Raw genomic sequence first — 115343 nt, forward strand, 5'->3', positions numbered from 1 at the left:
CGAATGGTTTGTTTGCCAGAATCATTGGCAAAATTAGTGCACTTACCATTCTGCAATACGTAAACTTCATTAACGACAAGCCCATTGGCAGAATTAAGTATGCATTAAATTAATTCCGCCAACAGGTATTTATTATCAATTTTTTAAAAGGAAACCTTTTATCTTATTTTTTATCTTCTTTTTCAAATTATTCTCTGTCCCATTGATCGTTCTTATCAAGCGTAGGACGTCTGCATCGTCTATTTTTTCCGTAAACACCTCAAATATGATTGCTTGTTGTACATTTGTAGATACAAAGTCATCTAAACGAGCTAAAAAATCATTTTTAGTTAAGGCATGCATATAAGTAAAACCTAAAGATCTTGCTATATTTCTAACCAATGTTGGTGATTGTTTTCCATTGTGCCCCGCAGCAGCAATATACTTATCAGTATCATCACCAAATTTCGATGCAGGATGCCTGTATGTATGAAACTCAACACCTCGACCGTTATTAACAACTAGAATTCTTATATTATTCTTAATATTTCGGTTTCCCAAAGAGTTAATGTCATAGAAGAAGGCTAAATCACCTAATATCGCAAAATACAACTGATTTGAATTAGATAAAGAAGCACCTATCATAGATGATACAATACCATCTATTCCAAACCCACCAACATTACAATATGACAAGATACTCTTGTCTACCTCAAAGAAATTCCAAGCTCGCAAACTATTCAATATACCTAAATGGAGGATAGAATTATTGGGGAGTTTTTTAGATAATTGTGAAGCAAGCCAAATGTTCGAAAACGGCAACGATGGCATTTTTTTCAACAACACATCTGTCGTATTTATAAATTCCGTTAAAGGATTAGATAAAGAATTATCAAATTCTTGTTGCTCATTATAATACCTAAAGAATTCTATTTCTGGCACAACAAACACATGAGTCAATTTCTTAAATTTATCCTTAAACTTACCATCCATATCAATTCGCCAAACTTCTTTTGGCGATATTGCTTCCATTGTATAATAATCCCCACTAATATCACCAATATGAATCAAAACATCACACTCAAAATGCTTTTTACAAGGATTGTTTTCTTGTGATGCTAATAAAGCAGATAAAAAACGGTATTTACCTTTATAATTAGAGGTCTGGTCGCACAAGACAACAGTATTGAATTTCTCACAAAATCTATTTATGCTATCTTCCTCTTCAAAATCAAATTTCCGGTGACTTCCAACAAACACTAATATTTTCTTCTCACTCAAAGAAGGAAATGTATCATTTTGAGAAATTCTTTTTATCATTTGCACCTCTGGTAACTCTGACAAGATATAACTACTCCATCCACGAGTTATAAGGTTTAAATGTACTGGTCCACCACCCATAAATGATAAATCAGAAATTGCCCGATTTACTTTTAAAACACAATCCCAATAGTCGTCATCATCCTTGATGGTTTCTATACATTCACTAGAAATCACAGTGTCTGATGGTGGGGTACTTCTATCTGTACACTGCGGATACAAATGCCCTACCTTATTTATATCCATAGATGAAGTTATTGCCAAAATTGGCAAATGACGATAATAGGCTTCTGTTAATCCCGGTAAATAATTTCTGGAAGAAGTTGCCCCTGTACAGCTAAGCACTACAGGCTTATTTGTTTCTGCCGCTAAACCACACGCCATATAAGCAGCAGAACGTTCATCTACACAAGAATACATCTTAAAATAAGGGTCATATTGCATGCTCGCAACAACAGACTCATTAGTAGCTCCAGGTGATACTATTATCTGGTTTATTCCATTTGCCTTCAATAAAGCTAAAACTATTTGGACGTTTTTTTCAGAAGTATAATGAAAACTCATAACTATTTCCTTATTAGTTCAACTTTTATGTTTCGTAAATTACAAAATTCAATGATTCTATCTTCCACAGATAGTTTCCTGCCGTCTATAAAGTAATGTATATTCCTAAATCTTTTAAAATAAAAAAACAAAGGAAATCTATCTATCATTTGCGATGTTGCATTCAAACGCATTCTCACCACCCTATGATAAGCAAATATATCAAATATGGACACATACATACTATCTTCATCACTTTGGGATGAATAGACATAAACCTTACCCTCACCATCATCTCGTAGATAGCTAAAATAGTGAATAAGATACAAATAGGATGCAAATAAAGTTCTGCCTCTATGTACAAAATATAAGGATTTTGAAGAATCTTCAACTAGTGCTAAACGAGTATCCCCTAAAATTAGATTATCAAAATTTCTTCGCGAATCATTCATGAAATCTATAATATTTTTATTCGCAAGCCGTATTTTTTTCCTTAACACTTTATTGCTAGCATATCCTATAACGCATACCATACAAGAAGGAACACAATAGAAATATACCACATTCAACATGCAAATGCAAAAAAAGGCTACAAGGACGGTACCTACCGCCTCTTTCTTATTTAAATTCCAGGACAACATACTGATTCCACAAATATTTTAAAATTCATATTCAATTTATTTATCTCCAAAATTTCCTCATTGGTCAAGGAAAAATCAAACAAGTTACAATTTTCCTCTATCCTCTTTTTCTTCTTACTCATGAAAACCGGTACAACACCTGTATCAATATGCCATCTCAAGATAACTTGCCCAATATTCTTTTCATATTTTTCTGATATTGCTTTTAAAACATTTGATTTCAACAATCTTTCATCCATACGACATAATGGTGAATATGCCTCTAAGACTATAGCATGCCCCTTGCAATAATCTATCTCGTCTTGACAAGTTCTCAAAGGATGACGCTCTATTTGAATGAAGTCCGGTAAAATACCCGTTTCATTCTTGATTTTATCCAAATGACGAACCCTAACATTGCTTAAACCAATATGACGAATCACTCCTTTTTCTTTAAGTTTATTCATTGTCATCCAAGTTTCATTTAAATACTCTTGAAATGGCCAATGTACAAACAAGACATCCAGATAATCCGTTTTCAATTTTCCGAGACTCTCTTCCACAAATGGTGCTATATTTCCTTTGGACAACTCCATTTGCCAACCATCTATTTTGTCTTGCAAGAAGAATGCATCCCTTTTAATGTTTTCTTTTTTCATCAGGAAAGTCAACGCATCTCCTAACATTTCTTCAGTTTGATAACTTGGGGAAGTGTCAAAACCTATAATTCCCGTTTCATAAACTGAACGAATCATAGAAGAAAACTCTTTTTCATTATTGCATTGAAACGTACCAAATATCAATGACGGATTTTTCATATTATTCTTGCTTTAAATTTCAACATATATTGATTTATCAAAGCTCTTTCACTTTTTGTTAATCCGATTATGTAAATGCTGCCAATTGTAGAACACACACAAACGATGCAAATAACAAGAAACCTAAAAAAAGTATCCTGCATCGAATACAACAGAAGTAAAGGCATAAAACTGCTTGCCAATAGTACTTTAACATCTGGCAACAACGTGTTCTTTACAAAATACATAATGGGTAATTTTATCATGTTTCGCAATAAATACAATCTAAAGCATAATTGTGCTATAAATATCGTCATATGAATCAAATAGGATGTAGCTGGGGGCAAACCTATCTTATATGCAATATATACTAATGGAAATATTGTCATACCCAATCCACCAACAATAATCTGATACTTTTTTATATCTCCTGTTGCCAGCATTGAAGTTACCAAGGTATTTGATATTACAGAAATCAACGATATTCCAATCGTTAACTTTAAGAACAAAACAGAATACTCCGGTACAACTTTCAACCATATACTAAGTATCCTATTAGTTTCCAATAAGATTGGAAGGGCAAAGAACCAAGTCAAAAAAAATGAATACTTAGATCCTACACTTACCAGTTGGTGCATATATGATAAATTATCTGTAGCATATGATTTGGTTATTTGGGGATTTATTGCTGTAGTGAAGTTATTCACAAACTGTTGGACAGCATTATCCACCTGGTTTGCAATTCCACGAGCAACATTTAAAGTAACTCCAAAAAACATATTCATTAATATATTTACCCCCTGGGACATTAGTAATGCAGAGCCTGCACCTAAAAAGTTCCATCCGGCAAATGAAAACATTTTTTTGAATAATGTGTTGTCATAAACAAACTTATAATTGCACTCTTCAAAATGCCGTTTACAATAAACCCCATATATAAACCGAATTATCAAGGCTATCATTGCCATCAATGTGGCAAATAAAATCAGTTTGTCACAAGTAAACAATAGCAACATGTAAACGACAACCAGTTTTGCCGTGGTTTCAAAGATTCCTATATAAGCAAAAGTGGACATTCTCTCATAAGCGACAATGACTGCCGAATAAGGCACACTGATTAAACCGAGCACAAATGTAAGGATTGATAATTGATATACCCAATTGGAGGCATACATTCTGTCTGCCGGTATGTTCATCTTGACATTCAAGAACCATAGGCCGATAGTTTCCGCCAACAGAACAATAATAAGACTGAGACCTATTTGTATATTTACGACAGACGAGAATATAGTGGATAACTTTTTGGTGTCGCCTTTACCCAATTCATAGGTGATGAATCGGCTTATAGCGGCAGACAATGAACCTGACAATATAGAGAACATTGTCACAACACCACCTACCACATTATATATACCATAATCCTTAACGCCAAGTGTTTGAAGAATCACCCGGCTGGTATACAAACTGATTAGCATGGAGAACAGCATACGCACATAGAGCAACAATGTGTTTTTTGCTATTCTCTTGTTTTTCTGTGAATCTTCCAACATCTTTTATTTTATGATAATAATAGTGTGAGATAACCTATTATATTAAATTATTTATCACAAAAACACTTTATAACAAATATTGAATCTGCAATAGGCATCCTCAAAAGACATCTTAATAATAAGTTAAGATTTATACATATAAGTCTTCCAACCGTATGAATAGATAAAACACTATATCACTATACAATAGATTTACAAAAGCGTTCTATTTTGGCATGTAATTTTACAGAAATGGACGAAATAAGATATATGATCTACAAAAAATCTTTTGGACACTTAACAACTTTCCAAAAACTCTATCTCAAAATCTATGGCAAAGTTTAGCTTTTTGGGTAATTATTTCATTAGAATATTGTGTTTCAATTATATTTTTATCATCTTTTCATTTCTAGATGAAACACGTGCTCCCCAATATACACAATTTATTATAGATTCATTTGATAATTTGATAACAGGATTGTCATTATGGTCATACCAAATGATTAAATCTTTGTTTTTCAGCCCATCAAAAATAAAACGGCATTCATTTTCATACCTCCATTTGTTACTTTTAGTTAACAATATAGACTTAATATATTCCCATACATCATTATCACATATTCTTTGTTCGTCCAGTATAAACCTTTGTTGACTATACTTCTTCATAAGAACTCCAAGTTTACCATGAAAGCCCAACTTGTATCTAAAATATCATTGATGAGAATACAATATTCTTTATTCTACCGTCACACTCTTCGCCAAATTCCTCGGCTGATCAACATTCAGACCTTTCGCAACTGCCACATGATAGCTAAGAAGCTGGAGGGGAATGACACTGAGCAACGGGGCAAGGCAGGCTATTGTCGGCGGAACCTCGATGGTTTCATCTACCATTGCCTTTACCTGTTCGTCGCCCTCTGTCACAATTGCCAATATTTTGCCGTTACGGCTGATTACTTCCTGCATATTGGAAACAATCTTTTGATAGAGTTGGTGATGTGTGGCAAGGAACACTACAGGCATCTCGCTGTCTATCAAGGCGATGGGACCGTGCTTCATTTCTGCGGCGGGATAGCCCTCGGCGTGTATATATGATATCTCTTTCAACTTCAATGCGCCTTCAAGGGCTACAGGATAGTTGTAACCACGACCAAGGTAAAGGAAGTTCTTTGAATGTATATATTTTTTTGCTATGTCCTTTATCTTGTCATTCTGTTCCAATACTTTCTGTATCTTATCGGGTATCATGACAAGTTCATGGAGCACAGTGTTATATTCTTCTTGCGAAACAGTGCCTTTTGCCATGCCGAGAGCGAGGGCGAGCATTACAAGAACCGTCACCTGACCGGTGAATGCCTTGGTGGAAGCCACACCAATCTCCGGACCTACATGTATATAGACACCGGTGTCGCTGATACGGGAAATGCCGGAACCAACGGCGTTTACGATGCCGAAGACCAACGCATTCCGTTTCTTTGCCATTTCCATGGCTGCCATAGTGTCGGCAGTCTCTCCACTTTGGGATATTGCCATCACGACATCATCGGGTTCTATAACAGAATCGGAATAACGGAATTCGCTGGCGTATGCCACTTCTACGGGCAATTTACAGAAATGTTCTATGAGTTGCTTGCCGATAAGACCGGCATGCCACGATGTTCCACAACTCAAGATAATGATGCGACGGGCACGGAGCAACTCGCGACGATGAAGCGTCACGGCACTTAGTATGACACTCAGGCTGTCTGTATTTTTCCCTTTCTGTTGCGGAGACCACGGACGGGAATACGGGGCATTGATGATACGTCCTCTCATGCAGTCTCTCAGCACATTGGGCTGGTCGAATATTTCTTTAAGCATGAAATGATCGAAATTATCCTTACTTAGCATGTTCAGGTCTATATCAACCTCTTTCACCTCCGGAGATATCCTCTTGTTGTCGAGATTGAACACCTGTATGTCTTTATCACGTTCGCAAACTGCTATTTCATCATCGTTGAGATATATTATCTGTTTGGTATATGCAGCTATCGGGGACGCATCGCTGGCAATGAACAGTTCTTTGTTTTCTTCTGTCACACCTATGGCAAGCGGGGATGACTTACGGGCACATACCAATTTTTCGGGCTCCTGACGGTCTATCACAACAATGGCGTATGCTCCGATAACCTTTTTCAAAGCAAGCCGCACAGCCATTGCAAGATTGCAAGCCTGAACGGAATCTTTCGTGTACTGAATAAGTTGCACCAGAACTTCCGTATCCGTTTCGCTCTTAAAAGTATATCCTTTCTCTATAAGCTGTTCTTTCAGCGTGGCATAATTTTCGATTATACCATTATGTACCAATGTTATATCGCCAGATTGACTGACATGTGGATGACTGTTGGCTTCCGATGGTACACCGTGAGTAGCCCAACGGGTGTGGGCTATGCCAATGTTCCCACTGCAATCCTTGTCTGCTGCAACGGATTCAAGATCGGCAACCTTGCCTTTTGCTTTATATATTCTAAGGTTTCCGGTATTCGTAATCAAGGCAACTCCGGCACTGTCATAACCTCTGTACTCAAGTTTATGAAGTCCTTCCAGCAATATGGGGCAGGCATTGCGCATACCGATATATCCAACTATTCCACACATAATTATATATTATTCTTACAAGACATTTTTATATCAACAAAATCATTCTACAAACTGTATAAACTCGGGCTTTACTTCTATGCCGACGGCTATAAGGTTGGGGATTTCTATGAGCAGGCGGCGGACTTTTGAGCCGCGGCGGGTTATCAGACTGCCTTCACAACCGTCGAGGGGACCGCCGACAATACGTATACGGCGACCGTACATCGACGGGGTTATCTCTTCCGGAAGATAGTATTTGTTGGAATCGGAGGATGATACGGCTTTTATAAAGCGGTTCATCTCCGTGTCGGACACGGTCATCGGCTCGCGCCATGTGTTACGCAGCCAGCGGTATTGCAGGGTTGGTGTCTGAAATACAATAGGGTCTATGGTTTCACGCGAGGAACATACAAAAAGCAAATCGGGAATAAATGGTACTTGCCTGCGGACACGTTTGCCATCCTCCATGTCGATGCGCCATGTCATGGGCGTAAATACTTGTATGTTCTTTTCGGCAAGTTGCTTATATGCAGGCTGCTTCGCATTGGCCCGCTTTAAGTCGCGCATAACGAACCAACGCATCTGTTTATCATTGTCTGACAATACCGCCATTTTAGATTACAGATAATTCTTTCAATCCTGCTTGATTTGATATATAGTTGTAAATCAAGCAGTTATGTTTGTAAGGCGAAAAGTTCTGTAATAGTTTAATCATACTATTTACAAGCGTGCTGTTTTATAAAAACAGACATGTTTCAATACGTCTCTTCATAAGAGATGTATCGACAATAAAACAGATTGATAATCAATGACATATGATCAAGGAAATGATGATGTGATAGTATACAATAATGTATTGATGTCTGTTATACTCCATTTTAACATATCCACATTCAATATATTTAAATTATTTTCAGTAACTTTGCACCCATCGATACATCTCTTATGAAGAGAAGGATTGATTTCTTCAAAAATCCAATCGGATGTAAACCGTGTTTTTAATGGTCGATAAAATTCTGATTACCAATTGAATTTGCGATTAATAAAAATGTCCCGTGGTTGAGTTATTCGTGTATCGGTTATCCTGTTCTACGTAATATTATCATGTTTCCGTATGTAACATCCAGTGTTTCATGATGATACCTTTCAGCCTCCGAAAGATGGCGTTTCAGCGTTTAAAAGACGGCATTTTGCAGTGTAGGAGGCGGCATTTTGCAGCACGGTTTGTCATCGGTGTGGAGTGTAAGGCATATTTCATTGTTTTTTATAGTATGTACGCGGATCCGTGATAACTAACATCGGCTTAGCTGTGTGCTCCTCATGGTAGTGACAAGTTTTTGTATTTATCTATACTCGTGGAAGGATATATTCGGATATTCGTTATCCCGAACTACGTAATATATATCAAAGAAACCGTCTTCATACATGGTTTCAGATTAAAATCACTATCTTTGCAGTATGATAGATATATTTAAAAGGGTGAAAGCGGCTGGCAGAGAACTTGCCGTTATGGATGACAGTGTCCGCAACAAGGTGTTGTGTGCTGTGGCAGATGCGATAGAGAACGAAAAGGAAATGCTGCTACGTGCCAATGCCGAGGATCTTTCGCGCATGGACAGGAATAATCCTTTATATGACAGACTGCTTCTTACCGATGCAAGGCTTGACGATATTGCAGCGGACATGCGCCATGTGGCAGGACTTCCTTCTCCGTTAGGGCGGGTAACCTCTGAAAGGACTCTTGACAACGGACTGTATCTGCGGCGTGTCAGCGTGCCTTTCGGTGTGATAGGTGTCATTTACGAGGCACGCCCCAATGTAAGTTTTGATGTTTTTGCACTATGCTTCAAGTCGGGTAACGCATGTTTGTTGAAAGGTGGAAAAGACGCTGTATCTTCCAACAGTGCTGCCGTTTCGCTGATTCATCATGTTCTTGAAAACAATGGCGTAAATCCCACGGTAGTAGAACTTTTGCCGTCAACGCATGAAGCAACGGGTCAATTGCTTTCGGCAGTAGGATATGTAGACGTATGTATTCCGCGTGGCGGAAAAAAACTGATACAGTTTGTCCGTGACACAGCACGTGTTCCTGTTATCGAAACGGGGGCAGGGGTTGTCAGTGCATATTTCGATGAATACGGTGATACGGCTATCGGCGCTCCCATTATCAACAATGCGAAGACTCGTCGTGTAAGTGTATGCAATGCTCTCGACTGCCTGATTGTCCATAAGTCAAGGCTTGCCGATCTTCCGCTGTTATGCCGTCCGCTTGTGGCAAGCAATGTAAGGATATATGCCGACGATGATGCGTATGTGTATCTTGCCGGTAACTATCCCGAAGAGCTTCTACACCATGCCACAGAGGAAAGCTACGGAACCGAATATATGGACTATGCAATGGCTGTAAAGACAGTGGCATCGCTCAATGAGGCTATATCGCATATAAACAGATATGGCAGTGGGCACAGTGAGTGCATAATAACGGCAGACAGCAATAATGCGTCACTATTCCGTGCACAGGTGGATGCGGCATGCGTTTATGTCAATGCTCCGACAAGTTTTACCGACGGGGCGCAGTTCGGACTGGGAGCGGAGATAGGTATCAGCACGCAAAAACTGGGACCGCGCGGACCTATGGGGCTTGAGGAGATAACGACATACAAATGGCTTATTGACGGAAACGGACAGGTGCGCAAGTAAAATTGTAAATTATTAATTATAAATTATAAATTAAAATCGTGAGAACCTTTATTAATGTAGAAGACATCGGCGATATCAGAACTGCACTTGCCGAGGCACAAGAGATAAAAAACGACAGGTTCAAGTATCAGCACTTGGGCAAGAACAAGACGTTGATGATGATTTTCTTCAACAACTCTTTGCGTACAAGGTTGAGCACACAGAAGGCGGCGATGAATCTGGGTATGAATGTGATTGTTCTTGATGTCAATGCCGGGGCGTGGAAATTGGAGACAGAGCGCGGTGTGATAATGGACGGTGACAAGAGCGAGCACTTGCTTGAGGCAATACCTGTCATGGCGAGCTATTGCGATATGATTGGCGTGCGTTCTTTTGCCGGATTGACCGACCGTGACTATGACTATGCCGAGACTGTGTTGAATCAGTTTATCCGTTACAGCGGGAAACCGGTATTTGCCATGGAAACGGCTACGGTGCATCCTTTGCAGGCTTTTGCCGACCTTATCACCATGGATGAACAGTGGCAGAACCGCAACGCACGACCAAAGGTTGTCCTGACATGGGCTCCTCATTGCCGTGCTTTGCCGCAGGCTGTTCCCAACTCGTTTGCCCAGTGGATGAATGCCGCAGATGTGGATTTTGTAGTGACACATCCCGAGGGTTATGAGCTTGACCCGAAGTTCGTGGGCAATGCCCGTGTAGAGTATAATCAGATGAAAGCGCTCGAAGGGGCTGACTTTGTCTATGCAAAGAATTGGAGTTGTCCTGGTGTTACATGTCCGGAAGATTATGGCAAGATATTGTCTAAAGATATGAGCTGGACAATCGATGACGCCCACATGGCTGTGACGAATAATGGAAAGTTTATGCATTGCCTGCCTGTGCGACGTGGACTTATTGTTACCGATGACGTTATTGAAAGCAAGAACTCTCTTGTCATACCGGAAGCTGCCAACCGCGAGATTTCGTGCTCGGTGGTAATAAAGCGCATGCTGGAGTGTATGAAAGATTTTTAAAATAAGGAGATAAAGGGAGATAATAGAAATTATGTGGCTAAAGCCACGGGAGATAAAGGACAATAGCTACATATGAAGTAACAAAACATACGTCTTTTATCTTCATTTATCTCCTTTTATCTCTCCTTCTCTTTCATCCTTTTGTCCACCTTAATCTTTGTCTTTTATATGTATGATGTAAAATGTATACATAAAAAAATTGATTGTCTCACGACAACCAATCTTTATTAACCTTAATAATCTAATACCATGAAAAACACAATGCAAAGGTATGTGTTTTTTATTCAATCTGCAAATTGTACGAATAAAAAAAACGTGTTTCTAACATTCTTTAAAAGTTTTGCCGTCCCATTTAAACTTTCTTTGCCTTAATATTAATGAAACCTCTTCTTTTTCGTCTTTTGTAAGAAAGGGCAGTGACAACTCGAATACAATTGTTTCCTCGGTCTCGGATAACGCCGCCTTAAGCATCACCGGTTCTATCATGCCGTACAGTCTGTCGTATAGTTCGGTTGTCATTGTATCCCTTACTTCCGTGAACATTTCTTTTGTCTTATCGGAACCGTTGTTTGTCGGGAGACCGAAATTCTTGCCTAACGGTTTCCAGTCGGATGAAAAAAACATTACAGAACTTTCTTCTGCCGGTGCCTTGAATGTCTTTACCATACATATTATATATGTGGAATCACCGGTAGAAAGCAGGCGAATGCTTGCATCCGTACTTTCATTGAGTTTCAGTTCCATATAGTTGTCGGACATCTTTACGAGCTTGGTGTCTCCGTCCAGTCTGTTCTTTACCTTTGCGTCAGCCTTCATTTCCCAATAGTCGACAAGCTCGACACGAAGGTTGTGGTTTAAGTAAGGTATGACGCTGTCCGGCATTGTTACCCAAACTTCACGCATGGTCTTTTTTGCCTGTGCACTGCAAGCAGGTGTAAGCAATGAGATAAGTATAACGGTGCGAATGATAAGAAGTATTTTTTCTTTCATAATATTTGTATTGATAATCAGTTTGCTATTCCTTTCAATTCATCCGGGCTAAATGCAATATCTACGGAAAATCCGGTTGCGGAGCCTTTATATCTGTAGACCAGTCCTTTTTCGCAAACTGTGACAGCCTGCATGAAACGTTTTGCCGTAGGGGTGGCAGTGATGTTGGCAGTCATATTTATTTTTATTTCATCCGCATTTGCGCTTATTGCGTAGATGTTACCAATGGTTTCGTCTACCGAATATACAAATATGACATTGTCATTTTCTATATAAAGGTCGGTTGCTGTTATTCCCTCTTCAGCCACTATGGGAAACTGCATCTTTGTTATTTCTATCAGGGATTTCAGCCTGTCAAGCGGAGTAACACCTTTCTTGTTGTTAAGTATGTCTCGTATTTCATCCGTTGAAAACCTTGCCGATATTTCCGTTCTTGTTGTGTTGCCTATAAATGTGGTGACAAGGGTGGCATTTGCGTCTACAAGCATGTTGAAAAGAACACGTGAGGAGCCTTGCATCTGTGTAAGATTGGTTGCCATCATGGATTTGAATTTGTCGGGGCTGTCTGCAAGTTTACGAAAATCCATGTAAACCTCACTCATGGTAAAAAGCATGGTTACGATGTCGTTGTCGTAGCTTACTTTTGTTATCTCACCTGCATTACCGATACTTATAGGACAGGTTTGATTGAATTCGTCAATTTGTTTTTTCAATTCAGTGTTGTCAAATGCAAAAGTACGGAATACATGTGCGCACAGAAGTAAAGAAAGAAAAAGAAGACGTGAGACCTTCATAAGCAATGAATATAAGTGATGTTTGTAAATTATTATTCCGTATTTAGAACAATGCAAAAGTAGCAAATAAAATCATCCTGCACAAATAAACGGATATGAAATCATAATAAGCAAAGAACATTCTTGTTTTAAATTGTCAAAAAAAAGCGTGCATATACAATTATATCGAAGTTTTTTAATACTTTTGCAAGTTGAAAATTAAGTGTGACATTAATATAAAAAGTGAATATAACGAGATGAAGCCAACCGCCATACTCTTACTGCATTGTCCTGACAAGCAGGGTATTATAACCGAGGTGACAAAATTTATTACGGACAATAAGGGTAACATTGTCTATCTTGACCAATATGTAGACCGTGAAGACGGTATCTTTTTTATGCGTATAGAATGGGAACTTGACGGATTTATAATACCACGTGAGAAGCTGGAGGAATACATACAGACACTGTATGCAAGCAGGTACAACATGACGTTCAATCTCTATTTTAATGACAAACGTCCGCGCATGGCAATATTCGTCAGCAAGATGAGCCATTGTCTTTACGACCTTCTTGCGCGTTATAAGGCAGGCGAATGGGATGTGGATATTCCGTTTATCATAAGCAATCACGAAGATTTGCGATATATAGCAGAGCAGTTTGATATACCTTATTATGTATGGCAGATAAAGAAAGACCATTCAAACAAGGCGGAAGTGGAGAAAGCGGAAATGGAATTGCTGAAAAAAGAGAACATTAACTTTATCGTGTTGGCGCGTTATATGCAGATAATAAGCGATGACATGATAAAATCCTATCCCAATCATATAATTAATATCCACCATTCGTTTCTTCCGGCTTTCATCGGTGCCAAGCCTTATCACCAGGCATGGCAGCGCGGTGTCAAGATTATAGGCGCTACCAGTCACTATGTAACATCGGAGCTTGATGCCGGTCCGATAATAGAACAGGATGTTGTCCGTATCACCCATAAGGACAATCCGGAAAGTCTTGTATTGAAAGGTCGGGACCTGGAGAAGATTGTGCTGAGTCGTGCCGTGACAAAACATATAGAGCGCAAGATACTTACTTATCACAATAAGACGATAATATTCTCATAGTACGGGCATGAATGTAGCCATAATAAAATATAATGCAGGAAACATACACAGTGTTGTAAACAGTCTGCGACGGCTCGGAGTTGAGCCGTTGCTGACAGACAACGCCGAAGAGCTAGCCCGCGCAGACCGTGTCTTGTTGCCGGGACAGGGCGAGGCGGGATGTGCCATGGGATGTCTGCGTGAGAACGGACTGGACACGGTGATATGTGACCTGAAACAGCCGGTACTTGGAATTTGTATAGGGCAGCAGCTGTTGTGCCGTCACTCGGAAGAGGGAGATGTAGACTGCCTTGGCATTTTTGATGCAGAAGTAAAACGCTTCTCTCCGTCAAGACATGAGTATAAGGTGCCTGCAATGGGGTGGAACTCGTTGTATGATTTGAGAACCCCATTGTTTAAAGGGATAGATGAAAACGAGTATGTGTATTTTGTTCACAGCTATTATGTTCCTTTGTGCAGCGAAACCATTGCCGTGACAGATTATATACAGCCATATAGTGCGGCGATGAATGTACGGAACTTCTATGCGACACAGTTTCATCCGGAAAAAAGCGGAGATACGGGAAGCAGGATATTGCAGAACTTTTTAGACATGGACGCCAATGATTGAACTTATTCCAGCGATAGACATAATAGACGGTAAGTGCGTTCGTCTGACAAAAGGTGACTACGGACAGAAGAAGGTATATAATGAAAATCCTCTTGCTGTGGCTCGCGAAATGGAACGATATGGTTTCAGACGTCTGCATGTGGTTGACCTTGACGGAGCAAAATCAAAGCATATCGTAAACATCGACGTACTGAAACAGATAACGGAATATACGGGACTGACCGTAGATTTCGGAGGAGGGATAAAGACGGAGGACGATATACGTATGGCTTTCGACTGTGGTGCACATATGGTTACAATAGGCTCGGTGGCAGTGACATGTCCGGAGATGTTCATGGCATGGCTTGACAAGTTCGGCAGTGAGCGTATTATATTAGGTGCTGATGTGCGCAACGGCATGATAAGCATAAACGGTTGGAAAGAAGATACCGGAACACCGTTGCTCCCGTTCCTTAAAAGTTATATAGATAACGGGGTCAAGAACATTCTTTGTACGGAAATATCAAAGGACGGAACTTTGGGCGGACCTGCCATAGAACTTTACAGACGGATAATGGGCGAGTACCCTCATATCAATCTGATTGCAAGCGGGGGCGTGTCGTGCATGGATGATATAGATGATCTTGACAAGGCTGGCATTCCGTCGGTTGTGTTTGGAAAAGCCATATACGAAGGCAGGATAGACATGAACAGGCTTGCAGAGAAATATATGAAATCCACGGTGCGGTAAAATATAATATACAATGAAGAAAGGACTTGCAAAAAGAATTGTTCCGTGTCTTGACGTCAAGAACGGCGAAACTGTAAAAGGAACAAACTTTGTGAACCTGCGTAAAGCGGGCGATCCCGTGGAGATGGGCAAGGCTTACTGCGAGGCAGGAGCCGACGAACTGGTATATCTTGACATAACAGCCAGCCACGAGGGACGCAAGACTTTCACCGATATGGTTACACGTGTGGCGACGGAGATAAACATTCCTTTCACCGTAGGCGGAGGAATAAGTGCGCTGGAGGATGTGGAGCGGCTGTTATATGCCGGAGCGGATAAAGTAAGCATCAACAGTGCGGCGATAAATAATCCGGGACTGATAGACGAAATAACAAGTCGCTTCGGCTCGCAAGTGTGTGTGTGCGCGATAGATGCCAAGTTTGACGATAACGAATGGATGTGCTATCTTAACGGCGGACGCATACGTACGGACCGTAAGTTATATGAATGGGCAAGAGAAGCCGAAGAACGTGGAGCCGGAGAAATACTCTTTACGAGTATGAACCATGATGGAGTTAAGAACGGATATGCCAATGACGCATTGTGTCATCTTTCCGAAACACTCGGGATACCGGTTATAGCCAGTGGCGGAGCAGGATGTCCTGAGCATTTTAGGGATGCCTTTACCGTGGGAAAGGCGGATGCCGCACTTGCTGCAAGCGTGTTCCATTTTGGAGAGATAAAGATAAGAGAACTTAAAGAATATCTTTCTTTCGAGGGTATAAATGTAAGGCTCTGAGGAATATAGTGGTTTTGAATAATTAATAAATAAGACGACACGGATGGAAATTGATTTCGGAAAAATGAACGGACTTGTTCCTGCCATAATTCAGGACGCTTCAACTAAGAACGTGCTGATGTTGGGCTTTATGAACAAGGAGGCTTATGACAAGACTGTCGAGACAAAAAAGGTTACATTCTACAGCCGTAGCAGGAATTGTCTGTGGACAAAGGGGGAGACTTCCGGAAACTTTCTTAATATAGTGAGCATTGAGAACGACTGCGACAATGACACATTGCTTATAAAAGTAAATCCGGAAGGACCTGTATGCCATAAAGGTACTGATACCTGTTGGGGTGAAAGCAATGAGAAGAACCCTCTTCTTTTCCTTACATTCCTTCAGGACTTTATAAACAAGCGTCATGAAGAAATGCCGGAAGGTTCGTATACCACAAGTCTTTTCAAAGACGGACTGAACCGCATGGCACAGAAAGTGGGAGAGGAGGCACTCGAGGCTGTGATAGAAGCAGTAAACGGAACAGACGAACGACTTGTATATGAAGCATCGGACATGCTCTATCACCTGATCGTCTTGCTTGCGAGCAAGGGACTGCGCATTGAAGATGTGGCGGCGGAGCTACAGAAGCGCCATGATCCGAACTGGCATAAACACTGAAACAACAAATCTATTGAATTATGCTTATAGACTATAAGAATGTAAATATATATCATGACGATGTTCATATTCTGAATGATGTAGTGTTCCATGTGGACGAGGGGGAGTTTATATATATAATAGGTAAGGTCGGATCCGGAAAGAGCAGCCTGCTAAAAACAATATATTGTGAGCTTGACATCGAAAGCGGATGCGAAAAAGCAGAAGTTCTCGGGCGCGATCTGATGAAGATAAAGCGTAAGGAGATACCTGCACTGCGTAAGGAAATGGGTATAATATTCCAGGATTTCCAGTTGCTTCACGACCGTACGGTGGAAGAAAACCTGAAGTTTGTTCTGAAATCGACGGGTTGGAAGAGCAAGAGTGATATAAATGCACGTATAGACGAGGTGCTTGATGCCGTGGAAATGTCTGAGAAGAAATACAGCATGCCGCATGAGCTGTCCGGCGGCGAGCAGCAAAGAATAGCGATAGCGCGTGCTATACTTAACAAACCGAAGATAATAATTGCAGACGAGCCTACGGGAAATCTCGATCCGGACACGGCAAACAACATAATATGCCTGTTGAAGCAAATAAGCTGTACAGGTACGGCAATAGTGATGACAACCCACAACATATCGATGCTGAACAAGTATCCCGGCATTGTATATTGTTGTAAGGACGGAAGTCTGAACGATATAACCAAGGATTATAATAAAATAGATCTGGCAGAGGAATAAGTACTGTTGTTCTTATAATAAAGGTTTCTCTGTCACTTTTTACAATAACAAAAGCAATACGACGATGAAAGTAATGAAATTTGGCGGTACGTCCGTCGGTTCACCGGAACGCATAAAGAATGTTTCCTCACTTATAACAAATAGCGGCGAGCCGGTATTTGTTGTACTCTCAGCCATGTCAGGCACAACCAATGCGCTTGTAGAAATATCGGATTATCTTTATAAGAAAAATCCCGAGGGTGCCAATGATGTTATAAACCGTCTTGAGCAGAATTACATGAAGCACGTGGACGAACTGTATTCCACGGAAGAATGGCGCGAGAAAACACGCAGCTTCCTCACATATGAGTTTGACTATCTGCGCTCTTTCACCAAAGACCTGTTCACAAGCTTTGAAGAAAAGAACATTGTTGCCCAAGGGGAGATAATGAGCACAAACATGGTTGTGAACTATTTGAAGGAATGTGGGGTGAAGGCTGTGCTCCTTTCGGCGCTCGACTTTATGCGTACGGACAAGAATGCCGAGCCCAATCCGGCATATATAAAGGAGAAGCTCACCGATATACTGAAAGAAACCACAGGCTATCAGGTATATATAACCCAGGGCTTTATCTGTCGCAATGCTTATGGCGAGACGGACAATCTGCAGCGCGGAGGCAGTGACTATACGGCGTCTTTGATAGGAGCGGCCATCAATGCCGAGGAGATACAGATATGGACGGACATAGACGGAATGCACAACAACGACCCGCGCGTAGTAGAGAAAACCGAGGCTGTAAGGCAGTTGCATTTTGAAGAGGCCGCAGAACTGGCGTATTTCGGTGCAAAGATATTGCACCCGACATGTATCCAGCCGGCAAAGTATGCGGGAATCCCGGTAAGACTTCTCAATACAATGGATCCTTCCGCATACGGCACGATAATCGACAACGTAACGGTAAAGGGCAAGATAAAGGCTGTGGCAGCGAAGGACAACATCACGGCAATCAAGATAAAGAGCAGCCGTATGTTGCTTGCAACAGGCTTCCTTAGAAAAGTTTTCGAGATATTCGAAAGTTATCAGACAGCCATAGACATGGTGGCTACAAGCGAGGTGGGAGTGTCAATGAGCATAGACAACAGCACGCACCTTAACGATATCGTGGACGAACTGAAGAAGTATGGCACCGTGACCGTTGACAGCGACATGTGTATAATATGCGTTGTGGGCGATCTCGATTGGAGCAATGTCGGTTTCGAGACGCTTGCCACCGATGCGATGAAGGATATTCCCGTGCGTATGATATCCTACGGAGGCAGCAACTACAATATATCGTTCCTTATCCGCGAAGCTGACAAGAAGAGGGCTTTGCAGAGTCTGAGCAACACATTATTTAAATAGATGCCCGAAATTAATTATTATTATATTGTACGTTATTTTGGTGATGTTTTTTCATGTCCGAAGAGTGAGTGTAGCGTGCTACACGACCGATGGGACATGGGAAAACAGCCCGAAAGAGCGTGCAAGATAATGATAAAGTAATGTTGCACCAACTGATTATGATATATACGTTTAATTTTGAACATCTACTTAATAAATAAGACGATGAAGGGAATTTTTCCTGTAGAAAAGTTTAAGAGCAAAGATACCCCGTTCTACTATTATGACACGGAGCTGCTGCGCCGCACGTTGCATGATATAAATAAGGAGGCAGGCAGATATGAGGGCTTTAATGTGCATTATGCCGTCAAAGCCAATGCCAATCCCAAACTTCTCCGGATAATAAGCAGTGCCGGTCTGGGTGCCGACTGTGTAAGCGGAGGAGAGATAGAGGCGGCGATAAATGCCGGTTTCCCTGCAAGCAAGATTGTCTATGCTGGCGTGGGCAAGAGCGACCGCGAGATAAACCTCGGTCTTGACAACGACATATTCTGCTTTAATGTGGAAAGTCTTGCCGAGCTTGAAGTAATAAACGAACTTGCGGGAAACAGAAACAAGACAGCCCGTGTGGCGCTTAGGATAAATCCCAATGTAGGTGCACACACCCATGCAAACATCACCACGGGACTGGCGGAGAACAAGTTCGGCATTGCCATGGGCGATATGGAGGGCGTGATAGAAAAGGCTTCGGAGATGAAGAATGTAAAGTTTGTCGGTCTTCATTTCCATATAGGTTCCCAGATACTTGACATGGGCGACTTCGAGGCATTGTGCAATCGTATAAACGAATTGCAGAAACGCCTGGAGTGCAGCAATATAAATGTAGAGAACATCAACGTGGGCGGCGGGCTCGGCATAGACTATGAGCATCCCAACCGTGTGCCCGTGCCCGACTTCAAGGCTTACTTCTCAACCTATGCGCGCCATCTTAAACTGCGTCAGGGGCAGAGCCTGCATTTTGAGCTCGGGCGCTCGGTGGTAGGGCAGTGCGGTTCTTTGATAACGCGCGTTCTCTATATAAAGCAGGGAACCGCCAAGCGTTTTGCCATTGTAGATGCCGGCATGACCGACCTTATACGCCCGGCGTTGTATCAGGCATACCACAAGATAGAGAACATATCGAGCGACGGAGCGGTTGCAACCTACGATGTCGTGGGACCGATATGCGAGTCGAGCGATGTCTTTGTCAAGGCATACGATATGAACGAGAGCCGCAGGGGCGACTTCCTTGCAATACGTTCCGCCGGAGCCTACGGCGAGATAATGGCTTCGCAGTATAACTGCCGCCGTCTGCCCGTGGGATATATGGCGGAAGACCTGTGACAAGTCAGTCCTTATTGAAGAACAGACCGATAGCCGGGCAGACCGACGGGGCTTGTGAACCAGTCGATAACCCCTGCCCTTATAAAAGAACTAACTAACATCACACCGGAGGGTATATGCCAGTCGATAATATCACTATGATTATCTGTGCGCTACTGTTGCTCCTTGCAGCAGTAACGCCCTTTGTAAATCCTTTTTTCAGAAAACCGGAAGAGAAGAGCGGCAACGGCTGTGACAGGGAAGGACTGCCGCCGTTGTCGGTCGTAATATATGCGCGAGACAATGCGCGAGAGCTGAAAGCCAATCTTCCCTCGCTTCTTTCCCAAGCCTATCCGCCGGGATTTGAAGTGATTGTCGTCGTCGATGACAAGACGGAGCATGAGACAACAGCCGTCCTCGAGCAGTACGGCATGCATCCTAATCTTTACAAGACGTTTCTGCCCAAGTCGTCGCGCTACATGAGCCGCAGGAAACTCGCGATAACAATAGGAGTGAAGGCGGCGAAGAACGAATGGATTGTGCTTACCGATGCAGAGTGCAGACCGTTGTCGGACAAGTGGCTTGCCACGATGGCACGGAACTGCTCCGAAGACATAAACCTTGTCATCGGCTACAGCAACTATTCGGCAGAGGCGAAGTCGTATCGCAGGTTCGAGCGTCTTCGCGACGAGATGTACTGCATGCGCAGTGCGGAGAAAGGCACGGCGTGGCGCACGGCGGGAAACAACCTGATGTTCCGCAAGAGCGAATTCATGGAATGCCGCGGCTTTGAGGGCAATTTAAAATACCTGCGCGGAGAGTACGACTTTATTGTAAACAAGTATGCCAAAGAAGGAGGCACTGCCGTGGAGACATCTCCCGAAGCGTGGCTCGAAGAAGTAGCGCCTACGAAGAAAGCATGGAAGAACAGGCATCTTTTCTATAACGAGAACCGCCGTCATCTCGCACGCTCTTGCCGACAGACGCTGCTGTATGCGGCAGACATGTGCTCCATGTACATAAACGCCGCCGCCATTATCGCCGCCGCCGTATATTCGTATGTCGCAGGAAACATCGTCGTGGCAGCGGCAGCCCTCGTCGCGCTTGTCATCACCGTCGTTTTGCGCACGGTCATCGCCGGCAGGGTTGCAGAGCGTTTCGGTGCAGGCATAGGGCGCAACAGTATAGTCTTCCACGAGGCGGCGCTGCTTTTAAACGACATCAAATACGGCATTTTATACAGGCTGGCAGACAAGAACGACTTTACAAGCCATAAAATCTGACGCCGATGAAGGTTCTTTATTTCATTCCCAAGACAAAGGGCGGCAACCTCCCGTTCTTCACGAAAGAGTTTTTTGACCGTATCGCCGGCATGGCTGAGGCGCATGTCATGACGCCGAGGAACGGGGACGCGCCGCAGACGGGCAGCAGTGCCGTGGTGCACCGGCTGTCGGCATACCGGATGATGATAGGGCGCAACAAGAAACGCTTTAGCCGCATTGTCGGCGAGGTAGGTCCCGATATAATACACATCATAGGTTCGTGGGATATCACGGCATACTATATATATAGGTGGGCGGAGACGTACAGGATACCCGTTGTGTTGTCGCCCCTGAAAGGGCTTGCACCGTGGAACGTGCTCCGCTCTTATTGGTTGCGCCGTCTGCCACAACTGCTGTTGTATCAGAAGAGCCTGCTTTCCGGCACCCACGGCGTGCATGCGGTGGGCAGACAGGAGCAATCCTTCATTCTCGATGCCGCTCTGCATCCGTCGCTGCATCCGCGCAAGCCGTGGAACAGCCGCATTGCCGTGATTGAAGACCCCGTGCTGACGGACGCCATCGATGTGGCGGGCGCGGCAGCGGCGATGATGAGGCTTTACGCCAAGGTGCTCGACAGCAACCCGTTCATGCGGATGACGGAAGAAGAGGTGACTGCCGAGAGCGCCCTGCTGCGTGTCGGCATGTCGCAGGACAGCATCAGCGCGGACATACCCCGCGAGACAAGGCAGCGGCTCATGCAGATGAGCGATGCCGCGTGGCGCCGCATACTTCTGCATGCCACCGATGAAGGCATAGCGGATATGGTTACAAGAGGAGCACTTGCGATGCAATTAAAACGGAAAAGCATCGTTATAGAAAGTACAGGGCGCTTTGAAAACACGCGCCACAGCGACAAACGGCGCCCGGCGGACATTCCGGCAACGGCGAAAGGACGTAAGGCGGAAAGGCTCGCCGGCAGATACGGGGGCGACGATGCCGCGGTACGTATATGCAAGATGATTGTCAATGTGGCGCAGATGATGAAGAGCGGCACGCTCAGCCGCCGTCATCTGGCAGACCTTTACGCCGCCGTGAGGTTCGGCAACTGCAACGAGCGCGCCCTGCGCCTTATGCTCCGGCGGCTCCGTATGTCGAAGACGGCTGCGCGGCTTATGCAGATAATGGGCGAGACGCTGTGGCTCGAGCCGGGCTTTATGCCGCTGGAGCCGCTCGACGACAAGGGCACGGACGATATTAGAAAGACACTATTCAATCTGAAAATACAATGAAGCACATACATTCTGAAGTAGAGAAAGACACAAGATACCTGCGCCTGCTGTCGCAATCGTTCCCTACGGTTGCCAAGGCGAGCACGGAGATAATCAACCTGCGCGCCATTCTGAACCTGCCGAAGGGCACGGAGCACTTTCTTGCCGACATTCACGGCGAGCACGAGTCGTTCCGCCACGTTCTGAAAAACGCCTCGGGAAACATCAAGCGCAAGGTGAACGAGATATTCGGAGACGAGCTTACGCACGAGGAGAAACGCAACCTGTGCACGCTGATATACTATCCGGAGCAGAAGCTCGAGCTTATAAAGTCGACGGAGAGGGACATGCGCCAGTGGTATTTCACCACGATACACCGTCTGGTGAGGGTCTGCCGCGACGTGTCGAGCAAGTACACGCGTTCCAAGGTGCGCAAGTCGCTGCCCGACGACTTCTCGTACATCATCCAGGAGCTGCTTCACGAGCGCCCCGACGACGCCGACAAGGCGGCATACGTAAAGGTTATCACCGACACGATAATATCCACGGGCAGCGCCGACGACTTTATCGCTGCTATCTCCAACGTGATACAGCGTTTCGCGATAGACCAGCTGCACATCCTCGGCGACATATACGACCGCGGACCCGGCGCGCACATCATCATGGACACGCTGCGCACGTATCACAACTGGGACATACAGTGGGGCAACCACGACATACTGTGGATGGGCGCGCATGCCGGTAACGACGCCTGCATATGCAACGTGATACGCCTGTCGCTGCGCTATGCCAACCTTGCCACGCTCGAAGAGGGATACGGCATAAACCTCGTGCCCCTCGCCACGTTCGCCATGGAGCATTATGCCGACGACCCGTGCGAGGAGTTCTGTCCGAAGACCGACGCGGGATGCGACGGAATAAGCGAGAAGACGTACCGTCTGACCGCACAGATGCACAAGGCGATATCGGTGATACAGTTCAAAGTCGAGGCGGAGATATTCTCGCGCCACCCCGAGTGGGGCATGAACGACAGGGCGCTGCTGGGAAACATAGACTACAGCCGCGGCGTGTGCGCGATAGACGGCAAGGAATATGAGATGAAGAGCTGCCATTTCCCCACCATAGACCCGCGGAACCCCAACATGCTGACGGCAGACGAGCGCGAGTTGCTCGAACGCCTGCACCATTCGTTCACCGTGAGCGAGAAGCTGCACAAGCACATCAAGGCGCTGCTCAGTCACGGCTGCATGTATACGATAGCCAACCACAACCTGCTGTTCCACGCCTCCATTCCGTTGAACGCCGACGGCACGCTGAAAGAGGTGGAACTGTATGGCGGCAAGAAGTACAGCGGTCGCGAACTGCTGCACCGCACGGGCATGATAATACGTTCGGCGTTCCAGAGCGACACAGAGCCACAGGAAAAGAGTTTCGCCACGGACTATTTCCTCTATTTGTGGTGCGGTCCGGACTCCACGCTCTTCAACAAGTCGAAGATGGCGACCTTCGAGCGCTACTTCCTCAAGGACAAGGAAACCTATAAAGAGGGGAAGGGGCACTACTTCATGCTGCGCGACAACGAAGAGATAGTGGACCGCATACTCGATGCCTTCGGTGTGGAGGGACCCAACCGCCATATCATCAACGGACACGTGCCCGTGCATGTGGCGAGCGGCGAAAACCCCATAAAGGCGGGCGGCAAGCTGATGGTGATAGACGGTGGCTTCTCGCAGGCGTACCACAAGGAGACAGGCATCGCCGGATACACGCTCGTATACCACAGTCGCGGCTTCCAGCTCGTACAGCACGAGCCGTTCGCAAGCACCGAAGACGCCATAATGCGCGGGACCGACATCAAGAGCACGGCGCAGATTGTGGAGATGTCGGCGCACAGGATGCTTGTGGCGGATACGGACAACGGCCGCGAGCTGAAAAGGCAGATAACCGACCTGCAGAAGCTGCTCTACGCCTATCGTCACGGCGTGATAAAGGAGAATGCCAAGGGCTGACGCCCGTGCATGCCGGCGGAGCGATGATGTCTGCCGGTGACACAATGTCGGTTTTTACGTCCATATCCTTTCACCGTGATTTTTTATAACCCCGAAATAAGCGCGTCGCCGCAAAATACCGGTCGTTTGCACGCAAATACCGTAAATATTAGCGTGCAAACACAACTCTCTGAATATCATATACTTACGATAAACAGCATCTTCGTGTGCAGCGTAAACGCGCTTTACGGTGCCCAAAGATGCTCTTTTTAGGTCGTAAAGAGGCACTTTAGGGGGTGTAAAGAGGCGCTTTTTGACCCGTAAAGCGCCTCTATGGAAAAAAATCTCACGTTCGATAATTTTCTATCGCACGTTCGATAGATCCGAAACGCACGTCCGTTTGCCCGAAAACAGCATCGTTGCATTATTTTAACATCTCCTTTGACCGAAAACCGTTGCACTTTTGTTCTGACACATTGCCGCCCTTTTCCCGCAAACACGTTGCATAGTGTCACGCCGCGTCGATTTTTGTCCGATAACAATGCACCCTGTAGGGCTGTACCCCCGGTGCAGCCGCCCAAAGGATGCCTGCAACCGTCGCTTCGAGGGTGTCTGAATAAACAATCACCCGCCCCGCCCGCCGCATAGCCGCCCCCTCCGTCGCGCAGACGTATAAAATATGTTATTTATTTGCGGCTTCGTTAGATAAGTTTTATCTTTGCATACACAAAAAACTTTATATCTATGAATTTGAAAATACGCTTGTCGTTGATGAATTTCCTCGAGTTTGCCGTGTGGGGCGCCTACCTCACATCGATGGGAAACTATCTTGGAAAAGCAGGGATGGGAGCCGAGATATCATGGTTCTACGCCATCCAGGGAATAGTATCGATATTTATGCCCACGATAATGGGCATCGTTGCCGACCGCTACGTGCAGCCGCAGCGTCTGCTCGGCATCTGCCACTTCATAGCCGGCGCTGCAATGCTGTCGCTGTGCTACATCGGCATGACCGACGCCCACCCGGACAAAACGACGTTCATGGCGGTGTATATCGTCAGCGTGGCGTTCTACATGCCAACGCTGGCACTGTCCAACACCGCCGCATTCACAATGCTCAAAGACCACGGCATGGACACGGTGAAGGACTTTCCGCCCATACGCGTCTTCGGCACCGTGGGATTTATCGCCACTATGTGGTTTGTCAACTGTGCCGTGTGGGACAACGGCTCGCTGTTCTTCACTCTCGACGAGAACGCCGCAAAATTCCAGTACACATACATGCAGTTCGGCGTGTCGGGCATATTGGGACTGCTGCTATTTGCCTACTGCCTGACGCTGCCCCAGTGCCGTCTGGTCGGCAAACCGTCGCAGTCGGTTGCCGAGAGCCTCGGTCTTAACGCCTTCAAACTGTTCAAACAAAAGCGCATGGCGCTGTTCTTCATATTCTCCGCCCTCCTGGGCATGTCGCTGCAGGTGACAAACGGCTACGCCACACCGTTCATAACCAGCTTCAAAGGCGACCCGGCGATGGCAGACACCTTCGGCGCGAACAACGCCACCATGCTCGTGTCGCTCTCGCAGGTGGCAGAGGCGCTTTGCATACTCCTCATACCCTTCTTCCTCAAGCGCTACGGCATAAAGACCGTGATGCTCATCGCCATGTTCGCATGGGTGGGACGCTTCGGCTTCTTCGGACTGGGCAACCCCGCGTTCCCCGGCGTCATCCTCTTCATCCTCTCGTGCCTCGTCTACGGCGTGGCGTTCGACTTCTTCAACGTCTCGGGCGGTCTGTTCGTCGACAAAGAGTGCGATGTCAAGGTGAGAGCCTCCGCGCAGGGACTGTTCATGCTTATGACAAACGGGCTCGGAGCAACGGTGGGAACGCTCGCCGCGGGCGCTGTAATCAATAACTATTGCCAATGGAACGAACAGGGCTTCCTCATGGGCGACTGGAAGACATGCTGGTTCATATTCGCCGCCTATGCCCTCGTGGTGGGAGTGGCGTTTGCACTGGTATTTAATCCTGAAAAGAAGAATGTCAAGAATTAGGCTTGTGTTTAAAGGCGTGTCCGAGATAGTGGGCACCGACGACCTGGGAGTGCTGGTGCTCACCGACGAGAAAGAGCAGCGGCAGATAACCGTGGTGTGCGACAAGGCTATGGCGGTGCAGGCGGAGCTGCGCGTGCACCGGGTGCCGATAACGCAGATAATGCTGCCCGAAGTGCTCTGCAAAGTCCTTGCCAACCAGACGGAGCTGCAACTCGAGATACTCATCAGCGGCATCGACGACGGGCAGTATCGCGTGATGCTGTACAACAAGGACACGCTCGAACCGACGCTCATACGTGCCGGCGACGCCGTGTTGCTGTCGATGGCGGGAAACATACCTATTTATATAGACCACGACCTGATGATGCGCCAGTCGGTGCCATACAAGGAAGACTCGCGCGGCGTGTCGCTGCCCGTAAACACCATAAGCGACGAGATGCTGCAGGCGGCGCTCGACAAAGCCGTCGAGGACGAGAACTACGAACTCGCCTCGCATCTGCGCGACGAGCAGTTGCGGCGCGGAAAGAAATGACACACACAGGCATAACCGAGGCTTTACACAGATGAAAGAAGCAAGATATTTCTTTGTGCCCGATGCGGGGCAATGCACGGAACTGCCGCCCGACGAGGCGGTGCACGCGCTGCGTGTGCTGCGTCTGCAGAGCGGCGACGAGATGTTCCTCATGGACGGCGCCGGCAGCTTCTATCGCGCCGAAGTGGCGGAGACGTCGGGCAAGCGCTGCGCCTACGTCATACTTGAAGAAATGCCGCAGCACCGGGTGTGGGCAGGGCACATCCACGTGGCAATGGCGCCGACAAAGGTGATGGACCGCGTGGAGTGGTTCGCCGAGAAAGCCACAGAGGTGGGTGTCGACGAGCTGAGCTTTCTCAACTGTCGCTTCTCCGAACGCCGTGTGATGCGCGAAGACAGGATAGAAAAGATAGTGGTGTCCGCCGCAAAGCAGAGCCGCAAGCCGTGGATGCCCGTCGTAAACGCCATGACAGCCTTTGCCGACTTCATAAAAGAGCCGCGCCGCGGACGCAAGTTCATCGCCCACTGCTACGGCGAGTTTGAGCGCAAAGACCTCTTCAACGAGTTGCAGAACGTGGAAAGAGACGCCGACGTGACGGTGCTCATCGGTCCGGAAGGCGACTTTTCCGCCGACGAGGTGCGCATGGCGGAGGACTGCGGATACGAGTCGGTTACTCTCGGCGAGAGCCGTCTGCGCACGGAAACGGCGGCACTCGGTGCCGCAATGATGATGCAGCTTGTCAAAAGAAACGGCTGACGTGACCGATGCCGGCAAGCGTCGGTATTTGTAAAGCCGGTGCCGCATCTGCACATTATAATAGTATATTACGTTTAATTTAGAATATCTTCTGAATGTTGAAACAGATTATCATTGATACGGTCATGCGACCGCTGCTGACTGTACTGCCGCTGCTTGCGGTGCTTACGGCGCTGCTGTCGTCGTGTTCGGGCGACGACTACGTGAACGCCGTCCCCGCCAACAGCATCGCCCTGATGTCGGTAGACCTGCGCAGGATGGCAGACGAATGCACCGGAAACGATGTGGACAACGCAAAGCTGCTCAACAGACTGTTGCACGTTGAGAATGCCGGCGACTGCGGCATGGATCTCTCTGAAAAGATCTACATGTTTGAGTCGGCAGAAGGCAATCTTGGAGTCGTGGCGAAGGTAAAGAGCAGGTCGGACCTCGATACGTGGCTCGACAACCTTGCCAACGCAGGTGTCTGCCGCAACGCTGTCGAGCGCGGCGACATAGGCTTTGCGGTGATGAAAGACTCGTGGATTGTGGGCTTCTCGTCATCGAAACTTATGATAATGGGACCCGTCATCGCCTCGCAGCATGCCGAGGTGCAGCAGACAATGGCGAAATATCTGAAGCAGGACGAGGAAAACGGCATAAAGGGCACGCCGCTGTACGACAAGCTGGACAGCATAGACAGTCCAGTGGCGCTCGTTGCAAGGGCAAACGCCCTTCCCGAGAAGTTCGTCGCGCCCTTCATGATCGGCGCCCCAAAGGATGCGGATGCCTCGCAGATAGTCATTGCCGCCGCATTGTCCACGGAACAGGGCGGAATGATGAAGATTACGGGAGAGACATTCTCGTTTAACAAAGGCATAGACCGTCGGCTGAAAGAGGCGTATGCCGGTTATCGCCCCATAACCGATGAGTTTGTGGCAAATGTCGATGCCTCGTCGCTGTTTGCGGTATTCATGAATGTCGACGGAGCCGGATATATTTCTCTGCTGCATGAGGACAAGGCGGCGCAGGTGCTGCTCGCCGGTATGAACATGGCTGTGGACATGGACAATATAATAAGGAGCGTGGACGGAGACATGGCTCTTGTCGTTACGGGATATGACGGCGACAGGATGCAGATGCAGCTCGGCGCACGCCTAAAGACGCGCGGCTTTCTTGACGATGTGGACTATTGGAAGCAGTCGGCTCCCAAAGGCAGCGCCATAACCGACAACGGCAAGGATGCCTACCGCTATTCGGGCGGCGACTTCAGCTTCTGCTTCGGTGTCTCCGCAGACAATCGTTTCTATGCCGGCAGCACGGAGGCTCTGGCACGCGGCATACTGCAAAAGTCGCCTTCACCGTTCTCTCCGGAGATATGCAAGGCGCTGAAAGGACAACGGATGTGCATGCTCGTGAACGTGGCGAAAATGGCGGAGGACAACGAGATGATGGGTACGGTGATGCCGCTGCTCGTTCCCGTGATGGGTAAAGTCGGCACTATACTATATATAATAAGGTAATGGAGACCATAGAATTTCATTCGGTTCTTCCGCAGGTGTTTGCCGGGCGCGGCGATATCGTCTCGGATGTGTGGCGCAAAGACGTGTCATTCGACAAAGGCAGGCTGTATCTCGTTGAGGCGGAGAGCGGAAAGGGCAAGAGCACGTTCTGCAGTTATATCATGGGATACCGTCACGATTATTCCGGCGATGTGTTGATGGACGGCAAGAACGTCAGAGACATCGGGATAAAGGAGTGGACAGGCATACGTCGGAACAATATCAGCTATCTGTTCCAGGAACTGCGCCTGTTTCCGGAACTCACGGCTTTTGAAAACGTGGAGATAAAAAACAGACTTACAGGATTTAAGACCCGCAGCGACATCGAACGCTGGTTTGACATGCTGGGAATAGCGGATAAGATGAACACGAGGGTAGGGCAGATGTCTTTCGGACAGCAACAGCGTGTGGCAATGATGCGCGCCCTTGTGCAGCCGTTCGACTTTATTCTTGCCGACGAACCTGTAAGCCACCTCGACGAAGGCAACTCCGCCATAATGGGAGACATAATGATGACGGAAGCAAGGGCGCAGGGCGCCGGCGTCATCGTGACAAGTATAGGTAAGCATATGGCTTTGGATTACGAAAAGGTGTATCGGTTATGAGTCTTGTTTGGAAATTGCTGCGCAGCCATGTAAGCGTTCCGCAGCTTACGGGTTTCTTCTTTGCCAATCTTTTTGGCATGTTCATTGTGCTTCTCGGCTTTCAGTTTTATCGCGACGTGTTGCCGGTATTTACCGCGCAAGACAGTTTTATGCGTTCCGACTATCTTATATTGAGCAAGAAAGTGGGCACGGCAGCGGCATTGTCAGGGCGCACGCACTCGTTTGACGGTGCCGAGCGTGACGACGTTGCACGGCAGAGCTTTGCAGGCAAGGTGGGCAAGTTCACATCCACGGAGTATAAGGTGGATGCCAACATGGGTATAGCCGGTCATTCGGTGTTAAGTTCCGAACTGTTCTTCGAGAGTGTTCCGGACGACTTCATCGATATTCCGTTGAAAGACTGGCACTATGAAGAAGGCAGCAAGGAAATACCTATAATACTGCCACGTACATATATAAATATGTATAACTTCGGCTTTGCGCAGACGCATTCCCTGCCAAAGATAAGCGACGGGCTTGTGGGAATGATTGATTTCCGCATCTTCATACAGGGCAACGGGCATAACGACCTGTACAGCGGTAGGGTTGTAGGACTGTCTAACAGGCTCACAACTATATTGGTTCCGCAGTCTTTTATGGACTGGAGCAACGCATATTATGCTCCCGACGCCCATTCCGACCCTACGCGGCTTCTGCTTGAAGTGTCAAATCCGGCAGACGAGAGCATCGCAAAATATATAGATGCGAAAGGCTATGAGGTGGAAAGCGACAAGTTGCAGGCAGAGAAAACCACCTATTTCCTGCGCATGATAGTGTCGCTTGTCATGGCTGTAGGTCTGGTTATAAGCGCACTGAGCTTTTACATACTGATGCTCAGCATATATCTGCTTGTGCAGAAGAACTCTGCAAAACTTGAAAACCTTCTGCTCATTGGCTATACTCCTGCAAGGGTTGCGATGCCGTATCAGATGCTTGCCGCGGTACTGAACATAATTGTACTGTTGCTTACGCTGATATTGATATACGTTGTGCGCGGATATTACATGGACATGATAGTGGCAGTATTCCCGCAACTTGAAAGCGCTACGCTGCTTCCCGCAATACTTGCAGGGCTGTTGTTGCTGGTCATTGTCACAGTTCTCAATGTCCTGATAATACGCAATAAAGTGATGAAAATATGGTATGGAAAGTAGTGCATATATGCAGAAACAGTGCGAAAACGCACTTTTTTCGAAAAAATATGTCCGTTTTCTTTGTCGTTTAAAATAAATGCTGTACCTTTGCACTCGCAATTAAGAAATAACACTTATTGCTAATAAAAAGCGGATGCGCTTGTAGCTCAGTTGGTAGAGCATCTGACTCTTAATCAGAGGGTCCAGGGTTCGAACCCCTGCAGGCGTACAAAGGTGGAGAAAAGCAATTTTCTCCACCTTTTTTATTGTTGTTGTTGAAGCAGTGGAATGTCGCGCCGGGTACGTTCATTCAGCAATTTATAACCTATTACGGCTCCTGCCACAGATGCCGCGAATATCCCTGTTTTTGCCTGAAGCAGATAATTGGTGTCGTTAAAGGCAAGTGTGGAGATGAACACGGACATCGTAAAGCCGATGGAAGCAAGAAAACCTATGCCTGCAATTCTGCGCGTCGTGAGGAATGCAGGTCTGTCCGTTATCCCCGTTTTTATAAGAATAAGAGTTGCGAACATAATGCCGGCGGGCTTTCCGATAAGAAGTCCGAGCATGGTTCCTGCCGCTATGTTTGTGGAGAATATGTCTGCAACGTTGGTGTCAATGAATGATATACCGGAATTTGCAATGGCAAAGACAGGCATTATTACGAAGGATACAAGCGGATGCATGGCGTTTTCAAGGCGCTGTAATGGCGGAATGGCATCTTTGGAGCGTCCTATTATACTGTCTATTACTTCCACCTGCTCGTGTTCAAGAGTCGACACGTTGTTGGGCTTTATGCCTTTGAAGCGTTTCAGAAGCTTTGCGGCATGTGCGATATAGTCGGTTTCGGGCAGCCGCGAGTCTGCCGGTATTACAAGAGCGGCAAGCACGGCGGCTATCGTTGCGTGTATGCCGGACATGAGAAATGCAAGCCACACGCCGCCGATGCCCACAATTCCATAGAAGACAACACTTTTAATCCCAAGTTTGTTTGCGGCAAACATGATGAGGAGGAAGCATACTCCTATGCCGATGTTTGCAAGTGATATCTCTGATGTGTAGAAGAATGCGATGACAAGAACGGCACCGAGGTCGTCGACAATGGCAAGCGTTGTAAGGAATATTTTTATGGAAAGAGGTATCTTGTTGCCGAGCAAATACAGTATCGCGAGTGAAAAGGCAATGTCTGTAGCCATGGGAATGCCCCAGCCGCCGGCTGTTTCTCCGGTGTTCAAAGCAAGATATATTGCTGCCGGGAAGAGCATACCGGATATGGCGGCGCCTATGGGGAGTATAGTGTTGCGTATGTCTGCAAGTTCTCCGCCTATGAACTCACGTTTCAGTTCAAGACCCACCACGAAGAAGAACATCGACATCAGACCGTCGTTGATCCAGTGGTGCAGGCTGTAATACAATATGGGTGAACCGTTGAATATAAGTCCTATCTTCTGTTCAAAGAAACTGAAGTATGCCTCATGCCACGGACTGTTGGCAAGTATCATGGCTGCAACGATGCTGATACCGAGTACTATGCCGCCCGATTTCTCCTGATTGATAAAATGCTGTATAGGCAATGCCAGTCCGTTACTGAACTTCTTTTGATATCCCTTTTTCATGATTTGTGCTTTTGGTGCCGCTACAAAGATATTTATAAAAAGAAGTATTCCGGTTCCGTATTTTATGCTTTTAAATATTATTACTGTTATTACAGCAAGATAAAAAAATGTAAATAAGCCCGCCTTTAGCATTCCCGGTTGCGCAAAATTTCGTATATTTGTTTTGTGAAGAGAGGCACATCGCCTTTAAAGTATGAAAATCAAAAGGTATAATAAATAATTATATAGATAAAACCCCGATGTATATAGTTTCAAAACGGATGGAAATAGCCGGATGTCACAGGCTCAGTCTTCCCTATGAAAGCAGATGCACCCGTATGCATGGTCATAACTGGATTGTAACGGTGCATTGTAAGTCGAAGACCTTGAACAATGAAGGAATGGTTGTGGATTTCAAACATATAAAAGACAAGATACATTCATATCTCGATCATGGTAACTTTAACGAACTGCTGAATTTCAATCCTACAGCCGAGAATATAGCCAAGTGGATATGCGATAATGTTCCGTTGTGTTTCCGTGTGGACGTGGAAGAGAGCGGCAATAATAAGGCAACGTATATAAAAGATGATGAGGAGGAACGGATTTGAGGATAAACGAGATATTCTATTCTTTGCAGGGTGAGGGCTTTTTCACCGGCACTCCCGCTGTCTTCATACGATTCTTGGGATGCAATCTTGCATGTGATTTCTGCGATACCGTTCACGGGCGGTATTATGAAGCAACGCAGGAAGATATATTGGATACGATATCCGGGTATCCGTCAAGGCATGTCGTCATAACCGGAGGAGAACCGTCGTTGCAGCTTACCGATGAATTTGTGACTGCTCTTCATGAGCGTGGATATTTCGTTCAGGTTGAGACAAACGGCACGATACGGCTTCCCGACACTGTGGACTGGATCACCTGTTCGCCTAAAAACCGTGATGTTGTATATAATGAAGTCGACGAACTGAAAGTGGTATATATGGGGAAAGGGCAGGATATGACCCTTTATGACGGTATAAAAGCCTCTGTATATTGCCTGCAACCGTGCGATGTGAAGGATGAAAAGCGCAATGCCGTGATTGTTGCGGACACGATAGAATATATAAAGCAACATCCTAAATGGCGGCTTTCGTTGCAGACACATAAGATACTGGATGTAAGATGATGATAGAATCGGTTGCTTATTAGCGATTGATATATATAGATTTAATATTGAACAGCCAATTGGAATATGAGAAAAGTGCTTGTTTTTATAATGATTTCATGTTTTTCGTGCGCCGTTTCGGCACAGGAAAGTTCCGAGATATCTTCTTTTACGGACAATGCAGGTGTCTTGTATGATACGGAGAAGTTGTGCGACATCAGGCAAACATCATTTCCTGCATCTTCTTTCGACATGCCGGACAATGCCTTTATGTCGTATCATGGCGATTCTTTAGCCCTGCCACGGCTCAATATGTACGGACAGACTGCTATCAGTTCATATCCTTTTTACGGCTTGGGATATACGGACTGGAGCCTGCATAAAGGACTGAATGTGAATATCGGTGCATCGGTGTTTGCCACGTTCGGCAAGCATTCGCATTATAAAGGCGCAGGCTTCGGGCAGAATATATCGATGATGTATGCCATGCCCATAACAAACAAACTGTCGGTTGCACTTGGCGGATATTTTACGAATACGTCGTGGAGCCACGATTCTTATCGTGATGCGGGGCTTAATGCCGTTCTTGGATATAAATTCAACGAGCGTTGGGAGGCATACCTCTTTGCACAGAAGTCGCTTGTCAACAAACGCATGCCTCTTCCTCTCTATGATATAAACGGTTTGGGCGACCGTATAGGTGCTGCGGTGAAGTATAATTTCAGCCCTTCGTTCAGCATTCAGATGTCCGTATCGACATCTCAGTATGATTTGCCTATATATACCGACACCGGCTTTCCGCCGATGCGATGACATTGTTGGTTCCTGTAAATTAGTCCGTTACAACTTTCCTGTTGCCAATAGCAAAAGATAGGCAATGTCCAAAAGCGTATATATACCAAGGCTGCATTTATCGAACCGTCCCTTTTTGTTATGGCTCCTTGCAAGTATAAGCACGCTCAGTACGAGCGACAATATTATTAATCCGGTTGCAACGTACTTGATAATGTCATTGTCCAATGAGTTGCTTATTGTTACAATAAAAAGCGCAATGACGTTTAAATCTATTGTGTAATCCTCTATTGCCTTATACACATGCGGTTTCATAATGCCATAGATTATAAGTGAACATTGATATTTTTGTTTATACTGCAAATCTCGTTTATAAATCTATCTCTGTCCTTAGGGGAAATCATTACAGTCTCTTTGTTTTTTAGTTTCAGTCTGATTCTGTCAAGCGATATGGCGGGAGAGCTTTGCATGTCTTTTGTCTTGTTTACTTCGACAATGTCGTGTATGTCAATGGTTTTATTGATGAATATTCCGCAACGTATCGTCAGCATGTCTTCTTCAATTATGTATGCTGTTCCGTATATAATGTTAAGGAATATCAGGATGACGGTTAAATCTATGACAATTCCGAGCCATACAATCTCAGGAACAAACATCGGCACACTACTTATTGCAATGATACAAAATACAATAAGTATCAGACCGATGTCGATTTTAGATTTATATTTAGTCATATACTGTTAATACTGTTTGTCATAAGCTGTTGCTGTCATTAATGTAAAGTAAACTCAGCTACAGGTATATCATTCAGGTCTTTGTATGTTCTTATGAACGTTCCGTTTTCAAAAACATAGAATGAACCGAAGTCTCTTTCTTTTTCATTTGTTCCTGTGAGTTCATTATAAAAAAGTCTGTCTAGCTTCTGATAGTTGTCTGTTCCGTATGTCTCCGGGTCTATGGCAAGTGTCGGGATTGTATTTCCGTGTGCCAATGAAAGATTTTCGTATGTTCCTGCTATCAATATCAGGCTGTATCCTTTCTCTTTACAGATATGCTCTGCCTGTACGGGAGATACACATTGTTCGCTACGGCAAAAGGATAGATAACTGTATACTACAGCGTGCCTTACACTTTTAATATATTCTTTTACCTGTCCGGCATTCACTATATATGTGTTCCCGTCAGCAGTCAGTTGTCCTATATTGCCGTCAGGCTTCTTTACCTGTGACCGTTCTTCTTCAGATAGAGTATAATACCCCGTACTGTTTAACGATATACATGACGTTACGACATTAAGTATTATGACAATAAATATAGGCTTTTTCATAATGGCAACAGACTGTGTTTATAACCCTTGCTTCTTTAATATATCGCAGATTTCTTTCTTTATGCCGTCATTCATATTCCCTTTTCCTGCAATATATTCGCGCAATGATTTTAGGTTTACTTTCAATCCCTTGATGTATTCTTTAATGTCGCAGTCGGTCTTGTCTATCTGTATAATGTATATGTTCTCATATACGTTATCCGTTGAGTTGTATTCTTTGTTTTTGTCGCCTCCATTGCTCTTCATGCTTACCGTTGCATTTATCTTTAGCAGATTGTCTATGTACATTGTATTCTCCTGTGATGCGTAAGTAAGCTTTTCTTTGGCAGACTCTAACGTTGTTACAATCCCGAGTGTCTTTGTCGATATAGTGTCTTTGCCGGTAATATTGTCTATGGTCAGTTCTGTTGTGCCTTCTTTCATCGCTGTTGTTACCGGTACATATTTTGTGTTGATTGAGCGTGTACCCTCTGCCAATATTCTGTTTACAAGCTTCTTTGTCAAGTCCGGTGTTGCCGGACGACTGTTCTTGCTGTTCTTTTGCGACGCACTTTCTATTACATTACGTTTTATTCTTATCTTGTCTTTAATGTATGAGATATTGTATACCGCTATACATTCCGAACTATACAGTGGTGATGTGCCGTTTACATCTTGTGTGCGGCTTTCAAACGTAACGATGTTCAGTTCTTTATGATCTTCGATGTTGCCTCCTTTGTACAGAAAGGCGTTTCGGAAGTCAGCAACGGTATTGTTGTCCTTTTGCGATATTATCAACTGGGCTTGTGTTGCCTGAACTGTAATCAAAAGAAGGGTTAAGGAAATAAGATGCTTTTTCATAATTGTTTATAATAGATTGTTTGGATGTAAAATTAGTGATAATTCTCGTAAATATCTATTTCTGTTTCTTTAATGCAGCGTGATTTAACTTATATTATATATGATAGACCAATGTTAGTCCATTGTCAGGCAATATCTCTTTTGTACTTGTTTTCTTTTTTATGATATTGCCATCGAGCATCCATAACACCTCTATCGTTATTTTCTTGCTTTGTTGCTGTTTGTTTTCTAAATAGAAAATGGTTCTGATATCATCCGAAATGATATTTGTATGTACTTCCGCTTCATATTTGTTATTGGTGTCGTCCGGAATCAATGTATATGGTGACAGATGTTTCTCTTCATTGTGTATGAAAAACAAATCTTTTCCGGTGTCGGATATACCGGAAAATTCAATTTTTGATACAACTTCAACAGCTCCGCTTAAACGTATAATACAACCGTTTACTTGCTTTACAGCATGCTCATCATCATTACAAGAAGTGATGAGCATGCTGAACAGGATGATGAATAAGATATTCTTCATATCTTGTTAATATACAAAATCATATGGTAATATAATCTTTGCTCCATCCATTGGTAATACATACCAGACAGATGCTCCGGCTGCGTTATAAACTAAAGCAATTGTATAAAAAGACCACTTTATCTTTTTTACAGTTACATTACCGTTTTTTGTTTGAGTTGTTGTTTTAATAACACCTTCTTCTCTTGTTGTCCAATCAATGTATCCGCAAATTTCAGGTAAGTCAAAATCAACGTCTTTAGCTCCGTCGGGTAAAGTTATAGTTCCAGACGTTTCGTATATATCTGCAAAATATACTCCGGTTGGAACACCTTTAACATTGGAAATAACGACTTTTTGTCTGTCTAATATTTTCTTAGGTGTACCTTGAGCTGTTCCATCATGTTTATTTCCTGGTTGTATAGCATGAGTTGTTATATGGCTTTTAGTAATATATTCAACACTTAAGGTGTCTTCTATGTTTGAATAATTGGATATTGCTTTTGATTTATATGGAGTTTTTGATTTTAAAAGTTGAATAGTTTCTTTCTCTTCAATAATGCTATCAGTCTCATCTTGTGAACATGATATTAAAGGCATTGTAAAAACAATTGACATAATAAATGTCATAATCTTGAAATTCTTCATAAAAATAGTTTTTAGTTAATAATCATTCTTCTTCAAGTCTTCCCATAAAATACTTCTCATCGTAGAATATTTCTATGGTATATTTTTCATTGTCATATTCTTCCGGCACGAAAATAGTGTTTGATGATGGTGCAATTGTTATGGTATCATCATACATGATATTTCCGATATTGTCTTTAATAATAATATGTACATTATATATTAAAGAGTCAGAATCGATTGTTACGAAATCTCGTTCATTTGTTATGCTACTGATAGCAATGGGGTGAGGTGTTCCGCTGCTACCGCCTGTAAATATTCTTATGTCTTGTGCATTTGTTGATGTATGATACAAGACTAAGCCTAAAAATGTAAATATAAAATGTTTCATGTTATTTGTTTTGAATGCTCAAAGGTATAATAAAGGTCATTGTACACTAAGGAATTAATTGCGCAAAAGTATGCGTAATTAATTCCTTGGTGTATATTCTATTGCGCAAAATAGTGCGCATGATTTATAATGATGTTATAATGAGGATATTACATCATCCCAGTCTTTTGCAGATGTAACAGTTCCAAATTCTCCAAAAGCTCTCTTATAAAGCCTACGTCTTGTAGAATTAACTCCAGATGAACTTAAGTTCATAAAGTTTCCTATATCTGATAATGACAAGCCGCTTTTTAATAATAGACAAAATCGGTAGTCTTTAAGACTCATTTTGCATAACTTCGTGAGTTTATTGTTGAAGTTTGGATATAATATATTTATTGTTTTATCAAGTTCTTGCCATTCCTCATCTGTTAGTTTCTTCTTTTCATTAGGATTATTTATAATATGTTTTATGCGTATATATATATTGCTATCTTCCATTTTTGTTTTTATCGGTTGTATAAAATCTGATATATCCGAAATCTTTTCTATCAATAAATTGTATTTGTCGAGTTTAATTCTCTTCTTTACTTTTATAAATACGATTGTGTATGCAATAATCACAATTATAAATAAAATAAAGGATGACAAAATTATTATAGTTACAGTCTTATTACTATTCTCATGTTTCAGACGTATATTTTCTTTTTCTTTTAAGCTGTAATTGTATTGGTTGTTTTTTTGCATGACAACCTCAGTTGCAGTAATAAGATTTACAGAGTCAGTATATATGTGGTATTGTTCCAAATGATGAAATGCTTTTTGCTGCTGATTGTTTATTATAAAATATTTAGCGAGTTCCTTGTGTGCTTGTTGTTTTGTTTGTATATTGCCGCAAGAAATCAATTCTTTATAATATGTAATAGCGGTATCTGTATATCCAAGTCCCATATAAGTACGTGCAGCGATAGATAATATACTGTTTTTATTATAATATCCTTTATAGGCAAGTACATATTCTATAAGATTTCTTGCTTGTATATATTTTCCTTCTATTGAATACATGTTGGCTTTTTGTGAGCATACATCAATTTCAAGGTTTTTGTTCTTCTGCTTCTTTGCAAGTATCAAGGCTTTATCTATATAAAGAAAGGCACTGTCTTTCTTGTTCTTGTCGAAATATGCACAGGCAATATCTCTCAGTGTGTATATGCACGATGCGGTGTCTCCTGAGGCTACATAGCACGAGTCGGCTTTCAAGAACATTTTAAGGGCGTTGCCGTCCAGCCATTGCGATGCGTATATGTATCCCAATTGGTTGTACGTCCTGCCTTTGAGGTTTGTTTCACTTTCAGGTATAATGTCGAGAACCTTCATGTAATAGTCCATGGCTTGTGGCATGTCGTTCATGGACTGATACACTTTTCCTGCATAGTAGTATGCCTGTGTGAGCATATTTATGTCATTGTCATGCTCTTCATAATACTCCACGACAGGGCGTATAAGGCTGTCTGATGTGAATTTGTTAAACGAATAGACATCAGATTTCACCTTAATCAGCTTCCAGCGTATTTGTTCTTCTTCGCTGCCTGTTGTAACGGAGTCTTTTATCCGCTCGAGTATTGCCGTTGCTTTCTGTGCGTCGACGCCGGTAAGGCTGTCGGCTGTGTCAAGTTGTTTCCGGTAATGATTGCCTTTGCATGCAACGCCGGAGATAGTAATGATTGCGGCTATGACTATGTATGCTGCGATATTACATGCCTTTTTGACAGTTATTGCAGATAGATATATATTACGATTTGTTGTCATACGTGTTGTTTGACTGCTATTAAGTAGATGTTCAAAATTAAACGTACATATATTAATCGGTAGATGCTATTATTACTTTATCATTATCTTGCACGCTCTTTCGGGCTGTTTTCTCATGTCTCATCGGTCGTGTAGCCCGCTACACTCCCTCTTCGGACATAAAAAAACATCACCAAAATAACGTACAATATAATAATAATTAATTTCTAACATCTACTTATAATAATAACGAGATGCTTCATGTTTTATTATTACATGTCCGGTAGGTCTATTCCTTCAGTTTCAACCTCAGGCTGTTCAGCACCACGCTGATGCTCGAGAAAGCCATTAGGGCACTTGCCCACATTGGTGTTATCTGCCAGTCTGTGCCGAAAAGACGGGGGATGCCTGCTGCCAACGGTATACAGACGATGTTGTATATGAATGCCCAGAAAAGGTTCTGGCGTATCATGCCGATGGTTCTGCGCGACAGTCTTATGGCTTCGGGTATGCGGCGCAGGTCCGTTCCCATGAGTGTCATCTGTGCAACGTCCATCGCTATGTCCGTTCCCTTGCCCATAGCGATGCTTACATCTGCCGTTGCGAGCGCCTGAGTGTCGTTTATGCCGTCGCCAACCATTGCCACATGCCTGCCTTCGCGTTGCAACGTGCGCACCAGCTCTTCCTTGTCGCCGGGAAGAACCTTGCTGCGATAGTTGCTTATCCCTGCCTTTTCCGCCCAGTAAGCCGCCGCCTTGTCGTTGTCTCCGCTCATCATATATACCTCTATGCCCTCTGCTTTAAGCATCTCTATAGCCTCTCTTGCATGCGGTTTGAGGGTTTCCCGCTCCTCGGGAGCCATGTCTGCGGCTTTTGTAAAGTCGGCATCCTTGTTGGGTATGGTAAGTGTTCCGGTCTTGTCTATGACAAGCGCGTCCGTGCATCTTATGCTTTCGAGCGCCGTGGCGTCCTTTATCAGTATGTTTTTGCGTGCCGCCTTGCCTATGCCTACCATTAGTGCCGTGGGCGTGGCAAGTCCCAATGCGCACGGGCATGCTATCACAAGCACCGATACTGCCGACATAATGGCGCGCGGCATAGCCTCTTCGCCTCCTGCTGCAATCCATACTACGAAGGTAAGCAGCGATATGACAAGTATCGTTGGCACGAACACTGCCGCTATCCTGTCGGTTATGCGCTGTACGGGCGCCTTGCTGCCCTGCGCTTCCTGCACGGTCTTTATTATCTGTGCCAGCATTGTCGCGCTGCCCACCTCTTCTGCGCCGAACAACACACGCCCCTGGCGTACGATTGTACCGGCATAAACCTTGTCGCCGGCACATCTCTTTGCCGGCAGAGGCTCGCCGTTTATCGTGCTTTCGTCGATGTATGCCGTGCCCTCCTTTACCGTTCCGTCCACGGGCACCTTGTCTCCACCGTTCACTTCGATGATGTCTCCTCTCATAAGTGCGGCTATCGGCACGTCTTCCGCCTGCCCGTTGCTCACCACCCGTGCCGTTTTGGGCGCAAGTCCCATGAGAGCCTTTATCGCCGATGCCGTACCTTTCTTTGCTTTCTCTTCGAGCAGTCTGCCGGTGAGCACAAAGGTTATTATCATTATCGAGGCGTCGAAATACGTGTGGCTTTCCATTCCGTGCCCTTTCCATGTCTCCTCGCCATAGAATGTGTTGAACACGCTGAACAGAAACGCGATGCTCGTGCTCATGGCTACGAGCGTATCCATGTTTGCCGACCCGTGCATGAGCTGTCGCCATGCGTTGATGTAAAACCGGCTTCCGCTATAAACCATGTTCGCAAGGGCGATGACAAGCATCGTGATGTTGGCTGCCATGACGTTTTCTATGGATACGGCACCCATGGAAACGCACATTGCGGCGATGGCGAGCAGCCACGACACCGCAGCCTTTTTCAGCATACTGCGGTATGCCTTGCGCTCTATCGCGTCTACGGACACCTGTTCGTCGGTTATCATGTCATAGCCCGCCTTAGCCAGTTCTTCTTTCATAGCCCGGAGATTTGTTGCTTTCGGGTCGTAGTATATCGTGACCGTGCGTGCCGCGAAGTTTACCTCCGCCTTTTCCACGCCGTCCATTCCGTTCAGTTTCCGTTCCACCGTAGCGGCGCATCCTGCACACATCATGCCCGTAACGGGTATCACTTTGCTTTCCATTCCTTCTTTTTAAGTGTAAAGGTAATGATTTCTTCTGAACGTTACAAATTTTATTGGAATATGAAGGTAGGAGGAGATAATGGGAGGTAGGGGCTGTTTGTATGAAGATAAAAGGAGATATGGGACGATATGTGGTGGGACGCTTATATGAAGATAAAAGGAGTTAAAGGAAGATATGTGGCTGACGCCACGGGAGATAAAGGACAATAGTCTTATAAGGGTGTGGGCTTTGCGGCTCTATTATAAATTATAATGGGTATGTCCTGCGGCTTCGGATGCTCCGGGGAGCATCCCTACTTGGCACAGACACCTGCATCAACAAACTTTTGTAGGCATTCCCAATTATAAATCATGAATTATCAATTATTAATTATATTGCGTTTTCTCCTTTCTTTTTGATTTTTCATAACTCCGAAATACTGCGATGTTCATAAAAAGAAGCTGTTTGGACAGAAATAACGCCAAAATTCGTGTGCAGGTATAACGCGCTTGATATCAATGTATTACGTGTAAAAGTGAGGAAATGTGCATCGTTTGTGATTAGAAAGTTGCCTGATTACTATGTGAAAGTTGCCTGATTACGTTCCAAAAGCAGCCCTTTTACACTGCTAAATGCGGCATTTAAGACCATAAAAGCACGTGTTTTATCCTCTTTTGCACGTGATATTGGGGAGAAAAGCACGTGCGTTTATCAAAAAACGCACGCCTTTTCGTCATTCATGATTACTCTTAACAACTTTTAAGACGTAGAACGCAACTTTTTGATAACGGTTTTGAAATGACAAAATGATATGAGAATACAATTTATAGTTGACAATTGATAATTGATAATTTACAACTGGGATTATCAGAATTTCACTTTTCCACCCTCACAACCCTTATGCCCGGCATCGTCTTTCTTCTCTGTAGATATTGATAAAGCGTCAAAGGCTCTTCCACCACCTTGTGGCGTATGCTCGAAGCGTTGAGCATGTGCAGACCGTCGCTGTGCCACACGGCTATGCCTATGTGCTGCGTGTCAAGTCCTTTTATGCTTGTTGTCGTCGCTATTATGTCGCCGTCGTGTATTGTCCGGCGGAGCAGTCGGGTGTTCTTTACTTCCGATTTCGGTATATATCTGTATCTTTTCCCAGTCAGTTCTTTCTCGGTATTGCGTATCTTTGCAATGTATGAAGGGTTGAGATGCAGCATCCTGTAGCTCGACACGTGCGATGTCATATAATTGATATCGAGTGTCTGCACTGCTGTGAATGGCGGTGCGGGCGACTGTATCTCATGGCAAAGCCCTTTCCGTGTGTTATGTTCAATCCACGATGTGAAGTAGTGCAGGCGGTCGGTGTAGTGAGGTTGTTTTCCTTTTGCATAGCGTATCAGGGCTATTTTGTCGCAGAAATCCTTGAATGTGGTCTTGTTTTCTTTCATGCAGAGCGTCAGGGCGAGCACGTTTTCAACGTATGTCGTACAGTCGAGTTGCCGCAGGTTTATTATCAGATGTTCCGTGTCGTTTACCTCAAGCGTGTGAGCCACGTAGGGCAGTCCGAGCATCCGGCGTGCAAAGAACACCATGTGGTTTGTGCCGTCGGGCTGTCTTTTCGCCTCAGCGAACAGTTTCATTACATATATGCTGTCTTCTTTTTCGTATTGTACGGCTGCCCTTGCCGTGGCAAAAGAGAACAATATCAGTATTGACAATAATGTTGTTTTCATCTTAATAAGAATTGATTTATGACATCTGCTTATGCTTTTATTTCTTTCCGAAGTTCATTCCTACATATATGTTCAGCGATCCGAACATGCTGTTGGTTGAAAACTGACTTTTATGATAGTTGTATGAATGCAATATCGTGCTTGCTCCGGCATACCATTTCGTATTGTTCCACACCAGACCGAAACGTCCGATGCCGTCGATGTTTATGTCGTCGAAGTTAAAGTCGCGCAGGAAAAAGTTGTTTTTGTCAATGCGGTCTCCGTCACTCTTCTTGTATGCTAAGCCGACAGACAGCGATGCGGAGAACAGAAAGTTGCGTGCAAACACCCAGTTGTAAGCATAGCCGCCCGATATTGAATACGATGTATAGCGCACATTGTTGAACATAAGACCGTTGTCGAGCTTAATGTCTTCGCCCGTATAATCAGGATTGTTGTTCAGATTTTCCGTTATCACCCGTTCAAGTTCCTTGTGGTCCAGACTTATGTCGTGCGTCATGTAGCCTATGCCGAGCAGGGGAGAGCCGCAACTGCGCTTCTGACATGTGCTTTGACTGAATGCCGCCGGATAGGAGAACTTGCGGTGATTGAGGATATAGTACAGGTCAAACCCCTTGATTTTTACACTAAGTCCGGAGAAGGGAATGCCTTTCAGTATCTTTTCATCCATACCGTTGCCCAAATCAGCTTTACGTATGCGGTAGTCGTTGCCCGTTTTGCGGTAATACAGGTCTATGCCGATAAGCGAACTGTAAAGGCTTAGGTCAAGTTCTTTCTTGTTTTCGCTGTGGTCGAACTTGCTTATATCAACCGTATAGCCGAGAAACACCCAGCGCCAGCCAACGTATGGACCGATTTTTACAGTGGGGCGCGGGGCAAAGGTAACCGATTGCCCCGATTTGCTGTTTATTTTATATTCCTCGTATGTAGTGGTGTTTTGCAGCATTACGGTGTAATTATAATGCTGAGGCTCGATGTAATTGGTGTCTATCTTGTTGAAGTCTCTGAAAACGCCTGTAAAAACTCGTCCTATTCTTCGGAATATGGTGTTTTTCTTTACCTTTACGCATGTATCTGCCTGTATCGGTTGGTTTTCAGCCTGCATGGCAAATGCAGGCAGGAACATCAGTAGTATGACAGCCGGATAGCGCATGGGCACTTTAGAATTTACCAAGTATACGGTCCATTACCCAGTTTACCGGCGTTGCTGATATGCTTGTACACGAGCAGGTGCCTATGCCCTGCAGATGTTCCACCACCGATTTTATCATTGGCAGCTGTACATACTGCGGGTTGGGAATGGTAAGCCTGACAGTGCCTTCGCTGGTGATGAGCGTTATAGGCTCGTATGTAAAGACCGAAAAACGCAGCATGCCTTTATCACCTATTATTTCTATGCGGTCTTCCTTGGCAGACTGGTGTCCGACAAAGCACCATGAACCGCTTCCCGGCAGTCCGTTTTCAAACTTGAAACATGCGCTTACGCTGTCTTCCGCCTTGTATAGTCCGGCACGGTTGGCACACATCCCGTCTGCCTCTATTATCACTCCGAACATTTCCTGAAGCAGATCAAGCTGGTGCGGGGCAAGGTCGTAGAAGTATCCGCCGCCTGCAATATCCGGTTGAACACGCCATGGAAGAGAGTCCGAATTATAGTCCAAGTCACGCGGAGGGCATGAAAAGCGTATCTGTACATTGATGATTTTCCCTATTTTCCCTTCGCTTACAATATCCTTTACACGCTGGAAATAAGGAAGACATCGGCGGTAATATGCTACAAAACACGGTATTCCTGTCTGCTCGCTTACCCTGTTTATGCGTGCGCAGTCGTCGTAGCTGGCAGCAAGCGGCTTCTCTATATAAACCGGTTTGCCTGCATACATCGCCATTATGGCAAACGTGGCATGGCTCGACGGCGGTGTGGCAATATATATGGCATTCATGTCCGGGTCGTCCACAAGTTCCTGTGCGTCGGTATACCATTTGCTTATGTGGTGTTTCTCTGCATACGAACGGGCTTTTTTCTCGCTCCTGCTCATGACAGCTACAATCTGTGAACCTTCTATTTCGTTAAAAGCCGGACCGGATTTCTTTTCGGTAACCTCTCCACAACCGATGAATCCCCAGTTTATCTGTTTCATATAATGCTGTATATAGTTGATGTATATATATGCAAAGTTACTAATTTTTATTAATAATATAAGTGTTGTATTTCAATAATTATTACCTTTGCATATATATAATTAATGTGAAAATGGAATTAAAACAAGTCCCCGTTTATAAAAATCATGGTTACAGAGCGTGCATCTCTGCGGCGTTCTCTTTCTTTTGCGATAATATCAAAACTCTTCTGTCCCGTACCTGGATGTATGCCGCAGTCTTTTCTTTGCTTTTAAGCATCTTCTGCACATTGGCGTCATCACCGCAGCGTCTTTATTCCATGATGATTGAAAATCCTTATATCGTTATAGGCATTGCGGGTGTTATGTTGGTGTTCTTTGCAGCACAACTCATATTCCATTCAAGTATAACATCGTTACTCACCCGTCGTCCGGTTATGTGGAACATTCTGCGGAATTTAAAGGCGGTTGCTTCCGTATGTGCGGTTGCCATGTGTGTGTGCGCGATATTGATGACAGTGGTATTCTTTACTGCAAAGCATTATTTTAATGACGGTCATATATATATGGCTGCAGCTGTTGGCGTTGGTATTATACTGCTGTTGCTTCTGATTTTTATCCTGCCGTTTGTCTATGGCATGATGAAATATATAATGGAACCGGATGCAACCCTGCGGCAGATGTTTACAAAGTCTTATGTTGCGGGTCTGAAACATTGGGGATTTATTTTTGCCGTTCTTACAACCGTAGCAATTTTTGTATATGTATCAAGTCATGCCGTTTTGCTTCCGGCACTGATATTGTCGTATGCCGGCAATGTTTCCGAAGCCGGTGTGATGGAGTATGGTGACGCCTCCGGGCTTCCCGCATATTTCCCTTACGTGTTTTTTATAATATATTTTATAACATCTTTCATATCACTGTATATCAATACTATAATAATATTCGCTGCATATTATATATATGGCAGTGTGAATGTACGTGAAGAGATGACAAGGACAAAAGGCATAAAGGCATGAAACAGCAAAGGATACTTTTTATAGACCGCGACGGGACACTTGTTGAAGAGCCGGAAGACGAGCAGGTTGATGCTCTTGAGAAGGTGAAGTTTGTAAAAGGTGTTTTCAGAAACCTTGGATTTATACGCGAACAACTCGACTTCCGTTTCGTTATGGTCAGCAATCAGGACGGACTTGGCACTCCGTCTTTTCCAACAGAAACGTTCCTGCCGGCACATAACTTCATACTCAACACACTTGAAGGCGAGGGTATAACATTTGACGACATTCTGATAGACTGTCATTTTCCCGACGACAATCATCCTGACCGTAAGCCTGGTGTCGGCATGCTTGGCGGTTATATAGGCAATCCGGCGTATGACATAGCCGGAAGTTATGTCATCGGTGACCGTGAAACCGACCGCCGGTTGGCAGAGAATATAGGTTGCAAGGCTCTGATACTCGGACAGGACGGCATGACATGGGACAAAATATCGGAAATACTTTTCTCCGGAGAGCGCGTTGCTGAAATAAAACGTACGACAAAAGAAACAGACATATACGTTAAGATAAATCTTGACGGGCATGGTCAGTGTGACATCTCAACCGGACTTGGCTTTTTTGACCACATGCTGGAGCAGATTGGCAGGCACGGAATGGTAGACCTTACAGTAAATACCCGTGGGGATCTTCATGTGGACGAGCATCATACAATAGAAGATACGGCAATAGCATTGGGTGAATGTATTCTGAAAGCACTTGGAGACAAGCGCGGAATTGAGCGCTACGGATATAGTCTTCCTATGGACGATTGTCTGTGTAGCGTTGCTCTTGACTTTGGCGGGCGTCCGTGGTTGGTGTGGGACGCAGAGTTTAAACGTGATATGATAGGTGATATGCCCACAGAGATGTTCTTCCATTTCTTCAAGAGTCTGAGTGATTCGGCAAGGATGAACCTTAATGTTTCGGCACGTGGTGGCAACGAACATCATAAGATTGAAGGTATATTCAAAGCTCTTGCACGTTCAATAAAGATGGCTGTGAGACGTGATATATATCATTATGAACTGCCCTCCACAAAGGACATGCTGTGATTTAGCGTAAAATAAAAATACCTGCTGCCCGCATTCAGGATGTTCAATTGGTTACATCTTACTGCGGGCAGCAGGCATTTTTATATCATGTATTAATGATTCTGTGTCTTATATGTTCGTTTGTCAGAAGTCTTCATCATCCGTGACGCCTTCCGCCGCAAGACTTAGTTCGTCCGGATCTTCCTCTATGGTTGTACGATAGCTCTCTTCTGTCAGCTTGTCCTCATCAAACATGTCGTCGTCATCGTCTGTATTGCTGTAGCTGTCTTCAATTTCCGGTAAATCTTCATCATCGTCATTCTCGCCCGGTTCTTTCGGTTCCTGGATGTCGGATGTGGCATGAAGTTTTTCCGCAGTAGGCTTCAGCTTGGCAAATATAGCCTCTATCCATGAGCCTTTTTCTATTTCGAGTACCTCAAAACCGTCTGCAACCTTCTTTTCGTACATGCCTCCCGGTTTGTGAAGGCGGTCTTTGGGCAGTGTGGTGGTGCTGATGTCAAATCCACTCTGTATGATGTCCTGTATGCTTTGTGACAGAGAGTCCCAGCCGCCACCGAAGTTCCGCTCGAGTACCTCAATGAGTTTTGCGGCGGAAATGTGGCGTATGTTTTCGTATGTGAGGTCTGTAACCCTCATTATCAGTTTTTTCTTTATCGCCCAAATCAGCTTGTTGTTTTCGTCAAGCCTTATCTGTGTAACCTTAAAATCACGGTTTTCGTATTTCTGTATCACCTCGGGCTTATCTATTTTTATCTCTTCCAGATCAAATGCACTTCTTATTATTACTGCATAATGGTTGATATTATCTTTCAGATCGGCATCCTTTTCAGCTGCTTCCAACATTCTGAAGATGTCATTCTCCTGTAAATCCCAGACATTGCTTTTGCTCAATGTCTTTAATGTGAGTGATTTTTTTCCTGTTTCTTTCATATATATTATGGTTGTTTTTTTATTTGTTTTTTCAATCTCTGTCATCCAAAACCCTGAACTTGTTGCGGAAATCATGAAGGCTTTCCAAGTCTATTTCCGCCGTTATCGTCTGTTCCGCATTGCCGTTGCATTGTGCTACAGCCCTGCCGTAGGCATCAATGATTGCGCTTCCTCCTGCATATTTACAGTTGCCGTCGGTACCGGTGCGGTTGGCGGCAAGTACATAACACTGGTTTTCTATAGCCCTTGCACGCAACAATATCTGCCATGCGTCTTGGCGTGATGCGGGCCAATTGGCTGCCAATATTATGGCATCGTAGTCACCTTTGTAACGCAACCATGACGGAAAGCGCAGGTCGTAGCATGTGGCAAGTAAGAATTTGAAACCCTTATACACGGCGACGGTTCTCTTCGTGCCTGCCGTAAAATGTATGTTCTCACCGCCATGTCCGAACAAGTGGTGCTTGTCATAGTGACTGACGCTAAGATCCGGATGTACAAAATAGTGCCTGTTAAACCATTTCCCGTCATACGTCCGTGTGGCAACAGTTCCGCATACGGCACAATTACCATGTGCGGCAAACTCCTTCATCCAATCGAGTGAATATCCGGTATCACCGTATTCCGTCATGTCATCGGGATTTGTAACAAATCCTGTGTTCCACATTTCAGGCAGTATGTATAAGTCTGATTTTGGAGCATTTAATATAAGACGCTCTGCATTCTTTCTGTTAAGTTCTGGCTGTGCCCATGCTATGTCTGTCTGAAGTATGGTTACTTTCATTACCTAAAGTGTTATCTTATGATTACAATGCCTATTGCAAAATTAATACATTATCTTCTATCCACAAGTTTTTGGCATGTATTTTTTGTTTAAATGCGATATATTTCCTAATTTTGCATAAGATATGGCTCAACCTCTTGCTGAAAGAATGAGACCCCAAACGCTTGATCAGTATATCGGACAGAAACATCTGGTGGGCGAGGGTGCCGTACTGCGTAGGATGATTAATGCAGGACGCATATCGTCCTTTATTCTTTGGGGACCGCCGGGAGTTGGCAAAACCACGCTGGCGCAGATTATTTCAAAGAAACTCGATGTGCCGTTCTATACGCTGAGTGCCGTTACAAGCGGTGTAAAGGATGTGCGCGATGTCATAGAAAAGGCGAAGAACAGCAAGTTCTTCAGTCAGTCAAGTCCTATACTTTTTATCGATGAGATACACCGTTTCAGCAAGAACCAGCAGGATTCTCTGCTCGGTGCCGTTGAAAGGGGTATCGTAACGCTTATCGGAGCCACAACGGAAAATCCTTCGTTTGAGGTGATACGCCCCTTATTGTCGCGTTGCCAGCTGTATGTGTTGAAGTCTTTGGAGAAACAGGATCTTCTGGATTTGCTAGACCGTGCGGTTAAAGAGGATGTGGAACTTAAAGCCTGTAATATCGTAATAAAGGAATATGACGCCATTCTGAGATACAGTGGAGGAGACGCACGCAAGCTTCTTAACATACTTGAACTGGTTGTTGAGGCTCTTAAAGGGACCGGAGATGTGATAACAATTACAGACGACTCCGTGGTGGAATGCCTTCAGCAAAATCCTTTGAGTTATGATAAGGACGGCGAGATGCACTATGATATCGTGTCGGCATTTATAAAGAGCATACGCGGTTCCGACCCCGATGCGGCGCTTTATTGGATGGCACGCATGATAGAAGGCGGTGAAGACCCGCAGTTTATAGCGCGAAGACTCGTGATAAGTGCGTCGGAAGACATCGGACTTGCCAATCCTAATGCACTGCTTATGGCAAACGCTGCATTTGACGCAGTGATGAAAATAGGGTGGCCCGAGGGACGTATACCGTTGGCAGAGGCGGCTGTATATCTTGCGGCAAGCCCTAAAAGCAATTCGGCATACATGGGTATCGCCAATGCACTCGATGCGGTCAAGAGGACGGGAAACCTGCCTGTGCCGCTGCATCTGCGCAATGCGCCTACAAAACTCATGGCGCAGTTGGGTTATAGTGACGGATACAAGTACTCTCACGATTATCCCGGAAACTTTGTGCAGCAGCAGTTTATGCCCGACGGGCTTACGGAAGAGCGTATATGGCACGCTCAACACACACCGGGAGAGGAAAAGCTGTACCAACGCATGGTGCAGTGTTGGGGAGACAGATTTAAAGACAAGCAGAAATGAATATAGTTGTATTGGACGGTCATTGCGTAAATCCCGGCGATTTGTCGTGGGACGCTTTGAGACAGTTGGGCAATCTGACGGTTTACGACCGGACGTGTATCGACGATGTGGTGAGCCGTGCCGGAGATGCAGATGTGGTGCTTACCAATAAGGTTCCTTTAAGGGCGGCTCAGATACAGGCATTGCCAAAGCTCAAATATATCGGTGCTATGTCTACCGGAGTGAATATAATAGATGTAGACGAGGCCGGGCGACGGGGTATAATTGTCACAAACATACCGGCATACAGCACGGAGAGCGTTGCCCAGATGACGTTTGCCCATATACTCAATATCACCAACCGTATAGGGATATATGCCGACATGAACCGCAAAGGGCGTTGGTCGGGCTGTGAAGATTTCTGCTATTGGAACACTTCCCTTGCCGAACTGTCGGGCAAGACGCTCGGTATTGTGGGACTTGGCAATATAGGAATGAAGGTCGCGACAATAGCCTTGGCTTTTGGAATGGATGTGGTTGCATATACAAGTAAAGGTGCGGACGCTCTTCCGTGCCATGTCCGCAAGGCAACATTAGACGGACTGTTGGACGCAAGCGACATCATCACGCTTCATTGTCCGTTGACCGATGCCACCCGAGGCATGATAAACAAGGACACGATAAGCAGGATGAAGCACGGGGCTATACTTATAAACACGGGCAGAGGACCGCTCGTGAACGAGGCGGATGTGGCTGTTGCACTGCGCAGCGGACAGCTTGGCGGTTATGGCGCGGATGTTATGTGCAAGGAACCGCCGGCTGCGGACAATCCGCTTTTTGCCGAATCAAATGTTTTTATAACCCCTCACATCGCATGGGCGACGCCGGAAGCAAGGGCAAGACTTATGGATACGCTTGCAAGTAACTTGAGGTCATTTATCGAAGGAACGCCTGTCAATGTCATAAACAGATGAATACAATACTCATAATAATAGAGTTTCTTGGTACATTTGCCTTTGCCATATCCGGAATACGAATGGCTGCAGCCAAGCATTTCGATTGGTTCGGCGGTTATGTTGTCGGTCTTGCCACGGCCATAGGCGGCGGAACGATACGCGATGTGATGCTCGGGCTTACCCCGTTCTGGATGACAAAGTCCATATATATAATATGTACGGCTGCGGCGCTGATGCTTGTTATTTTGTTTAAGAAACGTCTTACGCAATTGCATAACACGTGGTTTCTTTTCGATACCCTCGGTCTTGCCCTGTTCACCATCGCCGGAATACAGAAGTCTCTTTATGCCGGATTTCCTTTTTGGGTGGCAATAATAATGGGCTGTATCACTGGTGCTGCAGGCGGAGTTATACGTGATGTGCTTATAAACGAAGTCCCTTTGATATTCAGAAAAGAGATTTATGCCATCGCATGTCTTATCGGCGGTGTCGTATATCAGCTCTGTTCATTGCTTGGTTTCAATCTTGAAATAGCATCCCTGTTCAGCTTTATATCGGTTGTAGTGGTAAGAATATTGGCAGTGAAGTACAAGATATCATTGCCTGTGCTTAACGAAGACGATGTTTCAGAGGGTGAGAAATGAGTAAGGATATTTACAGGACAAATAAAAAGAGTATATTGATATGAAATCAAAGAGATTTATACTTGTGTTTTTATCATTGCTTTTCTTTGCATCTTTGTTTGCGGAAAGCAGTAAGAGTGTGCCCGCTGTCACTATGGTTTCTTACGAACAGGCATGGCTGGATCATAAGGGTACATTGGCGTTGAGAAATAATTTGAGTGAAGACATTCATAATATTGTATTTCAGATAATATATATGGATATATCCGGCAATGCTCTTGACTATGAGGAATTTTCAAAAGATGTGGACATTGCGCCGGGCATGACAAGGAAAATAGATATTCCTGCTTATGAACACGGGCGTCATTATCATTATTATAAGACAAAGGATGAATTTGATAATCCGGCATTTAAGATAAAGTTCAAACTGAAGTCGTATAATGAAAATAAGGTTGCCAATGCATCGATGGCAAATGATGTGCCGGATGTAGATGATGATATTTCCGGTATGGATGGCACTTTTTCAGATTTGGACGAAGACAATGGTTTACCGAAAATCTTATCTCCTGATACGGGATTGATTGTATTAATGCTCTTCATCGTGTTCTTTGTGATAGCACTGAGCGTAGGATTGTATGTTTTAGTGGCTGTTATGGCTCAGCGGAGAAACCGCAGCGTTGTCGCATGGATACTTATAAGTCTGATTGCAACCCCTCTATTAAGTATCATTATCCTCTTGTTTATAGGTAATGATAATAACGCCGAACCGTTGTAAAACATCTCTTAAAAAATGGCCTGTGTAAGACCTTGGTAATCAGTATGATACCTTTAGCCCTCAAAAAGCATAGGTTTAGCATCCTTAAACCTATGCTTTTTGAGGGCTAAAGCTATGCTTTTTGAAGACGAAAGATGTGCCTTTTTTAGAAAAAGGCTTGTTTTTTATTTGGTTGTTGCCCGATAACTTTATGGGTTTTGTTCATCGGTCTTGCTTTGTTGAGCATTTTATTATAAATTCAACACATTATTAATATATATGTAACATCAATGTTGAATTTAATTCTTACTTTTGCAGTGCAATAAGAAGTTTTAGTTTTTAGTATGTTTAGATGTTATTTATTGGTATTGTTAATGGTGTATTCAGTATTGCCTTTATGTGCACAGAGTACAGATGGAGATGTTGACAGAACACCGCAGATACACGGTACGCTTCGTGGTAAGTATGAATATCAGACGGAAGACGATAAAGGGCGTTTTGAAGTTCGTAATGCACGTGTGAGCGTATCAGGTAAGGTTATAGAAGCGCTGGAGTATAAGGCGGAGGTCGACTTGTGCGATGAAGGCAAGATAAAGATGCTTGACGCATACGCGCGCCTGAAGCCCGTTACGGGACTTAGCTTTACGATAGGGCAGATGCGTGTGCCTTTTACCATAGACGCTCATCGCGCTCCGCATACCCAGTATTTTGCAAACCGTTCGTTTATAGCCAAGCAGGTGGGCAATGTGCGTGATGTGGGATGTATATTGGGGTATAGGTTTAATGTAGGCATTCCCATTGTGTTGGAAGCCGGACTCTTTAATGGCTCCGGGCTTACCGAGCAGAAAGACTATTGGACAAACAGCGTTAACTATTCGGCAAAAGCACAGATTATGTTGCCGCAAGGCTTCAATATAACATTAAGTACGCAGAAGATAAAGCCGGACAATGTGGCTGTATCACTGTATGATATAGGAACTTTTTATCACGGACACGGTTGGCATGTGGAGGCAGAATATCTGCTGAAACATTATTCGGACGATGCTTTCAGGAACGTATCGGCATTCAACGCTTTCGTAAATTATGACATTCCTTTGCGTAAATGCTTTTTTAGAAAGGTGTCTCCATTGTTGCGTTATGATTATACAGGTGACCATAGTGACGGCAAACGGTATCTTGACGGGGGTGTAAGTGAAGATGGTGAACTTATAATAAACGATTACAGGCGCTCACGCATTACGGGAGGAGTTACCTTAAGTCTGGCTCAGCCTTTTATATCCGACATAAGAATAAACTATGAAAAGTATTTTTACAGGGAGGGGGCTGTTCCTAAAACATCGGAAAAAGACAAGATCGTGATTGAATTCATGACTCGTTTTTAGATATATAATAAGAATAAAGAAAGCAGGCGCACGGTCTATTGTGAAAGATGCAATGCCTGCTTTCCTTGTTTTTTGTCATTTACAATGGCTAAATATTGACTTTTTCATATTTAAACGTTGGATTTTCTTTCATTTTGTTTGTTGTTTTAAATAAATATATATACCTTTGCAACCATATAAGGACAAAATATTTCAATAAGTATATTATTATAATAAGTGGTTAAGTAAAAAGATTTATTATGAATGCAGTAAAAGTTGTTGAGACACTCAAGCAGAGATTTCCTAATGAACCGGAATATATACAGGCGGTGACTCAGGTTTTGGGAACTATTGAAGAGGAGTATAACAAGCATCCGGAGTTTGACAGGGCAAACCTTATAGAGCGCCTTTGTATTCCCGACCGTGTAATAGAGTTCCGTGTTTCATGGGTGGACGACAAGGGTAACGTGCAGACAAACATGGGATATCGCGTACAGCATAACAATGTTATCGGACCGTATAAGGGCGGTCTTCGTTTTCATAAGTCCGTGAATCTTGGTATACTTAAGTTCCTTGCCTTTGAGCAGACATTCAAAAATTCTCTTACAACATTGCCTATGGGAGGCGGTAAAGGTGGTTCAGACTTTTCTCCCCGTGGAAAGAGTGATGCTGAGGTTATGCGTTTCTGCCAGGCATTCATGACAGAACTATACAGGCATATAGGACCGGACGAGGACGTGCCTGCCGGAGACATTGGCGTAGGAGGACGTGAAGTTGCATATATGTTCGGTATGTATAAGAAACTTACTCATCAGTGGAACGGTATACTTACAGGTAAGGGACTGGAGTTTGGCGGTTCGCTTATACGTCCGGAGGCAACGGGATACGGAAACGTTTACTTCCTGGTGAACATGCTTAAGACACGCAATATCGATATAAAGGGAAAGACTGTCCTTGTGAGTGGTTCGGGAAATGTGGCACAGTATACCATTGAAAAGTGTATAGAACTGGGTGCAAAGGTTGTGACATGTTCGGACTCTGACGGATATATATACGATCCGGACGGAATAACCCGCGAGAAGCTCGACTACATCATGGAACTGAAAAACATCGAACGCGGACGTATACGTGAATATGCAGAGGAATACGGTGTCAAGTATGTTGAGGGAGCAAAGCCGTGGTTTGAAAAGGCTGATATCGCACTTCCTTCGGCTACACAGAATGAAATCAACGAGGAGGCGGCAAAGGCTCTTGTTGCGAATGGCGTGATTGCCGTGAGCGAAGGTGCAAACATGCCGACCACACCTGAGGCAATAAAGGTATTTCAGGATGCCAAAATACTTTATTCACCAGGAAAGGCGGCCAATGCTGGTGGCGTAGCGGTGTCAGGTTTGGAGATGACTCAGAATTCAGAACGTTTGAGTTGGAGTCGTGAGGAGGTTGATGCGAAACTGCATGACATCATGAACGACATACACGCCAATTGCGTTAAGTATGGAACAGAGGCAGACGGTTACATTAATTATGTGAAAGGTGCCAATGTCGCAGGCTTCCTCAAGGTAGCAAAGGCAATGATGGCACAGGGAATAGTATAAAATAAGTTTCGTAATATCCTGATGAAGGAGACTTGTACAAGTTTGGTTTGTACGGTCTCCTTTTTTTTTTAAAAAAAGTACAGCACTATTTTTAATAGACAAGTTTGAAGAGAATGATACGAAGTGTGGACTTATCTGATGCCGGTGAGATTGTTTCTATATATAATGATTATATATTGAACAGTGTCGTTTCTTTTGAGACAGAGGCTTTGACAGTGGAGGAGATGCAAAAGCGTATAAATGATATTTCTTCCTGTTTTCCTTATTTTGTTTACGAAAAGGACGGACATATTGCCGGATATTGTTACGCCCATGCTTGGAAAAGCAGAGCCGCTTATTCCGGTACTCTCGAAACAACTGTCTATCTTGCACCGGAGTATAAGGGGCTTGGCATCGGTCGGGAATTGATGGAGCGGCTTATAAGCGAATGTCGCGCTTTGGGATATTCAGCATTGATAGCATGTATCACAGCATGTAATACGGACAGCATTGGTTTTCACCGGTGTCTTGGCTTTGAGAAAGTTTCGCATTTTAAGCGGGTAGGGTATAAGTTTGACCGTTGGCTTGATGTCGTGGACTATGAATTGTTGTTGTGAATTGGACATTGGTGTATATACTTTGAACATTCCCCGCAATTAGAATTTATGGGTGATAATTTATATATATAATGCTTTATTTTTCAAAAATAGAATAATTTTGCAGAAGACAAATATAATCTGTCATGTATGATGACAAAACAAGTGAAGTATTGTATTTAATTATGCGCGAGTTATTGGAACAGACTAAAAAAGCGGGTAATGTATCGGATGGCATGATCAACGCTATTAGACAATCTGTAAAACGGTACAAAGAGTTTGTAGAAGGCGATGAATCCTTTTCTGAGAAAGGTGAGGTGTGGTATATGATGGGGCAAGCATACCGGCAGTTGGCTGATTTCAAAAAAGCATTCACCTGCTTCAAGAAAGCTGCCGCAATGGATTGTTCCGAAGCGTTTGCAATGGTGGGTGATGCTTATCATGAAGGATTGGGAGTTGTAAAGAACCCGACAAAGGCGCGACAATGGTACAGGAAAGGCGCGGACATGGGCGAAATCACGGCAATATTGAAATTGGCGGATTGTTATAAACGTGGCATAGGCTGCAAGGTCGATTATTCAAAAGCGATGGAACTGTATATGCATCTTGCGGAACGCACAGGTCGTTTCTGGAACAGATATGCCGACGGTATCGGGATTGCATTGTATGAAATCGGCAATATGTATCTGAATGGCTTAGGAATGCCCGCTGATTTGAAGAAAGCCACCCGTTATTTCAAGTTAGCGGTAAAGAAAGGCAATCTTGATGCTGAAAACGTGCTAAATGGGGAGGCATTCAAAAACCTTAAAAGATAATCATAAAAAAGCAACGAGTATATGAGCGGACTGTCAGAACAATATAAAATCATACAACACTTCACGTGTCAATATGCGGGCGAAGGCGATTTGGAACAAGCACGGGTGGCGGTAGCCGCCATAATTCCTACGGCCGAAAAAGGAAACGCCAAGGCGCAATACATGCTCGGCAAATATTATTCGTGGGGTTACGGCGAGGAATGCGACAATCAAAAGGCTGTCTATTGGTTTGAGAAAGCAGCCGACAAAGGAAATGAAAAGGCAGCGGAAGCATTGGTAAATCTCTATCGCTACGATTTTCCTGACGACGAGATAGAAACAGACCGGAAAAGGGCGTTTGTTCATAAATGGCATTATAAGTGGATAGAAATCCTGGAGGAGAAAGCTGCCAAAGGCGTGGCGGGTGCGGCACAGGCATTGATGAACCTTTATGCCGATGACTGCCCCGAAGACATAGACCCCGAAGAGGGCTTGGCTATAGCTTGTAAGTGGTATGACCGCTGGATTGAGATACTTAAGGCCAAAGCGGGTAAAGGGGATATGTCGGTCAAGAAGAAGTTGGCTGACATTCTTTATTATGGAACCGGTGTCCCTGATGAAGTCTTGGAACTTATTGAAGATGATGATACCGACACATCCGAAGATGAGGCTGCAACGCTGTATTCCGAAGTAGCTGTCGGGGAAAATGATGCGGAAGGCTGGTGCAATCTCGGACAGATTTATAGCCAATCAGCAAAGGATTGGCAGAAGTCTTTGGACTGCTACATGAAAGCCGCTGCGTTGGGCCATAGAGAGGCTTATCGCTGTGTCGGAGGCGCATATTTCGAGGGGCGCGGCGTGGAGAAGGATTTGTCAAAAGCCCGCGAATGGTATCGCTGCGGAGCGGATGCCGGTGATGTGTCGGCGCAGTTGATGCTTGCCGATTGTTACAAGCGCGGACTCGGTGGAGAGAAAGACTTCACCGCTGCAATGGATATGTATCGGCAGATTGCTTCCCGAAGCGATCTCCGAAAGAAGTATATACATGAGCTTGGGACGGCACAATACGAAATTGGCAATATGTATATGAAAGGATTGGGCGTGGATGTTGATTTACGTCAGGCATACGACTGGCTCAAACTTGCCGCCGGGAATTGCAACCTTGCCGCTGAAAATGCCCTCAACAGCAAGAAATTCAGAGATTTTAGAAAATGAAACTGCAAACATTGTGTTTCGAGGGCGATTATACTCTTGAAAAAAGAGAAAAGGAGAAATCCAACTATTGCTATGTCAATCTGTATGCCGTTACATTCGGCATCGCCCAGTATATCCTGACAGAACTGATGCCCATTGATCTTGACGGATGCGGCAAACTGACTGTCTGCGCTAATGTCGAGCCACAAAATGAGGCATATGAAGTCGGCTATCATACCGTTCCCGAAATGGGCGTGTCGTGGTATAATCTTGACATAGAGACCTCCCGCAGACTTTATAACCTTAAACGGTTCTGCAAGGCGTTCAGTGAAGAACTCAGTAATGAGTTTGAAGACTGTGTTGCTAACATTATCATGGACATTCTTGTGGAGATTGACCGGATGCAAGGTGGCAAAAATCGCCTTGCAGAGCGACGTAATGACATTTTAGAGCGGATGAAGGAGTGCGGGTGCGAGAAGGAAATCCTGCTCGAAAAATACTCGAAGCTCCGTCGCGACAGTAAGTATAGGGCTAAGGTGTACCGGTGTATCGGTCATGGTATAGGCGACGCGATAAGAGTTGATTTGGTCAACTGCGCTACGAGAGAAGTTGTTGTGTCGAAGTGGCTGCATGATGAACTGCCCAACACCATTGATATGGCAGGGGCTGTTACCAAAACCGCTTGGGATGGAGATGCTTTTAATGTAACATTTTACAGAAGAAGTCCAAGTTGGACAGAAACAGTAGAACTGCCTGAAAACGAATCATAGAATCATGATAAAATACGAAAATAAATATACCGACAAGTCATTTGACATTGATAAGTGTCGGGAATCGGCGCTGTCGGGCTATGCCTCGGCGCAATACCAGATCGGACAATGTTATGAGGAAGGCATAGACGTAGAGTGCAATCTGGCTAAGGCTTTCAAATTGTATTGGCTCGCATCAGATAATTGCCGCCCGGCAAAAGAGCGACTTGACAAGGATAGTTATCAGGGACAGCTTGTCAAATGGCTGAAAAAGGCGGTGAACGGCAAGCTGTTGGCCGGTGCAGATCTGGCGGAAGCTATGTGTATGCTTGGATGCTGTTATCAGCACGGCTGGGGCTTGGACTGCGATCTGGCTTCTGCGGTAGAATGGTGGCAGCAAGCCGCCGACATGGGCGATGCTTATGCCAATGACCGTTTGGGATATTGCTATAGTCATGGGAAAGGCGATCTGCCAAAAGATGCGGTGCAGGCTTTCTTACACTATCTGAAAGCAGTCGAAGGCGGATATTCCAAGGATTATTTCTCCGTTGGATTGTGCTATAAAAATGGTGACGGAGTGGAATGTGATGATGAAAAAGCCTTTGGCTGGTTCAAGAAAGCTGCGGAGCATGACAACCCTATGGCGTGGGTGGAGCTTGGTCACTGTTATGCCGCAGGGAGTGGCATAGCACAGGATTGTGGGAAAGCTGTCGTTTGGTATCGCAAGGCAGTGGATTTGGGCGGGAATGCTTTTCCCGATGCGTTGCGCGGTCTCGGTAGCTGCTATGCGGCAGGGCATGGCGTGGAACAGGACTGGAACAAGGCTGTTGAGTTATACCGTCGGGCGGCAAAAGCGGATGACCCTGAATCGCAATACCTCCTTGCCCGCTGCTATGCCGAGGGACATGGAGTTGAGCCGGATATGGCAGAGGCTGTGCGCCTTTACAAAAAGGCCGCGACAAATATTAACGAGAACAAGAGATATTACGGGCATCCGGAAGCCATGCGCAGTCTCGGGGATTGCTATGCCAACGGCATAGGCGTAAGAAAAAATGCGAAGCAGGCTGCCGCATGGTATGCTAGAGCCGATAAACAAGAACATGAGGCATAAGCGGATAGATCCGTTGATGATACTTCCGCTTTTGCTTCATGTTATTAATCGTCATTCGAAGACATCCTCGATGCTTTCCTCCTGGAACTCGTCTTCTTCCGACTGACACGAGTTAAAACCATAAGGTATGTCAAACTTTTCCTCTGGGCTGTATCCTAATGATTTGTCGGCAAATACTTTCTTCATGTAATATGCCCATATAGGCAGTGCCATATTTGCACCTTGTCCCATACGCGTTGAGTCGAAATGTATGTCTCGGTCTTCTCCTCCAACCCAGCATCCGCTTACAAGTGACGGCGTGAATCCCATGAACCAGGCATCTGAGTTACGGTTGGTCGTTCCGGTCTTTCCTCCCATTTCGCACTCTATTCCATATTTGTATCTCATGCGTCCGCCTGTTCCGTTATTGATAACCCCTTGTAACATTTCGAGCATTTGGTAGGCACATGTCTCGCTTATTACCTCGTTCATGCGAGGTTGGAAATTCGCAATGACATTTCCTTCACTGTCTTCAATCTTTGATACAAACATGGGAGAGCAATGTATTCCGCCGTTGGCGAAGGTTGTATATGCGCTTACCATTTCGCATACCGATGCCTCATACGGACCAAGACACAATACCATAGATGGGTATACACCTGTTGTGTTTATCCCGAATTCTCGCAGTATTCTTAAAAAGTCCTGAGGATTTATGCGGCTCATAAGATTTGCCGAGATCCAGTTGTTTGATTGTGCCAGTCCCCATTTTAAGCTTACCATTTCTCCATAGTGAGATCTGCTGCCGTTTCTTGGTGTCCAGTTTCCATATGTTGTCTGTACGTTGAGAACCCGGTCGCATGGCGACATGCCGTTTTCAAGTGAAAGGGCATAAAGGAACGGTTTTGTCGTTGAACCGACCTGGCGCCTTCCGGACGTTGCCATGTCGTATTTGAAATGGTTGAAGTTGATACCGCCAACGTATGCCTTTACTGCTCCTGTCTTGGCATCCATACTTACAAATCCGGAACGTAAGAAAGACTTTACATATCTAATAGAGTCGAGTGGTGACATTGTGGTATCAATGTCACCGTTGTATGTAAATACCGTCATCTCGGTCTTTTTCCTGAATGCCTCGTTTATTTCTTCTTCCGAAGCACCATTTTCTTTCATCACCCTGTAGCGTTCGCTTTGTCTTATGGCGCGTGTCATGATAGACTTTACTTCCGAAGGTTTAAGCGCTGTGGTAAAAGGAGCATTGGCTTTCTTGCGGTTCTCTTTTGAGAACTCCGGTTGAAGATATCGTCCGACATGGCGCAACATTGCATCTTCCGCATACTTTTGCATGCGTGTGTCTATTGTTGTAAAGATTTTCAGGCCGTCGGTATATACATTATAAGTATCGCCGTTCTTTTTGAAGTTTTTGTTACACCATCCATATAACGGATCTGTTTCCCATGCCAAAGAGTCTATTGAATATTGAACTTTGTTCCATGAAGGATAGTTGTTCTTGTCCGGTCTCTTTGCCATCATGTACTGACGCAAGAATTCACGGAAGTAAGTCGCTGTACCGTCTTTGTGGTCTGGACGGTGAAAGTCCAGTTTCAAGTCACTGTTACATGCACTTTCATATTCGTTTTCGGACAGATATCCGGCTTTAAGCATTTGTCCCAATACCACATTTCTTCTTTCTTTGCATCTGTCCGGATAACGTACCGGATTGAAAAATGACGGGTTCTTACACAATCCGATAAGCATCGCAGCCTCTGACACGGAAAGTTCTTTGGGATCTTTGTTGAAATATACATTGGACGCAGTCTTGATTCCTACGGCGTTGTGAAGAAAGTCGAAATAGTTGAGATACATTGTAATTATCTCGGACTTTGTATAATACCGCTCAAGTTTTACTGCAATGCACCATTCAATAGGCTTTTGCAGAAGACGCTCTATAGTACTGTTGGCTGTGTTTGAATATAACTGCTTTGCCAATTGCTGGGTGATAGTCGAACCGCCACCGGCACTTTCTTGTCCCAGCAGTCCTCTTTTGACAACAGCTCGTCCAAGTGCAATGAAATCAATGCCTGAATGGTCGTAAAAACGTTCATCTTCTGTTGCAATCAGAGCATTGACAATGTTAGGAGACAGGTTGTCGTAATTGATGTGAACCCTGTTCTCACGGTTTATATTATATGTACCTATTATTTTTCCATCAGCGGAATATATCTGCGAAGCGTATCTGCTGATAGGGTTTTGCAGGTCTTCTATATCCGGCATATAACCAATCCAACCGTTCCATATGGCAACGAACGCAATTGCAGAAAAAAGGATACCGGTACATAGAATGCCCCAAAGAAAGCGTATGAATATTTTTCTCATTTACTTTTGTTATAAAATGAACTGAATGCAAAAATACAATATTTCTCTGAAAAGGATGTAATAAATTAAAAATTATGTGTAACTTAGCAACCAAAATAGAATTTCCCTAATTTTCACAAGCAATGGATAAACAAAATTTTGTAACGATTGCAGGTCTTTCAAAGGAAAAAATCAATTATTTAATAGAGATGGCTCAGGAGTTCGAGAAGTATCCTAACCGTGATATTCTTAATGGAAAGATTGTGGCAACACTATTTTTTGAACCTTCTACCAGAACCAGACTCAGTTTTGAAACAGCCGCAAACAGGCTCGGTGCGCGTGTGATAGGATTTACAGACGCCAAGGTTACAAGTGCAACAAAAGGAGAAACACTGAAGGATACCATACTTATGGTGTCAAACTATGCTGACGTTATAGTAATGCGCCACCATATAGAGGGAGCCGCACAATATGCGTCTGAAGTCGCTCCGGTGCCAATCATCAATGCCGGTGACGGTGCCCATCAGCATCCTTCTCAATGTCTGTTGGACCTGTATTCCATATATAAAACACAGGGAACTCTTGAAAATCTCAATATATATCTTGTCGGTGACTTGAAATACGGTCGTACGGTGCATTCGCTTATAATGGCAATGCGTCATTTTAATCCGACGTTCCATTTTGTTGCTCCGACAGAACTTGCCATGCCTGATGAGTATAAAATGTATTGCGAGGAGCACGGGATAAAGTATGTTGAACATACGGATTTCAATGAAGATGTTATTTCTGATGCCGATATCCTTTATATGACGCGTGTACAGAAAGAGCGTTTCTCAGACTTGATGGAATACGAACGTGTAAAGAATGTATATATTCTTAAGGCAAGTATGCTGGGCAAGGCGCGTAAAAACATGAAAATTCTTCATCCGCTTCCGCGTGTCAATGAGATTGCATACGATGTTGATTCTGATCCTCACGCTTATTATATACAGCAGGCTCGCAACGGACTTTATGCACGCGAAGCCATAATATGCGATGTGCTTGGTATCACGATTGATGATGTCAGGAAAGATAAGACGATTATTAAGTAATGATAACCTGTTTTGATAATTAATAAATAAGGTATGAACAAAAAAGAAAGACTCGTTGCCGCAATAGAAAACGGAACGGTAATAGATCATATTCCTTCGAATAAAACATATCAGGTTGCAAACTTATTGGGTTTGCAGAATCTTGACACAATAGTAACCATTGGTTATAACTATCCGTCAAAGAAACTAAATAAGAAAGGTATAATAAAGATTGAAAACAAGTTTTTTACGGATGAGGAAATATCCCGCCTTTCTGTTGTCGCCCCTAATGTTGTCTTGAGTATCATTCGCGACTATGAGGTGATAGAGAAGAAAAGAGTGGAGACACCCGATATATTGAAGGGGCTTGTAAAGTGTAACAATCCTAAATGTATAACCAACAATGAGCCTATGCAGACGGTTTTTCATACAATAAACAAGGATAAGGGTGTTATAAGATGTCAATATTGCGACAAGGAACAGGATATCAATAAGGTAGAACTAGTCTGACATAATTTGTAAAATGCTTGTATACATAGCATTTTATAACTACTTTTGCATAAGTTTTTAAGATATAAAGATTTACAAATCCTATAACTAATTAATGAGATGAAAAGAGATCAGGAGATTTTTGACCTAATCGAGAAAGAACATCAGCGCCAACTTAAGGGCATAGAACTGATTGCTTCAGAGAACTTTGTAAGTGATGATGTGATGAAAGCCATGGGTTCATGTCTTACAAACAAGTATGCTGAAGGCTATCCGGGCAAACGGTATTATGGCGGTTGTGAAGTTGTTGACGAAGTGGAGACACTTGCCATAGAGCGTGTAAAGAAGCTTTTTGGTGCAGAGTTCGCAAATGTACAGCCTCATTCCGGAGCACAGGCCAATGCTGCGGTATTGCTTGCGGTGCTTAAGCCTGGCGATACTTTCATGGGACTTAATCTTGCTCATGGCGGGCATTTGTCTCATGGCTCTGCTGTAAATACAAGTGGCATTCTTTATAAAGCCGTAGGATATGACTTGAATAAAGAGACAGGACGTGTGGACTATGACCAGATGGAACGTCTTGCTGTAGAACACAAACCCAAGCTTATAATAGGAGGAGGATCTGCATACAGCCGTGAGTGGGATTACAAACGAATGAGAGAGATTGCCGATAAGGTCGGTGCATTGCTTATGATTGATATGGCACATCCAGCCGGACTTATTGCAGCCGGACTTTTGGACAATCCTGTAAAATATGCTCATATCGTTACATCTACAACACATAAGACGTTGCGCGGACCGCGTGGAGGTATAATTCTCATAGGTAAGGATTTTGAAAATCCATGGGGACTTAAAACACCGAAGGGCGAGATAAAGATGATGAGCCAGTTACTTAACAGCGCAGTGTTCCCCGGTACTCAGGGCGGACCCTTGGAGCATGTTATCGCTGCGAAAGCCGTTGCATTTGCAGAGGCATTGCAACCGGAGTTCAAAGAATGGGCAATGCAGGTTAAGAAAAACGCTGCGGTTCTGGCAGAGGAGCTTGTAAAACGTGGATTTACTATTGTAAGTGGTGGCACGGACAATCACTCTATGTTGGTAGACTTGCGTTCAAAATATCCGGACCTGACCGGAAAGGTTGCCGAGAAAGCTCTTGTTGCTGCAGATATTACAGTAAACAAGAACATGGTTCCGTTTGATACACGTAGCGCATTCCAGACATCGGGTATCCGTCTTGGCACTCCTGCGATAACGACACGTGGTGCAAAAGAGGACTTGATGCGCACTATAGCAGAGCTTATAGAAGAGGTTCTGAACAATCCTGAAAACGAACAGGTTATAGCTGATGTTCGCTCAAGAGTGAATGAAATAATGAAAGAATATCCGATTTTCGCTTATTAAAAGAAGGTTAGTGATTATTTATTAAAGGTAAGCCCGATATGGATTTTTGTCTTAAAGGTTTGGAGACAGCTTTTCATATCGGGCATTTTTTATTTTTATTGTTACGTTAACTGATATTGCAGTTTCTGAAAAAACGAGGTTGAAACGTTTTTTCTTATGAAAATAATCTAAGAGATAATATATATTATCTTTTTTTACGACAATCTTAATTCTCCCTATTATATATTTGTTGCAAGGGAATGATGTCTTTTTAGTTTGCATTCCTTTATCAGGTTTTATTAATGTATAAAAATAAAAGGTATGAAGAATGGAGTAATGATGCAGTATTTTGAATGGAATCTGCCAAATGACGGAACTTTGTGGAAAAAGATTAAGGATGACGCGCAGCATCTGCATGACATTGGTGTAACGGCAATATGGATACCGCCTGCTTATAAAGGTTGCGGCAATGATGATGTCGGTTATGGTACCTATGACTTATATGACTTGGGCGAATTTGATCAGAAAGGAACAGTACGTACAAAGTATGGCACCAAACAGGAACTGAAAGAGATGATAGATGCACTTCATGCCTGTGATATTTCGGTGTATATGGATACTGTCCTTAATCATAAGGCAGGAGCCGACCATTTGGAAACCTGCATGGCACGACTTGTGGACCCTGATAACCGTGACGAACCTATTTGCGAGCCTTATGAGATAGAGTGTTGGACCGGATTTGATTTTCCCGGGCGTGGGAATACGTATTCTGATTTTAAATGGCATTGGTATCATTTTTCCGGAACTGACTACAATGAGCGCGATAAGAAAACAGGAATATATCAGATTGTGAGTGAAGGCAAAGCATGGAGCATGGGAGTTGATAATGAGAATGGAAACTATGATTATCTTATGTTCTCCGATATAGATCTCAATCATCCGGATGTCATAGCCGAATTGAAACACTGGGGTAGATGGGTTGCAGAAGAAATGGACATTGACGGTATGCGTCTTGATGCCGTAAAACACATGAATGATGAATTCATTAAAGACTTTCTTGCTGATTTGCGTGCAGCCAGAGGTGACGATTTTTATGCAGTAGGAGAGTATTGGGTTGATGATATAGAAACGTTAGAGAGCTATTTGGCTAATGTAGGATATGCAACAGATCTTTTTGATGTATGTCTTCATTATAATTTAAGTTGTGCATCAAAGGAAGGCGGTGATTATGACTTACGTAAACTCCTTGATGGAACGCTTGTTTTACGTCATCCCGAACTGGCGGTAACGTTTGTTGATAATCACGACTCACAGGCAGGAAGTTCTCTTGAGTCTCAGGTTGAAGATTGGTTCAAACCATCGGCTTATGCCTTGATACTATTGATGGAAAAAGGATATCCGTGCCTGTTTTACGGTGATTATTATGAAACGTCCGGCAATGCTTCTCCCCATCGTGATATTATAGATATATTGCTCGATGTGAGAAAAAAGTGCGCCTATGGTGAGCAGACCGATTATTTCGATCATCCTTGTACCGTCGGCTTCACTCGTCATGGTGTCGAGAAAATGCCTGGGTCGGGGCTTGCATTGCTTATATCCAATGGTGACGAAGGAGAAAAACTGATGAATGTTGGTGTCGGGCACGCCGGTGAGATATGGCATGATGTCACCGGCAATCGCCCAGAGGAGGTCACTATTGATAATGACGGCAATGGGTTTTTCTTTGTATCAGGCGGCAAGATGGCAGTATGGACTCCTTGATATATACGGAATGTTTCCGGTGATATTGAAAATCCAAATCAAAGTGCAAAACTTTGATTTGGATTTTTTCACGTTATATTACCGTATTACCCATATACTTACTTCGTAGAGCATGTACATCGGTATCGTTACGAGTACAAGTGTCATGATGTCTGGCGGAGTAATGACCGCTGCCACTACCATTATCAGCATGAAGGCGTGTTTGCGATAGTGTGACAGCATGTCGCCGGTGACAACTCCCATTTTTCCCAACGTCAAGGCGATGACCGGCATCTGGAACACAATTCCCATGAGCAGCGTCAGCGTGGTGAACGTAGACACATAGCTGTCGAGCGTTATAGTGCTGCGTACCTGCTCCGCCACGCTATATGTTCCAAGGAAGCGGAATGACACGGGAAACAACACGTAGTAGCTCATCAGTACACCGAGCAGGAACAGCACGTATATTACGGTTGCTGCTTGTACGGAATACCTGCGTTCGTTGTCGTGGAGCGCCGGAGAGACGAACCGTAGTAGTTCATATAGTATGTACGGCGAGGCAGCGAGCAGTCCGAGATATACGGCTGTGGTGATGTGTGTCATGAACTGGCTTGAAAGTTCGGTGGCTATCAGTTCCACGTGATATTCCGTGAACCGGAAATCGTTGAAGCCTATGGCATGTGCAAGACTTTCAATACAGCGGTAGGTTACGAAATCATATTTTCCCGGAGCAAGTAGCAACTGCCATGTGATGTCTTTGAAACAGAACACCACAATGGCAACGCCCCCTGCTACGGAGATAATGCGGAATAGCATTCGGCGGAGCACTTCCAGATGCCCGCCGAATGTCATCAGTTCCTCACTGTTCCGCTCTTTCTTCCGTATGTCCTTTTTCCGCCTTTTCTTCATCTGGTTCCGTGTTCTCGTCTCCTTCGTTTTTCTCTTCGGGAGCACATTCCTCGTTCATTCCTTTCTTGAATTCCTTCACTCCCTGTCCCAATCCTCTCATCATTTCGGGCAGTTTCTTTCCTCCGAAGAGCAAGAGAGCCATGCCGCCGATGAGCAGAAGCTCGGTCGTACCTATAAACAAGGGCAGTATTGTCAATACGTTCATCATCATCTTCTGTCATTCATTTGTCACCAAATATATCTCACAAGTATCGAAGTTTATCTCCCAGTTGCCGCCTTCTTCGCTTTCCCAACGATACTTTTCCGCCATACGGTCCCACCAGTTCTGAAACCTTGTGCCTGTCTCGCCCATGTCCTTCACCAACTTTTCGTACAGCTCCACATTGTCTGCCGTCACAATCTTCGCCAGCTCGTTCAGACCGTTGCGACGTTCGAACAACTGCTGTATCTCGTTTTTTTCCTCTATAGTCACCTGACCTGTTATTCTTTTCATGTTACTACTGTTTATTATTTGTTATTTGTATTCGTCGATGTATTAATGCATGACGATTTGCAAGTATGTACACAACCACCCTTACAGGCGTGTCCGCATGGATCTTCACCACTTCCGCTTTCACACGCATTCCGGCATGTGTACGAACAATTGTATCCGCAGCAGTTCTTTGGTCCTTCTTCCTTGGTATTATTTTCAGTGAGAGTCGCTGTGCGACACCCTGCCAGTATAACGGTTCCTATTATAGGTAATACGCTTGATATGGAACGTTTGAAAAAACTTCTGCGCGAAAACTTGTCTTTTTGTTTTACCATTCCTCTCTATTGTCAAACGGATCGAGACAATCGTTTTCCACTATCTCACGACCTGCCATAAACTCTCCGTGCTTCCTTATTGCGGCAAGCAGTTCGCGGCTTGCGTTGCGCTCGATGTGTGCCGTGACGCACTGTTCATGACTTGGCGTATTCACCTCAAGCGTGGTCCTGCGGTTCATCCATACGCAACGCCTGCACTGGTATGCGTCGCAGTTGCGGCACAACGGGGCGTGGCTCAGTTTGTAGAGTTGCGGATTGGCAATTGCAAGACCGTCTGCCGGACTTCCTATGTCATGCCCGACCTCACTTAAGTAGAATGCCGGACAGACATAAAACCTTCCGTCGGGTGCAAGCGTGATGTTCGTGTCGCCGGCTCCGCAGTTGTTCATCGCGTCGAGCATCATGCGGTCGGTAAGGATGTTCAGCTGCGGCGTCTTGCCGTCGGCATACAGTTCTTCCGTCTTCGTAGCCAACTTGCGGAGAGCGGCGGAATATTCAGTGAAGTCCGCTTCGGTGAATGTCTCGATGTCGGTCAGCACAATGTTCAACCTTGCCGCCTTTTCCAAAACCTCTCCTATGTCACTGATGTTGCGGCACAGTCCTTTCAGATCCGTCCTGAGCACATACGTCAGCGATGTGTCGAAAGCCGTGTCCGCTATCCGGTCGATACCGTCTATAACCACAACGTCAGCCCCGTCGCAATTGCCCGCCGGCATTATCTTCGTGTGGTCTATGGTCTCGATGAGGTCTTTGTATTCCTGCGGAATGTCATAATCGGGATAGACAAACTGAATATTAAGATTTTCCTTCATGGCGAAGAGTATACCCGACCTCAGGTCTTCGATGTCTATAAGACGGCGCTCCGTACGCCTGTTTTCGTAGTGACAGTAAGACACACTCGTGTCGTCCAATAATATAATAAGGTATTGCAGCATCGTTTCAACAGATTGTTTCGTTATACTTCGGTCTGTTCTCTTCAAACTCCTCACGTTCTCCTTCCAGTTCCAGTTTACGGAAGAGCTTGTTCCAATAATAGTTATTGGCGCGCACGCGTGCCTTGTGCATCTTGCATATAGCCGTTGAACGCTGGTATATGGTGTCCGTGCAGGCAGCGTCATAGTTCTCGCCCTGGCACCATGCGCATCCGCTCGCCACCTCGCAGTCGATACATTCCTGCGGCGACTGCGTGCAACGGTCGAGCGTAAGGAAAGGACGCAGCCTGTTCTTATTTATACCTTCTCGCACGTTGCCTATCACCCATGCTTTCTTCTCGCGGAGTGAGTATTGTGCGAAGCGCGTGCAGGGATAGAACAGTCCTGCGGCATCCACGGCAAGCATACGTCCGGCACCGCACCAGTTGTTGTTCTCCAGTTCGGGGTCCATGGGCTTGCCGATGCTTTCCGAGAAGAACGAGCAGGCATAGTCCTTGTAGTACTCTCCGTCGATGATGGCGTCCGCCAGCTGCATGAGTTGTTCCTCAAGCAACCTGTCGTCGCCCTCTTTCCATACGTCCTCGAAGACGCAGTTGATGTTCACCTCATGAATGCCTAACGAATAGAGATGCAGCACGCTTTCCGTGATATACGGTATGTCGGCACTGCTTATCGTCACCTTTGTTCCCGCTCCCGGAAACTGCTCGAGCCAGAGCGGTATGTTCTTTACCACATCATCGTACGAGCCGTGTTCCTCCTCGGGCTTCGGCATGATGCCATGTTCCATTTCCGGTGTCTTCCAGATGCGGTTCAGGTCATGCTTACGTCTCGTACCGTCTATGGTGATACCTATGGACAGATGCTCATAGTTCTTCTTTATGAAATTCTGTACCTTCTCCGTGTGGTAGTTGATGCCGTTGGTGGAGAAGGAGAAGCGGTAGGAGTTGAACCAGTGGTGGTTCAGTCTGTACATCTCCGTCTTCAGATAATCGCATATCTTGTCTATCAGGTCTATCTCAAGGAACGGCTCGCCGCCGATGAAGTCCCAGATGACACTTTCCTCGTTGAACTCGTCCTCATGTTCCAGAATGTAGTCGATGGCTTGTTTTGCCACCTCCCATGACATTCGCTCCTTCGTGTTCTTGCCCACAAGGTAACAGTACTTGCAGGCAAGCTGGCAGTCCTTCGTCACGATGAATGTGATGCTCTTCGCTATGCCGGACTGCCAGCCTTCGTTCTGTTCTTTTATTTCAGCCATATTACATTATCTATAATTGGATGAGGTGCATTGTCTGTAACAGTCACCTTTACAGGTTCGTTTACAGCCGCCTTTACATGATCCGGAACAGTCGTCTTGACATTTCCATTCGCAAGTGCCTTTACAACTGTTGCATCCACCCTCGCAGGTATATCGGCAGTCATTGGCTATTGTTTCTGCAGCCTTTACGATTGAAGGAGAACCCGCCAAAATAATACCGCCAATCAATGGCAATATTCCTTTTGCTGCTTTCTTGAAGAACTCACGTCTTGATTGGAGTTCATTATTCTTGTTTTTCATATATTTCAATTTATTTTAGGTATTAGAAACTAATATCTACGGCTGCTGTTCTGACAGCCACCGGAACACGATCTGTAACAAGAACCGTAGCAACGCCCTTGACAACCTCCTCTACAACTCGTCTCACATCCCCCACGGCAGTTTGAAGCACAAGTCAACGTACAGGTTGACTGACACAAGCCTCCACAACCCATTTGTGTTTCCGAGGCTTTTACAATTAATGGGGCACTACCCAAAATAACACTGCCAATAATAGGTAATATTCCCTTTGCCGCATTCTTGAAGAACTCGCGTCTCGATTGCAATTCTTTGTTGTCTTTTTTCATGATTAATAATTTGATTTAGTTTTATCGTAAACAATTCTTACATGTAGTATCACAATATCCCTTGCATGTTCCATCGCATGTTCCAGAACAATTACCACCGCAGCCTTTGCATCCTCCTTCACAACCACCATGGCAGTTTCTTTGGCATGCTCCCCAACAATTATCATCACATCCCATGGGATGAATAGTTGAGGCTTTTATTATATTGGGTGTACCTGCTAATACAATAGCACCAATAATAGGTAATACTTCTTTAGCTGCCTTTTTGAAGAAATCTCGTCTTGACTGTAATTCATTATTCTTTTCCATAATTCTTGTTTCTTTAAATTGTTATATATGGTATTACTCGAGTTCGAGATAACGAACATCCGAATATATCTTCTCACCGTAGGGACATATGCTTGTATTTGTCCGCACATGTCGAAGATGTTTTCAGATAAGAATTTAAGTATTCAATACAAATACCTTGTTGTTTAGTTCCTTTTTTTCGTGTGAATGCAACAAAGAACGCCTCTATGAGGCGTGCGGACAAATACAAGCATATGTCCCTACTCTGAAGAGAACACGACTAAAGCCATTATTCCGAACTCACGTATGTGTTAATAAAAAGAGTGCACATATATTATTTATCTGACATTGAATCTTCCCTGACACCTTGGGCAGACCCATCTGTAGTCTTTTATGTCATCCACACCTCTGCCTCCGCAATAATTACATGGGTCTGATAGAGAGCCGTTCCTACGAGCATCTTCCTTGGTACGTCCGTATCCATACCAACCTTTACCTTTACATGCGCGGCAGGTTCTTTCTCCTACTTTTACAAGCATCTGTCTTAACTGTACATCGCAGTGCGGACAATAATATCCTTGTTGTGACGGACTCTTTGTCTTTTGTTCGTCTTTTGCGAAAGTCCAGGCTATTGCAAGCATGGCGACGATCATAATGCAAAATACTTTTTTCATAACTGTAATTTTTAATACTTGCCTACTCTATGCGGTTTTCAGCTTCCCCGTTTACATACTTCATATAGTATTATGTGAGTCCGGATAACGAACAATGACTTTAAAACTCTGATCTGAACGCCCCTTTGATGCGTGTGGACATTTACAAGAAAAATGTCCGTGGAAAGATTGATTCGGATATTCTTATCACGAACTCGCGTAGTAGTATATAAAAGTTTTATACACTCGTGTGATAACATGTGTTGGTACAGTAGTTCTTACATGTTTCTGTACATAAGTTTGAACATGTAGATGTACACAGGTTTCCACATCCGTAACTTCCGCCGTCATCATAGTCACGGCTTCCGCTGTAGCTTCCTCCGCCTCCAGAACCCATATTCGATACAGAGTTCATCAGTGCGTTTTGAAAGATCTCACAACTCGACATCATCAGTCCGAGCATGGGCAAAGCTGCGTACGCGGTCTTCTTGAAGAACTGTCTGCGTGACAGCATTTCTTTGTTTTTCTTTTTCATGTTTTTTGTCTTTATGTTTTATTTCATTCTTGATAGATAAAGCGATGCCATGAAGGATGCCTTGTCGTCGTCGCTGTCCTTTACCGTCTCGAAGAGTCTCTTTGCTTCTCGCTTATTCTTGGGTATGCCGCAAGCCCCTTGATACAGTAGTTCGGCAGAATAATATACAGCACGAGGATTTCCTGTCTTCATTAGTTTCATCAACTCTTGTGCTCCGGCTCTTGTGTCGTAGTTGGCTACTTTGCCCGTGCAATGTGCCCATGCCAGCTCTGCCTGTCCTGTTATAGCCCCTTGTTCCGCAGCTTTCTGATACCACGATAACCGTTCATTGTCATTATCACAACAAAAATCTGCAATCATTAAAGATGCTGTTGCCGAGCCTGCTTCCGATGCCTTTACATACCATTTCCTTGCTTCTAACTTTGATTGTGTCAATCCTCCCCAACCTCTCAGATAAAACTCAGCGACAGCTAATATTGCATAATTGAGCCCTTGTTCGGCTGATTTCATAAAGTAGTCAAATGCCAGTTTTTCATTTTTTTCCAATCCATTGGCACCTTCCATAAGGTAACCGCCATAATAATATTGCGAGTGTCTATCTCCCAAATAAGCTCCTTTCTTGGCATAATAAATGGCTTTTTCTACATCTATTGCCACACCGTCTCCTCTTTCATAATAATAACTTGTTTGCCCACAAGCAAGTCCGTCGTCAAGATCTGCCGCCTGTTTGGTATATCTAAAGGCTGCCTCTTTATCGACTGCAATATTGCAAAGACCTTCATGATATACTATTCCCAAATTTCTCAAGGCTTGTGGTGAGTTGTGTTCTGCGGCAATCCTGTACCAATACAAAGCCTGTTCCGGATCTTTTTTGAGTCCACACTTGCCGTTATAGTAGCACAATCCGAGTTCATACATTGCGTCTTTGTCATATTGTTCTGCCGCCATTCTTAGATATTTCATAGCCTCCGGATAATTTGTTTCCTTTTCTTTGAGGATTGCATACATCCACAGTTGGGCTGTAGCATTGCCCATGTCCGCTGCCTTTCTGAACAGTTCCGTGGCCTTCTCACGGTTCATAAACACGCCATTGGTTCCATCGTAGTAATCCTCAGCCTGTTGTAACAGTTCTTCGCTCGTCGGAACTTTCTTTGTGACCGTCGGTCTTTTGGTTACTTTTTTCTGTGCATGTACTGTTTGGATATTGGCGGTCAGGCTTATTGCCATTAGCAGCGATGTGTATAAAAAGTGTTTCATTGTTATTATTGTTGTTTTATGATTGTAATTTAATTGAGATAATATGTAACTTCATCTCATTTATAAATTATTATTTGGTTCTATAAAATATGATATCCGACATGTTTACATATTTTTCACCAGCATAGTACATTCTATTATCTGAATTAAGTCTATAACCTGTTTCTATATAATATCTTTTACATACAATTTTATCATTTACTAATTCAGCCGTTACATATTCTATTGAAGGTCCAAAGTATTTAGGTCGTCCACCTGGTTCCCCTACATAACATGGTGCCATTTGGCAATGCCATGATATTATGTTGCCATTTTGCTTTATATCTTTGGCAGGTGGACTGTAATTATCTATTTCTCCTTTTGCATTTTCTACAGCGAGTTGAATTTCAAAAGTTTCGTTGCGTTTACAAATATTCAAGACATATCTTATAGATCTTCCTCCTTCTTGAAAAGCAGCCGAATACCATGTGCCACAGAATTTATCATTAGACTGTGCACATATTGTTTGGATGTTACCGATGAGGCATATAGCCATGAGCAGCGATGTGTATAAAAAGTGTTTCATTGTTATTATTGTTATTTTATGATTATCAATTTAATTGACTAGAACAGCCATATCACCATCCGTCGTCTTTGTATAGCATATCTCCTTCTCCAAAATATCCTTTAATAGGCATTCTTTCTTCCCCTATTTTTCCACTATCCCCATAATAAGTTAGAATTAAATAGAATTTATAGTTCAGTGTATTTTTATTTATTAAAACAGAAGCGTGTATGACACACTTTGAAGAGTTTATTCGTTGTCCATTTTTCTTATCGGTACCATCCCAGCCAAAGTTATATCCTCTATCCATGGTGAAATGTAATGAATTCCCTTGTTGTGAGACATTCTTGCATTCGGGCCAATAATCCATATCAGCTCCGGGAGTTTGTGACTTTATTCTTACAGTATAAGCAGTGTCAATTTTATTTATCCTTATCCACATTTTATCTATGGTGCTTTTCATTTCATCAGAATTAGGGTCATATCTAACATTGTTGTATGTTCCCACCCAGTCCCCGACAAGCTCGTCATTAGCCTGTGCATGTGCTGTTTGGATATTACCAATAAGGCATATTGCCGTTAATAATGCAAATAAATAGTGTTTCATAGTTGTTGTTATTTTATTTGTTCTTCATTTTAGCGATGTCTGTGATAATGTTCTCCACCATGCTTACCATTTGTGACATTTCTTCAACGCAGCACCATTCATATATGCTGTGTTCGCTTTGTTGTCCCGAATAGATACAAGGTCCGCCGGGTATCATGTCCGGCATGCGTGCAGAGAGCATAGCAGATGTTGTGCCGCCACGCTCGTGGCGAGGTGTAAGTGTCATTGATGCTTTGGCGGCAGCCTTGGTTATCAGCGACGGAACATACTCCGGCATGGAGTAGGCGATGTTTTCATATTGCAGTGCCGGTTCGCTTCGTGTCACCTCTACAAACGGAAAGGCACGGCATGTCTTTGTGAAAGCGCTGTCAAGATGCTGAAGTAACGTGTCGCCCTCGTGCTTGTCGAAATAACGCAGACGTATTTTCGCTATATATTCGTCGCGTATGTCCTTGCCCATGCTGTCTTTAGGATGTTCGCACGAGTAGCAATGTATGTATCCCTTTGTGCCGGTGCTTGCACTCGGATGTACTGAAGTAGGTATGCTTCCTATGAAATAAGACGAGGCAGTGAGCGCGTCACCGTATTTATTCTCAAATCCGTGACTGGGATGTGCCATGTTTCCCTTGAAACGGAAGGTCTGTCCTATGGCGGTGAAGTTTGCTACGGAATAGGCGCGCGGGGCATCTCCGTCCACGTCTATCACTATATCGGGGCGTGTTCCGAACACTTGCGGGTCGTAACGATATGCCGCCTTGCCCACATCCTCGTTTTGCGAAAGCATCACCATTACGCGTCCATGCTTCAGTTTCGGATTGTTTACAAGCTCCTCTATCATGGTTACAAGCACGGTGCAGCCTGTCTTGTCGTCGGCACCGAGCAGGGTAGAGCCGTCCGATGTTATGATTGTCTTGCCTTTCAGGAACTTAAGATGAGTGCCTTGCGGCATGTCCGGACTTAGGGTTACACCGTTTCCAATGTTTATAGTCCCTCCGTCATAGTTCCTGTGTACCTGCGGCTTTATGCCTTTGCCCGGTGCTTCCGGCGTTACGTCCATGTGTGCCATGAACAATACCGACGGAACATTGTCCTTGATATTTGCCGGAATGTCCACATATATATAATAGTCTTCCGATAAAGTCACTTTCACGTTCTTTCCACCAAACGATTTTATCTCGTTATATATATGATTGGCTATCTGCTTTTGTCCGTCTGTCATGGGGAAAGATTCAGGGTCGGGGTCGTCGATCGACTGGCTTTCTATAGACACATAAGACAGAAAACGCTTCTCAATCTTTTTGTTGCGTGTATCAATTCCATGTGTCGACGTGATTTCAGAGGATGTTTTCAATCTCTGTGCATTCGTTCCGATCGTGGCAAAGCACAGTATTACACATGAGAAAACAATGATTAGTCGGATTCTTGGTACATGTAAATTCATGGCAGTAAGTTTTATGCGACCTATAAAACCCCTGATTCGGTCTGTTAATATAAAAAGGAAAGACGTGGGTTCTGTATCTGTCGCTTATCCCGGTTTCAGGCTCCTCGCATTGCCCATGTCAATAGATAAGCAACAGAGGAAGCCCACGCCGTGAGATATTATGATACAATATATCATCCTGCCATGTCCGGCAAGACAATACATGATATAATATACCAAAGCATGGACGTCTCGTTGCCGTACCTCTCTTGACATGTTTCTACAATCTTGCGAGGATCTGAAAACCAAGAGTTTACGACGTTCTTATAGACGTCCTTATACCACTATGTAATAATCCGTTGTTCTTTATGGGAACAGGATTTATGCAAAGATACGGATATTATTTAAAATCAGCAATCATTAGTTGCATATTTTTGTATAAGATAAGCTTCGCCTCAGCAATTTCAAGCAAGCTTGATTGCGTTCGGCTTGCATTATCTTTGCATAAGATAAGCTTCGCCTCAGCAATTTCAAGCAAGCTTGATTGCGTTCGGCTTGCATTATCTTTGTTGCAGTTCTCCATATCTGTTGTCATATAGCCTCTGCTACATTCAATATAAGACGTTCCGCAACCATGCCTGATAGACATTGTGCGAGGATTGTGCGAGGTTGAACCGTCAGACGGTACGGAACGTCTTTGTTGCTGTTTACTTGTCATCGGCAATAGCCTGTCATAGTGAAAGCTTCACTTCTCCGGTAGGATTGACATACCATATACGGGGCTTGTCTGCCTTTGGGTGTATGTGAGGGATATACGAATAACTTTTATTCCCGACGGGTTCGCAGTAATTGTCATATATGATGAATGCGATGAAACCCAATATTAATATGATGCCCAAGGCAATTCCGCCATAGATGATGTATTCGTATGTACCGGTCTCTTTGTCTTCTGACAGGGAAGTTGCTTCGTTTGTAGGGGTGTTGGCCGTGACATCCGTAGTCTTTACCTCTCTGTATCTGTCTGTTTGTTTGTCTGCCATTATGCCCCTTGTTGCAATAGCTCCGACCATAGCCGCTCTTTGCGAACTCTTCAATGCCGCTTTTTGTACAGAACGTAATGACTTAAACGCTTTAGAAACTTGTGCGTCTGCATTTATTGTTGCGAGACACATCAGTGTTGTTGCTAAGATAAATAATAATTTCCTCATGTGCAGTTCAAATTAGGGGTTATTACTTCCGATTGATATTGAATGCTGCAAATATAATAAGTTTCAATTTGATACGAATGAGTTGCCAATAGGTCTTTTGGTCTAGCAATATTACCTCACTGTATATTTCTTGAAGTAATACACTTTTCGGATAAAAAACAAGCTGTTTAAAGTCCCTACAACGTGGATTATTGCTTATTTTGACACATCCTCACGCAAATGATAGTTTATTTTGACACATTCCCACAGATACAAGAATCTAACTTTGCGTAGAAAAGTAAGGCTTATTCTATTATATACAACAGACATCTGGATATGCTGTCGGCATCAGCCTCATTAATTCTTTTAAGTTTGTCTTTATTAACATGCTTGTCGTCATCAATATGCTTAGTCTTTACCTTGCTGAATGTAGTTCTGAGATTTTTCAGCATATTTTCATCTTTGTCTTTTGTTTCATCATTTATTTCATAAAGGACTTTTATTCCTTCCCAGTTTGTCTTCTTGTCTGCCATAAGCAATATCAGTGCCTTTTCCTTACCGGTAATTTTATCGAAGCTCACGCCTTCTGTTTTCGAAGGCTTCAGACCAATGGTTCCCAACAAGTCCGTCTTGGTAGATAAAATCGTATATAGTCTTTCTATACAACCTTTAATTTCCTCTTTTGTATTGTCTACATCTTCGTTTTTATTCTCTTTATTTGACACGGATATAGACTTCATTCTTTCCGATATGGTTTTAGTTTCCTGCATTACAGTGAGGAACAATAATTTCTTGTCAAGTCTTTTGAAGGCTTCCAATGTCTTTGATATGTCCTTGAGAACGCTGTTGTCGATGCCTTCCAGATCTGAGTCAAGGCGGTTGCCGAAGCCTGGATTTATGTCTTCCGTGCGTTTCCGGCATTCCTTATACATACCTTTTATGCGTGTCTTTATTCTCTCTATGTCTATGCTCCTTATTTCTTTCTTTATTTCATCCAGCTCATTTAAACACAAATCCAAGTTGAAGTCCTTTTTCATTACGGTCGTTTCAAGTCCGCATATTTTCGAATACAGGTCTTGATTACACATCTTTTCAAATACCGTCAGCGCAGTCAGTTCCTTGTATAGTTCTATATCATTCTCCAGTTTTTTGTGTTTTTTCAACCATATATTGCCTTCATTGCAGAGTCTTTCTATTGTTTCTGTTTCCCGCGGTGGGGTAGGTGCCATGCGTTTTGCATGCTCCGGATTTATGTTCTCTATTTTCTTTTGTATATCTTCCCAATTCTTGTATTTGCTGAAATCCATTCTGTTCCTGTTACGATGCCAATAGAAGAAGCCGACGGATAAACATACTATGATAAAGATAAACATAATTGTCTTGTAATCAAATGTATATACACTGTGGTTAAACTTTATCCACTGTGCCTTGTTTCCCGGCGCATCCAGCTCTATTATTCCCAATGACGGGGCACCGATATATACTTTTCCGGCATGCGTGAACGACAGTGACGGCGAGAAACGGATGTCGCAAAGCGTGTCGCCGATATGGTGTATGCCGTCCTTACCGATGACATATTTACTTATACCGTGTTCCATAAGTGCATAAAATGTCTTGCCGTCTGCTGTCAGCAGGCGACTGAAGCCCTTTGCCTCTGCCGAGTCTTTGCCGCAAGGGGAGAACAGACGGTGGTTGGTAAGTATGCACGGACTGTCGGAAAACGATGTGAAAGCGACGTCTTTTATAAATTTGTGGCGGTCTGTTCCGTCCATAAGACGCAGTTGTGTGCCTCTGCCGCAGAGAACACCATGGTTAAGCGTGGCGGCAAAGATGCTGTCTCCGCGGACTGCAAACCTGTTTGTATATGGCATTTTCGCGGCACAGGCAAGTCTTATGACGTTGTCTTTGTATAGCAACATGCTGTCGCGCACACTTATGTATATGCCTCCGTCGCCGCTGATGCCCGCCGATGTTATGCCGAGTGGAGTGCTGTAGACAACGGAGGGTGCGCCGGTGATGCCGTTGACGATGAACGAACCGCTTATTTTCTTTCTTTTCAGTTCTTTCTTTCCGTTGATATAATACAAAGTTTTGCCTGCCACCATTATGTCGGTCACGCAGTCTTGCTTCGGCAGATCAGCCAGTCTTACAGCCTCTTCCGCTCCGTCTCTCTTCACAAACAGACTATTGTTTGTCACAAAATAGCTCTTTCCTTCGGCAGAACATGCGGCTGTTGCCGTGCCGTCGGTGTTGAAGGCATCGAGATGATGCGGTATGCCGAACAGCGCGTCCGCGGTTACGAGCAGGGAGTAGGGCGATACGGCACTGTTCATCACGATGTTGTGACACTCCGTACGCACCTTTCTGCGTAGCGGTATTGTGCGATATCTGTCGTGACTGTCTATGTCTTCGTCGCGAACCACCCTTATCCTGTCCTCGCTGATGAAATAGTGTATGCCGTTTGCAAAGTGATAGATGTCGGCACTGCCTCCGATGTCGTGGCTTGAGCCATGTCTGCCGTCAGGACAGTCTATGTAAAGCACACTTCCTGCAAGTGCATGTATCTTCCCGTTCACTTCCATCATGCTGCTGAAGCTCTTGCCCTTGTGCATTATCTCCGGCTGTCCGCCTTTCCCGGTGTCGTATTTCAGCAGCCCGTCGGCAGAGGCGGCGTATATGAACCTGCCGTGCCGCAACAGCCGTACGGTTCTCATGGGCATCGGAATGCCCCTGTTGTTGTCCGGATATATAAGCGTGAGGACGTTGCTTGCCGTGTCGTCAAGGTCCTTGTACATCAGTCCGTGGGACGTGGCGACATACATGCGTCCGCCGTACATCATGAAATCGTATGAAGAATACCGGCTTTTGCCGTTGCACATCAGCAACTGCCCCTGCATCACAAGGCTTTTTCCCGTGCATCGATACCTTATCAGTCCCATGTTGCGTATGCCCGTCCAATAGTATGTGCCGTCGTCCGTCCTTTCCGTAAGTACCTTATATATACGGTCCGTACCGGTTTCGAGCGTGTCAGTCACTTTTCCCGTTGCCGTGCAGTATCTGTAAATGTCGCCTGTCTCGCTGCCTATCATGCAGATACTGTCGCCGTCGGGCGATATCGATGACAGTGTGCAGCCCATATACATCTCTTCTTCGTTTAGCGACGGAGGCATGCTGCTGTTCTCTTCCCTGCATCCTGTAGTAAAGAAAAGCAGGCATGCGAGTATGCAGAAGTGTGTTGTGTGTGCTTTCATGCGGTGTTTGTTAAGTTACAGATATTCGTTTGCTACAAAAATACACATATTACATAATATATCCAAGCAAATATAAATATAATGCCCTCGCTTTTTTATACGGTGATATTGAACCGGTTGCTCCGACCAATGTGTAAGTATATATGTCTGAAAAGCGACAATGTGTATTTTGAAAACGATCTCTGCGAATTTTCATTCTACGTGTTAAGAAATGTAAAAACGCGCTCCGGAGGTGGTAAAGCTATGGTTTACGGTGTGAAAACACGGCATTTAGCACTGCTAAACACGGCATTTTGGGTGCCTATATACGCTCTTTAGTATCGTAAAGAGCCTCGTTACATGGGCTAAAGTGCCTCGTTACAGACCGAAAAGCACCGTTTTCAGGGTCTGAATGCACATATTTTATGCACACGTGATACCTTGTTTGACTTAACATGCTTATGGTATGATACTTACAACTGCACACCCGTGCGTGCCGTCTTTGCGTCCCGTGAAATTCTAAAATCACAAGAACCGTGCTCCTGAGGGGTTGGGAAAAAGCAGGAAGAAAGCAAAATACGACATGACATAGCATTTTGATAAGCAGGTGTCATAGATTGATTGTGATGATAAAGTAAATACCGTGTCTACCGATTAATACATATACGTTCGATTTTGAACATCTGTTTGGTAACGTCTGTTGCGTGTCCGTGCGCATTAACTTCGTTTATGTCGGAATATAAAAATGTCGTTTTTCTTGCATATAAATATATTTTTAGGTAATTTTGCAACAGATATGCACTTGTTACACATAATACGATGATTAATAGAGAACTGATAAGAATAAAGATAGTTCAGTTAACCTACGCTTACTATCAGAACGGAAACAGAAACATAGACAATGCGGAAAAGGAACTTTTCTTCAGCCTTTCCAAAGCATACGACCTCTACAACAGTCTTCTGGCGCTTATATTGTCGATAACCAAAGAGGCGCGTCATCGTATTGAGATAGAGGCTGCACGTGCCCTTCGTGAGGGCAGGGAGATGCCTTCGGAGAAGTTTGTCAACAACAGATTTGCACTCCAACTGGAGAGCAACAGGCAGTTGTGCGAGTTTATGGAGAACCAGAAGTACACCTGGGAAGACGAAATGGATATCGTACGCCGACTGTGCGACAACATAGAGCAGAGCACAATCTATGCCGAATACATGCAGGAGGGTGAAGATTCGTATGAGGCGGACCGCGAACTGTGGCGCAAGCTCTACAAGACGTTCATAACGGACAACGATGATCTTGATGCAATTCTTGAGGAACGCAGTCTTTACTGGAACGACGACAAGGACATCGTGGACACGTTTGTGCTGAAGACGATAAAGCGGTTTGATGAAAAGAACAAGTCCAAGCAGGAACTTCTGCCCGAATACAAGGACGTAGAGGACAAGGATTTTGCACGCAAGCTCTTCAGGGCAACGATACTCAACGCCGACCAGTATCAGAGATTTATGAGCGAGGCATCGCGTAACTGGGACTTCGGGCGGCTTGCCTACATGGACGTTGTCATCATGCAGATTGCCATTGCAGAGATGATTACGTTCTCGAACATCCCCGTTAGCGTGACGATAAACGAGTATGTAGACCTGGCGAAAGTATACAGCACGCCGAAGAGCGCCTCTTACATCAACGGAATGCTTGACTCCATTGCGCGTCATCTTGTGGATACGGGCAAGATTTTCAAGACAATGAACGATAACGGAGGAAAGAAAGCATAGTGAGATTTCAAACATTAAACAATTAAATACAGATTATGAACACAACAATGTTTCTTGCCGCACAGCAAGCAGGCGGCAGCAGTTATATGCCATTATTGATGATGGTTGCCATTTTTGCCATTATGTGGTTTTTCATGATACGTCCACAGCAGAAGAAACAGAAGGAGATACGCAACTTCCAGAACTCTCTGCAGGTGGGTACCAAGGTGATAACGGGCGGTGGCATTCACGGAACCGTCAAGGAAATAGATATTGCCGCAAACATCGTTGCAGTGGAAATAGCAAAGGGTGTTGTCGTGCGCATGGACAAAGGATATGTGTTTGCAGATGCCACGGCGGCTAATGCGACAGCACAGGCAAAATAATGAGCGTCAAAGGGCTTTTGCATATATACGGTATTGTCAGGAACTTCTTCTTCAGACTTCTGAATAAGGAGTTTCTGATTTTTTTGTTCTTCCTTGCACTAAGCGGCTCTTTCTGGCTGGTAATGACCTTGAACGAGACGTATGAAAAAGAGGTGAGAATACCCGTAAGGCTTGTGGATGTGCCCGACAATGTGGTGCTTACGAGCGATGCGGAAGACACACTGAGCGTTGTTCTGCGTGACAAGGGCTATTCGCTGTGGGCATATATCTACGGAGACAAGGTGCGCGAGGTGAGCATAAGCTACAAGACGTATTCGAAAAAGAACGGCACGGGAGTGGTTTCTTCCGGAGACTTGCAGCGGCTTGTATACCAGAAAGTGTTCGGCTCGTCGCATATCGTGAGCATAAAGCCCAACAAATTTGAGTTTTTCTACAACTACGGACTGAAGAAACGTGTGCCCGTGAAACTCTATGGCAAAGTGGAGGCGGCACGCAGCCACAATCTTGAGGCTATAGAACTGCGCCCCTCACATGTGGATGTGTATGGCAGCGAGGCGGCTCTCGACACCATAGACTTTGTATATACGCAACTGTTGAACGTGACAAACCTTAAGGATACGCTTGTGAAGACGGTGGAACTGCGGAAGATAAAGGGCATAAAGTTCGTTCCGGACAAGGTGAGACTGTCTGCATACTCGGACGTTCTGACCGAGGAGAGTGCCGACATACCGGTGACGGCGCTGAACATGCCCGAGGGAAAGGTGCTGCGTACGTTCCCTTCGCGCATAAAGGTGACATACACCGTGGGCGCAAGCATGTTCAGAAAGATACATACGGGCGGTTTCCGCATAACGGTGGATTACAATGAGATAATGGCAAAACCGTCGGACAAGTGCACGTTGCATCTTAGCACGGTGCCTGCCGGAGTGCACAATGCACGCATGGATGTAAGTCAGGTGGACTATCTTGTGGAGGAGAAATAGACGATGAAAGTGGCTGTTACCGGCGGCATAGGCTGCGGAAAGAGTTATGTGTGCGGGTTTCTGCGCAGGCGCGGAATGGACGTGTACGACTGTGACAGCGCCGCAAAGCGGCTCATGCGTACGTCGTTGTCCATGCAGGATAGCATACGAAAACTTATCGGTGCGGCGGCTTATACGGACGACGGGATACTCGACAAGGCTGTTGTTTCAAGGTTTCTTCTTGCATCGCCGGACAATGCCGCACGTCTCAATGCCATTGTTCATCCTGCCGTGGCTGCCGATTTCGAGGCATCGGGAATGCAGTGGATGGAGTGTGCCATACTGTTTACAAGCTCTTTCGACAGGCTTGTAGACAGGGTGGTGTGTGTTACGGCGCCGTTGGAGTTGCGCTTGAACCGCATAATGGAACGCGACGGCATATCGCGGGACAGGGCGTTGGAGTGGATAGAATGTCAGATGCCGCAGGAAGAGGTGCTGAGAAGGAGCGACTTCGAGATTGTGAATGACGGTACGGCGGACGTAGACATGCAGATTGCACGCCTGTTAGAGAGTTTATTTTGAATATCTACTTACATTAATTATATTAATAACATAACTAAAGTAAAGAATAAAATGGAAACAACTATTTTGGCAATTTCAGGAAAACCGGGACTTTACAAATTAGTTTCAAGAGGAAAGATGAATCTTATCGTCGAGTCGATCGACGAAAACCACAGACGTTTTCCCGCGTTTGCAACGGACAGGGTGATAAGTCTGTCGGATATAGCAATGTATACCGATGCCGAGGACGTGCCTCTGATGAAGATACTTGCCACATTGCGCGACAAAGAAGAGGGAAAGAGGGTGTCGATAGACTTCAAGAAGTGCGGAAGCAAGGAGCTGAGAGAATATTTTGCAACGATACTTCCCGACTTCGACCGCGACCGTGTGCACGACAGTGACATAAAGAAGTTGTTCCAGTGGTATAACATTCTTGTCGACAACGGCATAACGGACTTTGAAGAGCCTGAGACGGAAGAGACCGCTGAATGACAGTAGTATGAGGGGAACCGTGTAATGAGAAGAAAAGAGCGCTATGAGTACATAATGGAGCATTTCCGGAAGGAGATGCCGCATGTCACAACCGAGCTTGAGTTCGGCAGTGTCTTTCAGCTTCTTGTTGCAACAATGCTCAGTGCACAGTGCACCGACAAGCGTATAAACCTTGTTACCCCGGCGCTGTTTGCACGATATCCGGATGCCGCGGCAATGGCAGAGGCGGATGCGGAGGATATTTTTGAGTATATCCGCAGCGTGTCTTATCCCAATGCCAAGTCGAAACATCTTGCCGAAATGGCGCGTATGATTGTAAGAGACTTTGCCGGTGAGGTGCCCGATGCAATGTCCGACCTCGTGAAACTGCCCGGTGTGGGGCGCAAGACTGCCAATGTAATACAGGCTGTGGCATACGGACGGTCGGCAATGGCGGTGGATACGCATGTGTTCAGGGTTAGTCACCGTCTGGGACTGGTGCCCGAAACGGCAGACAACCCCGTGAAAGTGGAAATGGAACTGATGCGGAATATCCCGTCGGGCGATGTCGCCGATGCACATCACTGGCTGTTGTTGCACGGGAGATATGTGTGCACGAGCAGGTCGCCGCATTGCGACAAGTGTCCTTTTTCTGATATATGCCCCAAGAAAGGGGTTGCGAAAAAGTAAACTGTTTACATCATGTAATATGGATATAAAGAGAGTTCTGGACTTTTTGGAAGCCATACGTGACAATAACAACCGTGAGTGGTTTTTGGAAAACAAGAAAGAATATCAGGCGGTAAGGAAGACTTTCGAGAAGGATGTGGAGACGTTGATAGAGCGTATTTCGCTGTTCGATGCCTCCATATCGCATATAACCGTCAAGGATGCCACATATCGTTTCAACCGTGATACGCGTTTCTCACCGGACAAGTCGCCGTATAAAAGGCATTTCGGGGCGTATATTGCGGCTCATGGCAAGAAGGCTTTTCACGGAGGGTATTACATACATGTAGAGCCGGGCAACTGTTTTGTGGCATGTGGCAACTATTGTCTTCCGACAAACATCCTTACATCGTGCCGCAATGAGATAATGGCAAACATAGACGAATGGAGGGCTGTTGTTGAGAGTGACGTGTTTGTAAGGTTTTTCGGCAGGGCAGGGCAGAGCCGTTGGGGAGACAAAAAAGGTTTCGGCGGTGAGTATCTTAAGAAATCTCCGTCCGGTTTTCCCCGCGACTATGAGTTTGTTGACTATCTTCGCATGAAAGACTATTGCTGTTGGAAGGCTGTGCCTGATACATTTTATGGCGGTGAGGCATGGTTTGATGAAGCCGTGAAGATATTCAAGGTGGCAAAGCCGATGATGGACTTTGTGAATTCCGTCATAGACGACTATGAGTAGAGGTCTGGTTTATAAAGAATAGTACTGTCTAAAATAAAAGATGGGGGGGGAGAATGTAGAGATAAAAGAAGATAAAGTTGCATGTTTTACCGCTTGGTATAAGACTATTGTCCTTTATCTTCCGTGGCTTTTGCCACATAACTTCTACTATCTCCCTCTATCTTCTTGTTTTGATACAGTCCCATTTGTTTTTGCCTTTTTTCTTTTCCATTTCCTTCTTTATTGCACATCCCGGACAGTTGCTGCACGGATTGCCCTTGTCTGTCAGGGTACGGTATATGTGTATGCCCGCAAGTACCAGGCATACGGCAATTATCAATATGGTTATTATTGTCTGCATATAAATAACGAGGATGTATCAAAATCCTGTATTATTGATTTTGACACACCCTCTTTATTTGGTCATGATGTTACGTTCTTATTTGAAATAACGCTTGTAGAGACCCATGAAGCCTGCACAGTGACGTGCTTCGTCCTTTGCCATTTCGTGAACAGTGTCGTGAACAGCATCCATACCGGCAGCCTTTGCGTTTCTTGCAATGCGGAACTTGTCCTCGCATGCGCCGCGCTCTGCAGCGATACGTGCCTCGAGATTGCTCTTGGTGTCTTTGAGTACGTCGCCGAGAAGCTCTGCAAACTTTGCTGCGTGTTCTGCCTCTTCAAAAGCATAGCGCTTGTAAGCCTCTGCTATTTCGGGGTATCCTTCGCGGTCAGCCTGACGGCTCATTGCCAGATACATTCCCACTTCGCCGCATTCACCGTTGAAGTGTGCATTGAGATCTTTTATCATCTCTTCGTTTGCGTTTTCCTTTATTGCAGCGCCAAGCTCGTGAACTGTAGCGAATGACTCTGTGTCATTGACGTCCATTTCGTTGAACTTCTCTTTGCCGGCCTTACAGATCGGACACTGTTCCGGTGCTTCATCACCTTCGTGAACATATCCACAAACGGTGCAGATAAACTTTTTTTTCATAATGTTTTTATTTTATTGGTTATTTATTATCCTGTTGTCCGGAAAGACAACAAGAACATATTCCTTTGTAATACAGCTGCATCTCGTCCACGGCATTCCCGTCTATCATCATGTTCTTGCCGACTATCGGTGCCGGTTCGTCGAAGAAATCAGTTACATGTCCGCATTTTTTACAATAGAAATGGACATGCGGCGTGGTGTTGCCGTCGTAACAGACTCTGTGCTCGTCTATTGTTATCATTCGTGCCGCGTTGTGTTCCGACAGCAGTCTCAGCGTGTTGTAGACCGTTGTACGGCTTAGCGTCGGCATTTTTTTGCACAGTCCGACATAGACATCCTCCACGGTAGGGTGGGTGGGGTTGTTCAGCAGATACTCCATAATCTCCATTCTCTGTACCGAAGGGCGTATGTTGCATTGTGTAAGAATGTCGTATGCGCTTTTGTCCGTCATCTTTATTGTTTTTATTGTGATGCAAAGGTAATGCAAACCGAACACAATAAAACTTGTTTCAAATTGTTGAGGTGCCGCTTACCTTATGCAAAGGTAATGCAAACCGAATGCAATGAAATTTGTTTCAATTTGCTGAGGTGCCGCTTGCCTTATGCAAAGGTACAAATAAAATATAATAATACAAATTATATATTTGTAAAAATTACAAACTAATTGTATATTTACGCGAATTCAAAATAAGAACATTCAAATACTTACTCTCACAGAGTAGGGACATATTCTTGTATTTGTCCGCACGCCTCATAGAGGCGTTCAGATAAGAAGTCAAGGTCTTCAATACAAATGCCTTGTCGTTTTGTCACTTTTATCTGTATGAACGGTATAAGGAACGCCTCTATGAGGCGTGCGGACAGATACAAGAATGTGTCCCTACCCGGAAAAGAACACGACTAAAACTATTGTTCCTTATCTCGAACTCGCGTATATTTGTTTACACCTTATTATATATAGGAGTTCGGGATAAGTATATCCGGATATATCCTCTTACAGGTAAGGACATATTTTTCACATTCAACAACACGGATACCGTATAGAAAGAGAGTGTGCATAATTGCAGGTTCAATCCCATGGTGGATGACTTGCATTATGCACACTCTCGTGTTATTGATGTTTAGAAAACCTTTAAGCCTTTTATCTTATTCTGTCTGCCGACCTTACAAGTGCCTCATCGGCAAGTATTGCCTTGCGTGCCATGACGTTCAGTATCAGTGAAACGGCGGGGAATGCTGCTGTAAACAGCATTCTGAACTCTGTATTGTCGTTGCTATATGTTACAAATCCCGTAAAGAAATATGCCGCATACCATGCGATAAGAAAGAATATGTTTAAAAGACACATTCGTCCTTGCCTCTTCCTGTTGCTGTATGTGAATATCGCCGCTATGGATATTGTGCATGTAAGCAGAAGCAATGCAAACAATATGCAACCGGAAAAGTCGAGAGAACCGTCGTATGATTTCAACCATAGATTGTACAAACTGTGGTCGGGCGTTATTGTAGACGACACAAACCTGCCGACGGGCAGGCATAGGCATATAACGCTTATGATGACGGAGATGAGAAGATATAGTGTCTGTTTACGTTGTATCATCAGTCTTTGGATGCTTCTTTAGATGCTTCGCGCCAGTAAATATTAGAATCCATAAATTCTTCTGTTGCCAAAAGTGTCGGTTTGGGCAACTTTTCATAGTATCTTGAGATCTCTATCTGCTCACGATTTTCAAAAACTTCCTCCAAGCTGTCGTTATAAGAAGCAAATTCTGCAAGTTTCTTGCTAAGATCCTGCTTTATTTCAACCGATATCTGATTGGCGCGTTTGGCAATAATAGATACGCTCTCATAGATGTTTCCGGTTTCATCGCATAGATCCATAATGTTGCGTGTAACTGTGTTTACAGGTGCTTTTGATTTCTTGTAATCCATTATTTTATACTTTAATATTTATTAATTCAGAGATGTCGTTAATTTTTCAGAAGCGTTTCGCCTTCGGTTGTCGTGCATATAACACATGTTATTCTTTGGTGTGTTTCTTGCACGTGGCAATATATTTTTCCGCAAGGCTGCGTTCTTTTGAGTCCGGATATTCGTTGATGAATCCGTAGCACTCATCTTCCGCATCGCGGAAACGGTCAAGGCGTTTTTCTTCCACGCTCTGTTCTGCCAGGCAGAATTTACTTTTCATTATCAGAGATGCAAACTCTTCGCGGTGTTCCGTATATGGATAGTCTTTCATTGCGTTCTGTGCAGTGATGATACATGCCTCGTAGTTGCTTCCTCCGCTTGTGCAGTTGCCGAAATAAGTGCCGAGATTGTAATAAAGTTGTGCCGAATAAAGCTCTTTCTTTATAAGCTTGTCCTGAAGCTGAAAGAGCCGTTGCTGTGCCGTGCCTTTCATCTTTGCATCGGGAAACAAATCCATATATTCCTGAAAAGCGGCGATGGCATTGACTGTCTCCGTTTGGTCAAGACGCGGTTCGGGAGTGCTTTGGAAAAGGCTTTCGCCAATATAGTATGATGCCATTTCGGCATAAATGCCCTTGGGATAGCTCTTGTAATACCTCTTGAAGCACTCTGCCGCGCTCTCATAGTCCTTGTTCCCGTATTCGGACATAGCAAGCATGTAAAGAGATTCTTCTGCGTTTTCCGTTCCTTTCATCATGGTGAAAAGTTCTCTCAGCAGTGTTGAGGAGCGGGTGTACTTGCCGTTGGCGAAGCATTCTTTGGCATATTCGTATTTGAAATTATAATCCTGTGACTTGTACACTTGATTGAATTCATGAGCGCAACCGGTAAAAGACAGTGCCACACATGAATATATTGCGATAAGAATGTTATTCTTCATTATAATGATTATTTGAGTTGCAAAATTACACATAATTCTATTAATACCAAAAGCTCAAAAAGGCTTTTTAGTAAAAATAACATCCTTTTCATGTTTATTAGGCACTTAATTTGTATTTTTGCAGCCGTAAAGCAGGTTAGGATAAAAGTTTGTTCAAGTCGGGTGTTCAATGTGTGATGCCATTATTCGGTACAATGTATGGGTAAGTTCAAGATAACATCGAAATACAGTCCTACCGGTGATCAGCCGGAAGCAATAAAAGAGCTGGTGAACGGTATATGTCGCGGTGACAAGTCGCAGGTTTTGCTTGGCGTGACAGGCTCCGGAAAGACTTTTGCCATAGCCAACGTCATCGCACAGGTGAACAAGCCTACTCTTATTTTAAGCCATAACAAGACCCTTGCGGCACAGCTTTATGAGGAAATGAAAGGTTTTTTTCCCGAAAATGCCGTGGAATACTATGTTTCCTATTACGATTATTACCAGCCGGAAGCGTATGTTCCGCAAACGGATACGTATATAGAGAAAGATCTTGCCATTAATGAGGAGATAGACCGCTTGCGTCTGTCTGCCGTATCCTCTCTTTTGTCCGGACGAAGTGACGTTGTCGTTGTCTCTTCCGTGTCGTGTATATACGGTATGGGTGGTCCTGCGGCAATGGCGGGCAGTGTGATTCATATAAAGAAAGGCATGGCCATAGAGCGCAATGCTTTTCTTATGAAGCTGGTGGGTGCCCTTTATGTAAGGAATGACATTGAGTTGAAACGCGGAAACTTCAGAGTCAAGGGTGAGACCGTTGATATATTCATGGCTTACAGCGACTATGTGTTGCGTGTAACCTTTTGGGATGATGAGATAGACACAATAGAAGAGGTGGATCCGGTGTCGTATCACAAACTTGCATCCTTTGATGAATATCAGATATATCCTGCCAATCTGTTTGTTACATCGAAGGAACAGACGGAATATGCAGTAAGACAGATACAGGAAGATCTGCAAGAACGTATAGATTTCTTTAATGAAATCGGTGATACAATTAAGGCTCAGCGCATTAAAGAGCGGGTTGAATATGATCTTGAGATGATAAAGGAGCTTGGACACTGTTCGGGTATAGAGAACTATTCGCGATATTTTGACGGAAGGGAAGAGGGGCAGAAACCATATTGTCTTTTGGATTTTTTTCCGAAAGATTTCCTTCTTGTCATCGATGAGAGTCATGTCAGTGTGCCGCAGATAAGGGCTATGTATGGAGGGGACAGGGCAAGAAAGTCCAATCTTGTTGAGTTTGGCTTCCGGCTTCCTGCCGCTTTTGACAACCGTCCGCTTAAGTTTGAGGAGTTTCATGATATGATAAATCAGGTCATATACGTATCTGCAACTCCGGCAGACTATGAGCTTGAGGAGTCTGAAGGCGTTGTTGTCGAGCAGGTGATACGTCCTACCGGACTTCTTGATCCGGAAATAGAGGTGCGTCCCAGTGAAAATCAGATTGACGACCTTATGGACGAGATATTGACAAGATGCGAAAAAGACGAACGCACGCTTGTCACAACACTTACAAAGCGTATGGCGGAGGAACTTACCGAGTATCTGCTGAACCATGAAGTGCGTGCGAACTATATCCACAGTGACGTCGCAACGCTTGACAGGGTCAAGATTATGAGTGATCTTCGTGCCGGTCTGTTTGACGTATTGGTCGGTGTAAATCTTTTGCGCGAAGGTCTTGATCTGCCTGAGGTTTCTCTTGTCGCAATTCTTGATGCCGACAAGGAAGGTTTTCTGCGTTCACACCGTTCGCTTACGCAGACAGCCGGGCGTGCGGCTCGCAACATAAACGGAAAGGTTATAATGTATGCCGACAATATCACTGCGAGCATGCAGATGACTATAGACGAGACTTTGAGAAGGCGTACCAAACAGTTGAAGTATAATGAAGAGCACCATATAACACCCAAGCAGGTTTCAAAGGATATAAAGCAGAATATACTCGTGAAGAATACGGGAACGTCGGATGACGGAATATCCCGGAAAAAGGAGTACCGTCCTTATATTGAGACGGATGAAGTTGCTTTTGCCGCCGACTGTATCATTGAGAAGATGACAAAGGAACAGTTGGAAAGAAGTATTGAACGTACGACACAGCTGATGAAACAGGCTGCAAAGGAACTCGACTTCATACAGGCGGCGCAATATAGGGATGAGATTGTGCAGCTCCGGAAAATACTTGAGACAAAGTAGTCTTTGATGTTAAAATATGCTTAATGTACGTAAAATCACACATTATTTACTAATTTTGCGCTTATTAATATATTAAATTTAAGTTTGGAACGTTTATGAGATTTATCGCAACATCCATATTAACAGTCTTTTCCATTGTTGGTTTTGCACAGAATGTATGGGAAAAGCCTGTTCAGAATTCAACAAAAGCAGTAGAAGAAGTGGTAAAGCCGAATCCGGATGAGAAGTATCTTGTCGGTGCGGTGACGGAAGAGGACGGCAAGGTGCAATGGACTCTTGATGTGGATGTTCCGGGTAAAAGCGCAGAACAGATATATGACCGGATGTATAAGTGTCTCGATGATCTTACAAAGCAGGAAAACCAGCTTGAAGGAAGTTGTGTGGCTCTGGTAAATAAAAAGGACCATATAATCGTGGCAACAATAAAAGAATGGCTTGTCTTTAAAGACTCTTTCCTTTCGCTCGACCGTTCAAAGTTCAACTACACGCTTATTGCGGAATGTAAGGACAACCATCTTACATTGAAGATGAACCGTCTTTTCTATAAGTACGAGGAAGACCGCAAGCCTCAAGGCGGTAGTGTGTACAAGGCGGAAGACTGGATTTCCGATGCGAAAGCCCTTAACAAGAAACAGACGAAGCTTCTTCCCGGTTCGGCGAAGTTCCGCCGTAAGACAGTAGACCGCAAGGATTTCCTTTTTGAGAATATAGAACGCATTGTTAAGGAGTAGGCTGTTTTTTCAAGCCTTTGGTGGCTTTAAATTAAAAAAACTGATTATGGAGAGAAACTTGCGTCATCACAAGCAGGAAGACAAGCCCGATAAATTTTTCATGATTCGCAATATCCTGAATCTTATATTTGTATTGGGTGCAGTCATTGGATTATTGTTTTACTTCTTCTGGGGCAAAGAGACAGGAACGTTTATAATACTAATTTCAATGGCATTCAAGTTCTTTGAGTGTATATTTCGTTTTATAAAATGAGCAGACTTTTACTTGCATTGCTGTTGCTTATCTTATGTAACGGCACGGCATTGTCGCAAGATTTCAATCAGATAACAGATGATGGCGCCTATACACCTGCCGGGCAAGATATGCGTAACAGGCGTGATACGCTGAACAATAACAACAAGGAGATTCCTAAGGGACTGAAGGTGTGGACCGTGGACGAAAGGTTTGGTGACCGTATGGCGGCTGTTCCCGATACATCGTCGCACATGTTCATGAACACTATATTCACTTCCGGCATGAGAGGGGAGTACAATACTACCGGAAATCTTGGTGCCCCACGTATAAACCGCATATTCATTGACCGTGATATGACGGAGCAATTCATCTTTACACAGCCTTATGACTATTTCATAACGCCTGTGGACAAGTTTCTGTTTACAAATACTTTGTCTCCAATAACAAACATATCTTATAATGAATGCGGTGACAAGACAAACGGAGAAGACCATTTAAAGGCTCTGTTTGGTGTAAATGCAGGCAAGGAACTTGGTATGGGATTTAAGTTTGACTATATCTACGGGCGTGGATATTATCAAAATCAAAGCACTTCACATTTCAACTATTCAATGTATGCCTCATACCTTGGCGAACGCTACAATGCGCATCTGCTGATGTCTACAAATCATGAGAAGGTGGCAGAGAACGGAGGTATAACAGATGACAGGTATATCACTCATCCTGAAATGTTTGAAGATGATTTCCGTGAAAACGAAATTCCGGTTGTGCTTGAACGTAACTGGAACAGAAATGATAATCAGCATATATTCTTTTCACACCGGTATAACGTCGGCTTCAGTCGCAAGGTCAAGATGACGGAGGACGAGATAAAGGCACGCAAGTTTGCCATAGAAGCAAAGAAAGAGAATGATGCTGAGAAAGAAAAGGACAAGGCACGGAAAAAGGCAAAGCGTGACGGAAAGAAGTTTGATGAGGACGATTTCGATAACCAACGGACTTTTTCCGGTCGTCCGGACGATGCAATAATAGCCGGTGACGAGCCTACGGTCGTTGCAGACGATAAGAAAAACAGAATTTCCGTTAGCGGTAAGACTGTATTGGACAGTCTTTCTATTGCAGAGAATAAGGTTGCGGAGGACACGTCGTGGATGAAAAACGAGTATGTACCGGTTACAAGTTTCATACATACTCTTAAGGTTGACAACTACAGACGTATATATCAGGCATACGAAACTCCTGAGAATTATTATGCAAACAAGTATTTTGATGGTATTGGAAGGGCTGCCGGCGACTCCATATATGACAAGACACGCCATTATTCGATAAAGAACACCTTTGCCATTGCCTTGCTTGAGGGATTTAACAAGTGGGCAAAGGCAGGACTGAAAGCCTTTGCTACATCCGAACTCAGACACTTCACTATTGCAGATGTCAATGACGGGCTGGCTAAGTACAGCGAACATAATGTCAGTGTGGGAGGTCAGTTGAGCAAGACACAAGGTTCTTTGCTACATTATAATGTAACCGGAGAGACATGGGTTGCAGGTGAGGATGCCGGACAGGTAAAGATCGACGCGGCTGCAGACTTGAATTTCAAACTTTTCAACGACACTGTCAGACTTGCGGCACGTGCATATTTCTATCGTCTCAACCCTACTTTCTATCACAGGCATTTTCATTCCAAGCATTTATGGTGGGACAATACAGACCTTGACAACGAGATACGTTCACATATAGAAGGCGTTTTCTCTTTGAAACGAACGCGTACACGACTCAGAGTGGCAATAGACGAGTTGAAGAACTATACATATCTGGCGCAGAGTTATAATATTACGGATGATTTCGGACGTACAGGAAACAATGTAGCCGTAAATCAGTGTGGTGACAACATCAGTCTTCTTACATTACAACTTGAGCAGGACTTCAGGTTAGGACCGCTTAACTGGGAAAATCAGATAACTTATCAGAAATCGAGTAAGGCAGAGATTCTTCCTGTTCCGGACGTCAATGTATACAGCAACCTGTATCTGCGCTTTAAAATAGCGCGGGTGTTGAAGGTGGATTTGGGCGCGGACGTCAGATACTTCACTAAATATTATGCGCCAGACTATAGTCCCGCCATAGGTCAGTATACAGTACAGGACAATGGAGAAAACAACATAAAGCTGGGAGGCTATCCTATTGTCAACGTCTATGCGAACATGCATCTCAAGCAGACACGTTTCTTCGTCATGATGAGTCATGTCAATGCCGGTGAGGGAGAGGCGTTTCTCACACCTCATTATCCGATAAACACAATGGTCTTTCGCTTTGGTTTGTCATGGAATTTCTTTAATTAGGATGCCCCATGTACGGTAACATTAATAGAAAAAGAAAAGGAAACTTTTATTATGCCACAAATATCTAACCGCGGAATAGAAATGCCGGAGTCGCCGATACGTAAGCTGGCTCCGCTTGCTGCCGCTGCAAAGAACAGAGGAATAAAGGTCTATCACCTTAATATAGGTCAGCCCGACCTTCCCACACCGAAGGTTGCGATAGACGCAATACGCAATATAGACCGTAACATACTTGAGTATTCACCCTCCCAGGGGTATAAAAGTTATCGCAGGAAGTTGGTAGGATATTACAAGAAGTATGATATCGACGTGTCGGCAGACGACATTATCATCACCTGTGGTGGCAGTGAGGCGGTTCTTTTTGCATTTCTTTCATGTCTTAACCCCGGAGATGAAATCATTGTGCCCGAACCTGCATATGCCAACTATATGGCTTTTGCCATATCGGCAGGTGCAAGAATAAGGACTATATCCACAACGATAGACGAAGGATTTTCGCTTCCGAAGGTTGAGAAGTTTGAAGAACTGATAAACGAGCGGACACGTGCCATTCTTATATGCAACCCCAACAACCCTACGGGCTATCTATATACAAGGCGGGAGATGAACCAGATAAGGGATCTGGTGAAGAAATACGATCTGTATCTTTTCTCCGATGAAGTCTATAGAGAGTATATTTATACCGGTTCTCCCTATATAAGTGCCTGTCATCTTGAGGGTATAGAACAGAATGTGGTGCTGATAGACTCTGTAAGCAAGCGCTACAGCGAATGCGGCATACGTATCGGTGCACTGATAACAAAGAACCTTGAGGTGCGTAAGGCTGTTATGAAATTCTGCCAGGCACGTCTGTCACCTCCGCTTATCGGTCAGATTGCCGCCGAAGCTTCGCTCGATGCTCCGGAAGAGTATCACCGTGAGATTTACGATGAATATGTAGAGCGTCGTAAATGTCTTATCGACGGGCTGAACCGCATTCCAGGCGTATATTCACCTATACCTATGGGGGCTTTTTATACGGTGGCAAAGCTTCCTGTCGATGACAGTGAGAAGTTCTGCAGGTGGTGTCTGGAAGAATTTAATTATGAGGGCGAAACCGTGATGATGGCTCCGGCAAGCGGATTTTATACAACTCCCGGAGCAGGAATCAATCAGGTGCGTATCGCTTACGTTCTGAATAAAGAAGACCTTACACGTGCCCTTGTCGTGTTGCGCAAGGCTTTGGATGCTTATCCGGGAAGGGTTGAAGAATGAGTTTGCCACTTTTCATAGCCCGCCGTATATATTACGATAGGGCAAAAGATCGTAAAGTCAGCCGTCCGGCAGTGCAGATAGCCACAATCGGTGTGGCTGTAGGGCTTGCCGTAATGATTGTTTCCGTTTCGGTTGTTTTTGGCTTCAAACATACTATACGCGACAAGGTCATAGGCTTTGGCAGTCATATAACGGTGGCAAACTTCAAGAGTCTGCATGGCAGCGAACAGCATCCGGTATGTATACCGGACAGTATGGCAGGCTGTCTTGTTGCAATAGATGGTGTGAAACATGTGCAGAGATATGCCCTTAAGCAGGGATTGCTAAAGACAGATCGTGATTTTCTCGGCGTGATGTTTAAAGGTATTGCATGCAGCGAATACGATACTACGTTTATACACAATAATATTATAGAAGGCAGCATACCGGATTTCAGCAGTAGGAAAGGCAGCAACAAGATTGTCATCTCCAAGATTATAGCCGATAAGTTGGGAATACATGCAGGAGACAAGATATATGCCTATTTTATAAACGATGCGGATGTGAGGGCGAGGCGCTTCAATGTGTCCGGCATATACGAGACAAATCTTGCCCAGTTTGACAACTCCGTATGTTTTGTCGATTTATATACGGCAGTAAAGTTAAACGGTTGGGATAATTGCCGGGTAAGCGGGGCTGAGCTTACTGTTAAGGATTTTGACAATCTTCCTGCGGTTGAGAATGCGGTGATAGACAAAGTGAACAGAACAGAAGACAGATATGGTGAGATCTTCTCATCGATGACGGTTCAGGACATGTATCCGCAAATATTCTCATGGCTCGACCTTCTTGACCTTAACGTATGGATTATCCTTGTTCTTATGCTGTGTGTTGCCGGATTTACAATGGTCTCAGGACTGCTCATCATAATCCTTGAAAGAACAAATATGATAGGCATACTCAAGTCTTTAGGATGCAGGAACAAGACCATACGCCATATCTTTATATGGTTTTCCGTATTTATAATAGGGCGGGGTATGCTTATAGGGAACGCTATAGGTGTGGGTTTGATTGCATTGCAGCATTTTACGGGACTTATAAAACTCGACCCCTCGACGTATTATGTGAGTGTTGTTCCGGTGGAATTCAATGTGATGTTTATCATCATACTTAATGTTGTGACGCTTCTTGCAAGTGTCTTTGTGCTTATAGCCCCGAGTTATATTGTCTCGCACATTCATCCTGCAAAGTCAATGAAATATGAGTGATGTTTCATAAAGCTATGCTTTACGATGTCTAACCCTATGCTTTACGTATCGTAACCCATAGCTTTATGGTGCGTAAAGCATAGCTTTATTGTTACCGGTGTTTTTCGTCACGAGGCGATGGTACTTCCAAGCCGTTTTTTATATTAAGACCTTACAGCTGTATGTTTTGCCGTTTACGTTGATATACAGTATATAGTCTCCATGTCTAAGCCCGTTGCAGTCAATGCTGACATTGCTGCTTTCTCCTGTGGCACCTTGTATATTCCTACTTTTATATACTATTCCGGTAATGTCACATACAAGTATTTTTATATCAACCTTTTTACTAAGACTGTATTCAATGTCAATTATACCTCCTTCGATACTTGTTTTATATTGGAAAAGTTCATCCGTTCTTTTATTTTTATCCGTATCAATATCGACGTTCGGATTATTCTTTTCTGTTTCTATGTTCTCACGTACCATCCTGTTATCCTCATCGTAAAGAAGCTCCTGCTCTGATACAGGACAATAAAGGGCAGTCAGACATACGGGGGAGCCACTCTCATCGCTTATGGCAGTGGTCTCTATAACTGGATATCTGTATCCTGTGGCATACCAGCTGTATCTGTTTATTTCCATTACAGGAATATTTTTGTCGGATATGGTCATTATACTGTCCGTATTATATGGTACAATGCTGTCGATGTATGTTTCAAGTTCCTGTTCCGTCAATATATATTTCATGTTTTGCCATCCTACAAGTTTCCTGCTATGTACCCTTATGACGTTGTATAGTATGTTTTCTTCCGGCAGAATAAGTGTCCCTGTCGCATCAGATTCAACCTCGTATATTCCTGATATCCTTGACATCATACGCTCGGAATATGCGGCAGTACCGTGAAATACACCGCTGATTTTGTCACCGTATGTAATAGGGTAGTGCAGTATGGCTTCCGGTCTGTCGTAGCAGATGCGTGTGGTGCTGTTCTCATAACCGTTTTTTATCAGGGTGTCTGCATGCTCTGTGTAATAATATCTGGTTTTATTCTCTATCCCGACTATGGTATTCTTGTTATCGGCAACGGATGAATAGGTTACCGTGTAATTCTTGTCAAGAATGTCAACATCGCTGAAATCCCATACAACATCCTTGCCGTTTCCTCCTTCATTCTTGTATGTAATGATCTGTTTTCTTATTTCATCACCTGCACGATAGGAGTGTAAGTCAGTCCTTTTTTCCTGTGCATACGCATTTGTCACAGCCTGTGACAGGATTACAATTATTATTGTAGTTAAATATATCTGCATTTTGTAGTTCTTGGTTTTAGGTATAATGTTTTTAGTTTATGGTATTTTACAATGCTATGCTCATATTAATTTAGTTCCGTGTTACCTTAAAGTTCTGACATGGTTTCTTATGACTCACTATATTTTTCGATTTTAATCTCTTTGTTGCTCATTACTACATATGCTTTATTCAGACGCGGTATCCAATATTCCCATCTTTCCTCCATCGGATCATTTTCATTATATACATAAAGATAAAGCTGTAGCCCGTCTTCAAATAAAACTTCGAGGTTACGTTCCTCATCCATTCGCACGTATTGTACTTCTTTTCCTAATAACTGATGCGTTGCTACAGCCATCTTTCCGGTATTAGGAGTATCGTCATCATTGACCGTTCCTAAAAGCTCGTCTTCTCTCCAAATTTCCCAATAACACCATGTCCAAATACTATTGTCATTCTCTACAGTAATAAGAAGAATTGGTCCCATTCCTCCTCCAGCACTGCTGTAAATAACCTTTTGTCCTACAAGCTCTTCTAATTCTTTCATAGTTGTTATTTGTTTTATTGATGTTGGATTTCTTCTTCGTTTTTTCTAAAGACGAATGTTAGATTTATCGGAACAAAATCAAAAGGCAGGCGTTCTTTATTTGGCTGCCATTTTATCTCATTCTTGTATAACTCCATTATATGATTGACGACCGGATTGATAACAGTTTTTTCTTTAGTCTTGTTTTTAATCAATACATTCACAACAGTAGTATTTCCCATAATGTCCATTCTGCAAAATCCCTTTAATTCTATAGTGTCCGGAATATCGGGAATTTTATACAGACTGTCTGCTGCTTTCTTCAGATATCTTCTTAATGTGTCCTTGCCGGCTATCATGATGTTTTCAACGCGGCGTTCTTGAACTACGGTATGCTTTTCCTCGTAATCTTCTTTACAGACAATACTGTCGATATAGTTTTTTAATTCCTGTGAGACTTTAAAGAAATATCCCTCCATAAACATATAGCCTCTATCCATACAGGCCGTTCTGACAGAGTCAGATGAGTAGAAATATATTTTGCATCTTACATCCATAGTTTGTCTCCTTGATGGTTCGAGATTTCTGAGCATATCATGCAAATTATTAATAATACGCCTGTCCTTTATTTTATATCTCCTTATTTTGCTGGCAAAATCAACTTCAAAATTCATACAAGAGACGTCACAATCGGTCATTAAATACCAGTCTGAATGAGATATGAGGATACTGTCAATATTCTGTATCACGGGCTTATATTCTTTTGCATTGGAGCGGCAGAAAGCTCCAAGCATGATAATTGTATATACAATTGTCCGTAGCACGGTCGTTGCCTTTGTGCGTAAAACTTGTAAAAAGTGATGTGTAAATCTTTCCATATTAAAAATGCGATGTTATGCATCAAGCTAAGATGTATATCAATTGACCTTAAAGTTCAGATATTGTTTCGTATGATTCATTATATTCATAATACTTTCCGATTTTAATTTCTTTGTTGATCATTACTACATATACTTTATCAAGACGCGGTATCCAATATTCCCACCTTTCCTCTATGGGATCTTCTATTCCTTCTTCTTCCACATAAACGTACAGTTGCAGTCCGTCTTCAAATAAGACTTCGAGGTTACGTGCCTCATCCATCCGCACATATTGTACTTCCTTTCCTAATAGCTGATGCGTTGCTACAGCCATCTTTCCTGTATTAGGCGTATTGTCATCGTAAGCCGTTCCTAAAAGTTCGTCTTCTCTCCAGATTTCCCAATATCCCCATGTCCAGATGCTGTTGTCGTTCTCAACCGTAAGAAGGAGAATAGATCCCAATCCTCCAGCACTGCTGTAAGTAACCTTTTGTCCTACAAGTTCTTCTAATTCTTCCATTCTATATATTCTTTTCAATTTTATTTAATGTTTTCATTGGAACATCAGCCTTATACCATAAGGTAGTTCAAGATGTATATCAACTAACCTTAAAGCTTAGTTATTGTTTTTTATGACTCACTATATTGTTCGATTTTAATCTCTTTGTTGCTCATTACTACATATGCTTTATTCAGACGCGGTATCCAATATTCCCATCTTTCCTCCATCGGATCATTTTCATCATATACATAAAGATAAAGCTGTAGCCCGTCTTCAAATAAAACTTTGAGGTTACGTTCCTCATCCATCCGCACGTATTGTACTTCTTTTCCTAATAACTGATGCGTTGCTACAGCCATCTTTCCGGTATTAGGAGTATCGTCATCGTTGACCGTTCCTAAAAGCTCGTCTTCTCTCCAAATTTCCCAATAACACCATGTCCAAATACTATTGTCATTCTCTACAGTAATAAGAAGAATTGGTCCCATTCCTCCTCCAGCACTGCTGTAAATAACCTTTTGTCCTACAAGTTCTTCTAATTCTTTCATAGTTGTTATTTGTTTTATTGATTATTTTCCGAAAAAATCGTGTATGAATTCTTCAATTTCGTGATAACCTAACCCCTGATGATTGATTTCATCGTGTAGAAGTCTTCTTTCTTTCTTATTTAAATTATATTTATTAGCTAAAGATTTTGTTTGTTCCTTTTGTACCATACGATTTCCTGACATCTTTCCAATGGCATGTCCCATTTTCTGTTTTCCACCAACGAATTTATTGTTTTTTCCAAATGTGGGAGCTATGCCGGTAATAGGAGCAAAACCTGTAATTCTTCCGTCGGAATTGACATTCCAATGAGCAAATCCATCATAATATGTTGTTCCGCTTAGTATATGGTTTAGATTCAGCAAGAAACCGTCTAATGGCTCATATACAAATGCACCGGGATAACCGTATCCGGATGATGATACAGGTTTAAGATTTGCATCGAATGATTTAGAGACAACAGTGACTTCCCCATTAACTATGTCTGTATAATAGGTGTAAAACTTCTTTGTTTCATCATTATAGGTTAAGTGCCCTGTAAATTCTGCATCTGTTGCATGTTGCCAATCTGAAAAATCAAACTGGGTCTGTCCCCTGCCAAGAGCATTGATAAAATCTATCATCCGATCTGCATCCGATGTGCTCCAATAGTCTTTCCCATCCGGATCAATCCTGTTCACCGGGTTATTTCCGCAATAGGCATACGGACTGATGTGGTAATACTTTTCGCAAAACGGATCCATCCTGTCCCACACCAGCAGGATAGGATTGTACATCCTTGCCCCATAGTCATACATGTTCAGTCCGTGCATCGTATCCAGTTCCTTTCCGTTGTACTTATATTGCTGGAACGATGCGTTTATCGCTGCATCACCAAATACTCCGCCGAACGGATAGTAGTGGGTGATCTGTTTAATATCACCGTTTTCACAGACAACAGCCCTGTTGTTTCCAAGATGGTCTTTGGTATAATAATATAGATTAGGTGTTTGGTTGTTTTTCGGGTAAAAGGACAAATATCCTCCGGGGAACATGAATAACACCAGCCCGTTGTCATATACTAAGTTGTCATTGTACTCGGTCACATCCGAAATAATGTATTTAATTGCAATGTTATCCGGTGCCATTATGGATTTTCGTGAAACAATACTTCCTTCATGAGGTTCCATTATTGTGTCCTTGACCAGTTCCAGCGTGTCCCGTCCTACCATGGCACTGCGTAAATCCATGACGTGTGTCCTTTTCAATCTTCTCCCGTCAGGGCTGTATACGTATGAAATCTCGGATCCGTTTGAGAAAATAATCCGTTTGGGATTGTTCAGATTGTCGTATTCTATATTCTTTATTCCCTTGTTCGCATCGCTGACCAATGCCCCTACACTGTTGTATGTGTATTCAATGTTGTTTGAGGCATTGTCCTTAAAGTCAAACGATGCGTATTTGTTTACCTCTTCCGCATCATCGTCAACCCTTATTATTCTGTTGCCGGAAAGGGCTATGTGCAGATTGTCTATTTTCCCGTGTATTCCATCGTCTTTAAGTCCTCTGCGCTGAAATCTTTTAATCGCTCCGTTACATGTATATTGCACCACCTTTTCATTATATCTGTTCTTTAGGTTGCTCATGTCGTCCCGTTCTCCATAAACGGCTTCTGTAAGCCTGTCCAGACCGTCGTATGTAAATTTGTATCCGCGTTTCTGTGTATAGTCGGGTGCCTGCCATGACATGCTGCTTATATTGCCGTTATAACAAGGAGTTCCGTATCCGTCTTCATAATGCAGTCTTTCTTCAAATCCCGGTCCTTCAATGCTTTTTGTCCATCCGTGCATGTCGTAACCATATGACACTCTTCCTGCATTGCCGCTACGCCGGCATCCGGTTATGCGCCCGAGGTCATCATAGGTCAGAGTGCTTATATGGTGTGTTTTCTCTTCCTTTCCCGGAATGTATACTGTCATGTCGGCAGACAGCAGCACACCGGTGTTCTCTTCGTAGTTGTTGGTGATGATGCTTCTTAAATCAAGTTTTATTGCATCTCCGTCCACCGAATAGTATTCCTGTTCCGTACGTTTGATATTGTCGGTAAAGGTATATTCATTATGTACGCTTGTCAGACGCTTGCCGAGTGAAATGCTCTTTATGTCCGTAACCCTTCCTCTTTTGTCATAATATACAGCCTTAAGCATTTTTTCTCCGTTACTTGCCACCATCATGGTTCCCGTATTCATTGTTATGGAATACTCGTGTCCTCCTGCGTTCATTTTATCCATGAAAAGTGGAAAGACGTCTGAATAAAGTCTCAGGAAGTCATAGTCATCATAATAATTTACAATCTCTATTTTCGGATTTATGATTTGTCCCTGTATGTCTGTTTGATATCCGGTACCAAGCATGCCGTTTCCCGTGGACATATAACGGCTTATGTTTGTCTTGCCGTTTCTTGTACATCCGTCGCAAGTCCCCTGTATGGCAAGCCGTCCGAAACGGTCATAGAGAAAGAACCTGTAAAGTCCGCGTTCACGCAGTGTGGCATCCTGCATGAATACCTGCCTGTCTGCATCGTCATACCAGAATTGAGTGTATTTACATCCAGGCAGTATTTTCTTTACACACCGTCCTCTTGCGTCATATCTGTATTCGTAGGCGTATAGTGCCTTGTAGCCTGAGTTCTGATATTCAGGTGACAAGACATATCTTAGGTGTCCCAAATCGTTGTATACAAAATATGTGTCGTTGCATCCGTCGCGGCGTTCGAGAACCGTATGTCCTGACATGTCCTTATACTCTATGACGGTATGTCCGTCCTCGTCTTCCGTTTCCTCACCGGTAAGTGTCCCTGCGGCATAGTGTCCGTCCTGTATGAGGGATATTTTGTCCAATGGCGCTTTGTATCTTTTAACGGAACCTGCCGTATTGGTTATATACCTTTTGCGGGTCATCTTTTCTGCTGAATGCCATGCTTCTCCCGGAGTTGATGATGATACAAGCCTGCCCAAGGCATCGTATTTGTTCTCACTGTATCCGAAACTGTCGTTATATGTGAAACCTGAATATGTGGCGTAGGTGTCGTTACTCATAAAATCCGGTGTCACTCCACCTGCAACCGGCAGCCATTGTTCTTTTGAAAGTCCGGCGTAGTCATAAGTTTGTAGTGTATATGAATACTTTCCTGACGGTGATACTCCTCCCCGGACGTTCAATGTAGGTCGCCCCAAGCCGTCGTAGTATTGTATGTTCTTGACAGCTTTTATGTTCTCCTCAATGTCTATGTCTATATCGCCATCATAGCTGTACTGTTCAAGTAAGATCAACTCCTTGACATAATTCTCACCGGGAGATTGTCCGTAGGAACATATATAAAGACATGACAGTAATATTATTGATATATACAGTTTCTTCATTGATAGACTTTGTTTTGGGTTCTTGTATTATACCGGTATCTTTTGAACGGATGATAATCTTCGTCCGTAATCTCAAACAGTCTGTTAAATCTGTCGTAGCTGTAGTATATAATAAGACCGTTTGGATAATAGATATCATTCAGTCCTTGAAGAGGTACATGAAAGTATCTGGTGGTAAACGATCTCATACCGTTATTCTTGTCAGCGTCCGAGCCGACATTTATTGCTTCTATGAAGGATTCGTCTCGTGTCCATTTCAGGTCGGTTACAGGTTTTCCTCTTTCGGTATATGAGTTTAAGGCATAAGTCGGCGAGTATGTATGATATTTGACAATCGTGTCTTCTGACAAATCATTGTTAATACGCATATACGAATCGAGTATTGGCATGCCTGTATCCGACAGGCGGTAGTTCTTTCTATATCCTCCTGTAAAAATATTATTGGTGTAATTCTTCAAGGCTATAGGTCTTATGCAGAACATCTCAGAGCCTAATTTTTCTGTAGCTGGAGTATTGGCAGAGAACGGATATATGTATTCTTTACTTATACTTTCTCCGTTTCTTGTCATGCTCTCAGACATAGTGAGTCTTACTGTAGTTTCATGAGGGAATATATAATCGATGTGAAGTTTCTTGTTTTCTTTATTAAAGTGTCTGTAATCGATTGTTTCTCCGTTGTCATAAAATGTTATTGTTGTATCAGATACTATATCGTATTTTGGAAACAACAGTTTGTATATGCCGCCGGTGAAATAGCCGAATGTCGCGGAGTTGCCAAAATTCACGTAAGTAAGGTTGGAAGAAAGCACATAGTCCGTTTCTACATTCTCTTTGGTATATCCGTATTTTATTTTTCTCATAAGGGAATTTTCGTTGTTGTATGTTTCCGCAGACAAAAGTTTTCCTCTTTTGTATCCTTTTTCTGTGAACATGTCAAACGGTGAGGGCTTTCCGAATGAGAAGTCTTTTATAAATCGTTCGTCCTTTGATGCGGATATGTTCTGATAGTGGTATCTTGTATACGTGCCGTCCTGTTCCGCTTCTTCAACAAAGGAATAACCGATATGTGGTCCGAAGGAATTGGATAAAGGAATGATAGATGCGCTTCTGGTGACAGACTGCATGGCTATGGCCTCTTTGGTTTCAAGACTTGCCATCCAGTTGCTCCAACTGTATCGTGGTGCGGCGAACAGTTCACCGCTTGACAGTCCGGTCTTGGGATTTTTATAATTGAAAGTTCTTTTCCTTGCAATTTCATTTCTCTCCACATCTGAATAGTCTGTGATAGACTTGATTCTGACACCGCCGGCAATTCCGGTGCTGTCTCTCATTGTTTGCCTGTCAGCCGATACACATGAAGAGAAATCATTGCATTCGTATGTCATAACACTTTTGCCTCCTGTGGGATATATTATTTCCGAGAGTAAACCATATTGCAGTGTTGATGGATTTGAATTCCTTGTATTGTATATATTCAAGTTCCCCGCCTTGCACTCTCTGCCGTTATAAAATCCCCAATGATCTGTCTCTGTTGACAGATAATTATCGGGCAGCATGTTGTAATGGTTGTAGTTGAGATGATAGCTTCCGGACATAAACTCTTTTTGCCGGTCGTAGAATCTTACGTCTGTAAGATGCATTCTGCTGTTATAATCATAGTCAAGTTCTATTATCATATCTGGAGAATCACCCCATTTTATTATGATATTATGCAGTTCGTTTAGACGTGTCGATGCAAGAGGATTTGCATATTTATTTCCTTGTTTGTCTTCAAACTGATATTGTGCGATGTTCTTCTTGTCGGTCTGTAGATAATAAAATAAGGTGACGTCGCTGTAATCATAGTCACTGAAACATTTGTATACATCAAGTCCGGGATAAAGATCCTTTGTTGGTGTATTGGAATATGATGTGTCAAATTCAATGCTTACCTTATAAGGAGTGATTATTTTGTCTATGTATACCGGAGAGTTTAAAACTCCTCCGTATGGAAAACTGTAGTTGCTATGGCTGAATTCCTGACCATAGGATGATCCGTAGAATTTGGCTTTCTCGTAAATATAATATGAGACGGCTGTGTTATAGAACTGTGCGATAAACTTACCTCTTTTATATTTCAGTTCATACAAAATATTGCCGAATCTGTCCTTGATATATGTAAGATACCAGCTTGTGGCAAAAAACGACTCGATTTTTTCAATATCGGATTGTCTGAAGAAGTTTGTCGTATAGTCTATTGCATCGTTTGTTCCTCCAAATTCGTATATATATCCTTGGTCATCCCTTATCGTGAATCCTTTTATCACTTTAGGCTGTTTCGTTGAAGTGATGTCACCGGGAAACGTTTCTATAAAAGGTGATATGTAATTGTTCTCATCATCGACATCGAAGATAATGTCCAGATTCTCGTCACAGAGGACTTTCCACTGTCCGTCGTTGCCTAAGAAGAACTTACCGCTTTTACCCATAAAATTGAATGTGAATATATCGGGCTGGTAATCGTATTTATTGTATGAAACATTGTTTTTAAGGACGTTTTCATTATTCATGTCTTCTTTCAGTTTGTGACATGACTTGAAATAGTTTGTGAAAGGAGCGATTGTGCTTTGGTATACAGGTATATACTCGTCACAGACATTATTCCTCATTCTGGTAATTACGCCTCCTGCTGTAAGTGTCCAGTTGTGACCGGTCCATCCCGGCAGACTGTTGACCATAACTCCAGATGCATCATATTGCAATGTTAGCGGAAATTCCATATCACGTACTTTAAGAGTATATATAGGTATGGATATATCAGGTCTTCCTGTATAATATGATACGGGTATGTCCCCGTACCGTCCGAGATCTGAAGCGTTTGGGGTAGGGACATCTCCGGGGGCCATCTGTTGTGCGGCTGCTTGGATTATAAATGTGATGTATATAGAAAGAATCAGGCAGATGCGTGTTTTCATGTTTATTGTGTGTAATGTGTTTTAGCGGTACTTCCATGATAACGAGAAGTGGTTTTTGTTATTAAGGCAAATGGTTCTTCCTCTGTGGGAACTGTATGATTTTAACCCCGGCTTGTTTATCGGTGTTTGTTTTATAGTGGAAATGGTTTTTGAATGTCCGGATGATGTTTTTAGTGGTAGTTGTTGTTATTGTAGTTTGTTTATAACGTAAAAGAAGAAAAAGGAGGTAAAAGATACAGACTTGTATACAGATATATAATGTCTTTATCTTTTATCTCCTTTAGTATTATTCACCTCTTATGATGCTCAAAGAATGCTCTTGACAGTCTCAAGCATACCCTTTTCCTGAATGTCGTTCAGGAAGCCTGTAAGCATGTCTGTGAGTCCGGGGATAGCGTTAAGGTCACCATGCTCGCCCCAGATAAGGTCTTTAGCAGCAAGAACACCTTCTGCAACCTTGCGTGTGTCTCCTGTTGCCCACAGATCTGTAAGCAGCTGCATGATCTTAGCGTCGTCGTTAGGAACAATCTCTACGCCGTCAGCACGCTTGCCACCCTTGTAATAAGTGATGATGGCTGCAAGACCCAGAACAAGTCCCTTAGGCAGTTCGCCCTTGCGCTCCAGATATGTCTTCACTCCTGGCAGGTCGCGTGCGCAGAACTTCGGGAATGAGTTCAGCATGATAGATGTAACCTGATGGTCAACAAACGGGTTGTTGAAACGCTCAAGCACATCACCTGCAAACTTCTCCAGCTCGTCCATCGGCAAGTTGAGTGTCTGCATAAGCTCTTCGAACTGTACCTTGTGGATGTACTTGCCAATAACCTCATGGTTGCATGCGTCACGTACAATGTTTACGCCGCTGAGGAATGCGACAGGCGAAAGAACAGTGTGAGGACCGTTGAGCAATGTAACCTTGCGCTCGTGATAAGGCTTTTCGCTCTCTGCGATAAGTACGTGGAGACCCGCCTTTTCTGCAGGGAATTCTGCACGAAGTTCCTCGCATGTCATGTTCTCTGCCTTCTCTATAACCCAAAGATGGAATATCTCTGCCTGTACAACGAGGTTGTCAGCATAGCATACCTTCTCCTGTATCTCTGCGATTTCCTTGCGTGGGAAGCCCGGAACGATTCGGTCTACGAGTGTTGCACATACATAGCAGTAGTTTGTAAACCAGTTCTTGAATGCCTCATAGTCGGCACCGAGGTCTTCTTTCCACAGTTCGATGTACTTGTAGATACATTCCTTAAGATGATGTCCGTTAAGGAATATAAGCTCGCAAGGCATTATGATAAGACCTTTCTTGGGGTCACCGTTGAAAGTCTTGAAGCGGCGGTAAAGCAGCTGTACGAGCTTTCCGGGATATGAAGATGCGGGAGCGTCTGTAAATTTGCATGTGTCGTCAAATGCAATACCTGCCTCTGTTGTGTTTGAAATGACGAAACGTATTTCCGGCTGGTCTGCAAGAGCCATGAAAGCCTGGTTCTGTGAATATGGGTTAAGTGCACGGCTGATAACGTCTATACGCTCAAGTGTGTTCACTGCCTGACCGTTCTCACGTCCCTGAAGGTTCACATGATACAGACAATCCTGACCGTTGAGCCAGTCAACCATACCGCGCTCGATGGGCTGTACAACCACTACGCTGCCGTTGAAGTCTGTTTTCTGATTCATGTTCCAGATAATCCAGTCTACGAAAGCACGCAGGAAGTTTCCTTCACCAAACTGGATGATCTTTTCGGGCATAACGCTTTTGGGCGCAGTCCGTTTGTTCAAAGCTTGTAATTTTTTCATGATTTGTTATGTTTTTAAACGTTGTTTTTCTCGTTGTATGCAAAGGTACTATTTTATTTAATAGGTGACATTGCATTTTGATGTTAAAATAACGTAAAGGTTTACGGACGGTTGTTACATCGTGAATACGTTGAAGCCGCCATCTACAACGGCAACCGTGCCCGTAACAAACTTGGCTGCATCGCTCATAAGATAGTGTATTGTGCCGCAAAGTTCCTCTGGGGCGCCCATTCTTCCGTAAGGCGTCTGTGTCACCACGTCGTTCCCACGCTCGGTATATGTGCCGTCAGGATTGGTGAGCAGTGCTCTGTTCTGTTCGGTGATGAAGAAGCCCGGGGCAATGGCGTTGACTCTTATTCCCTCGCCAAATTTCTTCGCACACTCTGTTGCCATGAACTCGGTGAAATTGCTGATACCCGCCTTTGCTGCGGCATATCCGCAGACACGTGTAAGCGGACGGAAAGCTGCCATAGACGAGAAATTGATAATTGAGCCTTTGCCCTGTTTCACCATAGGTTTGAGAAATACCTGTGTAGGTATTACTGTTCCTGTGAGGTTCAGGTCTAAAACCTTGCGGAAGTGTTCCACATCAAGATCGAATATATTCTTGTCCGGAGTAATCGTGGCACCGGGCATATTGCCGCCTGCCGCATTGAGAAGAGTATCTATTCTACCGTATTTGGCTATTATGGCATCGCAGTTTTCCTGCACGGCATTGATGTCCATTACGTCGGTTTTCATGAACTCGGCATGTCCGCCTGCCTGCATTATATCATTTACGATTTCCTGTCCTATCTCTTCCTTACGTCCGAGTATCACTACCTTTGCTCCGTTCAGTGCAAGATACTTTGCTATACATCTGCCAAGAACTCCCGTTCCGCCGGTAATGACCACTACATAATCCTTTATATTAAATAGCTCGTTCATATGTTTTGTTGTTTTATAATGTTATTCAAAAAATCCGGGTTGTTTGTATTCTATGCCCAGTTCGCGGTCTACGGTGGCAAGTATTCCTTGTACCTGACCAAGTGCAAACATGCGTCCGAGGAACGAATATCCGGCATTGTAATTGCGCTCTTCATCGCCCAGCATTGTCATCCCGTGGTCTACACGCATTGGTAGAGCCGGATTGACTTTCTCGAATATGCGTGCCAGTTCGATGATGTCGGCACGTCCGCCAAGGTGTGACGCCTCTGTAAAATCTCCGTTGGGGAAGATATGGCATGAGCGCAGGTGTACGAACCATGTGCGGTCGGCATATTTCTTTGCCAGTTCAACGATATTGTTGTGTGCCCCGGCAGAGAGCGAACCGGCGCAGAACGTCAGTCCGTTGTGCGGATTGTCAACTGCTTTGAGGAACCAGTTTATGTCCTCGTCGTTGTTTACTATGCGCGGAAGTCCGAGAATAGAGAAGGGGGGATCGTCCGGGTGCACGCACATGTACATGTCACACTCCTCACATGTAGGCATTATTGCATTGAGGAAGTACTTCATGTTCTCGCGCAGCTGTTCTTTTGTTATGCCTTTATAGAGTCCCAGCAACTGGCGGAACAGTTCGACAGGGTGCTCGTCGTCTTCCTTAATGTTGCCGCTGACAAAACCCTGTGTCTTGACAATTATGTTCTCCACCAGTTTGTGGTCGTCCTCCGGTGTCATTCGTTTCTTTATCTCATCGACTTCTGCAAGAATGTTACGTTCTATGCCTTCAATCTTGAAGTTTGCCCAGTCATTCTCTGCGCCCTCGCGTTTAAGAATATGTATGTCGAAGTATGCAAACTCGGCAAACGAGAAGTAAAGGTTTGTAGTGCCGTTGGGATTGTCGTGGTTAAGGTCTGTTCGTGCCCAGTCAAGTACCGGCATGAAATTGTAGCATATAGTATGTATGCCTTCTGCCGAGAGGTTGCGCAGGCTCTCCTTGTAAATCTCTATCTGTTCGTCCCTGTCCGGTCCTCCGTACTTTATGGTTTCCGTTACCGGCAGACTTTCCACCACGCTCCATCTCATGCCATAGCTCTCTATATATTCACGCAGGTCACGTATCTTTTCACGTGTCCACACTTCGCCTAACGGCACGTCGTGCAAGGCTGTTACGATGCCTTCCACCCCGATTTGTTTAAGCATGGCAAGTGTTATCTTGTCGTTCTTGCCAAACCATCTCCATGTTCTTTCCATTGTGTTTTATTATGATTAGTAATATTTCATGTTTTTATCATTCATGATGATACGGTTCACCTTTTATAATAGTACATGCCCTGTATATCTGCTCCGTAATTATCAGGCGTACCATCTGGTGCGAGAATGTCATCTTAGACAGCGACACTTTCTCATCTGCCCTTTTGTATACAGCGTCGGAAAAGCCGTAAGGACCGCCGATGACGAATACCAGCCTTTTCGCCACATGCTGTTTCTGTTGCAGCCATGAGGCAAATTCCACGCTCCTGTATTCCTTGCCGTGCTCGTCGAGAAGCACTACAAAGTCCGCCGTCTGTATCTGTTTCAGTATAAGTTCGCCTTCCTTCTCTTTCTGCTGTTCGTGTGTAAGGCTTTTGGTGTTCTTGAGTTCCGGTATTACATTCGTTTCAAAAGGCATGTAATGACCAATCCTGCCGGTGTAGTCGGTAATGCCGGCGGCAATGTTTTTGTCGGTTGTCTTTCCTGTTAATATCAGAAGTGTTTTCATATTATCTCATTCCTTGTATTCGTCCTTGCGCTTGGGGTTCATCGGAAACCATCCCTTTTTCACGCGTTTACGCTGTTCAAACAATTCCTGTACCGACCATAGGAACGATGCTCCTATAATTCCGAGGACAGAGGATATGATGGTATCTTTGATGAACAATGCCGCTATAATGCACGCTATGCCTGCAACGACGAATGCCCACCAATATCTTACACCTGTATAATATTCGGTTTTTATAACAATCGGGTGAAACAGTCCGATTGTGAGAAATGCCAGTATGGCTATTATAACTCCTGTAAAGTACATTCTATGTTTTTGGTTTATGTGTAATGCAAATATACGGAGAATATTCGATAAAACAAAATAGCGAAAGTCGGACTTTAGTCCGGTTCGCGATGGCGAAGCCGATTTTGTGAGTCAAATATACGAAGAATATTCGCAGAAAGTCGAAAATGAATGTCGGGTTTCGACCCGGCTAATGGTTGCATGAGCAATTCGATTTATGCAAATATACTCTTTTTTCATGAAACGGCAAACAGTATTCCACTTTTACTGTAAAATTAATTCGACAGGCGGTTGTCGGTGATGATATATTCGGTCTGTCTTTGGCTGCCGTTTCTTATGCGACATGCTGCCTTACGGCAGTTTTTTTGACATTCTGGAGAGCTGTGGTACGGTTGTGTGTGACTGATATTTTTGTGCTTTTTGTAACATGCTAATTATCAGTTTGCTTTGTTTTACTTTTCGAAAGGTGGCATTTTAGGCTCTGAAACATGGCATATCAGGCTGCAAAAGGGCACCTTTTAGAG

At 44.0% G+C, this 115343-nt stretch carries 110 protein-coding genes, 1 tRNA gene and 1 pseudogene; 53 read left to right on the plus strand and 59 right to left on the minus strand.

Going from position 1 to position 115343, the window contains the following annotated elements; translation table 11 throughout:
* Window positions 1-113: pseudogene (locus tag HPS54_RS03595) on the plus strand (IS982 family transposase); the annotation flags it as partial.
* 22 nt (window positions 114-135) lie between these two features.
* Here HPS54_RS03595 and HPS54_RS03600 read toward each other — a convergent pair.
* The 6 genes from HPS54_RS03600 to HPS54_RS03625 form a co-directional block, all read right to left on the minus strand.
* Complete coding sequence (locus HPS54_RS03600; RefSeq protein ID WP_172344108.1) at window positions 136-1863, minus strand: thiamine pyrophosphate-binding protein; 1728 nt, start codon at window positions 1861-1863, stop codon at window positions 136-138.
* Window positions 1864-2464: 601 nt separating this feature from the next.
* Window positions 2465-3280: an aldo/keto reductase family protein gene (locus HPS54_RS03605; RefSeq protein ID WP_172344109.1), complete on the minus strand. Its 816-nt coding sequence runs from the start codon at window positions 3278-3280 to the stop codon at window positions 2465-2467.
* A complete protein-coding gene (locus HPS54_RS03610) occupies window positions 3277-4809 on the minus strand; it encodes an MATE family efflux transporter (protein WP_172344110.1) in 1533 nt (510 codons plus the stop codon). The genes HPS54_RS03605 and HPS54_RS03610 overlap by 4 nt, the downstream gene beginning before the upstream one ends.
* 363 nt (window positions 4810-5172) lie before the next feature.
* Window positions 5173-5454, minus strand: coding sequence for a hypothetical protein (locus tag HPS54_RS03615; RefSeq protein WP_172344111.1), 282 nt, complete (start codon window positions 5452-5454; stop codon window positions 5173-5175).
* A gap of 69 nt (window positions 5455-5523) precedes the next feature.
* A complete protein-coding gene (gene glmS, locus HPS54_RS03620; RefSeq protein ID WP_172344112.1) occupies window positions 5524-7425 on the minus strand; it encodes a glutamine--fructose-6-phosphate transaminase (isomerizing) in 1902 nt (633 codons plus the stop codon).
* 42 nt (window positions 7426-7467) lie between these two features.
* Window positions 7468-8019 carry a UpxY family transcription antiterminator gene (locus HPS54_RS03625; protein WP_172344113.1) on the minus strand — a complete coding sequence of 184 codons (552 nt, stop codon included), beginning with the start codon at window positions 8017-8019 and terminating at the stop codon, window positions 7468-7470.
* Window positions 8020-8865: 846 nt separating this feature from the next.
* On the opposite strand from HPS54_RS03625, the gene HPS54_RS03630 reads away from it, so the two are divergent.
* Together HPS54_RS03630 and HPS54_RS03635 are read left to right on the plus strand one after the other, a co-directional pair.
* A complete protein-coding gene (locus HPS54_RS03630; protein WP_172344114.1) occupies window positions 8866-10107 on the plus strand; it encodes a glutamate-5-semialdehyde dehydrogenase in 1242 nt (413 codons plus the stop codon).
* Between the two features lie 38 nt (window positions 10108-10145).
* Complete coding sequence (locus tag HPS54_RS03635; RefSeq protein ID WP_172344115.1) at window positions 10146-11123, plus strand: Rossmann-fold NAD(P)-binding domain-containing protein; 978 nt, start codon at window positions 10146-10148, stop codon at window positions 11121-11123.
* Between the two features lie 321 nt (window positions 11124-11444).
* Here HPS54_RS03635 and HPS54_RS03640 read toward each other — a convergent pair whose 3' ends face one another.
* Both HPS54_RS03640 and HPS54_RS03645 read right to left on the minus strand, forming a co-directional pair.
* Entirely contained in the window at window positions 11445-12113 is a 669-nt protein-coding gene (locus HPS54_RS03640) for a DUF3256 family protein (protein ID WP_172344116.1), read from the minus strand.
* 17 nt (window positions 12114-12130) lie between these two features.
* Window positions 12131-12826, minus strand: a complete 696-nt coding sequence (locus HPS54_RS03645; protein WP_172344117.1) for a hypothetical protein — start codon at window positions 12824-12826, stop codon at window positions 12131-12133.
* Between the two features lie 317 nt (window positions 12827-13143).
* Here HPS54_RS03645 and purU point away from each other — a divergent pair, with 317 nt between their 5' ends.
* From purU to HPS54_RS03735, 18 genes are all read left to right on the plus strand, one after another.
* Window positions 13144-14007, plus strand: coding sequence for a formyltetrahydrofolate deformylase (purU, locus tag HPS54_RS03650; protein ID WP_172344269.1), 864 nt, complete (start codon window positions 13144-13146; stop codon window positions 14005-14007).
* A gap of 7 nt (window positions 14008-14014) precedes the next feature.
* Window positions 14015-14617 (plus strand): imidazole glycerol phosphate synthase subunit HisH, encoded by a 603-nt coding sequence (gene hisH, locus HPS54_RS03655; protein ID WP_172344118.1) that lies wholly within the window; start codon window positions 14015-14017, stop codon window positions 14615-14617.
* Window positions 14610-15347: a 1-(5-phosphoribosyl)-5-[(5-phosphoribosylamino)methylideneamino]imidazole-4-carboxamide isomerase gene (gene hisA, locus HPS54_RS03660; protein WP_172344119.1), complete on the plus strand. Its 738-nt coding sequence runs from the start codon at window positions 14610-14612 to the stop codon at window positions 15345-15347. The genes hisH and hisA overlap by 8 nt, the downstream gene beginning before the upstream one ends.
* Window positions 15348-15360: 13 nt before the next feature.
* The gene (hisF, locus tag HPS54_RS03665; RefSeq protein WP_172344120.1) at window positions 15361-16125 is read left to right on the plus strand and encodes an imidazole glycerol phosphate synthase subunit HisF; all 765 of its coding nucleotides are present in this window, start codon (window positions 15361-15363) and stop codon (window positions 16123-16125) included.
* Window positions 16126-16168: 43 nt separating this feature from the next.
* Window positions 16169-16783, plus strand: a complete 615-nt coding sequence (gene hisIE, locus HPS54_RS03670; protein ID WP_172344121.1) for a bifunctional phosphoribosyl-AMP cyclohydrolase/phosphoribosyl-ATP diphosphatase HisIE — start codon at window positions 16169-16171, stop codon at window positions 16781-16783.
* A gap of 20 nt (window positions 16784-16803) precedes the next feature.
* The gene (locus HPS54_RS03675) at window positions 16804-17505 is read left to right on the plus strand and encodes a cell division ATP-binding protein FtsE (protein WP_172344122.1); all 702 of its coding nucleotides are present in this window, start codon (window positions 16804-16806) and stop codon (window positions 17503-17505) included.
* 64 nt (window positions 17506-17569) lie between these two features.
* Entirely contained in the window at window positions 17570-18886 is a 1317-nt protein-coding gene (locus HPS54_RS03680; protein WP_172344123.1) for an aspartate kinase, read from the plus strand.
* 204 nt (window positions 18887-19090) lie between these two features.
* Window positions 19091-20248 (plus strand): diaminopimelate decarboxylase, encoded by a 1158-nt coding sequence (gene lysA / locus HPS54_RS03685; RefSeq protein ID WP_172344124.1) that lies wholly within the window; start codon window positions 19091-19093, stop codon window positions 20246-20248.
* A 137-nt stretch (window positions 20249-20385) separates the two neighbouring features.
* Entirely contained in the window at window positions 20386-21510 is a 1125-nt protein-coding gene (locus HPS54_RS03690) for a glycosyltransferase (RefSeq protein ID WP_216653025.1), read from the plus strand.
* Between the two features lie 5 nt (window positions 21511-21515).
* The gene (locus HPS54_RS03695) at window positions 21516-22778 is read left to right on the plus strand and encodes a glycosyltransferase family protein (RefSeq protein ID WP_172344126.1); all 1263 of its coding nucleotides are present in this window, start codon (window positions 21516-21518) and stop codon (window positions 22776-22778) included.
* The gene (locus HPS54_RS03700; protein ID WP_172344127.1) at window positions 22775-24766 is read left to right on the plus strand and encodes a fructose-1,6-bisphosphatase; all 1992 of its coding nucleotides are present in this window, start codon (window positions 22775-22777) and stop codon (window positions 24764-24766) included. Before HPS54_RS03695 ends, HPS54_RS03700 begins: the two co-directional genes overlap by 4 nt.
* 723 nt (window positions 24767-25489) lie before the next feature.
* Window positions 25490-26797 (plus strand): MFS transporter, encoded by a 1308-nt coding sequence (locus tag HPS54_RS03705; RefSeq protein ID WP_172344128.1) that lies wholly within the window; start codon window positions 25490-25492, stop codon window positions 26795-26797.
* The gene (locus tag HPS54_RS03710; protein WP_172344129.1) at window positions 26784-27329 is read left to right on the plus strand and encodes a bifunctional nuclease domain-containing protein; all 546 of its coding nucleotides are present in this window, start codon (window positions 26784-26786) and stop codon (window positions 27327-27329) included. Before HPS54_RS03705 ends, HPS54_RS03710 begins: the two co-directional genes overlap by 14 nt.
* Before the next feature lie 31 nt (window positions 27330-27360).
* Entirely contained in the window at window positions 27361-28086 is a 726-nt protein-coding gene (locus tag HPS54_RS03715; protein ID WP_172344130.1) for a 16S rRNA (uracil(1498)-N(3))-methyltransferase, read from the plus strand.
* Between the two features lie 95 nt (window positions 28087-28181).
* A complete protein-coding gene (locus tag HPS54_RS03720; protein ID WP_172344131.1) occupies window positions 28182-29588 on the plus strand; it encodes a DUF4836 family protein in 1407 nt (468 codons plus the stop codon).
* On the plus strand, window positions 29588-30232 hold the full coding sequence (locus HPS54_RS03725) for an ATP-binding cassette domain-containing protein (protein WP_172344132.1): 645 nt from the start codon (window positions 29588-29590) through the stop codon (window positions 30230-30232). The genes HPS54_RS03720 and HPS54_RS03725 overlap by 1 nt, the downstream gene beginning before the upstream one ends.
* Window positions 30229-31425 (plus strand): ABC transporter permease, encoded by a 1197-nt coding sequence (locus HPS54_RS03730; protein ID WP_172344133.1) that lies wholly within the window; start codon window positions 30229-30231, stop codon window positions 31423-31425. The genes HPS54_RS03725 and HPS54_RS03730 overlap by 4 nt, the downstream gene beginning before the upstream one ends.
* Window positions 31426-31560: 135 nt before the next feature.
* Window positions 31561-31633 (plus strand) — tRNA-Lys (locus tag HPS54_RS03735).
* A 34-nt stretch (window positions 31634-31667) separates the two neighbouring features.
* On the opposite strand, the gene nhaA is transcribed toward HPS54_RS03735, so the two are convergent.
* A complete protein-coding gene (gene nhaA, locus HPS54_RS03740) occupies window positions 31668-33020 on the minus strand; it encodes a Na+/H+ antiporter NhaA (protein WP_172344134.1) in 1353 nt (450 codons plus the stop codon).
* A gap of 239 nt (window positions 33021-33259) precedes the next feature.
* Here nhaA and HPS54_RS03745 point away from each other — a divergent pair, with 239 nt between their 5' ends.
* The 3 genes from HPS54_RS03745 to HPS54_RS03755 all read left to right on the plus strand — a co-directional run bounded on the left by HPS54_RS03745 (window position 33260) and on the right by HPS54_RS03755 (window position 34965).
* Complete coding sequence (locus HPS54_RS03745) at window positions 33260-33610, plus strand: 6-pyruvoyl trahydropterin synthase family protein (protein WP_172344135.1); 351 nt, start codon at window positions 33260-33262, stop codon at window positions 33608-33610.
* Window positions 33607-34173: a 7-carboxy-7-deazaguanine synthase QueE gene (locus HPS54_RS03750; protein WP_172344136.1), complete on the plus strand. Its 567-nt coding sequence runs from the start codon at window positions 33607-33609 to the stop codon at window positions 34171-34173. The genes HPS54_RS03745 and HPS54_RS03750 overlap by 4 nt, the downstream gene beginning before the upstream one ends.
* 66 nt (window positions 34174-34239) lie before the next feature.
* The gene (locus HPS54_RS03755; RefSeq protein WP_172344137.1) at window positions 34240-34965 is read left to right on the plus strand and encodes a hypothetical protein; all 726 of its coding nucleotides are present in this window, start codon (window positions 34240-34242) and stop codon (window positions 34963-34965) included.
* 27 nt (window positions 34966-34992) lie between these two features.
* Here the strand turns inward: HPS54_RS03755 and HPS54_RS03760 are convergent, their stop codons facing one another.
* The 12 genes from HPS54_RS03760 to HPS54_RS03815 form a co-directional block, all read right to left on the minus strand.
* Window positions 34993-35259 (minus strand): hypothetical protein, encoded by a 267-nt coding sequence (locus HPS54_RS03760; RefSeq protein ID WP_172344138.1) that lies wholly within the window; start codon window positions 35257-35259, stop codon window positions 34993-34995.
* Between the two features lie 11 nt (window positions 35260-35270).
* Window positions 35271-35678, minus strand: a complete 408-nt coding sequence (locus HPS54_RS03765; protein WP_172344139.1) for a PH domain-containing protein — start codon at window positions 35676-35678, stop codon at window positions 35271-35273.
* Window positions 35679-35716: 38 nt separating this feature from the next.
* Entirely contained in the window at window positions 35717-36271 is a 555-nt protein-coding gene (locus HPS54_RS03770) for a hypothetical protein (protein WP_172344140.1), read from the minus strand.
* 18 nt (window positions 36272-36289) lie between these two features.
* Window positions 36290-37111: a hypothetical protein gene (locus HPS54_RS03775; RefSeq protein ID WP_172344141.1), complete on the minus strand. Its 822-nt coding sequence runs from the start codon at window positions 37109-37111 to the stop codon at window positions 36290-36292.
* A 94-nt stretch (window positions 37112-37205) separates the two neighbouring features.
* Window positions 37206-37637, minus strand: a complete 432-nt coding sequence (locus HPS54_RS03780) for a hypothetical protein (protein ID WP_172344142.1) — start codon at window positions 37635-37637, stop codon at window positions 37206-37208.
* Between the two features lie 6 nt (window positions 37638-37643).
* Window positions 37644-38264: a hypothetical protein gene (locus HPS54_RS03785; protein ID WP_172344143.1), complete on the minus strand. Its 621-nt coding sequence runs from the start codon at window positions 38262-38264 to the stop codon at window positions 37644-37646.
* Window positions 38265-38286: 22 nt separating this feature from the next.
* Window positions 38287-38634, minus strand: coding sequence for a DUF3244 domain-containing protein (locus HPS54_RS03790; protein WP_172344144.1), 348 nt, complete (start codon window positions 38632-38634; stop codon window positions 38287-38289).
* 135 nt (window positions 38635-38769) lie between these two features.
* Entirely contained in the window at window positions 38770-40104 is a 1335-nt protein-coding gene (locus HPS54_RS03795; protein ID WP_172344145.1) for a tetratricopeptide repeat protein, read from the minus strand.
* A 586-nt stretch (window positions 40105-40690) separates the two neighbouring features.
* On the minus strand, window positions 40691-42592 hold the full coding sequence (locus HPS54_RS03800; protein ID WP_172344146.1) for a heavy metal translocating P-type ATPase: 1902 nt from the start codon (window positions 42590-42592) through the stop codon (window positions 40691-40693).
* Window positions 42593-43447: 855 nt separating this feature from the next.
* A complete protein-coding gene (locus HPS54_RS03805) occupies window positions 43448-44299 on the minus strand; it encodes an N-acetylmuramoyl-L-alanine amidase-like domain-containing protein (protein ID WP_172344147.1) in 852 nt (283 codons plus the stop codon).
* Between the two features lie 37 nt (window positions 44300-44336).
* On the minus strand, window positions 44337-45473 hold the full coding sequence (locus tag HPS54_RS03810; RefSeq protein WP_253951923.1) for a DUF4421 domain-containing protein: 1137 nt from the start codon (window positions 45471-45473) through the stop codon (window positions 44337-44339).
* The gene (locus HPS54_RS03815; RefSeq protein ID WP_172344148.1) at window positions 45460-46440 is read right to left on the minus strand and encodes a Gfo/Idh/MocA family protein; all 981 of its coding nucleotides are present in this window, start codon (window positions 46438-46440) and stop codon (window positions 45460-45462) included. Before HPS54_RS03815 ends, HPS54_RS03810 begins: the two co-directional genes overlap by 14 nt.
* A gap of 269 nt (window positions 46441-46709) precedes the next feature.
* Between HPS54_RS03815 and HPS54_RS03820 the strand changes: the two genes are divergently transcribed.
* Both HPS54_RS03820 and hisB read left to right on the plus strand, forming a co-directional pair.
* Window positions 46710-47438: a hypothetical protein gene (locus tag HPS54_RS03820; RefSeq protein ID WP_216653026.1), complete on the plus strand. Its 729-nt coding sequence runs from the start codon at window positions 46710-46712 to the stop codon at window positions 47436-47438.
* The gene (gene hisB, locus HPS54_RS03825; protein WP_172344150.1) at window positions 47435-48511 is read left to right on the plus strand and encodes a bifunctional histidinol-phosphatase/imidazoleglycerol-phosphate dehydratase HisB; all 1077 of its coding nucleotides are present in this window, start codon (window positions 47435-47437) and stop codon (window positions 48509-48511) included. The genes HPS54_RS03820 and hisB overlap by 4 nt, the downstream gene beginning before the upstream one ends.
* A 123-nt stretch (window positions 48512-48634) precedes the next feature.
* On the opposite strand, the gene HPS54_RS03830 is transcribed toward hisB, so the two are convergent.
* Complete coding sequence (locus HPS54_RS03830; RefSeq protein ID WP_172344151.1) at window positions 48635-49441, minus strand: hypothetical protein; 807 nt, start codon at window positions 49439-49441, stop codon at window positions 48635-48637.
* Between the two features lie 31 nt (window positions 49442-49472).
* Entirely contained in the window at window positions 49473-50225 is a 753-nt protein-coding gene (locus HPS54_RS03835) for a nitrilase-related carbon-nitrogen hydrolase (protein ID WP_172344152.1), read from the minus strand.
* Between the two features lie 124 nt (window positions 50226-50349).
* Between HPS54_RS03835 and HPS54_RS03840 the strand changes: the two genes are divergently transcribed.
* From HPS54_RS03840 to HPS54_RS03890, 11 genes are all read left to right on the plus strand, one after another.
* Window positions 50350-51639, plus strand: coding sequence for a replication-associated recombination protein A (locus HPS54_RS03840; RefSeq protein ID WP_172344153.1), 1290 nt, complete (start codon window positions 50350-50352; stop codon window positions 51637-51639).
* Window positions 51636-52592, plus strand: a complete 957-nt coding sequence (locus tag HPS54_RS03845) for a D-2-hydroxyacid dehydrogenase (protein ID WP_172344154.1) — start codon at window positions 51636-51638, stop codon at window positions 52590-52592. Before HPS54_RS03840 ends, HPS54_RS03845 begins: the two co-directional genes overlap by 4 nt.
* On the plus strand, window positions 52589-53218 hold the full coding sequence (locus HPS54_RS03850) for a trimeric intracellular cation channel family protein (RefSeq protein ID WP_172344155.1): 630 nt from the start codon (window positions 52589-52591) through the stop codon (window positions 53216-53218). Before HPS54_RS03845 ends, HPS54_RS03850 begins: the two co-directional genes overlap by 4 nt.
* Before the next feature lie 40 nt (window positions 53219-53258).
* Complete coding sequence (locus tag HPS54_RS03855) at window positions 53259-53972, plus strand: hypothetical protein (protein ID WP_172344156.1); 714 nt, start codon at window positions 53259-53261, stop codon at window positions 53970-53972.
* A 353-nt stretch (window positions 53973-54325) separates the two neighbouring features.
* The gene (locus HPS54_RS03860; RefSeq protein ID WP_253951924.1) at window positions 54326-55333 is read left to right on the plus strand and encodes a porin; all 1008 of its coding nucleotides are present in this window, start codon (window positions 54326-54328) and stop codon (window positions 55331-55333) included.
* Window positions 55334-55572: 239 nt separating this feature from the next.
* Complete coding sequence (locus HPS54_RS03865) at window positions 55573-56907, plus strand: NADP-specific glutamate dehydrogenase (RefSeq protein ID WP_172344158.1); 1335 nt, start codon at window positions 55573-55575, stop codon at window positions 56905-56907.
* Between the two features lie 113 nt (window positions 56908-57020).
* On the plus strand, window positions 57021-57503 hold the full coding sequence (locus tag HPS54_RS03870) for a GNAT family N-acetyltransferase (RefSeq protein ID WP_172344159.1): 483 nt from the start codon (window positions 57021-57023) through the stop codon (window positions 57501-57503).
* Between the two features lie 125 nt (window positions 57504-57628).
* On the plus strand, window positions 57629-58297 hold the full coding sequence (locus tag HPS54_RS03875) for a tetratricopeptide repeat protein (protein WP_172344160.1): 669 nt from the start codon (window positions 57629-57631) through the stop codon (window positions 58295-58297).
* 21 nt (window positions 58298-58318) lie between these two features.
* Window positions 58319-59491 (plus strand): SEL1-like repeat protein, encoded by a 1173-nt coding sequence (locus tag HPS54_RS03880; protein ID WP_172344161.1) that lies wholly within the window; start codon window positions 58319-58321, stop codon window positions 59489-59491.
* Window positions 59488-60240, plus strand: a complete 753-nt coding sequence (locus tag HPS54_RS03885) for a hypothetical protein (protein ID WP_172344162.1) — start codon at window positions 59488-59490, stop codon at window positions 60238-60240. The genes HPS54_RS03880 and HPS54_RS03885 overlap by 4 nt, the downstream gene beginning before the upstream one ends.
* Window positions 60241-60244: 4 nt before the next feature.
* A complete protein-coding gene (locus tag HPS54_RS03890) occupies window positions 60245-61330 on the plus strand; it encodes an SEL1-like repeat protein (RefSeq protein ID WP_172344163.1) in 1086 nt (361 codons plus the stop codon).
* Window positions 61331-61381: 51 nt separating this feature from the next.
* Here HPS54_RS03890 and HPS54_RS03895 read toward each other — a convergent pair whose 3' ends face one another.
* A complete protein-coding gene (locus HPS54_RS03895) occupies window positions 61382-63682 on the minus strand; it encodes a transglycosylase domain-containing protein (RefSeq protein WP_172344164.1) in 2301 nt (766 codons plus the stop codon).
* A 122-nt stretch (window positions 63683-63804) separates the two neighbouring features.
* Here HPS54_RS03895 and pyrB point away from each other — a divergent pair, with 122 nt between their 5' ends.
* From pyrB to HPS54_RS03915, 4 genes are all read left to right on the plus strand, one after another.
* Complete coding sequence (pyrB, locus tag HPS54_RS03900; protein WP_172344165.1) at window positions 63805-64752, plus strand: aspartate carbamoyltransferase; 948 nt, start codon at window positions 63805-63807, stop codon at window positions 64750-64752.
* Window positions 64753-64785: 33 nt separating this feature from the next.
* Entirely contained in the window at window positions 64786-65241 is a 456-nt protein-coding gene (locus HPS54_RS03905) for an aspartate carbamoyltransferase regulatory subunit (RefSeq protein WP_172344166.1), read from the plus strand.
* A gap of 99 nt (window positions 65242-65340) precedes the next feature.
* Complete coding sequence (glyA, locus tag HPS54_RS03910; protein WP_172344167.1) at window positions 65341-66621, plus strand: serine hydroxymethyltransferase; 1281 nt, start codon at window positions 65341-65343, stop codon at window positions 66619-66621.
* Between the two features lie 300 nt (window positions 66622-66921).
* Window positions 66922-68361 (plus strand): alpha-amylase, encoded by a 1440-nt coding sequence (locus HPS54_RS03915; RefSeq protein WP_172344168.1) that lies wholly within the window; start codon window positions 66922-66924, stop codon window positions 68359-68361.
* A gap of 78 nt (window positions 68362-68439) precedes the next feature.
* Here HPS54_RS03915 and tatC read toward each other — a convergent pair whose 3' ends face one another.
* The 17 genes from tatC to HPS54_RS04000 form a co-directional block, all read right to left on the minus strand.
* Window positions 68440-69249 carry a twin-arginine translocase subunit TatC gene (gene tatC / locus HPS54_RS03920; RefSeq protein WP_172344169.1) on the minus strand — a complete coding sequence of 270 codons (810 nt, stop codon included), beginning with the start codon at window positions 69247-69249 and terminating at the stop codon, window positions 68440-68442.
* On the minus strand, window positions 69200-69460 hold the full coding sequence (locus HPS54_RS03925) for a Sec-independent protein translocase subunit TatA/TatB (RefSeq protein WP_288944669.1): 261 nt from the start codon (window positions 69458-69460) through the stop codon (window positions 69200-69202). The genes tatC and HPS54_RS03925 overlap by 50 nt, the downstream gene beginning before the upstream one ends.
* A 6-nt stretch (window positions 69461-69466) precedes the next feature.
* Entirely contained in the window at window positions 69467-69742 is a 276-nt protein-coding gene (locus HPS54_RS03930; RefSeq protein WP_172344170.1) for a CXXX repeat peptide modification system protein, read from the minus strand.
* Between the two features lie 307 nt (window positions 69743-70049).
* The gene (locus tag HPS54_RS03935) at window positions 70050-71036 is read right to left on the minus strand and encodes a CXXX repeat peptide maturase (protein WP_253951925.1); all 987 of its coding nucleotides are present in this window, start codon (window positions 71034-71036) and stop codon (window positions 70050-70052) included.
* Entirely contained in the window at window positions 70996-72246 is a 1251-nt protein-coding gene (locus tag HPS54_RS03940; RefSeq protein ID WP_172344171.1) for a radical SAM peptide maturase, CXXX-repeat target family, read from the minus strand. The genes HPS54_RS03935 and HPS54_RS03940 overlap by 41 nt, the downstream gene beginning before the upstream one ends.
* A 6-nt stretch (window positions 72247-72252) precedes the next feature.
* Window positions 72253-72546 carry a Cys-Xaa-Xaa-Xaa repeat radical SAM target protein gene (locus HPS54_RS03945; protein ID WP_172344172.1) on the minus strand — a complete coding sequence of 98 codons (294 nt, stop codon included), beginning with the start codon at window positions 72544-72546 and terminating at the stop codon, window positions 72253-72255.
* Window positions 72547-72575: 29 nt separating this feature from the next.
* Window positions 72576-72872: a Cys-Xaa-Xaa-Xaa repeat radical SAM target protein gene (locus HPS54_RS13020; protein WP_172344173.1), complete on the minus strand. Its 297-nt coding sequence runs from the start codon at window positions 72870-72872 to the stop codon at window positions 72576-72578.
* Between the two features lie 21 nt (window positions 72873-72893).
* Entirely contained in the window at window positions 72894-73181 is a 288-nt protein-coding gene (locus tag HPS54_RS03955) for a Cys-Xaa-Xaa-Xaa repeat radical SAM target protein (RefSeq protein WP_172344174.1), read from the minus strand.
* A 317-nt stretch (window positions 73182-73498) separates the two neighbouring features.
* Entirely contained in the window at window positions 73499-73834 is a 336-nt protein-coding gene (locus HPS54_RS03960) for a hypothetical protein (protein WP_172344175.1), read from the minus strand.
* Window positions 73835-74051: 217 nt separating this feature from the next.
* Entirely contained in the window at window positions 74052-74348 is a 297-nt protein-coding gene (locus tag HPS54_RS03965; RefSeq protein WP_172344176.1) for a hypothetical protein, read from the minus strand.
* Between the two features lie 18 nt (window positions 74349-74366).
* Complete coding sequence (locus HPS54_RS03970; protein ID WP_172344177.1) at window positions 74367-75605, minus strand: tetratricopeptide repeat protein; 1239 nt, start codon at window positions 75603-75605, stop codon at window positions 74367-74369.
* A gap of 70 nt (window positions 75606-75675) precedes the next feature.
* On the minus strand, window positions 75676-76170 hold the full coding sequence (locus tag HPS54_RS03975; RefSeq protein WP_172344178.1) for a hypothetical protein: 495 nt from the start codon (window positions 76168-76170) through the stop codon (window positions 75676-75678).
* A 52-nt stretch (window positions 76171-76222) separates the two neighbouring features.
* The gene (locus HPS54_RS03980) at window positions 76223-76756 is read right to left on the minus strand and encodes a hypothetical protein (protein ID WP_172344179.1); all 534 of its coding nucleotides are present in this window, start codon (window positions 76754-76756) and stop codon (window positions 76223-76225) included.
* A 13-nt stretch (window positions 76757-76769) separates the two neighbouring features.
* Complete coding sequence (locus HPS54_RS03985) at window positions 76770-78197, minus strand: zinc-binding metallopeptidase family protein (protein WP_216653027.1); 1428 nt, start codon at window positions 78195-78197, stop codon at window positions 76770-76772.
* A gap of 379 nt (window positions 78198-78576) precedes the next feature.
* Window positions 78577-78759 carry a hypothetical protein gene (locus tag HPS54_RS03990; RefSeq protein WP_172344181.1) on the minus strand — a complete coding sequence of 61 codons (183 nt, stop codon included), beginning with the start codon at window positions 78757-78759 and terminating at the stop codon, window positions 78577-78579.
* A gap of 148 nt (window positions 78760-78907) precedes the next feature.
* Window positions 78908-79216 (minus strand): hypothetical protein, encoded by a 309-nt coding sequence (locus HPS54_RS03995; protein WP_172344182.1) that lies wholly within the window; start codon window positions 79214-79216, stop codon window positions 78908-78910.
* Window positions 79217-79668: 452 nt separating this feature from the next.
* Window positions 79669-82614, minus strand: a complete 2946-nt coding sequence (locus HPS54_RS04000) for a hypothetical protein (protein ID WP_172344183.1) — start codon at window positions 82612-82614, stop codon at window positions 79669-79671.
* Window positions 82615-83412: 798 nt separating this feature from the next.
* On the opposite strand from HPS54_RS04000, the gene nusB reads away from it, so the two are divergent.
* From nusB to HPS54_RS04035, 7 genes are read left to right on the plus strand one after another with little or no spacing between them, the layout of a single operon-like run.
* Window positions 83413-84363: a transcription antitermination factor NusB gene (gene nusB / locus HPS54_RS04005; protein WP_172344184.1), complete on the plus strand. Its 951-nt coding sequence runs from the start codon at window positions 83413-83415 to the stop codon at window positions 84361-84363.
* A 35-nt stretch (window positions 84364-84398) separates the two neighbouring features.
* Complete coding sequence (gene yajC / locus HPS54_RS04010) at window positions 84399-84728, plus strand: preprotein translocase subunit YajC (protein ID WP_172344185.1); 330 nt, start codon at window positions 84399-84401, stop codon at window positions 84726-84728.
* Entirely contained in the window at window positions 84728-85711 is a 984-nt protein-coding gene (locus tag HPS54_RS04015) for a CdaR family protein (protein ID WP_172344186.1), read from the plus strand. The genes yajC and HPS54_RS04015 overlap by 1 nt, the downstream gene beginning before the upstream one ends.
* 3 nt (window positions 85712-85714) lie before the next feature.
* Window positions 85715-86272 carry a dephospho-CoA kinase gene (gene coaE, locus HPS54_RS04020; RefSeq protein WP_172344187.1) on the plus strand — a complete coding sequence of 186 codons (558 nt, stop codon included), beginning with the start codon at window positions 85715-85717 and terminating at the stop codon, window positions 86270-86272.
* Between the two features lie 51 nt (window positions 86273-86323).
* Entirely contained in the window at window positions 86324-86743 is a 420-nt protein-coding gene (locus tag HPS54_RS04025; protein WP_172344188.1) for a DUF5606 family protein, read from the plus strand.
* A 24-nt stretch (window positions 86744-86767) separates the two neighbouring features.
* A complete protein-coding gene (nth, locus tag HPS54_RS04030) occupies window positions 86768-87412 on the plus strand; it encodes an endonuclease III (RefSeq protein ID WP_172344189.1) in 645 nt (214 codons plus the stop codon).
* 19 nt (window positions 87413-87431) lie between these two features.
* A complete protein-coding gene (locus HPS54_RS04035; RefSeq protein WP_172344190.1) occupies window positions 87432-88130 on the plus strand; it encodes a DUF2461 domain-containing protein in 699 nt (232 codons plus the stop codon).
* A gap of 157 nt (window positions 88131-88287) precedes the next feature.
* Here the strand turns inward: HPS54_RS04035 and HPS54_RS04040 are convergent, their stop codons facing one another.
* The 6 genes from HPS54_RS04040 to HPS54_RS04065 all read right to left on the minus strand — a co-directional run bounded on the left by HPS54_RS04040 (window position 88288) and on the right by HPS54_RS04065 (window position 91954).
* Window positions 88288-88470: a FeoB-associated Cys-rich membrane protein gene (locus HPS54_RS04040; RefSeq protein WP_172344191.1), complete on the minus strand. Its 183-nt coding sequence runs from the start codon at window positions 88468-88470 to the stop codon at window positions 88288-88290.
* A 78-nt stretch (window positions 88471-88548) separates the two neighbouring features.
* On the minus strand, window positions 88549-89103 hold the full coding sequence (locus HPS54_RS04045; protein WP_172344192.1) for an NADH peroxidase: 555 nt from the start codon (window positions 89101-89103) through the stop codon (window positions 88549-88551).
* 19 nt (window positions 89104-89122) lie between these two features.
* Window positions 89123-89554 (minus strand): Fur family transcriptional regulator, encoded by a 432-nt coding sequence (locus HPS54_RS04050; RefSeq protein ID WP_172344193.1) that lies wholly within the window; start codon window positions 89552-89554, stop codon window positions 89123-89125.
* 690 nt (window positions 89555-90244) lie between these two features.
* Window positions 90245-90703 carry a DUF4293 domain-containing protein gene (locus tag HPS54_RS04055; protein ID WP_172344194.1) on the minus strand — a complete coding sequence of 153 codons (459 nt, stop codon included), beginning with the start codon at window positions 90701-90703 and terminating at the stop codon, window positions 90245-90247.
* Window positions 90703-91035 carry a DNA-directed RNA polymerase subunit omega gene (locus HPS54_RS04060; RefSeq protein WP_172344195.1) on the minus strand — a complete coding sequence of 111 codons (333 nt, stop codon included), beginning with the start codon at window positions 91033-91035 and terminating at the stop codon, window positions 90703-90705. The genes HPS54_RS04055 and HPS54_RS04060 overlap by 1 nt, the downstream gene beginning before the upstream one ends.
* An 88-nt stretch (window positions 91036-91123) precedes the next feature.
* Window positions 91124-91954: an outer membrane protein assembly factor BamD gene (locus HPS54_RS04065; RefSeq protein ID WP_172344196.1), complete on the minus strand. Its 831-nt coding sequence runs from the start codon at window positions 91952-91954 to the stop codon at window positions 91124-91126.
* Window positions 91955-92152: 198 nt separating this feature from the next.
* On the opposite strand from HPS54_RS04065, the gene uvrB reads away from it, so the two are divergent.
* The 5 genes from uvrB (at window position 92153) to HPS54_RS04090 (ending at window position 100001) form a co-directional block, all read left to right on the plus strand.
* Window positions 92153-94192, plus strand: coding sequence for an excinuclease ABC subunit UvrB (uvrB, locus tag HPS54_RS04070; RefSeq protein ID WP_172344197.1), 2040 nt, complete (start codon window positions 92153-92155; stop codon window positions 94190-94192).
* Window positions 94193-94287: 95 nt separating this feature from the next.
* Window positions 94288-94923: a DUF4468 domain-containing protein gene (locus HPS54_RS04075; protein ID WP_172344198.1), complete on the plus strand. Its 636-nt coding sequence runs from the start codon at window positions 94288-94290 to the stop codon at window positions 94921-94923.
* 249 nt (window positions 94924-95172) lie between these two features.
* Window positions 95173-97500 (plus strand): putative porin, encoded by a 2328-nt coding sequence (locus tag HPS54_RS04080; protein WP_172344199.1) that lies wholly within the window; start codon window positions 95173-95175, stop codon window positions 97498-97500.
* Between the two features lie 51 nt (window positions 97501-97551).
* On the plus strand, window positions 97552-98754 hold the full coding sequence (locus HPS54_RS04085) for a pyridoxal phosphate-dependent aminotransferase (RefSeq protein WP_172344200.1): 1203 nt from the start codon (window positions 97552-97554) through the stop codon (window positions 98752-98754).
* Complete coding sequence (locus tag HPS54_RS04090) at window positions 98751-100001, plus strand: ABC transporter permease (protein WP_172344201.1); 1251 nt, start codon at window positions 98751-98753, stop codon at window positions 99999-100001. The genes HPS54_RS04085 and HPS54_RS04090 overlap by 4 nt, the downstream gene beginning before the upstream one ends.
* A 138-nt stretch (window positions 100002-100139) precedes the next feature.
* On the opposite strand, the gene HPS54_RS04095 is transcribed toward HPS54_RS04090, so the two are convergent.
* From HPS54_RS04095 to HPS54_RS04150, 12 genes are all read right to left on the minus strand, one after another.
* Window positions 100140-101291, minus strand: a complete 1152-nt coding sequence (locus HPS54_RS04095) for a hypothetical protein (RefSeq protein WP_172344202.1) — start codon at window positions 101289-101291, stop codon at window positions 100140-100142.
* A gap of 107 nt (window positions 101292-101398) precedes the next feature.
* Window positions 101399-101818, minus strand: coding sequence for a hypothetical protein (locus HPS54_RS04100; protein ID WP_172344203.1), 420 nt, complete (start codon window positions 101816-101818; stop codon window positions 101399-101401).
* 14 nt (window positions 101819-101832) lie between these two features.
* Entirely contained in the window at window positions 101833-102675 is an 843-nt protein-coding gene (locus tag HPS54_RS04105; protein WP_172344204.1) for a hypothetical protein, read from the minus strand.
* A gap of 49 nt (window positions 102676-102724) precedes the next feature.
* Window positions 102725-103177: a hypothetical protein gene (locus tag HPS54_RS04110; RefSeq protein ID WP_172344205.1), complete on the minus strand. Its 453-nt coding sequence runs from the start codon at window positions 103175-103177 to the stop codon at window positions 102725-102727.
* Between the two features lie 110 nt (window positions 103178-103287).
* On the minus strand, window positions 103288-103707 hold the full coding sequence (locus tag HPS54_RS04115; RefSeq protein ID WP_172344206.1) for a hypothetical protein: 420 nt from the start codon (window positions 103705-103707) through the stop codon (window positions 103288-103290).
* A gap of 21 nt (window positions 103708-103728) precedes the next feature.
* A complete protein-coding gene (locus tag HPS54_RS04120) occupies window positions 103729-107106 on the minus strand; it encodes an RHS repeat domain-containing protein (protein ID WP_253951927.1) in 3378 nt (1125 codons plus the stop codon).
* The gene (locus HPS54_RS04125) at window positions 107103-109865 is read right to left on the minus strand and encodes a hypothetical protein (RefSeq protein ID WP_172344207.1); all 2763 of its coding nucleotides are present in this window, start codon (window positions 109863-109865) and stop codon (window positions 107103-107105) included. Before HPS54_RS04125 ends, HPS54_RS04120 begins: the two co-directional genes overlap by 4 nt.
* A 501-nt stretch (window positions 109866-110366) precedes the next feature.
* Window positions 110367-111854, minus strand: a complete 1488-nt coding sequence (locus HPS54_RS04130; RefSeq protein ID WP_172344208.1) for a tagaturonate reductase — start codon at window positions 111852-111854, stop codon at window positions 110367-110369.
* Window positions 111855-111968: 114 nt separating this feature from the next.
* Window positions 111969-112781, minus strand: coding sequence for an SDR family oxidoreductase (locus HPS54_RS04135; protein ID WP_172344209.1), 813 nt, complete (start codon window positions 112779-112781; stop codon window positions 111969-111971).
* Window positions 112782-112802: 21 nt separating this feature from the next.
* Window positions 112803-114026 carry a mannonate dehydratase gene (gene uxuA, locus HPS54_RS04140; RefSeq protein ID WP_172344210.1) on the minus strand — a complete coding sequence of 408 codons (1224 nt, stop codon included), beginning with the start codon at window positions 114024-114026 and terminating at the stop codon, window positions 112803-112805.
* A gap of 37 nt (window positions 114027-114063) precedes the next feature.
* Complete coding sequence (gene rlmH, locus HPS54_RS04145; RefSeq protein WP_172344211.1) at window positions 114064-114534, minus strand: 23S rRNA (pseudouridine(1915)-N(3))-methyltransferase RlmH; 471 nt, start codon at window positions 114532-114534, stop codon at window positions 114064-114066.
* Between the two features lie 6 nt (window positions 114535-114540).
* Window positions 114541-114840, minus strand: coding sequence for a DUF4491 family protein (locus HPS54_RS04150; RefSeq protein WP_172344212.1), 300 nt, complete (start codon window positions 114838-114840; stop codon window positions 114541-114543).
* Window positions 114841-115343 lie beyond the last annotated feature (503 nt).

It is taken from the genome of Xylanibacter caecicola (assembly GCF_013166515.1).
Taxonomy (GTDB): Bacteria; Bacteroidota; Bacteroidia; order Bacteroidales; family Bacteroidaceae; genus Prevotella; species Prevotella caecicola.

Excerpts from the sequence above, each read along its gene's own strand:
- HPS54_RS03600 (WP_172344108.1), bottom strand. The coding sequence starts at position 1,863 with ATGAGTTTTCATTATACTTCTGAAAAAAACGTCCAAATAGTTTTAGCT.
- HPS54_RS03605 (WP_172344109.1), bottom strand. The coding sequence starts at position 3,280 with ATGAAAAATCCGTCATTGATATTTGGTACGTTTCAATGCAATAATGAA.
- HPS54_RS03610 (WP_172344110.1), bottom strand. The coding sequence starts at position 4,809 with ATGTTGGAAGATTCACAGAAAAACAAGAGAATAGCAAAAAACACATTG.
- HPS54_RS03615 (WP_172344111.1), bottom strand. The coding sequence starts at position 5,454 with ATGAAGAAGTATAGTCAACAAAGGTTTATACTGGACGAACAAAGAATA.
- glmS (WP_172344112.1), bottom strand. The coding sequence starts at position 7,425 with ATGTGTGGAATAGTTGGATATATCGGTATGCGCAATGCCTGCCCCATA.
- HPS54_RS03625 (WP_172344113.1), bottom strand. The coding sequence starts at position 8,019 with ATGGCGGTATTGTCAGACAATGATAAACAGATGCGTTGGTTCGTTATG.
- HPS54_RS03630 (WP_172344114.1), top strand. The coding sequence starts at position 8,866 with ATGATAGATATATTTAAAAGGGTGAAAGCGGCTGGCAGAGAACTTGCC.
- HPS54_RS03640 (WP_172344116.1), bottom strand. The coding sequence starts at position 12,113 with ATGAAAGAAAAAATACTTCTTATCATTCGCACCGTTATACTTATCTCA.
- purU (WP_172344269.1), top strand. The coding sequence starts at position 13,144 with ATGAAGCCAACCGCCATACTCTTACTGCATTGTCCTGACAAGCAGGGT.
- hisH (WP_172344118.1), top strand. The coding sequence starts at position 14,015 with ATGAATGTAGCCATAATAAAATATAATGCAGGAAACATACACAGTGTT.
- hisA (WP_172344119.1), top strand. The coding sequence starts at position 14,610 with ATGATTGAACTTATTCCAGCGATAGACATAATAGACGGTAAGTGCGTT.
- hisF (WP_172344120.1), top strand. The coding sequence starts at position 15,361 with ATGAAGAAAGGACTTGCAAAAAGAATTGTTCCGTGTCTTGACGTCAAG.
- hisIE (WP_172344121.1), top strand. The coding sequence starts at position 16,169 with ATGGAAATTGATTTCGGAAAAATGAACGGACTTGTTCCTGCCATAATT.
- HPS54_RS03675 (WP_172344122.1), top strand. The coding sequence starts at position 16,804 with ATGCTTATAGACTATAAGAATGTAAATATATATCATGACGATGTTCAT.
- HPS54_RS03680 (WP_172344123.1), top strand. The coding sequence starts at position 17,570 with ATGAAAGTAATGAAATTTGGCGGTACGTCCGTCGGTTCACCGGAACGC.
- lysA (WP_172344124.1), top strand. The coding sequence starts at position 19,091 with ATGAAGGGAATTTTTCCTGTAGAAAAGTTTAAGAGCAAAGATACCCCG.
- HPS54_RS03690 (WP_216653025.1), top strand. The coding sequence starts at position 20,386 with ATGATTATCTGTGCGCTACTGTTGCTCCTTGCAGCAGTAACGCCCTTT.
- HPS54_RS03695 (WP_172344126.1), top strand. The coding sequence starts at position 21,516 with ATGAAGGTTCTTTATTTCATTCCCAAGACAAAGGGCGGCAACCTCCCG.
- HPS54_RS03700 (WP_172344127.1), top strand. The coding sequence starts at position 22,775 with ATGAAGCACATACATTCTGAAGTAGAGAAAGACACAAGATACCTGCGC.
- HPS54_RS03705 (WP_172344128.1), top strand. The coding sequence starts at position 25,490 with ATGAATTTGAAAATACGCTTGTCGTTGATGAATTTCCTCGAGTTTGCC.
- HPS54_RS03710 (WP_172344129.1), top strand. The coding sequence starts at position 26,784 with ATGTCAAGAATTAGGCTTGTGTTTAAAGGCGTGTCCGAGATAGTGGGC.
- HPS54_RS03715 (WP_172344130.1), top strand. The coding sequence starts at position 27,361 with ATGAAAGAAGCAAGATATTTCTTTGTGCCCGATGCGGGGCAATGCACG.
- HPS54_RS03720 (WP_172344131.1), top strand. The coding sequence starts at position 28,182 with ATGTTGAAACAGATTATCATTGATACGGTCATGCGACCGCTGCTGACT.
- HPS54_RS03725 (WP_172344132.1), top strand. The coding sequence starts at position 29,588 with ATGGAGACCATAGAATTTCATTCGGTTCTTCCGCAGGTGTTTGCCGGG.
- HPS54_RS03730 (WP_172344133.1), top strand. The coding sequence starts at position 30,229 with ATGAGTCTTGTTTGGAAATTGCTGCGCAGCCATGTAAGCGTTCCGCAG.
- nhaA (WP_172344134.1), bottom strand. The coding sequence starts at position 33,020 with ATGAAAAAGGGATATCAAAAGAAGTTCAGTAACGGACTGGCATTGCCT.
- HPS54_RS03745 (WP_172344135.1), top strand. The coding sequence starts at position 33,260 with ATGTATATAGTTTCAAAACGGATGGAAATAGCCGGATGTCACAGGCTC.
- HPS54_RS03755 (WP_172344137.1), top strand. The coding sequence starts at position 34,240 with ATGAGAAAAGTGCTTGTTTTTATAATGATTTCATGTTTTTCGTGCGCC.
- HPS54_RS03760 (WP_172344138.1), bottom strand. The coding sequence starts at position 35,259 with ATGAAACCGCATGTGTATAAGGCAATAGAGGATTACACAATAGATTTA.
- HPS54_RS03765 (WP_172344139.1), bottom strand. The coding sequence starts at position 35,678 with ATGACTAAATATAAATCTAAAATCGACATCGGTCTGATACTTATTGTA.
- HPS54_RS03770 (WP_172344140.1), bottom strand. The coding sequence starts at position 36,271 with ATGAAAAAGCCTATATTTATTGTCATAATACTTAATGTCGTAACGTCA.
- HPS54_RS03775 (WP_172344141.1), bottom strand. The coding sequence starts at position 37,111 with ATGAAAAAGCATCTTATTTCCTTAACCCTTCTTTTGATTACAGTTCAG.
- HPS54_RS03780 (WP_172344142.1), bottom strand. The coding sequence starts at position 37,637 with ATGAAGAATATCTTATTCATCATCCTGTTCAGCATGCTCATCACTTCT.
- HPS54_RS03785 (WP_172344143.1), bottom strand. The coding sequence starts at position 38,264 with ATGAAGAATTTCAAGATTATGACATTTATTATGTCAATTGTTTTTACA.
- HPS54_RS03790 (WP_172344144.1), bottom strand. The coding sequence starts at position 38,634 with ATGAAACATTTTATATTTACATTTTTAGGCTTAGTCTTGTATCATACA.
- HPS54_RS03800 (WP_172344146.1), bottom strand. The coding sequence starts at position 42,592 with ATGGAAAGCAAAGTGATACCCGTTACGGGCATGATGTGTGCAGGATGC.
- HPS54_RS03805 (WP_172344147.1), bottom strand. The coding sequence starts at position 44,299 with ATGAAAACAACATTATTGTCAATACTGATATTGTTCTCTTTTGCCACG.
- HPS54_RS03815 (WP_172344148.1), bottom strand. The coding sequence starts at position 46,440 with ATGAAACAGATAAACTGGGGATTCATCGGTTGTGGAGAGGTTACCGAA.
- hisB (WP_172344150.1), top strand. The coding sequence starts at position 47,435 with ATGAAACAGCAAAGGATACTTTTTATAGACCGCGACGGGACACTTGTT.
- HPS54_RS03830 (WP_172344151.1), bottom strand. The coding sequence starts at position 49,441 with ATGAAAGAAACAGGAAAAAAATCACTCACATTAAAGACATTGAGCAAA.
- HPS54_RS03835 (WP_172344152.1), bottom strand. The coding sequence starts at position 50,225 with ATGAAAGTAACCATACTTCAGACAGACATAGCATGGGCACAGCCAGAA.
- HPS54_RS03840 (WP_172344153.1), top strand. The coding sequence starts at position 50,350 with ATGGCTCAACCTCTTGCTGAAAGAATGAGACCCCAAACGCTTGATCAG.
- HPS54_RS03845 (WP_172344154.1), top strand. The coding sequence starts at position 51,636 with ATGAATATAGTTGTATTGGACGGTCATTGCGTAAATCCCGGCGATTTG.
- HPS54_RS03850 (WP_172344155.1), top strand. The coding sequence starts at position 52,589 with ATGAATACAATACTCATAATAATAGAGTTTCTTGGTACATTTGCCTTT.
- HPS54_RS03855 (WP_172344156.1), top strand. The coding sequence starts at position 53,259 with ATGAAATCAAAGAGATTTATACTTGTGTTTTTATCATTGCTTTTCTTT.
- HPS54_RS03860 (WP_253951924.1), top strand. The coding sequence starts at position 54,326 with ATGGTGTATTCAGTATTGCCTTTATGTGCACAGAGTACAGATGGAGAT.
- HPS54_RS03865 (WP_172344158.1), top strand. The coding sequence starts at position 55,573 with ATGAATGCAGTAAAAGTTGTTGAGACACTCAAGCAGAGATTTCCTAAT.
- HPS54_RS03870 (WP_172344159.1), top strand. The coding sequence starts at position 57,021 with ATGATACGAAGTGTGGACTTATCTGATGCCGGTGAGATTGTTTCTATA.
- HPS54_RS03875 (WP_172344160.1), top strand. The coding sequence starts at position 57,629 with ATGTATGATGACAAAACAAGTGAAGTATTGTATTTAATTATGCGCGAG.
- HPS54_RS03880 (WP_172344161.1), top strand. The coding sequence starts at position 58,319 with ATGAGCGGACTGTCAGAACAATATAAAATCATACAACACTTCACGTGT.
- HPS54_RS03885 (WP_172344162.1), top strand. The coding sequence starts at position 59,488 with ATGAAACTGCAAACATTGTGTTTCGAGGGCGATTATACTCTTGAAAAA.
- HPS54_RS03890 (WP_172344163.1), top strand. The coding sequence starts at position 60,245 with ATGATAAAATACGAAAATAAATATACCGACAAGTCATTTGACATTGAT.
- HPS54_RS03895 (WP_172344164.1), bottom strand. The coding sequence starts at position 63,682 with ATGAGAAAAATATTCATACGCTTTCTTTGGGGCATTCTATGTACCGGT.
- pyrB (WP_172344165.1), top strand. The coding sequence starts at position 63,805 with ATGGATAAACAAAATTTTGTAACGATTGCAGGTCTTTCAAAGGAAAAA.
- HPS54_RS03905 (WP_172344166.1), top strand. The coding sequence starts at position 64,786 with ATGAACAAAAAAGAAAGACTCGTTGCCGCAATAGAAAACGGAACGGTA.
- glyA (WP_172344167.1), top strand. The coding sequence starts at position 65,341 with ATGAAAAGAGATCAGGAGATTTTTGACCTAATCGAGAAAGAACATCAG.
- HPS54_RS03915 (WP_172344168.1), top strand. The coding sequence starts at position 66,922 with ATGAAGAATGGAGTAATGATGCAGTATTTTGAATGGAATCTGCCAAAT.
- tatC (WP_172344169.1), bottom strand. The coding sequence starts at position 69,249 with ATGAAGAAAAGGCGGAAAAAGGACATACGGAAGAAAGAGCGGAACAGT.
- HPS54_RS03925 (WP_288944669.1), bottom strand. The coding sequence starts at position 69,460 with ATGATGATGAACGTATTGACAATACTGCCCTTGTTTATAGGTACGACC.
- HPS54_RS03930 (WP_172344170.1), bottom strand. The coding sequence starts at position 69,742 with ATGAAAAGAATAACAGGTCAGGTGACTATAGAGGAAAAAAACGAGATA.
- HPS54_RS03940 (WP_172344171.1), bottom strand. The coding sequence starts at position 72,246 with ATGGCTGAAATAAAAGAACAGAACGAAGGCTGGCAGTCCGGCATAGCG.
- HPS54_RS03945 (WP_172344172.1), bottom strand. The coding sequence starts at position 72,546 with ATGAAAAACAAGAATAATGAACTCCAATCAAGACGTGAGTTCTTCAAG.
- HPS54_RS13020 (WP_172344173.1), bottom strand. The coding sequence starts at position 72,872 with ATGAAAAAAGACAACAAAGAATTGCAATCGAGACGCGAGTTCTTCAAG.
- HPS54_RS03955 (WP_172344174.1), bottom strand. The coding sequence starts at position 73,181 with ATGGAAAAGAATAATGAATTACAGTCAAGACGAGATTTCTTCAAAAAG.
- HPS54_RS03960 (WP_172344175.1), bottom strand. The coding sequence starts at position 73,834 with ATGAAAAAAGTATTTTGCATTATGATCGTCGCCATGCTTGCAATAGCC.
- HPS54_RS03965 (WP_172344176.1), bottom strand. The coding sequence starts at position 74,348 with ATGAAAAAGAAAAACAAAGAAATGCTGTCACGCAGACAGTTCTTCAAG.
- HPS54_RS03970 (WP_172344177.1), bottom strand. The coding sequence starts at position 75,605 with ATGAAACACTTTTTATACACATCGCTGCTAATGGCAATAAGCCTGACC.
- HPS54_RS03975 (WP_172344178.1), bottom strand. The coding sequence starts at position 76,170 with ATGAAACACTTTTTATACACATCGCTGCTCATGGCTATATGCCTCATC.
- HPS54_RS03980 (WP_172344179.1), bottom strand. The coding sequence starts at position 76,756 with ATGAAACACTATTTATTTGCATTATTAACGGCAATATGCCTTATTGGT.
- HPS54_RS03985 (WP_216653027.1), bottom strand. The coding sequence starts at position 78,197 with ATGAATTTACATGTACCAAGAATCCGACTAATCATTGTTTTCTCATGT.
- HPS54_RS03990 (WP_172344181.1), bottom strand. The coding sequence starts at position 78,759 with ATGGAGAACTGCAACAAAGATAATGCAAGCCGAACGCAATCAAGCTTG.
- HPS54_RS03995 (WP_172344182.1), bottom strand. The coding sequence starts at position 79,216 with ATGGCAGACAAACAAACAGACAGATACAGAGAGGTAAAGACTACGGAT.
- HPS54_RS04000 (WP_172344183.1), bottom strand. The coding sequence starts at position 82,614 with ATGAAAGCACACACAACACACTTCTGCATACTCGCATGCCTGCTTTTC.
- nusB (WP_172344184.1), top strand. The coding sequence starts at position 83,413 with ATGATTAATAGAGAACTGATAAGAATAAAGATAGTTCAGTTAACCTAC.
- yajC (WP_172344185.1), top strand. The coding sequence starts at position 84,399 with ATGAACACAACAATGTTTCTTGCCGCACAGCAAGCAGGCGGCAGCAGT.
- HPS54_RS04015 (WP_172344186.1), top strand. The coding sequence starts at position 84,728 with ATGAGCGTCAAAGGGCTTTTGCATATATACGGTATTGTCAGGAACTTC.
- coaE (WP_172344187.1), top strand. The coding sequence starts at position 85,715 with ATGAAAGTGGCTGTTACCGGCGGCATAGGCTGCGGAAAGAGTTATGTG.
- HPS54_RS04025 (WP_172344188.1), top strand. The coding sequence starts at position 86,324 with ATGGAAACAACTATTTTGGCAATTTCAGGAAAACCGGGACTTTACAAA.
- nth (WP_172344189.1), top strand. The coding sequence starts at position 86,768 with ATGAGAAGAAAAGAGCGCTATGAGTACATAATGGAGCATTTCCGGAAG.
- HPS54_RS04035 (WP_172344190.1), top strand. The coding sequence starts at position 87,432 with ATGGATATAAAGAGAGTTCTGGACTTTTTGGAAGCCATACGTGACAAT.
- HPS54_RS04040 (WP_172344191.1), bottom strand. The coding sequence starts at position 88,470 with ATGCAGACAATAATAACCATATTGATAATTGCCGTATGCCTGGTACTT.
- HPS54_RS04045 (WP_172344192.1), bottom strand. The coding sequence starts at position 89,103 with ATGAAAAAAAAGTTTATCTGCACCGTTTGTGGATATGTTCACGAAGGT.
- HPS54_RS04050 (WP_172344193.1), bottom strand. The coding sequence starts at position 89,554 with ATGACGGACAAAAGCGCATACGACATTCTTACACAATGCAACATACGC.
- HPS54_RS04055 (WP_172344194.1), bottom strand. The coding sequence starts at position 90,703 with ATGATACAACGTAAACAGACACTATATCTTCTCATCTCCGTCATCATA.
- HPS54_RS04060 (WP_172344195.1), bottom strand. The coding sequence starts at position 91,035 with ATGGATTACAAGAAATCAAAAGCACCTGTAAACACAGTTACACGCAAC.
- HPS54_RS04065 (WP_172344196.1), bottom strand. The coding sequence starts at position 91,954 with ATGAAGAATAACATTCTTATCGCAATATATTCATGTGTGGCACTGTCT.
- uvrB (WP_172344197.1), top strand. The coding sequence starts at position 92,153 with ATGGGTAAGTTCAAGATAACATCGAAATACAGTCCTACCGGTGATCAG.
- HPS54_RS04075 (WP_172344198.1), top strand. The coding sequence starts at position 94,288 with ATGAGATTTATCGCAACATCCATATTAACAGTCTTTTCCATTGTTGGT.
- HPS54_RS04080 (WP_172344199.1), top strand. The coding sequence starts at position 95,173 with ATGAGCAGACTTTTACTTGCATTGCTGTTGCTTATCTTATGTAACGGC.
- HPS54_RS04085 (WP_172344200.1), top strand. The coding sequence starts at position 97,552 with ATGCCACAAATATCTAACCGCGGAATAGAAATGCCGGAGTCGCCGATA.
- HPS54_RS04090 (WP_172344201.1), top strand. The coding sequence starts at position 98,751 with ATGAGTTTGCCACTTTTCATAGCCCGCCGTATATATTACGATAGGGCA.
- HPS54_RS04095 (WP_172344202.1), bottom strand. The coding sequence starts at position 101,291 with ATGCAGATATATTTAACTACAATAATAATTGTAATCCTGTCACAGGCT.
- HPS54_RS04100 (WP_172344203.1), bottom strand. The coding sequence starts at position 101,818 with ATGAAAGAATTAGAAGAGCTTGTAGGACAAAAGGTTATTTACAGCAGT.
- HPS54_RS04105 (WP_172344204.1), bottom strand. The coding sequence starts at position 102,675 with ATGGAAAGATTTACACATCACTTTTTACAAGTTTTACGCACAAAGGCA.
- HPS54_RS04110 (WP_172344205.1), bottom strand. The coding sequence starts at position 103,177 with ATGGAAGAATTAGAAGAACTTGTAGGACAAAAGGTTACTTACAGCAGT.
- HPS54_RS04115 (WP_172344206.1), bottom strand. The coding sequence starts at position 103,707 with ATGAAAGAATTAGAAGAACTTGTAGGACAAAAGGTTATTTACAGCAGT.
- HPS54_RS04120 (WP_253951927.1), bottom strand. The coding sequence starts at position 107,106 with ATGAAGAAACTGTATATATCAATAATATTACTGTCATGTCTTTATATA.
- HPS54_RS04125 (WP_172344207.1), bottom strand. The coding sequence starts at position 109,865 with ATGGAATTTCCGCTAACATTGCAATATGATGCATCTGGAGTTATGGTC.
- HPS54_RS04130 (WP_172344208.1), bottom strand. The coding sequence starts at position 111,854 with ATGAAAAAATTACAAGCTTTGAACAAACGGACTGCGCCCAAAAGCGTT.
- HPS54_RS04135 (WP_172344209.1), bottom strand. The coding sequence starts at position 112,781 with ATGAACGAGCTATTTAATATAAAGGATTATGTAGTGGTCATTACCGGC.
- uxuA (WP_172344210.1), bottom strand. The coding sequence starts at position 114,026 with ATGGAAAGAACATGGAGATGGTTTGGCAAGAACGACAAGATAACACTT.
- rlmH (WP_172344211.1), bottom strand. The coding sequence starts at position 114,534 with ATGAAAACACTTCTGATATTAACAGGAAAGACAACCGACAAAAACATT.
- HPS54_RS04150 (WP_172344212.1), bottom strand. The coding sequence starts at position 114,840 with ATGTACTTTACAGGAGTTATAATAGCCATACTGGCATTTCTCACAATC.